At 42.2% G+C, this 115,343-nt stretch carries 116 protein-coding genes, 1 tRNA gene and 4 pseudogenes (1 of these 121 running past the window's edge); 57 read left to right on the top strand and 64 right to left on the bottom strand.

Annotation, left to right across the window (positions count from 1 at the left end; genetic code table 11):
- On the bottom strand, window positions 1–325 hold the start of the coding sequence (locus tag DW039_RS02675) for a TonB-dependent receptor (RefSeq protein WP_117588674.1). The gene continues 2,600 nt to the left of window position 1, outside the view; 325 of the gene's 2,925 nt are visible here — the first part of the coding sequence; the start codon lies at window positions 323–325; the stop codon falls past the left edge of the window.
- Between the two features lie 107 nt (window positions 326–432).
- Window positions 433–846: a hypothetical protein gene (locus tag DW039_RS02670; protein ID WP_005824079.1), complete on the bottom strand. Its 414-nt coding sequence runs from the start codon at window positions 844–846 to the stop codon at window positions 433–435.
- Window positions 847–1,053: 207 nt separating this feature from the next.
- Between DW039_RS02670 and aroB the strand changes: the two genes are divergently transcribed.
- Window positions 1,054–2,115, top strand: coding sequence for a 3-dehydroquinate synthase (aroB, locus tag DW039_RS02665; RefSeq protein WP_120381684.1), 1,062 nt, complete (start codon window positions 1,054–1,056; stop codon window positions 2,113–2,115).
- Here the strand turns inward: aroB and DW039_RS02660 are convergent.
- Window positions 2,091–2,474: an MmcQ/YjbR family DNA-binding protein gene (locus DW039_RS02660; protein WP_120381683.1), complete on the bottom strand. Its 384-nt coding sequence runs from the start codon at window positions 2,472–2,474 to the stop codon at window positions 2,091–2,093. The two genes, aroB and DW039_RS02660, sit on opposite strands and share 25 nt — an antisense overlap.
- 3 nt (window positions 2,475–2,477) lie before the next feature.
- Window positions 2,478–3,008, bottom strand: a complete 531-nt coding sequence (locus tag DW039_RS02655; protein WP_008665685.1) for an HU family DNA-binding protein — start codon at window positions 3,006–3,008, stop codon at window positions 2,478–2,480.
- A gap of 373 nt (window positions 3,009–3,381) precedes the next feature.
- Between DW039_RS02655 and DW039_RS02650 the strand changes: the two genes are divergently transcribed.
- The 9 genes from DW039_RS02650 to DW039_RS02615 all read left to right on the top strand — a co-directional run bounded on the left by DW039_RS02650 (window position 3,382) and on the right by DW039_RS02615 (window position 9,468).
- Entirely contained in the window at window positions 3,382–4,131 is a 750-nt protein-coding gene (locus tag DW039_RS02650) for a NigD-like protein (protein WP_008665687.1), read from the top strand.
- 183 nt (window positions 4,132–4,314) lie between these two features.
- Window positions 4,315–4,388, top strand: a tRNA-Pro gene (locus DW039_RS02645).
- A gap of 496 nt (window positions 4,389–4,884) precedes the next feature.
- Complete coding sequence (locus DW039_RS02640; RefSeq protein ID WP_120381682.1) at window positions 4,885–6,054, top strand: hypothetical protein; 1,170 nt, start codon at window positions 4,885–4,887, stop codon at window positions 6,052–6,054.
- Between the two features lie 3 nt (window positions 6,055–6,057).
- Window positions 6,058–6,939: a hypothetical protein gene (locus DW039_RS02635; protein ID WP_013619009.1), complete on the top strand. Its 882-nt coding sequence runs from the start codon at window positions 6,058–6,060 to the stop codon at window positions 6,937–6,939.
- Window positions 6,940–6,996: 57 nt separating this feature from the next.
- Window positions 6,997–7,614: a DUF4313 domain-containing protein gene (locus DW039_RS02630; protein WP_120381681.1), complete on the top strand. Its 618-nt coding sequence runs from the start codon at window positions 6,997–6,999 to the stop codon at window positions 7,612–7,614.
- A gap of 15 nt (window positions 7,615–7,629) precedes the next feature.
- The gene (locus DW039_RS20860; RefSeq protein WP_165853093.1) at window positions 7,630–7,785 is read left to right on the top strand and encodes a hypothetical protein; all 156 of its coding nucleotides are present in this window, start codon (window positions 7,630–7,632) and stop codon (window positions 7,783–7,785) included.
- Between the two features lie 15 nt (window positions 7,786–7,800).
- Window positions 7,801–8,145: a hypothetical protein gene (locus tag DW039_RS02625; RefSeq protein ID WP_120381680.1), complete on the top strand. Its 345-nt coding sequence runs from the start codon at window positions 7,801–7,803 to the stop codon at window positions 8,143–8,145.
- An 18-nt stretch (window positions 8,146–8,163) separates the two neighbouring features.
- Entirely contained in the window at window positions 8,164–9,141 is a 978-nt protein-coding gene (locus tag DW039_RS02620; protein ID WP_120381679.1) for a hypothetical protein, read from the top strand.
- A gap of 33 nt (window positions 9,142–9,174) precedes the next feature.
- On the top strand, window positions 9,175–9,468 hold the full coding sequence (locus tag DW039_RS02615) for a DUF4120 family protein (protein ID WP_013619013.1): 294 nt from the start codon (window positions 9,175–9,177) through the stop codon (window positions 9,466–9,468).
- A gap of 42 nt (window positions 9,469–9,510) precedes the next feature.
- On the opposite strand, the gene DW039_RS02610 is transcribed toward DW039_RS02615, so the two are convergent.
- From DW039_RS02610 to DW039_RS02600, 3 genes are read right to left on the bottom strand one after another with little or no spacing between them, the layout of a single operon-like run.
- Window positions 9,511–10,785: a Y-family DNA polymerase gene (locus DW039_RS02610; RefSeq protein ID WP_013619014.1), complete on the bottom strand. Its 1,275-nt coding sequence runs from the start codon at window positions 10,783–10,785 to the stop codon at window positions 9,511–9,513.
- A gap of 1 nt (window position 10,786) precedes the next feature.
- Window positions 10,787–11,233, bottom strand: coding sequence for a LexA family transcriptional regulator (locus tag DW039_RS02605; protein ID WP_013619015.1), 447 nt, complete (start codon window positions 11,231–11,233; stop codon window positions 10,787–10,789).
- Window positions 11,230–11,502: an HU family DNA-binding protein gene (locus tag DW039_RS02600; protein ID WP_013619016.1), complete on the bottom strand. Its 273-nt coding sequence runs from the start codon at window positions 11,500–11,502 to the stop codon at window positions 11,230–11,232. Before DW039_RS02600 ends, DW039_RS02605 begins: the two co-directional genes overlap by 4 nt.
- 284 nt (window positions 11,503–11,786) lie before the next feature.
- Between DW039_RS02600 and DW039_RS02590 the strand changes: the two genes are divergently transcribed.
- From DW039_RS02590 to DW039_RS02535, 12 genes are all read left to right on the top strand, one after another.
- The gene (locus tag DW039_RS02590; protein ID WP_120381677.1) at window positions 11,787–12,725 is read left to right on the top strand and encodes a hypothetical protein; all 939 of its coding nucleotides are present in this window, start codon (window positions 11,787–11,789) and stop codon (window positions 12,723–12,725) included.
- Complete coding sequence (locus tag DW039_RS02585) at window positions 12,722–12,991, top strand: hypothetical protein (protein ID WP_022126309.1); 270 nt, start codon at window positions 12,722–12,724, stop codon at window positions 12,989–12,991. Before DW039_RS02590 ends, DW039_RS02585 begins: the two co-directional genes overlap by 4 nt.
- Window positions 12,988–13,800 carry a DUF4121 family protein gene (locus DW039_RS02580; RefSeq protein WP_120381676.1) on the top strand — a complete coding sequence of 271 codons (813 nt, stop codon included), beginning with the start codon at window positions 12,988–12,990 and terminating at the stop codon, window positions 13,798–13,800. Before DW039_RS02585 ends, DW039_RS02580 begins: the two co-directional genes overlap by 4 nt.
- Window positions 13,801–13,821: 21 nt before the next feature.
- Window positions 13,822–14,541, top strand: coding sequence for an N-6 DNA methylase (locus DW039_RS02575; RefSeq protein ID WP_120381675.1), 720 nt, complete (start codon window positions 13,822–13,824; stop codon window positions 14,539–14,541).
- A gap of 26 nt (window positions 14,542–14,567) precedes the next feature.
- On the top strand, window positions 14,568–15,458 hold the full coding sequence (locus tag DW039_RS02570) for a hypothetical protein (RefSeq protein WP_004326295.1): 891 nt from the start codon (window positions 14,568–14,570) through the stop codon (window positions 15,456–15,458).
- 87 nt (window positions 15,459–15,545) lie between these two features.
- Window positions 15,546–15,812, top strand: a complete 267-nt coding sequence (locus DW039_RS02565) for a hypothetical protein (RefSeq protein WP_022052945.1) — start codon at window positions 15,546–15,548, stop codon at window positions 15,810–15,812.
- A gap of 43 nt (window positions 15,813–15,855) precedes the next feature.
- Window positions 15,856–16,449, top strand: coding sequence for a hypothetical protein (locus DW039_RS02560; RefSeq protein WP_004326298.1), 594 nt, complete (start codon window positions 15,856–15,858; stop codon window positions 16,447–16,449).
- Entirely contained in the window at window positions 16,446–18,380 is a 1,935-nt protein-coding gene (locus DW039_RS02555; protein WP_120381674.1) for a hypothetical protein, read from the top strand. Before DW039_RS02560 ends, DW039_RS02555 begins: the two co-directional genes overlap by 4 nt.
- Before the next feature lie 2 nt (window positions 18,381–18,382).
- Entirely contained in the window at window positions 18,383–19,153 is a 771-nt protein-coding gene (locus DW039_RS02550; protein ID WP_120381673.1) for a hypothetical protein, read from the top strand.
- Between the two features lie 56 nt (window positions 19,154–19,209).
- On the top strand, window positions 19,210–19,545 hold the full coding sequence (locus DW039_RS02545; protein ID WP_087247662.1) for a type II toxin-antitoxin system RelE/ParE family toxin: 336 nt from the start codon (window positions 19,210–19,212) through the stop codon (window positions 19,543–19,545).
- Window positions 19,529–19,834, top strand: coding sequence for a helix-turn-helix domain-containing protein (locus DW039_RS02540; RefSeq protein ID WP_120381672.1), 306 nt, complete (start codon window positions 19,529–19,531; stop codon window positions 19,832–19,834). The genes DW039_RS02545 and DW039_RS02540 overlap by 17 nt, the downstream gene beginning before the upstream one ends.
- On the top strand, window positions 19,834–20,181 hold the full coding sequence (locus DW039_RS02535) for a hypothetical protein (RefSeq protein ID WP_007560866.1): 348 nt from the start codon (window positions 19,834–19,836) through the stop codon (window positions 20,179–20,181). The genes DW039_RS02540 and DW039_RS02535 overlap by 1 nt, the downstream gene beginning before the upstream one ends.
- A gap of 43 nt (window positions 20,182–20,224) precedes the next feature.
- Here DW039_RS02535 and DW039_RS02530 read toward each other — a convergent pair whose 3' ends face one another.
- From DW039_RS02530 to DW039_RS02440, 18 genes and pseudogenes are all read right to left on the bottom strand, one after another.
- Complete coding sequence (locus DW039_RS02530; protein ID WP_120381721.1) at window positions 20,225–20,680, bottom strand: glycoside hydrolase family protein; 456 nt, start codon at window positions 20,678–20,680, stop codon at window positions 20,225–20,227.
- 47 nt (window positions 20,681–20,727) lie between these two features.
- The gene (locus DW039_RS02525) at window positions 20,728–21,231 is read right to left on the bottom strand and encodes a DUF3872 domain-containing protein (RefSeq protein ID WP_120381671.1); all 504 of its coding nucleotides are present in this window, start codon (window positions 21,229–21,231) and stop codon (window positions 20,728–20,730) included.
- A complete protein-coding gene (locus tag DW039_RS02520; protein ID WP_120381670.1) occupies window positions 21,228–22,088 on the bottom strand; it encodes a toprim domain-containing protein in 861 nt (286 codons plus the stop codon). The genes DW039_RS02525 and DW039_RS02520 overlap by 4 nt, the downstream gene beginning before the upstream one ends.
- Window positions 22,089–22,094: 6 nt before the next feature.
- Window positions 22,095–22,651 (bottom strand): annotated as a pseudogene (locus DW039_RS02515) (conjugal transfer protein TraO).
- Complete coding sequence (gene traN, locus DW039_RS02510; protein ID WP_120381720.1) at window positions 22,648–23,562, bottom strand: conjugative transposon protein TraN; 915 nt, start codon at window positions 23,560–23,562, stop codon at window positions 22,648–22,650. Before traN ends, DW039_RS02515 begins: the two are co-directional and overlap by 4 nt.
- 46 nt (window positions 23,563–23,608) lie before the next feature.
- Window positions 23,609–24,940, bottom strand: coding sequence for a conjugative transposon protein TraM (gene traM, locus DW039_RS02505; RefSeq protein ID WP_371682732.1), 1,332 nt, complete (start codon window positions 24,938–24,940; stop codon window positions 23,609–23,611).
- A gap of 225 nt (window positions 24,941–25,165) precedes the next feature.
- A complete protein-coding gene (traK, locus tag DW039_RS02495) occupies window positions 25,166–25,789 on the bottom strand; it encodes a conjugative transposon protein TraK (protein ID WP_004326315.1) in 624 nt (207 codons plus the stop codon).
- 32 nt (window positions 25,790–25,821) lie between these two features.
- On the bottom strand, window positions 25,822–26,835 hold the full coding sequence (gene traJ / locus DW039_RS02490) for a conjugative transposon protein TraJ (RefSeq protein WP_120381667.1): 1,014 nt from the start codon (window positions 26,833–26,835) through the stop codon (window positions 25,822–25,824).
- A 3-nt stretch (window positions 26,836–26,838) separates the two neighbouring features.
- Entirely contained in the window at window positions 26,839–27,468 is a 630-nt protein-coding gene (locus DW039_RS02485; RefSeq protein ID WP_008152252.1) for a DUF4141 domain-containing protein, read from the bottom strand.
- Window positions 27,465–27,824 (bottom strand): DUF3876 domain-containing protein, encoded by a 360-nt coding sequence (locus DW039_RS02480; RefSeq protein ID WP_004294975.1) that lies wholly within the window; start codon window positions 27,822–27,824, stop codon window positions 27,465–27,467. The genes DW039_RS02485 and DW039_RS02480 overlap by 4 nt, the downstream gene beginning before the upstream one ends.
- A gap of 44 nt (window positions 27,825–27,868) precedes the next feature.
- Complete coding sequence (locus DW039_RS02475) at window positions 27,869–28,483, bottom strand: hypothetical protein (protein WP_207810767.1); 615 nt, start codon at window positions 28,481–28,483, stop codon at window positions 27,869–27,871.
- A gap of 5 nt (window positions 28,484–28,488) precedes the next feature.
- Entirely contained in the window at window positions 28,489–31,008 is a 2,520-nt protein-coding gene (locus DW039_RS02470; RefSeq protein ID WP_120381665.1) for a TraG family conjugative transposon ATPase, read from the bottom strand.
- A complete protein-coding gene (locus DW039_RS02465; protein ID WP_004326321.1) occupies window positions 31,005–31,328 on the bottom strand; it encodes a DUF4133 domain-containing protein in 324 nt (107 codons plus the stop codon). The genes DW039_RS02470 and DW039_RS02465 overlap by 4 nt, the downstream gene beginning before the upstream one ends.
- Window positions 31,329–31,331: 3 nt before the next feature.
- Window positions 31,332–31,628 (bottom strand): DUF4134 domain-containing protein, encoded by a 297-nt coding sequence (locus DW039_RS02460; RefSeq protein WP_007843736.1) that lies wholly within the window; start codon window positions 31,626–31,628, stop codon window positions 31,332–31,334.
- 184 nt (window positions 31,629–31,812) lie between these two features.
- Window positions 31,813–32,472, bottom strand: a complete 660-nt coding sequence (locus DW039_RS02455) for a DUF4122 family protein (RefSeq protein WP_120381664.1) — start codon at window positions 32,470–32,472, stop codon at window positions 31,813–31,815.
- Complete coding sequence (locus tag DW039_RS02450) at window positions 32,460–32,834, bottom strand: DUF3408 domain-containing protein (protein ID WP_120381663.1); 375 nt, start codon at window positions 32,832–32,834, stop codon at window positions 32,460–32,462. The genes DW039_RS02455 and DW039_RS02450 overlap by 13 nt, the downstream gene beginning before the upstream one ends.
- 2 nt (window positions 32,835–32,836) lie before the next feature.
- A complete protein-coding gene (locus DW039_RS02445; RefSeq protein ID WP_004326325.1) occupies window positions 32,837–33,274 on the bottom strand; it encodes a DUF3408 domain-containing protein in 438 nt (145 codons plus the stop codon).
- Between the two features lie 5 nt (window positions 33,275–33,279).
- Window positions 33,280–34,032: a ParA family protein gene (locus DW039_RS02440; protein WP_005776850.1), complete on the bottom strand. Its 753-nt coding sequence runs from the start codon at window positions 34,030–34,032 to the stop codon at window positions 33,280–33,282.
- Between the two features lie 379 nt (window positions 34,033–34,411).
- Here DW039_RS02440 and DW039_RS20855 point away from each other — a divergent pair, with 379 nt between their 5' ends.
- The 4 genes and pseudogenes from DW039_RS20855 to DW039_RS02420 all read left to right on the top strand — a co-directional run.
- Window positions 34,412–34,603 (top strand): hypothetical protein, encoded by a 192-nt coding sequence (locus DW039_RS20855; protein ID WP_165853091.1) that lies wholly within the window; start codon window positions 34,412–34,414, stop codon window positions 34,601–34,603.
- A gap of 34 nt (window positions 34,604–34,637) precedes the next feature.
- Entirely contained in the window at window positions 34,638–35,060 is a 423-nt protein-coding gene (gene mobA, locus DW039_RS02430; protein WP_207810765.1) for a conjugal transfer protein MobA, read from the top strand.
- Complete coding sequence (gene mobB, locus DW039_RS02425; protein WP_120381661.1) at window positions 35,045–36,307, top strand: conjugal transfer protein MobB; 1,263 nt, start codon at window positions 35,045–35,047, stop codon at window positions 36,305–36,307. The genes mobA and mobB overlap by 16 nt, the downstream gene beginning before the upstream one ends.
- Window positions 36,308–36,369: 62 nt before the next feature.
- A pseudogene (locus tag DW039_RS02420) lies at window positions 36,370–37,359 on the top strand (YWFCY domain-containing protein); the annotation flags it as partial.
- An 86-nt stretch (window positions 37,360–37,445) separates the two neighbouring features.
- On the opposite strand, the gene DW039_RS20850 reads toward DW039_RS02420, so the two are convergent.
- A complete protein-coding gene (locus DW039_RS20850) occupies window positions 37,446–37,628 on the bottom strand; it encodes a hypothetical protein (RefSeq protein WP_165356980.1) in 183 nt (60 codons plus the stop codon).
- A 296-nt stretch (window positions 37,629–37,924) separates the two neighbouring features.
- Here DW039_RS20850 and ltrA point away from each other — a divergent pair, with 296 nt between their 5' ends.
- The 3 genes and pseudogenes from ltrA (at window position 37,925) to DW039_RS02400 (ending at window position 41,604) form a co-directional block, all read left to right on the top strand.
- A complete protein-coding gene (gene ltrA / locus DW039_RS02410; protein ID WP_087247634.1) occupies window positions 37,925–39,730 on the top strand; it encodes a group II intron reverse transcriptase/maturase in 1,806 nt (601 codons plus the stop codon).
- A gap of 118 nt (window positions 39,731–39,848) precedes the next feature.
- Window positions 39,849–40,895 (top strand): annotated as a pseudogene (locus DW039_RS02405) (TraM recognition domain-containing protein); the annotation flags it as partial.
- Window positions 40,896–41,190: 295 nt separating this feature from the next.
- A complete protein-coding gene (locus DW039_RS02400; protein ID WP_087247631.1) occupies window positions 41,191–41,604 on the top strand; it encodes a hypothetical protein in 414 nt (137 codons plus the stop codon).
- A 6-nt stretch (window positions 41,605–41,610) separates the two neighbouring features.
- On the opposite strand, the gene DW039_RS02395 is transcribed toward DW039_RS02400, so the two are convergent.
- From DW039_RS02395 to DW039_RS02280, 24 genes are all read right to left on the bottom strand, one after another.
- Window positions 41,611–42,894, bottom strand: coding sequence for a sigma-54 dependent transcriptional regulator (locus DW039_RS02395; protein WP_120381660.1), 1,284 nt, complete (start codon window positions 42,892–42,894; stop codon window positions 41,611–41,613).
- Entirely contained in the window at window positions 42,875–45,196 is a 2,322-nt protein-coding gene (locus DW039_RS02390) for a hybrid sensor histidine kinase/response regulator (RefSeq protein WP_120381659.1), read from the bottom strand. Before DW039_RS02390 ends, DW039_RS02395 begins: the two co-directional genes overlap by 20 nt.
- 57 nt (window positions 45,197–45,253) lie before the next feature.
- On the bottom strand, window positions 45,254–45,622 hold the full coding sequence (locus tag DW039_RS02385) for a hypothetical protein (protein ID WP_120381658.1): 369 nt from the start codon (window positions 45,620–45,622) through the stop codon (window positions 45,254–45,256).
- A 6-nt stretch (window positions 45,623–45,628) separates the two neighbouring features.
- Window positions 45,629–46,438: a translation initiation factor 2 gene (locus tag DW039_RS02380; protein ID WP_371682731.1), complete on the bottom strand. Its 810-nt coding sequence runs from the start codon at window positions 46,436–46,438 to the stop codon at window positions 45,629–45,631.
- 79 nt (window positions 46,439–46,517) lie between these two features.
- Window positions 46,518–47,060 carry a hypothetical protein gene (locus tag DW039_RS02375; RefSeq protein WP_120381656.1) on the bottom strand — a complete coding sequence of 181 codons (543 nt, stop codon included), beginning with the start codon at window positions 47,058–47,060 and terminating at the stop codon, window positions 46,518–46,520.
- Between the two features lie 77 nt (window positions 47,061–47,137).
- Window positions 47,138–48,340: a hypothetical protein gene (locus DW039_RS21070; RefSeq protein ID WP_207810763.1), complete on the bottom strand. Its 1,203-nt coding sequence runs from the start codon at window positions 48,338–48,340 to the stop codon at window positions 47,138–47,140.
- Complete coding sequence (gene tssD / locus DW039_RS20845) at window positions 48,337–49,074, bottom strand: type VI secretion system tube protein TssD (RefSeq protein ID WP_165853092.1); 738 nt, start codon at window positions 49,072–49,074, stop codon at window positions 48,337–48,339. Before tssD (DW039_RS20845) ends, DW039_RS21070 begins: the two co-directional genes overlap by 4 nt.
- 24 nt (window positions 49,075–49,098) lie before the next feature.
- Window positions 49,099–51,594, bottom strand: coding sequence for a type VI secretion system protein TssR domain-containing protein (gene tssR, locus DW039_RS02360; protein ID WP_120381655.1), 2,496 nt, complete (start codon window positions 51,592–51,594; stop codon window positions 49,099–49,101).
- Window positions 51,595–51,597: 3 nt separating this feature from the next.
- Window positions 51,598–52,503: a PKD domain-containing protein gene (locus DW039_RS02355; RefSeq protein ID WP_118165966.1), complete on the bottom strand. Its 906-nt coding sequence runs from the start codon at window positions 52,501–52,503 to the stop codon at window positions 51,598–51,600.
- Between the two features lie 5 nt (window positions 52,504–52,508).
- A complete protein-coding gene (locus tag DW039_RS02350) occupies window positions 52,509–53,018 on the bottom strand; it encodes a type VI secretion system transmembrane protein TssO (protein WP_118165964.1) in 510 nt (169 codons plus the stop codon).
- A 12-nt stretch (window positions 53,019–53,030) separates the two neighbouring features.
- Window positions 53,031–53,531, bottom strand: coding sequence for a type VI secretion system TssO (locus DW039_RS02345; RefSeq protein ID WP_120381654.1), 501 nt, complete (start codon window positions 53,529–53,531; stop codon window positions 53,031–53,033).
- 16 nt (window positions 53,532–53,547) lie between these two features.
- Window positions 53,548–54,510, bottom strand: a complete 963-nt coding sequence (locus DW039_RS02340) for a type VI secretion system baseplate subunit TssG (RefSeq protein WP_120381653.1) — start codon at window positions 54,508–54,510, stop codon at window positions 53,548–53,550.
- 23 nt (window positions 54,511–54,533) lie between these two features.
- The gene (locus tag DW039_RS02335; RefSeq protein ID WP_120381652.1) at window positions 54,534–55,694 is read right to left on the bottom strand and encodes a hypothetical protein; all 1,161 of its coding nucleotides are present in this window, start codon (window positions 55,692–55,694) and stop codon (window positions 54,534–54,536) included.
- 11 nt (window positions 55,695–55,705) lie between these two features.
- Entirely contained in the window at window positions 55,706–56,587 is an 882-nt protein-coding gene (locus DW039_RS02330; RefSeq protein WP_120381651.1) for a TssN family type VI secretion system protein, read from the bottom strand.
- An 11-nt stretch (window positions 56,588–56,598) separates the two neighbouring features.
- The gene (locus DW039_RS02325; RefSeq protein ID WP_120381650.1) at window positions 56,599–58,443 is read right to left on the bottom strand and encodes a type VI secretion system baseplate subunit TssF; all 1,845 of its coding nucleotides are present in this window, start codon (window positions 58,441–58,443) and stop codon (window positions 56,599–56,601) included.
- A gap of 4 nt (window positions 58,444–58,447) precedes the next feature.
- Complete coding sequence (locus DW039_RS02320) at window positions 58,448–58,912, bottom strand: GPW/gp25 family protein (protein WP_120381649.1); 465 nt, start codon at window positions 58,910–58,912, stop codon at window positions 58,448–58,450.
- Window positions 58,903–59,343 (bottom strand): type VI secretion system tube protein TssD, encoded by a 441-nt coding sequence (tssD, locus tag DW039_RS02315; protein WP_120381719.1) that lies wholly within the window; start codon window positions 59,341–59,343, stop codon window positions 58,903–58,905. The genes DW039_RS02320 and tssD (DW039_RS02315) overlap by 10 nt, the downstream gene beginning before the upstream one ends.
- A gap of 5 nt (window positions 59,344–59,348) precedes the next feature.
- Entirely contained in the window at window positions 59,349–59,747 is a 399-nt protein-coding gene (tssD, locus tag DW039_RS02310) for a type VI secretion system tube protein TssD (RefSeq protein WP_120381648.1), read from the bottom strand.
- 10 nt (window positions 59,748–59,757) lie between these two features.
- Entirely contained in the window at window positions 59,758–60,054 is a 297-nt protein-coding gene (locus tag DW039_RS02305) for a hypothetical protein (protein WP_120381647.1), read from the bottom strand.
- Window positions 60,055–60,072: 18 nt separating this feature from the next.
- Window positions 60,073–60,459 (bottom strand): hypothetical protein, encoded by a 387-nt coding sequence (locus DW039_RS02300; RefSeq protein WP_120381646.1) that lies wholly within the window; start codon window positions 60,457–60,459, stop codon window positions 60,073–60,075.
- The gene (locus tag DW039_RS02295) at window positions 60,459–61,508 is read right to left on the bottom strand and encodes a hypothetical protein (protein WP_120381645.1); all 1,050 of its coding nucleotides are present in this window, start codon (window positions 61,506–61,508) and stop codon (window positions 60,459–60,461) included. The genes DW039_RS02300 and DW039_RS02295 overlap by 1 nt, the downstream gene beginning before the upstream one ends.
- A 2-nt stretch (window positions 61,509–61,510) precedes the next feature.
- Window positions 61,511–61,924 (bottom strand): type VI secretion system tube protein TssD, encoded by a 414-nt coding sequence (gene tssD / locus DW039_RS02290; RefSeq protein WP_120381644.1) that lies wholly within the window; start codon window positions 61,922–61,924, stop codon window positions 61,511–61,513.
- Between the two features lie 13 nt (window positions 61,925–61,937).
- Window positions 61,938–62,360: a type VI secretion system tube protein TssD gene (gene tssD, locus DW039_RS02285; protein ID WP_087247591.1), complete on the bottom strand. Its 423-nt coding sequence runs from the start codon at window positions 62,358–62,360 to the stop codon at window positions 61,938–61,940.
- Window positions 62,361–62,374: 14 nt separating this feature from the next.
- The gene (locus tag DW039_RS02280; RefSeq protein ID WP_120381643.1) at window positions 62,375–64,861 is read right to left on the bottom strand and encodes an ATP-dependent Clp protease ATP-binding subunit; all 2,487 of its coding nucleotides are present in this window, start codon (window positions 64,859–64,861) and stop codon (window positions 62,375–62,377) included.
- A gap of 258 nt (window positions 64,862–65,119) precedes the next feature.
- Here DW039_RS02280 and tssD (DW039_RS02270) point away from each other — a divergent pair, with 258 nt between their 5' ends.
- From tssD (DW039_RS02270) to DW039_RS02150, 24 genes are all read left to right on the top strand, one after another.
- Entirely contained in the window at window positions 65,120–65,518 is a 399-nt protein-coding gene (gene tssD / locus DW039_RS02270) for a type VI secretion system tube protein TssD (RefSeq protein WP_118165945.1), read from the top strand.
- Between the two features lie 120 nt (window positions 65,519–65,638).
- Window positions 65,639–67,447 carry a type VI secretion system Vgr family protein gene (locus DW039_RS02265; RefSeq protein ID WP_120381641.1) on the top strand — a complete coding sequence of 603 codons (1,809 nt, stop codon included), beginning with the start codon at window positions 65,639–65,641 and terminating at the stop codon, window positions 67,445–67,447.
- A gap of 10 nt (window positions 67,448–67,457) precedes the next feature.
- On the top strand, window positions 67,458–68,816 hold the full coding sequence (locus tag DW039_RS02260; RefSeq protein ID WP_120381640.1) for a hypothetical protein: 1,359 nt from the start codon (window positions 67,458–67,460) through the stop codon (window positions 68,814–68,816).
- Between the two features lie 47 nt (window positions 68,817–68,863).
- A complete protein-coding gene (locus DW039_RS02255) occupies window positions 68,864–69,337 on the top strand; it encodes a hypothetical protein (RefSeq protein WP_120381639.1) in 474 nt (157 codons plus the stop codon).
- 5 nt (window positions 69,338–69,342) lie between these two features.
- Window positions 69,343–70,707 (top strand): DUF5458 family protein, encoded by a 1,365-nt coding sequence (locus tag DW039_RS02250; protein WP_087247685.1) that lies wholly within the window; start codon window positions 69,343–69,345, stop codon window positions 70,705–70,707.
- A 78-nt stretch (window positions 70,708–70,785) separates the two neighbouring features.
- Complete coding sequence (locus DW039_RS02245) at window positions 70,786–75,159, top strand: DUF6531 domain-containing protein (protein WP_120381638.1); 4,374 nt, start codon at window positions 70,786–70,788, stop codon at window positions 75,157–75,159.
- Between the two features lie 25 nt (window positions 75,160–75,184).
- Window positions 75,185–75,880, top strand: a complete 696-nt coding sequence (locus DW039_RS02240; protein ID WP_120381718.1) for an Imm43 family immunity protein — start codon at window positions 75,185–75,187, stop codon at window positions 75,878–75,880.
- Window positions 75,881–76,094: 214 nt separating this feature from the next.
- Window positions 76,095–76,910: a hypothetical protein gene (locus tag DW039_RS02235; RefSeq protein WP_120381637.1), complete on the top strand. Its 816-nt coding sequence runs from the start codon at window positions 76,095–76,097 to the stop codon at window positions 76,908–76,910.
- 151 nt (window positions 76,911–77,061) lie between these two features.
- Window positions 77,062–77,982 carry a hypothetical protein gene (locus DW039_RS02230; RefSeq protein WP_120381717.1) on the top strand — a complete coding sequence of 307 codons (921 nt, stop codon included), beginning with the start codon at window positions 77,062–77,064 and terminating at the stop codon, window positions 77,980–77,982.
- 23 nt (window positions 77,983–78,005) lie between these two features.
- Window positions 78,006–80,279 (top strand): hypothetical protein, encoded by a 2,274-nt coding sequence (locus DW039_RS02225; protein ID WP_120381636.1) that lies wholly within the window; start codon window positions 78,006–78,008, stop codon window positions 80,277–80,279.
- A 310-nt stretch (window positions 80,280–80,589) separates the two neighbouring features.
- Complete coding sequence (locus tag DW039_RS02220) at window positions 80,590–81,570, top strand: pseudohemocyanin (RefSeq protein WP_087247568.1); 981 nt, start codon at window positions 80,590–80,592, stop codon at window positions 81,568–81,570.
- Window positions 81,571–82,048: 478 nt separating this feature from the next.
- Window positions 82,049–82,672 carry a TetR/AcrR family transcriptional regulator gene (locus tag DW039_RS02215; RefSeq protein ID WP_087247566.1) on the top strand — a complete coding sequence of 208 codons (624 nt, stop codon included), beginning with the start codon at window positions 82,049–82,051 and terminating at the stop codon, window positions 82,670–82,672.
- A 2-nt stretch (window positions 82,673–82,674) separates the two neighbouring features.
- Entirely contained in the window at window positions 82,675–83,814 is a 1,140-nt protein-coding gene (locus DW039_RS02210; RefSeq protein WP_087247564.1) for a beta-ketoacyl-ACP synthase III, read from the top strand.
- A 240-nt stretch (window positions 83,815–84,054) separates the two neighbouring features.
- Entirely contained in the window at window positions 84,055–84,591 is a 537-nt protein-coding gene (locus tag DW039_RS02205; protein ID WP_087247562.1) for a TetR/AcrR family transcriptional regulator, read from the top strand.
- A 594-nt stretch (window positions 84,592–85,185) separates the two neighbouring features.
- The gene (locus tag DW039_RS02195; protein ID WP_120381634.1) at window positions 85,186–87,003 is read left to right on the top strand and encodes a DUF3945 domain-containing protein; all 1,818 of its coding nucleotides are present in this window, start codon (window positions 85,186–85,188) and stop codon (window positions 87,001–87,003) included.
- Between the two features lie 53 nt (window positions 87,004–87,056).
- Entirely contained in the window at window positions 87,057–87,317 is a 261-nt protein-coding gene (locus DW039_RS02190) for a DUF4099 domain-containing protein (RefSeq protein ID WP_120381633.1), read from the top strand.
- A gap of 75 nt (window positions 87,318–87,392) precedes the next feature.
- Complete coding sequence (locus DW039_RS02185) at window positions 87,393–89,162, top strand: DNA topoisomerase (protein ID WP_120381632.1); 1,770 nt, start codon at window positions 87,393–87,395, stop codon at window positions 89,160–89,162.
- A gap of 291 nt (window positions 89,163–89,453) precedes the next feature.
- Complete coding sequence (locus tag DW039_RS02180) at window positions 89,454–89,669, top strand: hypothetical protein (RefSeq protein WP_120381631.1); 216 nt, start codon at window positions 89,454–89,456, stop codon at window positions 89,667–89,669.
- An 18-nt stretch (window positions 89,670–89,687) separates the two neighbouring features.
- The gene (locus DW039_RS02175) at window positions 89,688–89,897 is read left to right on the top strand and encodes a hypothetical protein (RefSeq protein ID WP_120381630.1); all 210 of its coding nucleotides are present in this window, start codon (window positions 89,688–89,690) and stop codon (window positions 89,895–89,897) included.
- Window positions 89,898–89,915: 18 nt separating this feature from the next.
- Window positions 89,916–90,977 carry a PRTRC system protein E gene (locus tag DW039_RS02170; protein WP_120381629.1) on the top strand — a complete coding sequence of 354 codons (1,062 nt, stop codon included), beginning with the start codon at window positions 89,916–89,918 and terminating at the stop codon, window positions 90,975–90,977.
- A gap of 45 nt (window positions 90,978–91,022) precedes the next feature.
- Window positions 91,023–91,244 carry a PRTRC system protein C gene (locus DW039_RS02165; RefSeq protein WP_120381628.1) on the top strand — a complete coding sequence of 74 codons (222 nt, stop codon included), beginning with the start codon at window positions 91,023–91,025 and terminating at the stop codon, window positions 91,242–91,244.
- A gap of 36 nt (window positions 91,245–91,280) precedes the next feature.
- A complete protein-coding gene (locus tag DW039_RS02160; protein WP_120381627.1) occupies window positions 91,281–92,390 on the top strand; it encodes a peptidase in 1,110 nt (369 codons plus the stop codon).
- A gap of 5 nt (window positions 92,391–92,395) precedes the next feature.
- Window positions 92,396–93,097 (top strand): prokaryotic E2 ligase family D protein, encoded by a 702-nt coding sequence (locus DW039_RS02155; RefSeq protein ID WP_120381626.1) that lies wholly within the window; start codon window positions 92,396–92,398, stop codon window positions 93,095–93,097.
- Window positions 93,094–93,876: a PRTRC system ThiF family protein gene (locus DW039_RS02150; RefSeq protein WP_120381625.1), complete on the top strand. Its 783-nt coding sequence runs from the start codon at window positions 93,094–93,096 to the stop codon at window positions 93,874–93,876. The genes DW039_RS02155 and DW039_RS02150 overlap by 4 nt, the downstream gene beginning before the upstream one ends.
- A 54-nt stretch (window positions 93,877–93,930) precedes the next feature.
- Here the strand turns inward: DW039_RS02150 and DW039_RS02145 are convergent, their stop codons facing one another.
- The 5 genes from DW039_RS02145 to DW039_RS02125 all read right to left on the bottom strand — a co-directional run bounded on the left by DW039_RS02145 (window position 93,931) and on the right by DW039_RS02125 (window position 98,247).
- Entirely contained in the window at window positions 93,931–94,236 is a 306-nt protein-coding gene (locus tag DW039_RS02145; RefSeq protein WP_087247544.1) for an AlpA family transcriptional regulator, read from the bottom strand.
- A 267-nt stretch (window positions 94,237–94,503) separates the two neighbouring features.
- Window positions 94,504–94,812 (bottom strand): helix-turn-helix domain-containing protein, encoded by a 309-nt coding sequence (locus DW039_RS02140; protein WP_117902171.1) that lies wholly within the window; start codon window positions 94,810–94,812, stop codon window positions 94,504–94,506.
- 234 nt (window positions 94,813–95,046) lie between these two features.
- Complete coding sequence (locus tag DW039_RS02135) at window positions 95,047–95,352, bottom strand: hypothetical protein (protein ID WP_133302531.1); 306 nt, start codon at window positions 95,350–95,352, stop codon at window positions 95,047–95,049.
- Window positions 95,353–95,432: 80 nt separating this feature from the next.
- Window positions 95,433–96,986 carry an RNA-binding domain-containing protein gene (locus DW039_RS02130; protein ID WP_087247538.1) on the bottom strand — a complete coding sequence of 518 codons (1,554 nt, stop codon included), beginning with the start codon at window positions 96,984–96,986 and terminating at the stop codon, window positions 95,433–95,435.
- A 10-nt stretch (window positions 96,987–96,996) separates the two neighbouring features.
- Window positions 96,997–98,247 (bottom strand): site-specific integrase, encoded by a 1,251-nt coding sequence (locus tag DW039_RS02125; RefSeq protein ID WP_087247537.1) that lies wholly within the window; start codon window positions 98,245–98,247, stop codon window positions 96,997–96,999.
- A 340-nt stretch (window positions 98,248–98,587) separates the two neighbouring features.
- On the opposite strand from DW039_RS02125, the pseudogene DW039_RS02120 reads away from it, so the two are divergent.
- Window positions 98,588–98,710 (top strand): annotated as a pseudogene (locus DW039_RS02120) (Arm DNA-binding domain-containing protein); the annotation flags it as partial.
- Between the two features lie 177 nt (window positions 98,711–98,887).
- Here the strand turns inward: DW039_RS02120 and DW039_RS02115 are convergent.
- From DW039_RS02115 to DW039_RS02075, 9 genes are all read right to left on the bottom strand, one after another.
- Window positions 98,888–101,143 (bottom strand): GH92 family glycosyl hydrolase, encoded by a 2,256-nt coding sequence (locus DW039_RS02115; RefSeq protein ID WP_005824115.1) that lies wholly within the window; start codon window positions 101,141–101,143, stop codon window positions 98,888–98,890.
- A gap of 4 nt (window positions 101,144–101,147) precedes the next feature.
- Window positions 101,148–101,954, bottom strand: a complete 807-nt coding sequence (locus DW039_RS02110) for a DUF5040 domain-containing protein (RefSeq protein ID WP_005824118.1) — start codon at window positions 101,952–101,954, stop codon at window positions 101,148–101,150.
- Window positions 101,951–103,393, bottom strand: a complete 1,443-nt coding sequence (locus DW039_RS02105) for a glycoside hydrolase family 125 protein (protein ID WP_008665704.1) — start codon at window positions 103,391–103,393, stop codon at window positions 101,951–101,953. Before DW039_RS02105 ends, DW039_RS02110 begins: the two co-directional genes overlap by 4 nt.
- 1 nt (window position 103,394) lies before the next feature.
- Window positions 103,395–104,087, bottom strand: coding sequence for a DUF3823 domain-containing protein (locus DW039_RS02100; protein ID WP_005824122.1), 693 nt, complete (start codon window positions 104,085–104,087; stop codon window positions 103,395–103,397).
- Window positions 104,088–104,103: 16 nt separating this feature from the next.
- A complete protein-coding gene (locus tag DW039_RS02095) occupies window positions 104,104–106,005 on the bottom strand; it encodes a RagB/SusD family nutrient uptake outer membrane protein (RefSeq protein ID WP_005824124.1) in 1,902 nt (633 codons plus the stop codon).
- Between the two features lie 11 nt (window positions 106,006–106,016).
- Complete coding sequence (locus DW039_RS02090; RefSeq protein WP_227238993.1) at window positions 106,017–109,268, bottom strand: TonB-dependent receptor; 3,252 nt, start codon at window positions 109,266–109,268, stop codon at window positions 106,017–106,019.
- 267 nt (window positions 109,269–109,535) lie between these two features.
- Complete coding sequence (locus DW039_RS02085) at window positions 109,536–110,204, bottom strand: FecR family protein (protein WP_229031936.1); 669 nt, start codon at window positions 110,202–110,204, stop codon at window positions 109,536–109,538.
- A gap of 355 nt (window positions 110,205–110,559) precedes the next feature.
- Window positions 110,560–111,132 carry an RNA polymerase sigma-70 factor gene (locus tag DW039_RS02080; protein ID WP_227238991.1) on the bottom strand — a complete coding sequence of 191 codons (573 nt, stop codon included), beginning with the start codon at window positions 111,130–111,132 and terminating at the stop codon, window positions 110,560–110,562.
- A 45-nt stretch (window positions 111,133–111,177) separates the two neighbouring features.
- Entirely contained in the window at window positions 111,178–111,846 is a 669-nt protein-coding gene (locus DW039_RS02075) for a GDSL-type esterase/lipase family protein (protein WP_005824132.1), read from the bottom strand.
- Window positions 111,847–112,663: 817 nt separating this feature from the next.
- Between DW039_RS02075 and DW039_RS02070 the strand changes: the two genes are divergently transcribed.
- Genes DW039_RS02070 through DW039_RS02060 form a run of 3 tightly spaced genes read left to right on the top strand, consistent with a single transcriptional unit; the run spans window position 112,664 to window position 115,098 of the window.
- Window positions 112,664–113,485 (top strand): SEL1-like repeat protein, encoded by an 822-nt coding sequence (locus tag DW039_RS02070; protein ID WP_016274150.1) that lies wholly within the window; start codon window positions 112,664–112,666, stop codon window positions 113,483–113,485.
- Window positions 113,486–113,502: 17 nt separating this feature from the next.
- Window positions 113,503–114,399, top strand: a complete 897-nt coding sequence (locus DW039_RS02065) for a BT4734/BF3469 family protein (RefSeq protein ID WP_227238988.1) — start codon at window positions 113,503–113,505, stop codon at window positions 114,397–114,399.
- 27 nt (window positions 114,400–114,426) lie between these two features.
- Window positions 114,427–115,098, top strand: a complete 672-nt coding sequence (locus DW039_RS02060; protein ID WP_008665713.1) for a hypothetical protein — start codon at window positions 114,427–114,429, stop codon at window positions 115,096–115,098.
- Window positions 115,099–115,343 lie beyond the last annotated feature (245 nt).

Here is a 115,343-nt window from a genome sequence, read left to right as displayed (position 1 = left end):
CCAATGTCAGTGTACCCACGTTCTTGGCAGTTGTCGTAGCATAAAGGTGTAAAGGGATGTACTGGCTCTTGAATCCGATGTAGGAAACCTTCAGCACGTATTTACCCGCACTGACTTTGGGAAGAGTGAAATAACCTTGTGCCGTAGTGGCCGTACCCGATGCCTGAACACTGTCTGGCAACAAAAGCAACTGCACGGTAGCTTGTATCGCAGGCTCCTTGGTGTCCTCCACGACACGGCCCGATACCGTAATGTTTTTGGTCTGTGAAAATGCAGACAGCGTTGTTACCAACAGCAACGCCATCCCCGTGATAATTTTCTTCATGTGTCTATTCTTTGTCTATTCTAAATGAACAATGCCTTTTATTCACTGTTTCATTTGACAGACTTCCGGGCAAAAGGTTTAATGCCCCACATGACGATTTGCTTTATTTATCGACTATTCCGCTTAAATAATCTATCAACTGTCGCTTTCTTTATACCAAATTCCAAGCAAAGCACATTCAATATAAGAAATATGAGAAAAGAAGAAGAATCGACCGAAAGGAGGTCACCCTGCGCCACCCGGTAGAGCATACCGCCGAAGATAAAAAGAACGGTCAGAAAGATGGCATTGCGCGTGGACTTGTTGCGCACCTGCTCTATCTCCTTATTCTCGTTCTTCGTCAAGGCAAAGATTATCATCAGTGCCCCCATCATCATCAGGAGTTTGGAGCATTCCTTGTAAAACAGCAAGTTGGCATCTGTCACTTTTCCCCACAATAGGAATATGAAAGGAAGGAACAACGCCAGAGCTATGATGAAATAACCCAACGGACGGCAATAAACGGGAAGTAATGCTCTCATTTCTATCAATCAATTACAAATTACTAATTACAAATAGCGGGAGGCAGATGACGGAAACACCTTGCCACCCATAGAATTTCGCGGGACAAAGATAACGTTTTATTGCCAAAAGAGCTATCTTTGTGCCACAATATAATGAAGAAGGCTCCCTTTCCTTCATAATCCGTAACATCAGTAATTGGTAATTCGTAATTTGTAATTAACAAGATGAGTAAACAAGAAGTAATCCTTTGCGAAGGACTGGCAAACAGCCTGACGCATGCCATAGCGAAGTGTCCCCATGACAAGCTTTTCATCCTTACCGACGAGCATACCCACCGCCTCTGCCGCCCGCATCTGGACGGTATCCCCGCCCTGGAAGAAGCGGAAGAGATTATTATCGGGGCAGAAGATGTGCACAAGAATATGGAAACGCTGGCTGCCGTATGGCAAGCCCTGAGTGAGAAAGGGGCCAGCCGCCACTCCCTGCTCATCAATCTGGGCGGTGGCATGGTGACCGACCTTGGCGGTTTTGCCGCTTCCACCTTCAAGCGGGGCATCGCCTACATCAACGTTCCCACTACGCTGCTCGCCATGGTCGACGCTTCCGTGGGAGGCAAGACGGGCATCAACTTCAACGGTCTGAAGAATGAAATCGGCGTCTTTGCTCCTGCCGCCTGCGTGCTGCTGGAAACCGAGTTCCTGCGCAGCCTCGATGCCCATAACTTCTTCTCCGGCTATGCGGAGATGCTGAAGCACGGCCTCATCAGTACCCCGGAACATCTGGCGGAACTGCTGGCCTTCGATACGGAGAAGATAGATTATGCCTTGCTGAAGTCCATGGTAGGACGTTCCGTGCAGGTAAAGGAACGCATCGTAGAAGAGGACCCACTGGAACATGGCATCCGCAAAGCCTTGAACCTGGGGCACACCGTGGGACACGCCTTCGAAAGCCTCGCCCTTGCCGAAAGGCGTCCGGTGCTGCACGGCTATGCAGTGGCATGGGGGCTGGTCTGCGAACTCTACCTTTCTTATATAAAGACCGGATTCCCGAAGGACAAGATGCGCCAGACCATCCAATTCGTCAAAGAGAATTATGGCAGCTTCACCTTCAACTGCAAACAGTACCACCAGCTGTACGAACTGATGAAGCATGACAAGAAGAATACCGCCGGAGTCATCAACTTCACCCTATTGAAAGAAGTGGGTGACATCTGTCTCAACCAGACGGCAGACAAGGAGACTATCTTCGAAATGTTCGACTTTTATAGGGAGTGCATGGGGGTATAACGCTCCCGCTCCCTCTTCGGCAGGCTCTCCACAACCAGCCGATAGGAGCGTGCCACCAGTTCTCGGATAATGCTGTCCGGTACATCCTGATTAAAATACACACTGTTCCAATACTTCTTGTTCATGTGCCACCCCGGCTTCACCCCCTCGTACCTTGCCCGCAGCTCCGTTGATTCCTCCGGGCGGCACTTGATGCAGCAGAAGTCGAACACTTCGATATTGACAAAGCAGAACCACTTGTCGCCCACATAAAAGCAAAGCACATCGCGGCTGTATCTGTCGGCCACATTAGGAAAAGGCATCTTCTCGCTCACTCGCGGCAAGGAGAGACAGTATTCTCTGAATTCTTCCACATTCATCGCTCACTCCTCCCCCGAAAAGTCCTCCGTATCATTTTCCATCCCAACTGGGTCTTCATCCGGAATTCCCGTCTTTCCCTCGGCCCGCTCCTTTCGCAGCGTTTCCGGTCGCAACATATCGTGAGGGAAATATCGGCTAAGCGGATAACGGTAGAAATCCATCCCGCTGTTCAGCCTCGCCACCAGCGACTTATCCGGACGAAAATAGACACGGGATAAGCGTACCTTGCCCGGCATCACATCGTCGGGATGCTCAAACCCGTCACTCGTCACCGCCACATGGAAGGAACCCAGCCCCTTAATGGTCACCGACTCTCCCTCCATCAGCGCTTCCTCTATAAACTTCGGCAAATCTATCAATACACTCTGCACGTCTCCCGAACTCATCCCTTTTCTGGATGCCATACGCTGCGCCAGCAGCTCTGCCGTCACACCTCCACGCCGCTGTAACACACGCTGCACAGCATAATAGAGTTGCTTCACCCCTTCTGCCGTGCGGAAAACCTTCTTTCGAACCAAATAGACTATACTCATACTCTTTTCACAATGAACATAATGTTTCTTACTGCAACCAGACTGCTGACACCCCACCCGAAGGTTACTTCCCCTAAACAGAAAGCCAGTTTCCATACGGCCGGACAGCTATTCCCCAACATGCACGAGATGCACATCTCATGCAGTTCGAGACATACATCTCAACACACGCGAGATGTGCATCTCATACAGCAAAGGTAATCATATTCCACCTGATATACAAATATCTTTCATGTATCGGGGAATAATATTCCGCACCAGCTTACTCCGGCTCTTATCATTAATTAACAATGCTGCATGCAGGGTTTTCGCAAATATGCTATTTCTATAAAAGCAAGACCTATTCCAAATGTTTAATTTAAAAGAGTACACTATGAAAATGAAGTCAATCTTTAACAAGAAAATTTTAATCGCTATTGCAACCATCAGCTCCTTAAGCCTCCAATCGTGCCTGGACGACGATGATAATTATGCCATGAGATTCCCCAATGCCCTGGTAACGGTAAAGACCGATGCAGACCAGACAGTCTTTCTGCAATTGGATGACAAGACCACTCTGCTGCCTACCAACATGACGAAATCTCCCTACGGCGAGAAGGAAGTCCGCGCTTTAGTAAACTACAAGGAAGTGGACGAGCCCAGCGATATCTACACCCAAGCTGTACATATAAACTGGATAGACAGTATCCTTACCAAACCCATCGCCCCGGATTTGGGTGAAGAGAACGATACCGTATACGGCACCGACCCGGTGGAAATAGTGAACGATTGGGTAACCATCGCAGAAGACGGTTATCTGACCCTTCGCTTTAGAACTCAGCAAGGAGACTATCAAACAAAGCACTTTGTCAATCTGCTGCTGAGCGAGAATCCGGAAAACCCGTATGAAGTAGAATTCCGCCACAATGCCAAGGGCGACATTTACGGCAGGTATGCGGACGGACTGGTTGCTTTCAAGTTGGATGCCCTGCCTGATACAGAAGGCAAGACCGTTAAATTGAAACTGAAGTGGAAATCATTTAGCGGCGAAAAATCTGCGGAATTCGATTATTGTACCCGGAAATCCGTAACGCCCGAAAGTCCGGCTATCACTTCCGTAAGAAACAGCCTAAACCTGCAATAACTTCATTCAAAGTATGCCTGCCCGCTCAAAGCCATTGCCTTGCGAAGCAGGCATACAAGTAAAAAGAGAGCAGGACACGTTGACCGAAAGCCTTGAAACTGCAAAATATAGGTTCATTCAATAAAAAAAGCACTATAAATATTTGCTATTTTAAAATAAAGCCGTACATTTGCACCCGCAATTCGGGATGTAGCTCAGCCCGGTAGAGTACGCGTCTGGGGGGCGTGTGGTCGCTGGTTCGAATCCAGTCATCCCGACTGCTGAAAATCAAGGAGTTAAGATAAACATCTTAACTCCTTTTTTTTGATTCCTACAACAAATCTACAACATTTTTCCCGCTACAACATGTCTACAACTAATAAAAGAAAAATACTAAGCTTCATTTTTCTTTTATTCATATTAGTTTATTTTCATATTACAGAACAAGTCTATACTCCACATTAAGGGCCCATATTCTTAAATAATGCAAAAAATCAAACTTGCTATAAGGTACAAAGAACATGCTTTACTATAAAATATCATCCAGCATAATATCCCATTATTTCATTTCTTACAGCAAATATCGCCCTTTGCCACTGACTGTGCAAGGCAGCCCTGTCGGGCTGGTTGGCTGGAAAAAAATCATCCTCGCTTCGCTCCGGTATTTTTTTCCGCCAAGCCTTGCACCGGTCATTGGCAAAGAACAGCCGGGCCAGTAAGAAATTGAAATACTGGCTCCACGGAGCCGGTCATGTCTAATTTAAATAAAAGAATATGACTGAAGAAGTTGGAAAGAAGGTATGTGAAGGTACAGTAGCAGACCTCATGAAGGACAAGACCGGAAAACAGACGGTTATCACGTTGACAAGAAAGAATGCTTACCGAGTGAAGAAAATCAGAGAACAAGGGACGGATGACGAAGCCGTCCTTTTTCATTTCCGTAAACGCTGTACGGGAATGGGGTCCTATGTACACACAATCGAAGCGGCAGACGGGGAAACAGAACTGCATCCAAATGAATTTGAAAAATGGGAAGCTGTGGAATTCCTGTATCCCGGCTATCTGGAAGACCTGCTTGATGCTGCATACAACGCATATAGATGGAGTTCCTTCGAACCTGAAGCAAGGGCGGAAACAGACATCATGCAATATGAAAAACAACTTGTAGAGGATCTGAAACAGATTCCGGAAGAAAAGCAGAACGAGTATGTCAGTGCATACCATAGCAAGTTCTCTGCCTTGCTGGGCAGTCTCTCACGATGTGCCAGTCCGATGGTGACAGGCCCTGCCAAATTCAACTGCCAGCGCAACAACAAGGCCTTGGATGCATACCAGAACAGATTTGATGAATTTCATGACTGGCGTAACCGCTTCAAGGCTGCCATGGAAAGGATGAAAGAGGCTGCCAAACCGGAAGAACAGAAGCAGGAAGAGGCATGGAACCGTCTGAAGCGTGACATTGCAAGCAGCGCACAGACCATTCATGATATTGATACCGGTAAAGCAAGAGGATACAGCCGTGCCTTGTTTGTCAGCAGTATCCTTAATAAAGTAAGCACCTATGCGGGAAAAGGAGAAGTGGAAATCGTACAGAAAGCGGTGGACTTCATTACAGACTTCAATGCACAATGCAAAAAACCGATTATCACTCCACGAAACCGTTTCTTCCAACTGCCGGAAATGGCACGCCAGGCCAGACTGAAACTTCAGGAAATCAGAGAACGGGAAAACCGTGAACTGAAATTTGAAGGTGGAACGCTGGTATGGAACTATGAGGCAGACCGCCTGCAAATCCTGTTTGACAGTATTCCGGACGACCAGAAGCGAAAGGAACTGAAATCATACGGTTTCAAATGGTCGCCAAAATATAAGGCATGGCAACGGCAGCTTACACAGAATGCCGTATATGCAGTCAAAAGAGTGTTGAACCTTCAAAACCTATAAGCCATGAAAGACCGATTGAGATATGTAATCGATTCACGATACTACAACGGAACATGCCTGACTTGTATGACCGATGGAGTCCGAAGTGACCATGGGGGAGAGACTCTTGAAGAACTGCGCACACAGGAGAATAACCCGTATCTGACAGTCGTCACTTCCAAAAGGATTGACAAGATGAACCGCCTGTATCTCCAATCATTATGTGCACCGTTCAAAGAAATTACAGAAGGTGAATATTATGACCTGTTACACGTAGGACGTCCACTCCGTATGAAGCAGGATTCATTCTTTGCCGGAGATTACAATTACAACAGTGTATATATTTTCTGTTTCACCAGAGAAAGCCGTTACTTTAAAGGCATGAGACCGGCATACACACCGCAAATTCAACTGGATAACGAAATAGACATGTACATGACAATCATCAACCGGAAAGCCGTAATCTCAAAAGAGGAAACAAGCAAAACGGTCACAACCGGAACCAGATTCATTCCCTATTATTTTTCAGTGGACGGGAAACAGCCTGTATTCATCTGCAACCTTGTCATCCAATCAGATTCCAGACAAGCAAGGACGGACATGGCGAATACCCTGAAAAGTCTTCGCCGGAACCATTATCAGTTCTATAAAGGAAAAGGACATTACGCAACTCCGGACGAACTGATAGACCATGTATCAGGAAAGAAGCTCACTCTTGTTTCCGACGGACATTTCTTTCAATATCCTCCCGGCAGGGAATCCGCAACTTTCATCGGACACATCAAGGAAACATCAGAGGAATTTCTTTTTCGGATCTATGACCGTGAATATTTCCTGTATCTCCTAAAAAGATTGAGGACCGTGAAAAAGGAATCGGCACAGGAACAAATAAATATCAAATCATAACATTCGGGGGAATGCGGTAGAATAACTGCCGTATTCCCTCATAAAAACAATACAAGTATGAACAAATCGAACACTCTATACTGGAAAACAGCCACAGATCCGGCTGAACACATTGAGGTCAGACTCGTCCTGAACAGTTATATCGACAATGACAATCTGTATGTAGGACTTGAATCCCGGTCTAAAGAGAATCCGGAATGCTGGGAATCCTACACGGACATCACCGTCAACCTCAATTCCCTTCCCCCGTTCCATGCCTATGTGGACAACCGGGACTGCAACAGACATGTGCATGATTTCCTGACCATTAACAGAATAGCAGAACCTGCCGGATTTGAATATCAGGGATTCAGAATGTTCCGCTTCAATCCTGACAGGTTGAAGGAACTCGCACCCGAACAGTTCAAGACAATCAGCGCCAAACTGCCACCACAGGATGACATGATAAAGGACATCATCTATCAGGAAAGACGTTTCCCTTTGAGAACTGTTCAAGACATTCACGGAATATATCTTGTTTCAAGCAAGGAACTGGAAGAATCTCTGATCGAAGGAGTACGGAACCTGGATGCTGCGGCAAATGAACTGCTGGATGGCATCTGCCTGTTCTGCTCCACACAGGAACTGCGCCATCTTACGGATGCAGAACTGATAGAAACAATCCATGCACAATAAAAAGGAGGAACAAATATGAAAACCGGAGACATTGTATTTCTGAAACGTCCCTATAAGGGATACCGTGCCGTCGAACTGATGGAAAGACTGGAATGCCGCTGGCTGGTCAGGATTGTCGGGAGCGGTCTTGAACTTGAGGTCTATGAAGATGAACTTATATCAGAATTCTAATACGGACAAAGTGTTATGGAAAAATATCAGTTTGCATTCCATTCGGAAATAATCGGCTATACCTCCCCACATATCGGGGAGGTCAGGAAAGCCATACACAGAAAAGTGGAAAAGGAAAAGTCTGCCGCCATAAAGAATGATATTGAACTGCACATGTACAAGGTGCATGACGGCATACCGGTTCTCCTTAACACCTGCTACCTGTACGATGAAAAAGGATGCATGGTACACGGAAGTATCAAGGGAACCAAGGATTATCTGCTTGAGACATGGAGATACCATACAAACAGACATTCCAAAGGCAACGGTTCCACAAGAATCAGGCCCTGCACGACAAGCAGGGCTTTTTCGTTTGTATAACTCTTAAAACCAGGAATCATGAACCAGACATTACAACTTACAGACTATATTCCACAATATGTGAGTCTTTACTATGTGGATTATCGGGATGACCTTGATGAGCATGAAGATATCCAGGAGGAATGCGTCCGTTCCAACAATATGGAAAAGCTCTATGAAAAGGCATACGAATGGTATGAGGAGCAGGAAGGCTCAAACATGCACGACTATCTGGAAGAGACAAGAAAGAATATGGAAACGGACAATCTTGCCGGAGAGTTTGAAGATCATGAAGATGAAATCAGGGAACTTATCTACGACCGGAACGATTCCGACCCGGTAAAGGATCTGATACGCAACTCGTCCGTCACTAATTTCTTCTATTCGCTCGGAGTGGAAATCAGCGGATATCTGACCGGCTGTTCACTGCGGGGAGAATCGGTCGCCATGGCCTGCCATAAGGTACGCCGCGCACTGCATCTGAAAAAGGGGCAGTTTGACGAGAAGATTGAAGAACTGGTAGGGAATGCCACATACGGCGGAGAACTGCGCATCTACTTCAACGCCATGTTTGACAGGCTCATCAGCAAAGACCCTGAGAACGATTTCAAGAGCATCCGTTTCCACGGGAATGTAGTGGTCGCCATTGCCGACAGCCGGAACGGTTCCGGACATCATGTACGCATTCCGCTGGACATCACCTTCCCTTTCCGAAGGGAGAACCTGTTTGTCGATTCACAGGTACACTATTCCTATGCAAATGAAGTCTGCGGAATGACCAATGACTGGTGTGATTCCACAAAATGGGAAACGGGCATGATACCTTTTACCGGATCGGTCCGAAAAAGCCGGATGGCTGAATACAAGAAACAGGAAGCCGCTTATGAGCAGACATTCCGAAGCGGGAAATGCACCTTCGGTGACATGAACTACAAACGCCATCGTGACGTGAGATATTCTAATGAATATCCAGCCGGATGCAGATGCCCTCATTGCGGTACTTTCTGGATTGACTGAAAAAACATTTACTAACCAATAAATTCAAACGATATGAAAATCTGCTGTTCACAAGAGCATTACGACAAGGTCGTACAGTATGCAAAATCCATCAATGACAAGACACTGGAAAACTGTCTTGAACGTCTCAAGCAATGGGAAAAGAACGATAACCGTCCATGCGAAATCGAACTTTATTACGACCATGCGCCGTATTCGTTCGGATTCCGCGAACGTTATCCGGACGGGAATACAGGCATAGTTGGAGGACTGCTGTATCATGGAAATCCGGACGAATCCTTTGCAGTCACCATGGAACGTTTCCACGGATGGAGCATACATACATAATTAAAAAAGAAAAAGGCGGGAATGGATAATCTATTTCCGCCTTCACTTCAACTTAACATCAATAATATCTTTCAAGTTGGTAGTGTATTGTTTGGAAATATGCTCACATTTCAAATTCCATCCTTTGCCATTTCCAAGAACAGCTATTTTTACCGTATTATGACCGTTTTTCCGATTGATTGCTTCAATGGTATCTTCCAGTCTTTTCAGCCTGTTCCTGTCAATCTTATCAAAGAGATCGGTCTGTATTGCTGAATCTGGACAAATATTCCATAAGATAACACCAGCCTTTTTAAAATGATATATTTTATCATTCCTCCACTCATTTCGTAAACCTTTTACTACAGTTCCGATAATCTCCTGAGAACTATTGGAAGGTACAGGCAGATAGAATGTTCTGTTGACGGACAAACTTGGTAAGTCCTGACGAAATCTGCTCGTATAAGCAAACAATGTAACTGCCCTACAACAGCTTCCTTGTTCTCTGAGCTTACGTACACAAGAGGAAGCAAAATTTGCAACAGCCTCTTCAAGTACATCAAGACTGGCTATGCCAGCATCGGCAAAACTACGGCTTGTACAGATACTCTGCTTTTCTGCAAGGTTCTCAATTTCAATACAATTTTCTCCGCGCAATTCACGCCATGTCCTCACACCGGTTATTGTAAGAATCTGTCTGACCCATCTTTCAGATTTCTGTGTAAAATCCCATGCTGAACGGATGCCATAATAGTTCAATTTTTTCCTATTCCTGAATCCGATGCCCCAAACATCACCTATATCTGTCTGTCGTAGGGCTTTTTCTCTCTTCTCTTCAGAATCTATGATACACACGCCTTCATATCCCTTATATTTTTTCCCGAAGCGGCTTGCAACCTTCGCTAAGGTTTTAGTATAGGATATACCCATTGTTACCGGTATTCCGGTTCCTTTGGTAACTGCACGGACTACTTTCTTCCCGTATGCATGAAGGCTATCATCTTTACAAATGCCGTTCAGGTCTAGAAATGCTTCATCTATGGAATACTGGGTCAATTCAGAAGCATATTCCGACAAAAGCAACATAACCCTGCGACTCATATCACCATAAAGGGAATAATTTGAACTGAATACAGCCACTCTATTCTTTTCTAACATATCCCGAATCTGAAACAGCGGTGTCCCCATCTGAATGCCCAATGCTTTTGCTTCATTGCTGCGTGCAACCACACAGCCGTCATTGTTGCTCAGGACAACAACGGGAACAGTCCGCAAATCGGGATTAAAAACCCGTTCACAGGAACAATAGAAATTGTTACAGTCAACGAGAGCCACCATACTATCTGTGTTTTTTGTTTTTCTGGCACTTGATGTTATAAGTCAACACTCCCCATACGATAAAATCATTTTCTTCCGTTACCTTAATGGGATGATAGGAGTCATTTTCAGGCATCAGCCACAAACAACTTCCATCAGGTTCCAATCGGACTCTTTTTAAAGTAAACTCTCCATCGATATAGGCTACCACAATGTCGCCGTCTCCCGGCTCCAGTCCCTTGTCTATAATTAACAAGTCACCGTCATCAATACCGCACCCGAGCATGGAATCACCTACGGCCCGGGCGTAAAATGTCGTTGCAGGATGTCTGACAAGTTCCTTGTTCAAATCAATACTTTCTGTCATTGCATCCTGGGCTGGAGAAGGAAAACCTGCACGAATTCCCTGGTCAGCAAAAGCCAGCTCAAGTTCCGTACTTAAATCTGCTGAATATAAAATAAGTTTCATTTCAGTCTTTTCAAAAATTCAGTGGATGGCTTGAATGATGGTATATCATGTTCCGGTATAACCATTGACGTATTCAATGACAGGTTACGTGCAACCTTTTCCGCACGATGTTTCAAGCAGAAAGTTCCGAAACTGCGAAGGGTCACCTCATCTCCTCGCTCCAGTGAAGACTTTACTTCTGACATAAAACTTTCTATTACAGACAGAATCGTGACTGAATCTGTACCTGTAGTCTGAGATATTTCTTTAACAAGCTCTGCCTTTGTCATATTACAATAGATATTTCATCTGCAAATGTAGTCATTTTCAGTCTATCATAAAAAACAATCACGCATCCTCATTTCTTGCTGCAAAAATAGCTGTTTGCCGCGCAACTCCCGCAAGGCGGCCCTGCCGGGCTGGTTGTCTGGAAAAAAATCATCCTCGCTTCGCTCCGGTATTTTTTTCCGCCAAGCCTTGCAGGGATGCGGGCAAACAGACAACAGGGACAACAAGAAATAAGAATGCCTGTACCTTACAGGCAGACAATGTATAACAATAAATATCAGAAGTCATGATTACAGACCAGAAGACACAGAACAGGCTTCACGCGGAGACCGGAACAGAACTGTTCTCCATCAGACAAAGGAAGGAAGCCGTCATAAGGATGCTGGACATTCTGAAAGAAACTCCGGAATACCTGCAGGTTATGAACCATATACCGGCTTATGCCATGGATGACGATACGTCAGAATGGTGGAATTCGGAAGAATCGGAAAATTTCATGAACTCACTCCTGGAAGTGATGGAAAGCTATACTCCGGACGGATACAGGTTCGGACCGAAATCCGGCACGGCCGACCTTTACGGCTACTGGGAAAGCAAGACCGGGCGGACAACCCTCTTCCATCTGCTTTTCAGTCTGGAAAGCGGATATGAATGGGGAAAAGGTCTTTCCCATGAGAAAACGGACGCATTCTACAAGGAAATAAAAGAGAAATTTCATGGAGAGGGATTCGACACGGACATAACCGGCTGTACATCACAGGCCATGTATCTTGTAAAAGGAAAGACACGCCTGTACGTGCATCCGATGGAAATAAGCGGCTACTGTGAAACACTGCATATTCCACAGATTACAGCCATACTGAAAAAAGGAGGCCGTACATTCCGTCTTGTAAAGGATACGATAGCGGAAGAGGTGTATTCCTTCACCGATGAAGAAGAAATGGAATATTACCGTGCCAGATACGGAACGTGCATCCACCGGAATATACTGGATGCCTTCAGCAACCGCCGGGCAGGGAAAGAGGACATACTTTCCATGATGGCATCACGGATAAATGTGGCGACGACATCACATCTGCACGGTATCGGATATGATTCGCCTGCATACAGGTTTGTGCATGAGGCATACGACAGACTGGTAAACAACGGAAAGTTGAAGGAGAATGTCCGGGAAATCGGTTGCTGCAACATCATAATGGCCATTTCAAATACCAACGCAATATGAGACTGAATTACAATGACATGCTGCTTCTGGCAATATGGGAATACAACAGGAGACAGGACGAGGATCTGACCCTGGAACTGTTTCAGGAAACATTCGGACAGGTTCCCGGCGCACATTTCCATGACAAATGGGTGCATTATTACAACAAGAACCTGCTGATGATGGCCGCCTATTTCAGGGGTGAGGAAGAAAACGGCCAGAAATTCTGTGATATGGTCACCCGACAGGTTGAACGCTATACACAAAACAGGAGGAGAACAGGATGAATACAAAGATACGATATGACCTTGACAGTCTTGAACTGGCAAACGGTGACTTCGGGTATCCCATTACAGAAAAGGAAGTACGGAAAGTGAACCGTATGCTGGAACTGATTGAGAATGTCCGAAGCAGGCAGATGTGCCCGACAGAAGGAGACAGCGTTGAATTTGTCACACGTTCTGGTGACTATTTCGGAAAAGCTCATATAGAACGGATAACAGGCAAATATGCGGATATATGCCTGATACCGGAAACGGTATTCTGTTTCGATGACATGGGAAAAGCCGCCTATGATACCACCGGAAGCCCCTGGACGCAGGTCAATATCCGGAACATGAAACCCGCAGGTACTGAAATCCGCATATTCAGGACATGGGGATTCGGGAAACGCAGCAATACGGGCAGTCTCAGATTCGACGCTCCGGTCAGGAAATGGGAATACAGAGAACCGAATCCGTTATATGACGGTTACACCACCCGTAACTGGTTCCGCTATCATATCATGAAACACCGGGACAGGGAAAGGACAGGCGAATACACCTTCCGCAGCGATTCATTCACGCTGTACAGCCGGAGCGAGCTGGACGAGCTGGCCGCAATCCTGAAAGGCAGACTCTACAAGGGAATCCTGCCTGACTCTCTTGTACTTTGGGGATACCGCATGGATATTAAGGAAATATCACGTGAGCAGTGGAACGGTATGGGACAGCACGGACAAATCCGCATGAAATTCATGGGATACGGTCCGGTCAGAATCCACACAGACAATGAAAACCATACCGTAACAGTATACAGAATCAACGACAGTCTATAACCAATTATAAAATAAAGGAATATGGCACGATATGAAATCTCCAACGAAGTCAGGCCGCTCGACAGGCTCATCACAGGCTTTGCCTCCTCATGCAGCTATGAAATACAGACCGTATTCAACGACCTGCTGCGTTTCATCATCCACGGCTTCTCTCCTGGAGCACCGCCAATAAGCAACTGGAAATACAAGCGTCAGCAAAACGCCTCGTTCATGGAAATGACAGCCGAATGGACACGTATCATGCAGAGGCAGATCGGCAGGTCGGGCTGGTTCGACGCTTTCGGTGAACTCCACATGGCTTACTGCTCAAAACCGGGACAGCAGGCAAACGGACAGTTCTTCACGCCGTCACATATCTGTGAACTCATGGTCATGTGCGCGGCAGGTAAAAAAGAGACCGGACAGAGGATGGGAGACCCTACATGCGGAAGCGGAAGACTCCTGCTGGCATACCATGCGCACAATCCGGGAAACTACCTGGTCGGAGAAGACATCAGCCGGACCTGCTGCATGATGACCGTATGCAACATGCTCGTCCACGGATGTGTCGGGGAAGTGATCTGTCATGACAGTCTCCAGCCGAAGGCATTCACCGACGGATGGAAAGTCAACCAGGCTCTGCCCTTGACGGGAATACCTTCTATAAGACGCATGAAGGAAGAGGAATACAGGAATCCTCTTCCGGAAAATATCGGACGCTTCAAAGAGGCAGTCCGTATCATCAACCTATTGGACAAATAATTACCAACCATTTAAAAAATATAATTATGGAAGCTTTAGCAACATTGAACAATCAGAGACAGTTTGATTTCCAGAACAACGGAATCGAAGTAATGGACCTTGAAACACTACAGCGTACCTACAAGGAGAACGACATCTACGGCAATCCGGTCAGGGGAATCTACCACTACCAGGTCATCCAGCGCATGACGGACATCTGCCGCCGTCACAACCTGAACTACGAGGTGGAGGAAATCTTCGCCGCCCAGAACAAGAACCGGACACAGCCCGGAGTGGTCATCCTGCCACAGGTGGAACAGACCTATGGAGAGAAGGCGGTAGAGGCACATGTACTGCGCAGAATCTTCACAACAATCCGTATTCTGAACGGGGATACCGACGAACTGACAACCACACTCGTGGTAGCCTACCATCAGGACGGTATCCAGGCGGCAATAGGTCCCTGCGTACGTATCTGCCACAACCAGTGTATCCTTTCACCCGAACGAAGCGTTGCCAACTACGGCAAGGACAAGGTGACTACCGAGGAACTGTTCGGGAAGGTGGATGACTGGATGCGCAATTTTGAGCGTGACATGGATGCGGACAGAAGCCGAATCCAAAGGCTCAAGGAAAAGGTGTTGACACCCGGTGAATTATACATGATTATCGGTATGCTGACGGCTCTGCGTGTATCCCATGACAGTGCAGACAAAAGACTGGCATCACAGGTGGATACCTATCCGCTTAACCAGGGACAGATTTCCGTGTTTACGGAAGAACTGCTCAAACTCTCACTTGAACAGCCACGCATTACAGCGTGGGATGTCTACAATGTAGCGACAGAAATCTACAAGCCTGGAAAGACTGATTTTCCTGCCATGATTCCACAGAACGGAGCAATGGCCGATTTCCTGCTTTCATATAACCAGAATTAGAACCTGAAACCGAAATACGACAGGCCCGGTTCCGTCACCAGCGGAATCGGGCTTTGTATTTTATTAACTGTAATAATCAGATAAGATATGGCAGCAAGTAACAGAATAAAGGCTGAAATGTATATCCTTTTCAGCTGCAACGCATGGCACGAATACAGTTCATTCGAGCCAAAGGCGGTCTTCTCTTCCATAGAAAAGGCAGCAGACTTCCTGCAAAAGAACAGAAGAAAACTGAAACTGGAGGAAGATGACATCGAATGTTTCAGACAGCACAGTCAGACTCAGGGCAGAAATACCAATTACCTGGTACAGTCCTGTCCCTATAATCCAGTCCGCGCAAGAGACTTGGAATGACAAAGAATCCCATTCATAAACAATCATATAAAAATATACGACTATGACAAATGATGAAAACACTTACATCGGAATGTCCCTGCCGGAAGGAATACGGTACATCACCGTTTTTGAAAAAGGGGATTTTGAAAACTGCGGAAGAATACTCAGGACATTCTACCGTACGGAAGACAGGGTGAGAAAACTGCTCGCTTTGGGAAACCTGCTCCATCTGGGAGGCAGCCTCTCATCAAATGAAAACAAGACAAGCTGTTGGCCTTTGAATAATGGGAATCCCATTCACGAAGCAAAGGAAATATCCGGCAAGGAAAAGTTCTTCCTGCTCGGTGACTGGACTTACCTGTATGAAAATGGCAGATGGTTTCTGGGCTATGAAGGAAAAATCTATGAAATCAGCAATCCTGAATTTTCTGTCTTTGTTCCCGACAAGGACCATACGCCTTCCCCTCTGGACAAAGGACTTTCCTTTGCCGTAATCGGCGAAACGGGAAAACTGGAATTCACTCCGGAAATTGTCAACGGATGGGATACCTGGAAAAGCCTTCCCAAAAGAGTCAGTGAAAAAGGGAAAACGGTATATGTATTCCGCAAAACACAACTTATAAAAGTCATCAAACCTAAAAAACTGGAATCATGAAAGAAATCAATATGACAAAGGCTATATCCTATATGCCGGACAAATTCATCACCATGGAAATGGTTGAACTGGCCGCAGCCGAACACCGTCCGGAACTGGTCAACTATCTGCCGGAGAAATATATTACTTCTGAAATACTTGACAGTATATTCAAAACAGATGATTACGGATGGCGTTCCTGGCAGCTTTCGAAGATACCTGAAGAAAAACGTAACCGCCAGATTTGTCTAAGGGCAATAAAGGCCGAAAAGAGTAATTTTCCTGACATACCGGAAAAATACAGGAACAGTGACATACTTGAATCGCTGTTCGCACACAGGAATTTCATGCACTACCTGTATCTGATACCTTCATCCTCATGGAACAACGGAACAGTCCGTGATGCAATATACTCCCTTTACCGTGACGTACAGCAAAACGGAGGTTACCGGTACTGTTCAGAGAGGTATGAACAGCAGTTCTTATATGAAACAAGCGTCATGCTTTCTTTCGTTCCGCGACAAGCCAAGGATTTCAGACTTTGGAAAGAACTGATCCATGACGGACGTATCGCAACCATGACTATCGACAAAATGATGCCTAAATGTTTCAAACAGGCAGCATACTACAAGGAATGGGCCATACGCTGTATCAAGGAAGTGGATACATGCTGGCTTGACTATGACACCGTATGGAAGGCCATCTGTCACAAGACAGGCAACCTGCACGACATTTTCGATTCATACGGACATTACGAGTGGTTCTCCAAACATGCGGATGATGCCATGGCTGACAAAGCAATGGAGCTGGAACCTAACCTGTTTAACAAACTTCCCGGACGGTTCCGGACACCGGAAAGACTTATTCATACACTTGAAGTAAAGAGAGATATCAACAGTTACAACTTCCATCTTGAGCCGAACCTGATGACGAAAGAGGTCTGTATGGCACTGGCCAGAAGGGATTCGTTCTATCCGGATATTACATCGGAACGCTGGAACAGGGAACTTGTGGAATATTTCACCGAACACGGAAACAGCATGTATTGGTTTCCTCAACTGCCGAAAAAACTACAGACCAGAAAACTTGCCGAGAAGGTTCTCAAGGAGAAGCCGCAATTCTTCCATTATCTGCGGATGGAATTCATCACACCTGAAATGTCCAGGCTGTTATGTCAAAAAGACCAGGATAATATCCGTTATTTCAAGGAGCGTGTCATGGAGTTCCAGAAATATACAGGACTTCCGGCCGAATTCTATGGATGTGAAACGGATTTCGAGCATATCAGAGATCGTAATGACAGCCGCCGATACTGCCGTATAGGACTCACTTACGTTGCCCTGCAAAAATGTAAACGCGGATGGCATGAAAGTGAATACTATCTCATTATGACACGCCATCCCAACCGATATATGCCTGCCAAGACAGTGTTCAGAAAACAGATTACCACATTCCACCGGACATGGCTGGAAAAGACAATATGTGACAACGACCCGCAATTCCGGATTCCGAAGATTCAAAAGGATTTGAAGGATGTACAGGCCATGCGGTATTATGAGGTGGAACATATCCGTACCATACGGGGTTGCGAAATATTCCGCAACTCTTTCATGGGGCAGACAGTGGAATACTGTATCCGCAAGGACGGACTGACCTACCATGACAGGAACATGGAAAGGCTCGCCTCCGGCCTGCAATACAAGATCCGTCAATTGAAGGAGCAGGCTGTACTCCCCAAAGGAACAGATGATTCGATGGAAATCAATGCAGAAACGGTACACCGCAATATGGGGTATTGTCTGACCGGAATAGAAGCCTTTGCGGAAGACTACGGACTGGACGTAGCCCGGACATATACCCTGAAAGAGCTGAAGGACGTTATCCATGAACAGGGATACAAGCCTTCACTGGAGAAATACAAAAAAGAAGTCCAACATCTAAATCTTATCTGAATATGAATATTTTCCAAAAAAGAATTGAAAACCTGTGCGATGAAATCATCGGCAGGATACTTGCACTGATGAAGGTAAACTCGGTTTCCGAAGTAATACTGACAGACAATGACAATCCGGTTTACGTAATCTGGTTTGACAAGATGGGTGATCCGTGCGAATGCTCGGTACACAAGGTAACTGCTGTCGGAAAAGGAATCACACTTGAAGTCCATGATAAGATAACCGGAGAAAATTACAAGGTAACAAGCCGCCATGAGGCGGCTCTGGCCAATCCGGTATGGCTTAACGAGATACTGGAGGCCATAACAAACACCTTTCGGATAAAAAATACAGGACTGGAAGAGAATGTTATATGTTGCAAATGTGGAGGAAATCATGTAATATGCAATGCCTTCATCAATCCGAATACAAAACAGTTCTATAATTATGATGATGAGTCATTCCTATATGGATGGTGTGAGAAGTGTGACAATTATACCATTCTCTGCGACATAGAAGCCGTAAAAAAAGATATGGAAAACGGTTTCAAGAGATTTGTCGAAAGATACGGGAGAAAACCTGAACTTGCAGAGTGCGAGATTATATGGAAAGACAGTCTTAATACTGAATACGTAAACATCGCAATTACTGATATACCTGAAGAATATGATAATACGATATTTTTCTACTGTAAAAGCCTCTCTGATTTGAAATCACTGGCTGACTACGGAAAAGAGGATTTCATAGTAACGGGTTGCATCAACTTCACAGACCTGGGTAATAAAGCATAAAATCTTTTTTATCTTTCAAGGTTGCCTGATATGTAAACTTTTTATATCTTTGCTGCATGAAACAGGAACGGACCATATCAGCCTACAAGAATTATTTCACGGACTTCATATCATCCATTAGAAAAGAGGAAGCCCGCAAGATATACTATATTCTTGATATGCTGAAAGTTCAGGAAAGGGTAAGCAGCAAGTTCGTAAAGTATCTGCGTGAAGAGCTATATGAAATCCGTGCTGAATATGGAGGCAACATCTTCCGGGTATTCTTCATATTTGATGACGGGAACATCGTAATCCTGTTCAACGGATTTCAGAAAAAGACACAGAAGACACCGCCTTCCGAAATAGAAAAGGCATTAAAGATAAAGGAGGAGTATTATGAAAACAAAAAATGAAAACCTGACCAGCATCGATGCTATCATGGATGCGGAATTCGGCAAGCCGGGAACACCTGAACGTGAGGAGTTCCGTAAGGAGGCATACGCCTACTGCATGGGACAGATTATATGTGATGCCAGAAAGAAGGAAAAGATGACCCAGTCCGAACTGGCTAAAAAAATCGGGACCAACAAGTCCTATATCTCCAGAATAGAAAAAGGTATTGTAGATCCGGGTATCAGTACGTTCTGCCGTATCATTGATGCACTCGGATTGAAGATTGAAATTGTCAAACCGGTATTATAATGGAAAATTATCAGGAAAAAGCCAGAGAAAACTTTTACCGCAACCGTCCGTACGGCATTCACATTGATTATGCCCGAAAAGGATTTGTACTGTTCAATCACTATACAAATAGTCTCGGCAAACAGGAAACCGGTTCTATTGAAGGCCTTCCCCTTGAAAAGTTCGAGGATGTGGACGCGATACCATTGAACGGGAAAATTATAAAAAATGGTAACCAGACAACAGACATCTATTTCTATACGGACGATTCAAATCCTTACAAAAACATGAAGCTGGATATGGATGCTCTGAAACAGTATAACCGGTTCATTTATCCCCTGTCACTTTTTTTAGACAGGATATTATAACAAGACAGCCGTGAATCATGATAAATTCACGGCTGTCTTGTTTCTATGGCACAAACAGTAATCTGTATTCTTCTTTTCTTCTCCTTTCTATTGACGAAATTTTCTTTCCCTTATAGTGACAATATCGTATGAAGTCCACATAAATGTTCCGGTTACCGGCTTCCAGTTTCCTTATCAACGTGCTTTTGGGCATCCTGCCATAACCGAGCAACTTATATGGTCCCACTTGGTATGCCAGACACGCAACCAAAAGTGAATCCTTTCCCAGGTGACGGAACAATGCACACATTTCCTTCAGGTCCTTTCTCAGAATACTGTCTCCCTCACTTTCTGTCAGCCTGACGGGAAACTTTTCCCCTTTTCTGATACGGTGACCGTATGCGACATAAGGATGATGTTCCGGACCATGCCATCCTTCGAACTTCTTGATACACCTGACAGCCGTTTCCCACTGTGAGCCTTCCACATTCTCCTGTGCACGCAAGGAAGTTACCGTCATGGCCAGTACCACCAACGGCAGTACTGACCTTAGAAGTCTTACGGTTATTATAAGGCACCTCCTTCCTGAACTGACAAAGAATCTTCCACAGTACCTGTTTCTTCATCACCTGCATCGTTGAAGTCAAATTCCATTTCCGTCATGTTTCCCCAGTTGTCCTCGACAACGACAATGAAGTTCTGCGCCTCGTCACATAGTGAAGTATAATACAGCCTGAACTTCCGGTCCTCCAGCAGATAACGGTCATTCGGCTTGAATTCAAGACCGTTGTCCAGTTTCAGGGAACCTTCCCCGTCATACTGGAAATAACGGATTGTATAGACCGTACCGTCAAAATCGCCCTCACTTTTGAGTTCACATCGTATTTCCGCCGTCTCATTCCTGTTCAGTTCCTTTGGAACCGGCATTGTTTCCACGTTAAACGGATAACTTTGCTGGATTTCCAGCTCGGATTCGCACGAGGTCAGTACAAGACTGACCAGACCTATGCAGAACATGGCAATCTTGCCTGCCAGCCCAAATCCTTTTCTCATATTCTTTTCTGTCTTCATTTGTTTTCCCTTGTTTTTGTCAGATATTCATTCAAGTCCTTAAATCCATCATACAGACCGGAACAGTCCATAACCTTATTCCCGAAATGTATGTTCAAAGTCTCCAGTGCGGTAATCCCGGCCCGGTCACGGTCAAGAAAGCACAGGATTTTGCCGTAACCCTCCAGAACGGCATACGACCGTTCCAGATTGGATACAGAGTTCAGCACCAGGCAGTCCTCGTCCTTCACAATCCGCAATACCAATGCCGAAAGGAAATCCACAAATCCTTCAAACACACAGCACGTATTCTGTTTCTTTCCGGACAGGGACACACAGGAAATGTCCTTGGGAGAGATGCATCCCTTGAACATCGGGTTACGGAGTTCATAGCCGCCGCTCCGGTTCATGAAGCCTATGGCAAAATACCGTTTGCCCCGTATTCCGTATGCCACTTCCTTGCAGAATCTCCCGGCTATGGCCGGATCAATGCCTCTCTCTTTCAGGTAACTTTTCAATGCCTCATGACTCAGTTCCGTCACTTTCACGTCCTCGAATCCGGAAACGCGGGGTATCTTCTTACGTTCCTGTAAAGGCCGGAGGGGAAGGATGCCGGATTTCCCTGAAAGGAACTCCAGCTGTTCCATGAAACCGGTACTTCCGGTCAGTTCTCCGGCAAGATGGAAGATGTCACCTCCCTTTCCGAGGCCAAAATCAAACCAGACATTCCTCTGCGTATCCACCTTGAAGGATGCGGTTCTCTCATTTCTGAAAGGGGATCTGAACCAGACATCATTTCCTTTACGGGATACCGGTATATGCCCCAGATTTTCAAGAAAACCGACAATGGAAATACGTCTAATCTGTTCCAGTTCCATAACCCACTAATTTATCATAAAACGGATGCCGATTCCATACTGGGTATGGCAATGTCCGAGACTTCCGCCCCACAGGAAACGCTCACGCAAGGAAGCCGTCAATGCCACACGGTCGGCAAGGTACAGTTCCATCTCCAGCGTCAGGGCCAGCCGTACACAAAGGCATCGCCGTTTTTCAGGGTGGCTCCGTCATAGAGTATTTTATCAGACCAATTTACCGTCTCATATCCGGCCAGTGCCGATCCTCCCAGATTGAGGAAGAACACTTTTCCCGCATCGGAAAAGAAATTCAGGTAATATCCGCCTTCTGCCGTAAACTGCGCCGAAGGGATGGTCACATGACGGTAACCGTGTTTCATGTGCAGGTATTCCGCTCCATATACCCATTTGTTCCCGCCTTTGGCATAGCTTGAAAGTGTCATTCCCATATAGTATCCGTTATCGGAAGCCATACCTCCACGCATTTCCACACCCTGCATCCTTGGCAGAATCCGCTGGGCGTCTGCCTGTCCCACGGAAAGGACAAGCAGCAATGCCAGCATATACAATACTTTCGTTCTCATCGTATCTTCAGCTCATTGATGGTTTCCGCACGCACCAGGTCTTCGTTGACCACTTCAAAACTCTGGTGACGGCCGCCCTGTTTCTCATACATCTCCACAACCAGTTTCTTGTCGTCCGGTATCGTAAACTTGGGAAGGGCGAATACCGTGCATTCCGAATCCCTGCCGTTTACACGTGTCACATAATTATAGGCACGCAGCGGATAAATCACCTGCTCCTGCATGGCCGTACGCTTCATCACCTTTTTGTCCACCACCTTGAACGTAATGAAATCCACGTCAAAGGGCACATTCGAGGAGTTCTTTACCTGGGTATGGAAATAAAGCAGGTCATTATGGGTGTACAGCCCTTTGAGCAGATACTGGATACCGAAACGCTTGCAGCCGATATGACGGATACGGCGCTTGTCATTCTCATACACGGATTTCATGATAAGACGTACCAGACGGGGTGACTCGTTATCCAGCTCGGTCAGATAGATTTCCATGGCATTGTTGGGACGGTTCACCGATTCTCCGTCATGGATGAAATCACACATCTCCACATTCAGCAACAGCGGTTCATCGGCATACTTCACGTTGAAGGTATAGAAGTTCCCGTCTTCGGTTATTACAGACATATTGGTCTCCTCCCTGAAATTGCGTGTCGTGGCCTTTACTCGGATTACATTCTCGGCACCGTCGGCCTTGCCGGCTATCAGGTTTGTAGAACCAAGATCCACATACTTGACCGGAGCAGGGAAAATGACATGGACGGTCTTGTCATACGTTATTTCCAGTCCGTGCGGCGGAATCATCTGGCTGAAACCGATCTTGCGGGTCAGGCCCTCATAATAATCACCGCTACTCTGCTGCGCCCAGGCAGCCGATACGCCCAGTAAAAGGGCAAACATCATCAGAATCTTCTTCATGTGTTTTTGTTTAATGGTTGTCTTTTCTTTCATAGTTTCCTGTATTTCATTTCTCCGGTGAATGGAGCAGTACCCGGTGTCCGGCCTTCAAAGTAATCTTTACCGTACGCATCCGTTTGGATATGTACTGGGAAACGCCCTGTATCACACCTTTTCCCAGATCGGAGGCAATCTGTGCCCCGGCATCGGTGGAAATGTTGATGCTACTGTTCATCGAGGTTCCCATGTTGGCGGCAATCTCCCTGGCAGCGTCATATTCCAGTGAACCCGGCACCAGGATTCCCTGCTGTCCGTCCAGATCATAGACTTCCAGCTCCACCGGCAGGATAGTTCCCTTGTATTCCACGGCATTGACCACGATTTCCAGCCGTTCACCCTGTATGCGTGTGCCACCTACCAGTACGGTCCCTTTCGGTATGAAACGTCCGGCAACGGACATGGGCTCGGTAAGCCGCAGGCGCAAGGCCTGTCCGTCGGATACGGTCTGTGTTCCGTGTACACAGGCAGCAATGGTATTGCCTTCCGTTACTGTCTTCCGGCCGACAGCCGTATTGAAACCGGCATTGCGTTCTCCCGAAAAGGCGGATATGAACTCTTCGTCGCTCATAGGTCTGGAAAGCGAGGATACCACCTCATTGTGAACCTGTTTCACCGGTATGGCTTTTTTGTCCTCCGCTTTTCTGACGGGAGAAGGAGTCTCCACTGCCTGACGGTTATTGTATTTGGCGGCCAGTTCGTATGATTTTTCCATCAGGGCCATCTTTTCCTCCATGCCTGACAGTGGCTCCTGTTTCTGCTGCTGTTGCTGCATACACTCCAGTTCCTCAATCCTTTCCAGAAGCCTTTCCTTTTCCGGATCGGTCCGCGGTTCATAGATGCTTCCCAGCGTACGGTTCATCTCACGGTAGGCTCCGGCCGAGGAACTGACCGGTCCGGCATTTCCTTTTTCTGTTTCCGTTTCCGTGTTTGTTTGCCTCTCCGGTGGAATGTTATCGGGAAGACGGACACTGTCTTTCCGTTCCTCTTTGGCAAACATGGACTCCGCAGCTTCAAAGAATGTCTTCCTTTTCCTGCTTTCCTGTTCCATCAGAGCCTTTTCATAGGCATCCTTCTTGTTTCCTTCCAGGCGGCTGTCCTCGGGAGAAGGGATTTCCGTATTGAATCCCTGTCCTTTATCCTGCCGCTCCCGTTCCTGACCGGAAGGTGAGAATATCAGATAGAAACTTCCCAGACACAGCAGGAACATCAGCGGATACACCACAAATCCGGCGCGTTTGCGTTTCTGTTCCTCACTCAGCGGCTTCCTGTCCTTTGAAGACCGGAGCCTGAACGGTTTCACCAGCCGTTCCATTACTTTCTTGACTTTTTCTTTCTCCATTTCTTACAATAGATTGAATGAACTCCATACGGAGTGAATCCTTTTCCATAAATTCCATTCCGGACTCCCGGTTCTTACTGCCTATAAACGGTCTGCATGCCGTATAGACACATGCGGCTGTAAACGGGACAAACAGTATCCAGAGAACGGCCTTGCGCTGTTTAACGGTAAGTCTGTGGCAGAACCTCCTGAGTTGAAGGTCCGCCTGTCTCGTCAGGTTCCTTTTCATCGCTCTACGCTCCTTATGTCCTTGTTTTCCAGTATGGTCAGATGTTCGATGATAAAGCCGTTGGGGTTGTCATCGGAACGGGAGGTATTCTGAAGCTGGCAGTCAGTCACCAGCGAACGTTCCGTCACGTTACTCTCACGGATAATCATCTGGCGGGCATACGTCCTGGCCCTGTAGGGGTAGCCGGAAAAGTCGCAGACCACGCTGTCCACCCGTACCACCTGGTTGATGTTGCCGGAAATGAGACGGTTGTAATATCCTTTCTCTGCAAAATCCACATAGTAATGATAGGCGCTTTTGTCCGCCAGCTGCAAGGCACGGTTGATATTGTGCTCAATGGCATCCTTCTGTGGCGACAGCCCGAAAAAGAGCTCATGGAACCTTCTTACATGCTCCCTGGCTTCAGCCGGACGGTTCTGTGAAAGATCCTGCGAAAGGGCAAGCATCAGTGACTTGCCGCCATCGAGTACATAAATTTTCTCACGCTGTTTCTCCGCAAAGCGGTATGAGTTCCACAGGGCAAACACGGTCACGAGCGTGCAGCATCCGACAAAGACCGCAAGCATCAGGCGTATCCGTCTGAAGCTGCTTTCGATATTGGTCAGTGATTTGAATTCCATCTGTTTTCATGATTTTTATGTTCCTGTTCTGTTTATTTTCCACGCAGACGCCCTCCGATATTTCCCAGTCCGGAACCTGCGGCACCGGCTGCAAATCCTCCGGCCTTGGTCGCAGTACGGTTGATGTTTCGGTTGTAGTTTCCGCCACCGCCTGCCTGCACAATCCATCCGGCCACGGTCGGCACGGTAAAATATCCGATGATACCTATCAGCATGAAGATCACATATACCGAATTGGAGTTGTCAAGCGAATAGTTCGGATTGTTCTGGAGCTCCAGGATGTCGTTCTGCAGCATAAGTACCTGAATCTTGGCCAGCATACAGCTGAAAAGGTCACTCACGGGAAGCCACAGATAGACGGAAATGTAACGTGTGAACCACTGGCTGAGCGTGGACTGGAAACCGTCCCACACGCTGAAGGCAAAGGCAATGGGACCAAGGATGGACAATACAACCAGAAAAAAGGTCCTTACCGTATCTATAAGCAGGGATGCCGCGGCAAAAAGCAGTTCCAGCAGACTGCGGAAGGCGTCACGGATATTCTTTTCCAGATTGTACATGCCCACTTCCATATACATGCCCATGCGGGTTGCCATGGCATCGGGCGACCATCCGAGCTCGTCCAGCTGACGGTCAAACTCCTCATCGCTGACCAGATAGGCCGTTTCCGGATTGCGGAGCATGGCTTCACGTTCCAGCCTGTCCTTCTGCTCACGGTACTGCTGCATGTCCATCGTCTGCCCCTCAAGCATCTTGTGGGTTCCCTGCACAATCGGACTCAGCACCGTATTCATCGTTCCGAGTACCAGAGTCGGGAAAAGCATGATGCAGATGCCTATCGCAAACGGGCGCAGAAGCGGATACACGTCTATCGGTTCGGCACGGGCAAGCGACTGCCAGACACGGACGGCCACATAGAACAGGGCACCGAGTCCGGCAAGTCCCTTGGCTACATCCAGCATATCCTCACAAAGGGGCATCATTTCATTGTAAAGGCTCTCCAGAATGGTATGGAGATTCGAGAAATCCACGGATAACAATACCATAGGCTACCAGTATTTGGAGGTGTCATTGCCATAGAGCTTCAGGACACGGTCAAGGTCATTCTTCTTGCGGGCACGCAGAAAACTCACGGCTATATTCCTGTTCGTATAGTAATTCACGAGATTGCGGTAACGGCGCATACTGGCATAACAGTCATCCACCACGTCCATACGGTCCTTGTCGGTCATGGAAAGGGTGCTGACGTTGATTACCTGCCTGAGATCCTGCAACACCCCGTTGCTCTCTTCCAGAAGTTTGGTATAACCGAAAGCGATTGCATCCAGCTCTTCGGGAGAAAAGTTCTCGTCACCCAGCATCTTCTGGAAATTGGTCACGTAGATTTCCGACACGTCACCGACCATCAGGATAATCTCACTGACCTTACGGGCATCCTTCACCAGATTGTTGACGGACTTCAGGGCATCATAGTATTTCTTGTACTGCTGGTATATCTTCACCGTCTCCGCAAAATTCTGGGCGGTACTTGTCGCGGTTGAAGAGGTATGCACGATATTGTCCGACATGTTGATGATACTCTGGGCAAGGTTCCCCGGATCGGTCACCACCCACTGTGCCCGTATCTGTCCGGCAAGGAAAAAGGTTCCTGCACAAAGCAGCAGCAGTCTTTTTCTCATGGACGTACCTCCTTCCTTACATAGTCACCGTTCGGAGAAAAGGTCAATACGTCAGCCGCCTCATTGTAGGCGATGTCTATGCGGTAGCCGGTATTGATGAACAGGTTACCGTTTTCTTCCACCAGCAGATAGGTTTCCGGCTTCAGCTTCCGTGTCTTTCCGCTGCGGGCGAAGACCGTCACCTTGTAGGCGTCCCCTTCCTTATATATAAGGACATCGGGCTTGCCTTCCACACTGCTCCATGAACCGCACAGGCGGTCACAGTCCTTAAACCTGCTCTCACTGCAGCTCTGTAGCAGCAGTGATGCCGCCCCGATCAGGCAGGCGGCCAGTCTGTACAACTGTCTGTTTTTCATGTCTTGTCTTTTTTAATGATGTTGTTCTTGTTTTACTGAATCTCTCAAAGTCCCATCTTGCGTCTTTTTGGCTTCGGACTGACCGGGATGCGGGCTTTTCCGGACAGCCTTTCTTTACAGGCTGGCTGCCGGCATTCCTTGCGGATAGCGTTGTCGTCCTTTTTGTTTGGGGACTTCAGGCCGACCATGGTTTCAAACCTGGCATAAAGTTCTTTATATGCCTTTTCTGACTGTTGCCGCCTGATTTCATCCGGGGAATTCCGGTCAATGCCGTATTTCATGAGAAAACAGGAATTAATGAAAGGGCTGTCAATATTCTTCGGGTTGGCGATGAAACCTCCCAGCTTTTCCAGTTCCCCGTACAGCTTGTCAAGATACTGTACGGGAGGAGGGGAACAAAGCCGCTCGAAGACCTTCTCCACAGCATGTGTCAGTCTTACATCGACCTCTACGGCATCAGGTATCTCGCCTCTGAGCCTTCTTTCCCTGTAATCTTCCGGTTCCATACTTTCAAGCCGGTGGTACAGTTCATAGTCCTCTGAAAATCCGTAATGTTCACGGATATCCTTCGGTATGTCCCATCCGTTCATCAGGGACCAGTAGAGACATTCGATTGTCTCCTTACGCTTTCTTTCATCCGATTCAAAACTGTCATTCATAACCGTCATGCTTTACCGTTTGACCTTTTCCTTTCCCTTCTCATTTCCGCAATGCGTTTCACGGCCAGTTCCAGATTTCCGCCCAGTTCCTTGGCAAGCTTCTGCAATTCCAGCTTTTCCGACTCTTCCGTGGTATATACGGCATATTCCTCATCGCTGACTTCCGTGGCATACACGGCCGAGTGGGTACCGCCAAGACCGATCCAGACCTCACGGTAGAAACGTCCGGGATGGTTGGCCTGGTTAATGGACAGGATCTGTCCGCGTTCCTTGTCGGTCAGTCCGAGAAGCCGCTGGATATGGTCGAACTTGTTCATGTATTTCCGCTGGTCAAGAAGAATCTTACAGTCACTGTTGTTGATGATAGCTTCCTTCACGACAGGGGAACTGATGATGTCATCCACTTCCTGGGTGACCACGACAGCCTCCCCGAAATATTTTCTGACGGTCTTGAAAAGATAGCGTATGTACTCGCTCATATTGGCGGACATCAGGGCTTTCCAGCATTCCTCAATGAGTATCATTTTGCGGATGCCTTTCAAACGGCGCATCTTGGCGATGAAGGTTTCCATGATTATCAGCGTGACCACGGGCAGAAGCACCTTGTTCCCGCTGATATTGTCCAACTCAAATACAATAAAGCGCTTGTTGGTAAGATCCAGTTCCTTTTCCGAATTAAGCAGGAAATCATAGTCACCGCCACGGTAGAACGGTTCCAGCACGTTCAGGAAACCGTCGATGTCAAAATCCTTCTCACGGACTTTCTTCTCCTCAATCATCCGGCGGTAGTCATCACGCACAAACTCGTAGAATCCGTTGAAATCGGGTCTGACATCCCTGTTTTCCGTTATCCTGCGGATGTATGCGTTCACCGCTCCCGAAAGGGCCACCTCTTCCGAACGCCTTGGGGCTTCATCCTCACGTTTCCAGAGTGTGAGTATCAGTGTCTTGATGCTTTCACGCTTTTCCACGTCAAATTCCCCGGAATCCGTATAGAACGGATTGAAGGCGATGGGATTGTCCTCCTCATAGGTGATATAGATACCGTCATCGCCATGTGTCCGGTCATGAATCAGGCTGCAAAGTCCCTGATAGCTGTTTCCGGTATCCACCAGCAGGATATGGGTACCCTGTTCATAATACTGGCGGACAAGGTGGTTCGTAAAGAAAGATTTACCGCTGCCGGAGGGACCGAGTATGAACTTGTTGCGGTTGGTGATGATTCCCTTGCGCATGGGCAGGTCACTGATGTCCAGATGAAGCGGTACGCCGCTCTGCCTGTCCGTCATACGGATACCGAACGGGCTGGGCGAACTGCGGTAATTCGTTTCCGAAGCAAACAGGCAGACAGCCTGTTCCAGAAAGGTATAGAAACTTTCCTCAGCCGGAAAATCGCCCGCATTGCCGGGAATACCAGACCAGTACAACACCGGGGTATCTATCGTGTTGTAATGGGGTACGCATCCCATCAGGGCAAGCTGGCTGCCGGTATCGTTCTTGATACGCCTGAGCTCTTCCTCGTCTTCCGCCCAGGCCAGTACGTTACAGTGGCACCGTACCGGAACAAGCCCTTTCGTATGCGCCTCGTCAAGATACATTTCTACCCATTCATAGTTCACGGCATTGCTGCGGCTGTATTTCGACAAGGACAGCATGTTGCGTGAAGTCTTTTCCATGCGTTGCAGGATTTCCTGGGCGTCATCGATAAACACGTACTGCGAATAGACATGGTTGCATGAAAGCAGAAGTCCTACCGGAGCCGCAAACGAAAGACGGCAGTCGCTACGGTCCGTGGACAAGCGCTCATAGCGCATGTCCGTGCCCACACTGCCGGGAAGGTCTTCCGTATCGGAAAGCACATGCAGGCAAAGACGTTTGTCACCGATGCGCATACGTTCCGGATCAAGGCAGATATCCTGTAACACGGGGTGCGTGTCCTCCATACCGAGAGTCAGGTATCTTTCAATCAGACCGGGACATTCTTCCGTTCCGACCACCTCTTCAGTTCTGAGACGCTTCATCCTGACATGCCCCGAATCGTTCATGATACGCTCGAACTGCTCCACCGCTTCCAGAAATTTCACGACCGAGTCCCAGTCCGTGATTTCCTTGGGAAGGATATAGCCACGGCACAGGGTACTGAAATCACTGCGGCGGCGGGCACGTTCGCGTGAAGTCTTTGTCAGGTACAGGAAGCAGCGGTGCCTGAGATACGGGCGTTCGTTGAAATGACGCTCATAGCTGCGGGACAGGAAACTTTCCGTCCCGTCTCCTTCGCTCCGGTAGTTTTCCTTGACAAACCAGTCCTGCTTGTACACGACCGAATAATTGGGAAGCACCTTCATGGCCTTTACCCAGGTACCGTGAATGGCTTCGTATTCCGTCGCCGTCACCGTGTACAGTTCAGGCAGCTCAACCTCGAAGGCTACCGTAATGTCCGCATCCTTGCTTACGATGCAGTTGTTTTCCACGGCCAGAATCGGGAATCTGTCTTCCAGATCACAGGCCTTCAATACACTTCTCATTTCTTTCTCTTCTTTTTGGTTAATGCTCTGAATATTCTGCGACGGGCTGACAGATAGCGCGGATGGCGTTTCTCGGCCAGCATCTTCATCAGCCCGTGCTCACCGTAGCGGGCATTCATGCGGAAGGTCAGCCATACGGCCAGGGAACCGGATACCGCTCCGAAAGACAGGCATACCAGCTGGCTGACACCGGCCATATACAAGACAACCACCGCAAGAAAGACCGATACAAGGCCTCCGGCAAAAAAGAACAGGTACTGTGATTTCAAGCCCTTGAACTCAATCGGACGGCCTGCTCCTTTGTTGATACGGTAATCCATGGCTTACAGGAAGAAGGAACGGAGAATGGTGGCGGCCACAATCAGGAAGATGCAGGCGAAGAACCAGCTCGCCGCAGTCTTGGACGTATCGGGATCGCCGCTGCTGAACTTACCATACGTCTTGATACCGCCGACCAGACCGAGTACGGCTCCAATGGCATAACACAATTTGGTGGCCGGATCGAAATACGAAGTCATAAGGCTGGTAGCCTCATTGATGCCGGCAAGACCCTGTCCCTGTGCGAAGGCACCTGCCGCTGCCAGCACACACAATACTGAAAATAGGATTCTTCTCTTCATTGTCGAATCATTTTGGGGTTTGACATAAATGTTGAATTCGACTGCAAATATATAAGGCTTAAACCGCTGTGATACAACACTGTCATCAGGTGTCACCGGATGTCATCAGATGTCATTCAGGAAGCCTTACAGACATAAAAAAAGCATCCCGAAAAGATTTCCGGGATGCCTGAATATATCGGTGTCAGATATATTTCCGCCAGTTGTCAGACGGTTCATTCCCATCCTTTACTTTAAGCGGTTTGGGATTGCCGTCCTCATCAAGATACCTGTCTATCAGTTCCTCTACAATCGCGGAATTCTCCATATTGGAAAGGAACACATCAATCAGGCTGGTCTGCCTGATGGAGAACAGGACACGGGCTGCCTGCATGGCCTTCTCATGGTCGGCTTCATCCTGATGTGTCAGATATTCGCCGAGTACTTCCATGTCCCTGCTGGACAGAACAGGTGATACGGATTCCACTTCGGGAGACTCCGCATCAAGGTCTTCCTGGACTTCCTGCAGGAGTTTCATCTTATCCAGCTGAAGGTTGCATTCCACATCTTCCTGCTGCACATCCTCCTCCTCACCGATAAAATTCCTTTCAAGTGGCTGGCTCATGAAGGGAGCGGCAGTCTTTCCGGCATTTTCGTCCAGATAGACATAACGGGTACTTCCCATCACTTCTGCATCTGAAACCGCAGATTCCGTTCCGGCAGCTTCTTTCTTTTCCTTCTTCACGCAAGGTTTCCCATAAAGCAGGGTACAAACAGTTTCGATACGCCTTCTCCAGCCATACACGCTGTACAGCAAATAGCCTATACAGACAATCCGTACACAGAAGTATATCAGTTCTTCCATAAAGAATCCTTATAGAGAAAACATTCAAGTTCATTCTTCAGCAATTCTCTGTGGCGTTTCAAGTGCTCCTCCACGATATTGCTCACATAGACTGAAACACTCATGCCGGGAGCCATAAACGGAATAAGGCGGCTTGCCTTGTTATACAAACCGCAACGGATACGAATCTGGCGTCCTTTCCCGACTGGAGCGTCGTTCAGATAGACACGGCTATATTCGGGAAAACAGTTCGCTATTCCTATTTTCTCATTCAACTCTCTGACCTGTCTTTTCAGTGAACAAATCTTATTGAACAGTAAATAAACGCAACATAACAGCAGACCGCAAACCAATACGGCAACAGTCAATACAATCCACATCATTTTCAGAATGTTTTTGGGGTTTTTCGGCGAAACAGCTCGCCAAGCTCTTCACTGTAAGTCTCAAGATGGTGTGCCAGCACATTATCCAAAAAAGCGGGCACACTCATGTCATCACTCAGAAGGGGAAGGATACGGGCCAGCCTGCAATACATGTCATAGCTGATATAGGTCTGCTTTCTGTGTACGGACTTCTTTCTGTCCAGAAACAGTTCCTTATACATTTCCACCTTCTCTTCCAGTCCGGGGTCAGCGCGAATCGTCTTGCGGGACTTTTCCTGTCCCTGTGTCTTTACTTCCGGCACATTTTTTTCCTTTTCTGTGACAGGAAGAACATTCTCGCCGACATCTGCTCCAGATTTACCACAGGAAATGGATTCACTGGCCATCATGTCCTTCAAGGCATCCTCATCCACCTTGAATATCTCTCTTTTCTTTGCCATAGTTCTTATCCCGGAAATATGATACGTTCCATCTCCTGGGCAAAAGCCTCAAGACGGCTGTCTTTCAGTAGTGATTCGGAAGGAGGAAGAAGGGTGCAGCGGAAATGCTGTCTGGAAGAGGGTGTCATTTCCTTGTTGAAGCGTTCAAGATCCGGAAGTACGGTTTCAAAGACCTTCAACCCCATACGGAGCACTATTGCATTATACATTACATACAGTTCTTTTGAAGTACGGCTGTCCATACGGTTCCAGAATAAACGTATGTCCTTCAGGGGAGCTTCCGGATGCTGTCCAATAAAATCCTGAACGGTCGATACAAAGGAAAGGCTGCTCTGCATGACCATACGGTCCTTTACAATGGGAGTAAAGATAAAATCCATGTTCATGACGGACTCGAATACACCACGGGAGTTCACCGTTCCGGGAAGATCGAAGAATATCAGGTCATAATCACCTTCCAGCTTGCCGGGAATCTCTGCGGCTGCCTCCGGCGTGGAAGTGACGATCGGATAGGCCTTACGGGAACCGTCTTCAAACTGACGGCAGAAAAGTCGCTGGTGATACTCGCTTTTCTCAAGGTTCTTCAAATCCCTTCCCCTTAGTTTTTCCAGACTGAACTGGGGATAGTCACAGTCAACGACAGCAACTTTCAGACCTTTTACATAATTAAAATAACTGGCAAGAACCGCTGTTACCGTGGACTTGCCCACACCGCCTTTCTGATTGCTGAAGGCGACAAGAATCGGACGTTTGTTCATACCTTTTGTTTTTGGGGTTAATATTCACTTTTTCTTTCACTAATCTTATAATGGCATTACGCTATTGTGATACTATTGTTGCCATGTTATTATGTCCTTATGTTATTGCAATACTATGTTGTTATGTTATTATGTTATTATGTTATTATGTCCTTATGTTATTGCAATACTATGTTGCCATGTTATTATGTTATTATGTCATTATGTTATTGCAATATTGCACGCTTAAATCGCGTCAAAAATAAGGTCTTTCAAGCATACAGGTAATATGTAGCCTGCACCATGACATCAGATGTCATCAGACGTCTTTATATGTCATACAATCCTCTATTTCACAACTGTTTACACGGTCATAATTTTGCAAAGTCAGAACTAAAAAATGGCTTGGAACATCTTCCGACGGACAGCAGCACGCCGCTCACGTCGCGCAGCAATCCGCCGGAGGTGGATTCTCTGTTCAAACGAACAGAGCAAGTTGTGTCTTTGTCCGACAGAAAGTATTCTGCCCGACAAAGACCAACTTGCCCTCCCTCACGGTCGGGGGATTTTCCTCCAAAGTCGGAAAATCTGACGGAGAAAGCAAAACAACCCAAAAGCAGAAAAGCATGGAGAAAAAACAGGCTAAAAGGACAGGCAGAAAACTGAAAACAGATCCGGCGGACTACAAGTACAGTTTCCGCCTGAACGCACAGGAGAAAAGCAGATTTGAGAAACTGTTTCTGGAATCCGGAGCAAGGGACAGGACAATCTTTATTAAGAAATCAATCTTTTCAGAACAACTGAAGGTAATCAAGGTGGATAAGGTTTCCATGGACTATTACATCCGGCTCGGGGAATTTTACAGACAATTCCAGGCAATAGGCAACAATTACAATCAGGTCGTAAGGGCAGTACAGAAAAATTTCGGGGAAAAAAGGGCGATGTCCCTGCTTTACAAACTTGAAAAGGCTACCCTGGAACTGATACTGCTCAACAAACAGATTATGGCCTTAACTAAAGAATATGAAAAGAAATGGTTGCAAAGATAAGTCACGGGGCAAGCCTTTACGGAGCACTGTCCTATAACCATGAAAAGGTTTTTCAAGGGATGGCGGAAATCCTGTCAGGACATCGGATGATTTCCGACCGCCCGGGACTGCCGAGCGAGGACATGCGTCTGGCTCTCCTTTCATTTGAGAACCATATGACGGCAAACAGGAGAACAGACAAGCCGGTCCTGCATATCGCCCTCAGTCCGGCACCGGAAGATAAGTTGGACAATGACAGGCTGGCGGAAGTGGCAGAGAAATACATGCAGAAAATGGGATATGGTGACCAGCCGTTCATCGTGTACAAACATGGCGATACCTGCAACACGCACGTACATATCGTGAGTGTATGCATTGACGATGAAGGAAGGAAAATCAATGACTCCTATGAACACCGCCGTTCAATGACAGCCTGCCGGGAACTGGAACAGGAATTCGGACTGCGTAACAGTGCGGATACGGAAAGACGGAATCCGAAAGCGGAACTGAAAAAGGTGGATGCCTCACAGGGGGATATACGCCACCAGATAGGAAACACACTGAAGGCCGTACTGGAGAGCTACCGTTTCCAGACTTTCGGAGAGTATTCCGCACTGCTTTCCACACTGAACATTGAAGCCCGACAGGTTCGGGGCGATTACATGGGAACACCCTATACGGGTATCATCTATTCGGCTACAGATGATAGTGGGAAAGTGGTCAGCCCTCCAATAAAAAGTGCAAGGTTCGGCAAGCGTTTCGGAAATACGGGACTGTCCGAACGTATGTTACGGCATACACAGGACTTCAAGGAAGGCAGATGGTCGCCGGTCATATCCGGCAAGGTAGTATGGGCCATGCGTAACGCAAAATCGGAACAGGAATTCAGGGAACTGCTGAAACAGGAGCACATTGATGTGGTATTCCGAAGGAACGATACCGGACGTATCTATGGCGTCACATTCATAGACCATGAACGGCGTGAGGCGTTCAACGGTTCACGTATGGGAAAGGAGTTTTCCGCCAACGTATTCAACGGCCTTGTCAACTGGTGGGAAGGAATACCCTGGCAGGACAGACAACAGTCCGGTCCGGAGGAACTTTGGAAACGGTACGGTCACCGTATGGAAGAAAACAGTGCGCTTGAACAGGCGGCAGGCATCTTCTCCTTTGAGGCAAATCCGGCAGTCGATTACGAGGAAGAAGCGTTCCGTCGCCGCATGAAACGGAAAAAGAAACCGCAGAAGCGCAAATCACGTGGTATCTGATCAATCAAAATGAGTCAATAACAGGGGGAACAACGGATTCCCCCACAATCATCTACATCATTATGCAACAGGAAGACGATTTGAGAGCCCTTGCCAAGATTATGGAATTCGGCAGGGCAGTCAGTATTTTTATTCTGGTAGTCCACGTTTATGTGTACTGCTATCCCAGTATGAGCGCCTGGCATCTGAATCTGGATGTCATAGACCGGATACTGATGAACTTTGACAGGACAACCGGTATATTCGGTTGTATCCTATGGACAAAACTGATGGCGGTTCTTCTGCTGGCCATATCCTGTATGGGTACCATCGGAGTCAAGGGTGAGAAAATAACCTGGCAGCGTATATGGGCGGTACTTACTGCCGGGGCGGTTCTATTTTTCATGAACTGGTGGCTGCTTGACCTGCCTTTTCCACACGAAGCGATTACTGCCCTGTATGTGGTGACACTTGCAGCCGGTTATCTATGCCTGCTCATGGCAGGACTGTGGATCAGCAGGCTTTACAGGCATACCCTGATGGAGGATGTGTTCAATATGGAAAACGAATCCTTCATGCAGGAGACAAGGCTGATGGAGAATGAATATTCGGTCAATCTGCCCACCAGATTCCAGTATGGCGGCAAGCTCAACAACGGCTGGATCAACGTGGTCAACCCTTTCCGTGCGACCATCGTATTGGGAACACCGGGTTCCGGTAAATCATACGCTGTGGTGAACAACTACATCAAACAGATGATTTCCAAGGGCTTCAGTGTCTATATCTATGATTATAAATTCGATGACCTTTCCACCATTGCATACAATACCTTGTTGCACAATATGGACAAATACAAGGTAAAGCCGCATTTCTACGTCATCAACTTCGATGATCCGCACCGTTCACACCGCTGCAATCCCATCAATCCAGAGTTCATGACGGACATCTCTGACGCATACGAAGCAAGCTATACCATTATGCTCAACTTAAACCGCACCTGGATTGAAAAGCAGGGTGATTTCTTTGTAGAGTCTCCGATTATCCTGCTGGCAGCCATTATATGGTATCTCAAGTGCGCCCATAAGGCGGTGTAATAAATATCTATTTAGCAATAGATTAGGTTAGAGTTCTATGAAAATAAGACCTACTGTCATCCGACTTATCCCAGAGGGAAACCCGAGGGGGAGTGTAGCATGTCGGAGAAGCCATAAGTCAGCCAACTGCCACGCTGCGACTGAATGGCAAGACAGAAAGACGGACATGAGGATGAAGCCTGAACTGGTTGAACAACAATCCAGTGGCACATACCAGGGCTGTGGCGGAAGGCAGTTACCAACGCCATATCGCATGTACCCCAGCAAGTGTTTAGGTTGTATGGGGCAAAGAACTGACTGCGACACGTCTGCAATAAGCAGATTAACGGACGAACGTTGCATCCGACAGTCTGTCATGCTTGTTATTACACCCGCTAAATGGGGATTGCCTAAACCGAAACGCCGAAAGGCTATAGAAGTCGTTCTTGAATATTCGGCATGGCAACGGAGCTTCCGTAGTAGTCCGAGCAGGGTAATGCCCTGCACATGGCGAAGGGAAGCAGTTATATAATCAATATAATCAAAGGAAAATGTGAGAGACATTATGAGAAATCCAAAGAATGTATTGAACAACTTAGTGAAACACAGCAATGTATCGGGCTATAAGTTCGAACGGTTGTATCGTATTCTATTCAATGAACAGATGTTCTATACCGCCTACCAGCGAATCTATGCCAAACAGGGCAATATGACCGCTGGGACAGATGGCAAGACAGTTGACGAAATGAGTATTCAGAGAATAGAAAATCTAATCTCCAAGCTTAGAGACGAAAGTTACAAACCCAACCCAGCCAAAAGGGTCTATATCCCTAAGAAGAACGGAAAGAAACGCCCGTTGGGCATCCCGTCTTTTGAAGACAAGTTGGTGCAGGAAGTGGTACACATGATACTGGAAGCCATATACGAGGGAAGTTTTGAAAATACCTCACATGGATTCAGACCACGTAGGAGTTGCCAGACTGCATTAACCCAAATTCAAGATACGTTTCTCGGAACAAAATGGTTTATAGAGGGGGACATAAAAGGCTTCTTCGACAACATAGACCATAACGTTCTGATTGGCATACTCGAAGAACGCATAGCGGACGAGAGGTTCATAAGGCTCATCCGTAAATTTCTGAACGCTGGGTATATTGAAAATTGGAAATACAGACACACGTACAGTGGAACTCCGCAAGGCGGCATCATTAGTCCCATACTGGCTAATATTTACCTTGACAAGTTCGACAAGTACATGGAGGAATACGCCCAATCTTTCAATAAAGGCGCAAGCAGAAGATTGGATAAGGATTACCGTCGGATTAAAGACCGTAAGAACAAGCTGGAAAAGAAACTGAAATCCGAAACCGATACAAAGGTACGGAAAGACCTTATTGATAAAATCAAAGGGTATTACCGACAGATGCAACAAATGCCTTGTGTCATGGAAATGGATGAAGAGTACAGACGGTTGAAATATGTCAGATACGCAGACGATTTCTTGATTGGGGTTGTCGGCAGCCATGAAGAATGTGGGCAAATCAAAGCGAATATCACACAATTCATGAAAGATAAGCTAAAACTTGAACTGTCGGCAGAGAAAACGCTTATAACCCAAGCACAAGAAAAAGCTAAATTTCTGGGATATGAAATAACCGTACGCAACTCCAAAGCCACCAAGAGAGATAAGAATGGAGTGCTCAAAAGAATGTTCAACCGCAAGGTTGTACTTCTACTCCCGAGAGAGGTGGTCAAGAACAAGTTGATTGACTACAAAGCCATGAGGGTTATACAAACCAATGGCAAGGAGGATTGGAAGCCAAAGGCACGCAGTTATATGATGAACTGCAAGCCGGAGGATATTGTAGCCCAATTCAATAAGGAGATAAGAGGATTCTACAATTATTACTCGATAGCGAACAATGTATCTACTCTTTGCAAAAGGTTCGGTTATATTATGGAATACAGTATGTACAAAAGCATCGCCAAAAAGCAAAGCAGCAGTGTACGGAAGATTAAAAAGAAATACTCGAAAGACAAAGACTTTGTAATCAGTTACACGGATGCAAAAGGGCAATGCAAATGCCGTGTGTTCTATAATGAGGGTTTCAAGAGAAAAGACGCTCAATGTGATGCTAAATACGACATAATGCCAAACACCAATTTTCTGCCAGCCTCAAGTCTTGTTGAGAGACTAAAGGCGGAACAGTGCGAGGTATGCGGAGCGCATGGCAAAACGGTGATGCACCATGTTCGTGCCTTGAAAGACTTGACAGGCAAGAACGAATGGGAACGCATCATGCTCAAAATGCACCGTAAAACATTGGCAGTCTGTCCAGAATGTAATGCTAAAATACATGGCAATGTATAACACTAAGTTGAATTATAACGGAGAGCCGTGTACATGGAGACATGTAAGCACGGTTCGGGGGCAGGCTCTCGGAAACCTACCGCAGAAATGCGGCAAGGCGCCGAGTGCCGAGCCTACAATATTCAAAGGCGGTATCTACTGCACGTTCCCTCATGCCGTGGAACTGCTGAACAAACCTTACTCAGATTTGTTTACCATATTGACTTCCTATCCGGAACTGGAGAACTACCTTTCCCCTTTCATGGATGCCTGGAAAGGTGGGGCTCAGGATCAGCTCCAGGGCCAGATAGCTTCAGCGAAAATTCCGCTTACCCGAATGATTTCTCCACAGCTGTACTGGGTCATGACAGGCAATGATTTTTCTCTGGACATCAATAATCCGAAGGAGCCTAAAATCCTTTGTGTAGGCAATAATCCGGACCGGCAGAACATCTATTCCGCTGCGCTCGGACTGTATAATTCCAGAATCGTCAAACTGATAAACAAGAAAGGGCAGCTTAAAAGCACGGTCATTATAGATGAGCTCCCTACCATCTATTTCCGAGGACTGGACAACCTGATTGCAACGGCACGTTCCAACAAAGTGGCGGTCTGTCTGGGATTTCAGGACTTCAGCCAGCTTAACCGTGACTACGGTGAAAAGGAAAGCAAGGTGATTCAAAATACAGTCGGCAACATATTCAGCGGTCAGGTGGTAGGTGAAACGGCCAAGACACTTTCCGAACGTTTCGGTAAGATTCTGCAAAAACGGCAGTCCATATCCATCAACCGTCAGGATGTCTCCACATCGATCAACACCCAACTGGATTCCCTGATTCCTGCATCCAAGATTTCCAACCTCTCACAGGGGACGTTTGTCGGTTCCGTATCTGACAATTTCGGGGAGAAAATCGACCAGAAGATTTTCCATGCGGAAATTATCGTGGACCATGCCAAAGTAAGTGCGGAAGAAAAGGCTTACAAAAAAATCCCGGTTATCAACACGTTCAAAGACAGTGAAGGAAATGACATCATGCTCCAGCAGATACAGCGCAACTACGACCAGATAAAGGCGGATGCCCAGGTCATCATCAACGATGAAATGGAACGTATCAAGAATGACCCGGAACTATGTGAACGGCTGGGAATAGAAAGTGCAGAAGAGGAGAAAAGAAAAGCTGAATAGATACAGAATGACAAATAAGTCCTGAATCAGTTTGATTTTCAGGGAACATTCCCTATCTTTGAATTTGAAATAGAACATAACGACGGATTACGGGATGTTTTCCGTTGATTATATACATAAGTCGCAAGATGCCCTAAACAGAAATCTGGTAAATTTCAAAAATTACAAAGGCCATTGCGTGAGGCTTATGCTATATCTTATAGCGTGAGCCCATGCGAGTTTTTGTAATGGGTTTTACCAGAACCCCTGTTTAGAACTATGCATGGGTTTCATGCTTTTTTTATAAACAAGAGGTATGGCAAAAATACAAGTCATCATGCCCATCACACTGAATGGGTTTCTACCGGATGAAAATGAAAAGCTGATGGAATGGCTCAGGACAGATCGTAACGGCTTCCCATATTGGGAAAACCGGGCGGTATTCAACATGTATCCTTATTATGGAATGCTTGATCTGATGGATGCCAAGGAAAGACACGGAAACGACTGCACCTATTTCATGAAGGTGGAGAATCAGAAGAGTGCGGATTATGTAAGTGGAGTTTTTCTATACAAGCTCGCAGATGAAGTGGTCATATACTTACTTCCAATATCATACAAAAGTGGGATAAACATTACGGGAAGAATTCAGCCTGGACAATGGGTACTGCATGAGTCCAAAACATTCCGCAACAATGTATGCAGACTGATATACCGCCTTAAAAAATAAAAAAAATTATTTCAGACCGACTTTCTTCATTTTCTTATAAAGAGCTGTACGGCTACAACCCAGTTCAATAGCTGTCTGGCTAACATTGCCGTGATTTTTTTCCAGCATATTTCGTATCCTTTCCCTTTCCTGAATGATATAAATTTCCGGATTACTACCACAAACCACATTATCCAATCCCAAATCACATACATCCAACAATACGTTATCTGCAACAATGACCGCACGTTTGACTTTTGCGCTCAGTTCCCGCACATTACCAGGCCAGTCATACCCCAACATACATGCTTTCGCTTCTTCTGTAAAGCCTTCATTCTTAACATGTATTCTATAGGAATGTTCTTTTCTGAAAAATTCGGCAAGAGGAAGAATGTCGTCCTTGCACTCCTTTAACGGTGGCTGTAAAATTTCCAGTTCAGCAAGACGGTAATAAAGGTCCTCACGAAAACGCCCCTCTTCTACAGCTTTTTTCATATTTTCATTGGTAGCTGAAATTATACGCACATTCGTACGCTTTACTTTGTCACTTCCTACAGGATTAAACTCCTTTTCCTGAAGAACACGAAGAAGAAGAATCTGCATGGAATAAGGCATATTGCCGACTTCATCCAGAAATAAGGTTCCTCCATTAGCGGTTTCAAAATGCCCTTTCCTATCAGCAACAGCTCCGGTAAAAGCTCCTTTGACTGCACCGAAAAATTCAGAAGCCTGCAAATCGTTAGGTATGCTTCCACAATTGACGGCAACAAAGGGTTTATCACGTCTGTCACTATAACGGTGTATCATCTGGGCTATCACTTCCTTACCGCTGCCACTCGGACCGAGTATCATAACTGAAAGGTCGGATGGTGCCACACGACGGGCAAAAGAAGCAGCTTTCCGTGCAGCTTCGCTGGTACGTTCTACAAAAGAACGCTCTTTACGTACTATAACCGGACTTTTCAACATACTGTGCATTAATTCAAGAAGCTGTTCCTGATGGACAGGTTTTTCCAGATAATCCTTAGCTCCGAGCTTGATTGCACGTACAGCATCCGAGATACAGGCATAATCTGTCATAACAATAAAAGGAATTTCCATACCGCAACTCATAATCCATTCCAGAAGGCTGATACCGTTCCCTTCAGGCAAACGTACATCCCCCAACACCAGGCTGATTTCATGTTTCTTCAGAATACTACGTGCCCCGGGCTCGTCAATAGCACTCAGAACTTCGTAACCGGCTTTTTGCAGCCACTTTTCTATCATACCCTTAAGTATCATATTGTCTTCAACTATCAGTATTTTCATATTTTCCAAGTTCTTTTTCTGTTTCTTTTATCAATTTCTCAAGAATGTCAATAACCTGCCAGGCATATTCCCCTATGATTTCATTAACACTTTCATTATTATGCAGTTCCTTTTGGAATTCACGCAACAAACGTTCCTTACCAAGCATTTCCCATACCGGCATCATCCGGTGAATAATCTTCCGCATTAATTCACGGTCATACTTTTTCAAGGCTAATTCCATCTCAGCAAGTTCTTTTCTGGACTCATCAATAACGAGTGACAGCATATATCCATTGTCGTCTATGTCTTTCAATAAGCAGGAGAAATCAAAGTCTCTGGCATTTGAGACTCTTGTATGGGATATGATAGTCGATAAAAAAGATAACAATCCATGAATATTGAACGGCTTATGAATATAACCTGCAAATCCTTCCTTTTCATATATTCCTGTATTACCATCACTACGCGCAGTCATAACAGCTACAGGAATGCTTCTTGAGTTGCCAATATCCGAATTACGAAGCAGTTTCAAAAGACCAAACCCATCAGTTTCAGGCATCTGAACATCCGTTAGTACTATATCATAATCCGATTTCTCCAGAGCAGCAACAACGTCCTGAATATTCATACATGTAGTACAGGTTATACCATTACGGCCAAGCATGTCTTCCGCTATTTTCAACTGTATCGGGTCATCATCCACAACAAGTACCTTTTTAGGAAGCATAAATATCTGATTATTATCCTGTTTATCTTCCTCTGCAGGTTCATCCGTTTCAGGTAAGGGAAATTCAAGTCTGAATACGCTTCCTTTACCAAGCTCACTTTCCACATCCATTGTTCCGTCCAAAACCTTTACCAAGCCTTTTGTCAGGAATAATCCAAGACCAAATCCCTCTGAGTTGATATTTTGTGCAGCACGTTCAAATGGAGCAAAGATTCTTTTCAGCGTTTCTTCATCCATCCCGATTCCAGTATCCTTGATTTCAATATTCAGTTTCCCATCAGAATATCTTGAATGGAAATTAACGGTTCCCGATGGAGTAAACTTTATGGCATTTGTCAGTAAATTAGCCAGAACCTGTTCCAACTTGTCCGCATCACCTTTCACTGTTAAACTACAATTCTCATGTACCGCGTACAAAATCAAAGCCTTAGAAATAGCCTTACGGGAAAACTCATCAGAAATACGTTTAAGAAAACGATTCAAATCGAATGGTAAATCATTACGCAAATCACCGACTTCATTAATCCGATAAGCATCCATCAGATCATTGACCAAATGAAGAATATGATGACAGGAATGACGTATATCCTCCAGATATGATTCACGTTTTTTCTTTTCACGGGTCTGTGATGCCAAATCAGCACAATTATGAATGTTTCCAAGAGGGCCACGTATATCATGTGAAACGGTCAGGATAATGCGCTTGCGCATCTCCAGCAATTCTTTATTTTCACTAATAACCTGGTTCAACCTGGATTTAATCCTTTCTTCCTTACGCAAATCAGAACGTATGATAAGAAAAGAAATCAACAGCAGAATAATTGCAAATGCTATAATTATGGCAAACATGAAGAAAGATAAATCCTGTGCTTCTGCTATTTTCTGATCTTTTTGAGTAAATACCGCCTGTGCCTGATTATCAAGGCTACTGATCAGCTGCGACAACTCACGGTTCAAAGTACGGTTCCTGGAACGAAGACTGTCTGCATAAGTTTCCATTTCTACAGTATGTATCCGTTGCAAGGCAATCAGACTGTCACTGAAAGCATGCAGTTCCTGAGCAGAAGGCAGAACCTGTACACTTTTCTTGCCGCCAAAGAATCCAGCTATACCACTTTTCTTTTGTGTAACAATCCTTACACGGGTCGCTCTTCTGGCCACTTCCGGCAAATGATTCACCAAGAGACTATCCGTCTTTCTCTGTATTGCAACAGTTTCCATAATATGTAGCAGATGATTTTCCTTTTCTTCAAGCAAATTACAAAGAGTGTCTATTTGTTCCGTATGCACAAAACCACCCACATATTGCTTCATTACCTGTAGCAGGCTGTCAACACTCAATCGCTGGTTTCTGTATTTCCGGAAATCAGTTTCATTCCATGTAATGACAGATTCACCATGTGTTGCCAGCTCAGTAATACGCCGGTGGACTGTATTTATATCCTTACGGATTTTACGAATTTCCGTGGTCTCTGCTTCTATTTCATGCATCCGTTTCCGTTCATGCAACAAAATGGCGGTCATACTACTGATAACCGCCACTAATAACAAATACCCCAAAAGGATTTTATTCTGTAATGACACTCTTAACATTTAGTTTGTAATTCAAACAATTATTTCCTGCAATACTATCTGTAAGACAATCTTTTCTTATACTCCAAATACCACTTCAATCTCCATCACTTTCCCATGTTCCCTACGCACTTTAGACATCCGTGCCGGAATTCCATGTTGGAAACAAGATTGAATGAACTCCATACCGATAAATATACCAGTATCAGAACTTCCAATTGTTCCCTTATCTTTATTATAAAAAGTAACACTTCCTCTCATGGCTTCATTTCTTCTTTTCCGATATTGTTCTTCCTTTTGGAACATCACGTTCACCTCTCCTCTGATTATCTGTACCTGCTGACCTCCTGTTTGAAGAAACTTCAGATAATGTTCCAGCAAATCTTCCGGACAGCCACTTTGGGACAACATTCCTTTTATGGTATGTATATGTATCAAATCTTCCATATTTCCTCATTTAGAAATGAATATCTTCTTGTCTTTAATGATAAGCGTATCTTTACCGCCATTTTTTATCAGACTTACATTGTCCAAGTCAATGCGGCTATTGGATATGGTGAAATCCTGATGAATCGTGTCGTTATGCAAGAAATGAATATCCTGTTTATACAAGTTCGGAATAGAAAAGAACAACGCTATAATGCCACCAATACTACATATCATCAATAATGTGAAGACAATAAACCAACGTTGATACTTTCTATTATCTACAACCTTTACCTCAATAGGGGCTGATTCCTCATTGATTGTTACCTTTTTTTGGTTGTATATCACACGACATCTTAAATTAGGGAATTCATGTAAGCCTAACAAATCCGGAATCTGTTGCAGGAATTGCAAATACTGCTTGGTTTCCATCAACACTTCCAACTCCATGGTTACACGGATGACACTACGTTTCATTATCTTGGGTTTTCCTGACGTACCTACAGGCTTGGCAACATTGACGGGACGGATATCCGATACACCTGTATCCACGCTCATGGCAAGCTCCACTCCTGTATTTCCCAACGAAGGGACATCCGCCAGATGGAGTCCATAAGGGGACGAGTTTTCCGTACCCTCGTATTCCGCTACCAGGTCTGCTATTTCCCGCACTTCGGTCACCGTCACGTTCTTTGCCTCCGCATTCACAAAGCTTTCCACTTGGACCTTCACACTGTCGGTTAAGAAGGCTTTTATCTTGTCTTCGCTTTTCTTATGAATAAGGTAGCTGGGATACTTTTTTGTGAAGTTCCGAACTACGTTCTCCATATAACTCATAGTATAATCATATTCATTTATTATAGATAAAAAATATCTAAAAGATAGCTTAGATGACAACATATTTCCCATTTAAAATTTAATAATATACTTTTAAATTATAACGTTCACCAAAAACTTTACCTGTTTTTCCATCAACTTTTACAGACGTTAACCCTCTAATATTATGATAAAATGAAATTATATAAATATTCTTTCTTTTATAATGTTTTTTAGAAATGTATAAAGGACATGAATCACAGAAAAAATCTTTATACTTTTCTTTTACTAAACATAATGCCTGGATTCCTGATAAATAATATCCCTCATCCCAATTATATACTATTATATCATCATTATAATGATATTCCTTTCCTATAGGAACATCTTTCCAATACCATTTTAGTTTATTAATTCTTCCTTTAGAATCATAGGTTATACAGCGTCTAATTTCAGTCGAATCATTATATAGATGATATAAATAACAAGTGTCCATAATATTTAAATTTCCACTATTTGTATATATAATACGCTCCAATCTTTTCTCATAATTTCCCTCCTTTACTATTTTATCTTCCCAATCATTAATATCAATATAATATTCACTGTTATTGAGAGAATCATTATACGTATAATAATTCATAGAAGTAATTTTATTTGTATAAAAAGTAGTTTTACAACTGTAAAATATTACACAGATAAATATTATACAGATTCTAATTATTTCACAAAATTTGATTTCTGAACTTGATCCCATTGAAATTTCATAGTTTGAAAAACTTTTATAAATTCATTTGCATTATGATAATCCATATAATTATTGGTAGAACCTTGTTTAAAAATAAAGGGTGCTTCCTTTTCTTTATCTTCTTCAGGAAATATATGTTTGCATCCCAAAGCATGCATAAGTTCATGTGGAATCTCTTTATCCGTCATTTTAACATCATTTCCCAAAAACATACAGCAATATCTCGATCCTGGCAAATGTCCTCCATTTACAAATCCACGTTCTGAGTAATTTGCTAAATTTGTTAAAAACAAATAGATTGTATCACTATCTATTTGATTTTCCTTTTCATAAAAGGTAGAAAGGGCACTAACAAATAATGTACCATTTTGTACTACTTGCTCTTTTATATTCTCCCAAAATCTAAATAATTGCATTAAATTTAAAAGAGACCAATATTCTTCCTTGTCTTTTTTTATAGTTTCATTATTGGACGATTTATTTTTTTTAGTTCTATTTTTTAGCATTTTCTTTATCTTATTTCTTTCCTCTTTTGTAATTTTTCTAACGGAAAATATTACACTACTCAATATTGAAAAATCAATCATTGAAGCTTTAAACGCTGATTTAAGATACCTTTCTATCAACTTTAATGAAATATCTTCATAAGTAATACAATTATTACCTATTTGGGTATATATCAAACGTAGTTTACATTTTTTTACTTTTTTATTGGGGTAAACATTAATGCCTCCTGCCAAAACATCATCTGCATATATTTTTATCTGTGATTCTACTTCTATTGGTTTAATACATGTTACAATCACCTCTTTTGTGTCTTTTGTAAAAACTGATGGTTCAAATTTAAATGCGTCATGTTGTGGTTCAATTTTATCAAATTCCCCATTAATTATTCTAAATTTGACTCTCATTTTCACTTTCTCATTTACTCTAATACTTAACCAAGGAAAATAATATTCATAACCACAAATATTACAAGGTGAATATATATTCTTAAATTCCACCTCATTTTTCAATGGCAAATTTTCTTTATTATACTTATCAAATCCCACAGGATTTATTAAAAGAAAATCTTCACTCACATCAAATTCAACTACACATTTTTTTTTATAGTTAATATTCGTTTCTAAAGAATGACCAGAGCTTTTTACTTCTGCTTTTAAAATATATTTCATTTTCCTAAATATTTAAATAACGAAAAATTAGGAACTATAGCCTCTCCATTATTATTTATAATACAATTTTCTATAGTTATAATATTATTTCCATTTTCATCTTTTATTGAAAATGAAATCTCATCTTTAGGTTTTGCATTTTTTACTTTAGCATAAAGAGTTACTTCCTCATTATAAGGTAACTCATTAATAATATTCCCTTCAAAATCCTTCCAATATACCTCTATTATTTCTGCTACCTTTTCTTCATTTGATTCGGATACAGCCTGAACTAGTTGTTGCTGTGAAACTTCAGATACTTTCCAAACCTTTTCCCTAGGCACCAGATTATTCCTCTTGATAATACCTGGTGACATATATACGGTCATTACCATCGGAGAATTCACCGCACTCATACTTTCCTCTATCTTCAAGCAAAAGCAATCCCAAAACTGAAAAATATCAGCAATCTCCACTTCATTATATACAAAATGGATTTCTCCATTATGCATGACTCCTTCATTCAGCCAGTCATAAAAGAACTGTTCGTCACCACTACATTCAAACATAAGTGTAATCAGGTCTCCTTCAACAGGCAAGTATTCACGATTACCTATCTTTTCACAAGCCTCAATATGAAGTTGTATGATTCGCCTTAAATTAGGATCATCACAATGTTGGATATGACACCGATAACTATAATAAAGTATCGGTATCTCTTTGCCTCTGATTTTCAATATTGCTTGGTATATCATAATGATAAATTTTCAAATGAATGACTATGGTAACAAATCTCGGCTGATCCAATAATACGTCTGTCCATTGGATTGAAATGATTTACCGGCAGCTTCGTCCAACAGTTTCTTCTTTTCCTTAAAATATTCAATCAGTTTGTCCAATTCTACATCGGTAATCATCTCCTTTTTCTTCAAGTCCTTAATCCGATATACCTCAAAAAACGGATAGTCCACCGGACATGACGTAAATCTTCGTAAAGATTCTGATATAGGCATTCTCAAGGAAGCCTTCCTTTTAATTTTACAATACTTATCTGTATTTCTCTCAGAAAGGAAATGCCGTATCAGCTTTCTTCTGACACGACGAGTTGAAGCATACTCAGGAACATTCAGGCTGTCTCTCTTTATACTAATAGCTGTTTCATCGTTATTATCTGTTATATAGTCTTCCGGACAATCACAGATATTAACCTTAGCCTGTTTCTTTTTTCTTACAAGTTCAACTTTATAATCAATCACTAACTTAGCTGGTTCTTCTATATATTTCCTGAGCCGTTTAAATTCATCTTCATTCACCAGCAAATAATAATCCAATGTAGAAGACAGACTGTCAGGTAATACAACAGGAGATAATGGAAGCGACCATCCAGGTTCTATAGAAGGACAAGCTGACATTATGGACTGTTTATCAGTTTTCTTTATATGATGATAAGCTACAAATGTTGAATCAAGTTTATGCCGATTTGTACCGACCTCCGCAAAAGCTCTTTCCAATTGGTTGTACAATATGGTATTATCAAGTTTAACTTGCAACAACATGGAATCTACAGCCTGAGTCAGACTTTCCATTTCCAAAGATTCATTCTTCTGTGGAAATACCAGCCATCCCTGAGTCATACTTTTATCTGGAAAGTCCAGACAATAAGTATTATGATTTACTTCCATATATTCATTGCCATTCCGTATCAAATCCGGATATACCATCAGTTCTCTTTTCTTCTGGCTGATCCGTGGAGCATAACAATCAATCATATTTCCAAGCTGAAGTACAAAATTGTTAAAATTATCAGGCTCGCCCCCGTACAGTTGGAATCCCAACAAACGGCAATTGTTTTTTACCATCCGATTCACTAAGGCAGAGTCTGCGAACTCTGTATTATAGCCTTTATCACCAATTACGACCAATACATTCGTTTCATCTTTATGATGATTGAACATATCTACACCTATTCTTACCCCAGACCAACTTCCAAATCTGCCATATACAGGTTTCAATTTTTCCGAATTTTTAGCTTTGGCAGAAAGGAAATCAAGCATCTCCATATAATCAGGGGTCAATTTACAGATAGGATCGTTCAAGCCGCCTTCTTCATTAAAAGTCAGTACCGCTCCAAACCTGAATGTAAAACTTTCATCGTTTACCAGAACGGACTGCAAACTTTGAACTGCATTTACCAAAGCCGGGAAACGTTCAATGGTAATATCTTTCCCTTCCACTACAAATACTATATTGATATGTTGTAAATCTTGTTCGATTTTGTTCTTAAAAGTATCATAATAGATTGGATTTCCATTTACATTCAAGACATAACTGTCTCCCTTGTCAATAACCGGCATAGGAAGATGAGTCCGGAAGCATAGTGTTGTATCATTTTCACTATAAGAAAGTACCGGACTATATTTTATAGCCGGATTAAGTACAGACAAATTTCGGCTTTTGATTCTTTCAGAGGCACATAAGCTTATCGTATCTCCTTCTTCTTTATCAATCGTAGTGAAAACGTCCTTAGGCAATGACGCTACATCTATGTGCAACTGCTGTCCGGAAGATGTCAACAATCTGTTATCAATCCATCCTATAGTTTTTAGATCAATGCTGTCTGCATCAATCATAGGACTACAACCGACAAGTATATGTGTTCCATCTACCGCTTTCTTGTAAGGATACACAAGACTATACATTGGAATTTTACCAATCTCTTTGGTCAAGTCTGTGTTTCCGTATAGCTTTATGGAATCATTTGCAAAATATTTTTCGGCATTTACAAACATTGTGGTATCAAATGGCAACAGAACCATCTTGTTTTTAAATCCTGTCATGACATCCGTAATACCATTCCTTGTCAGCAAAAGTTCATTCTTGTTAATCCAACCGACATATTTCGCCTTTTTCCACTCCTTTAATCTGCCATTCTTCAAGATAGACGGATCATATTTTATCAGCTTCAACCAGTCACCTTTCTCTTTTATGACCAGAAACGCATCCATATACTCCACATTATCCATCTCATTCTTTCCACTTGGACTCATGTAAGAAGAGGAAGATTCCTGAGCAAATACAATCCACGGATTCCCCTTGAATACTGCAAAATCACGTGGTGCTTTTAATCCTTCTATACAATAATTGTTCACGTACTCACGAGGTACTTTCTTTACCCTCGTAAAACGATTTACCGGACCACATGCTGCCATCAAACCGATAAAACAACTGCACAGACATCCGGCATGGAACAGACTTGACAATCTATTTCTTTTCATAACTTACCTTTTTTGTTCTGAAAACCGTTCGTGCTGAGTTACCATCAGCTGCATAACACATTCATTATTTAGATCATCACCCATATCTACAAATACATCATCAATAAGTGTCTTTTTACGGGCAATTATTTTCAGACCTTGACAATAAGAATAGAAATCATTCTTTTTGTTATTATTTATAGTGACAGCCACATCAGGATTACCGCACAAATATTTTTTCAATATATAGTTATAATGAGTGTTGAATGGCTTTCCATCCACGATAGCTTGCAAATGCTCACGAATATCATTCCCTATAACCACTAATATGTCTGTTGAATCATTTTCGGTATATTGAGGAATGACTTCAATCGTATGTCTTATCGGGTATTGGGTATTCTCAGTCATAAGCTGCACCTCATATTTGCCTGGCTCAGAATAAGAATATAATGGATTCTGCTCCCTTGAGTCTACAATACCAGACTCACCAAACTGCCATCTCCATTCCTTAGATACACCATACCCTCTGAATGTAACAATCTCACCTTGCATAGCAGTTGACGGGGCTTCAATTTTCACCAACTGCTCACTTCCATAATCATTCTTTTTTCTTCTTACAGTTACAATCTTGCTTTCTTCCAGCGCATCATCTATTCTGAGGCGTATCTGATAACGTCCCGGCTCCATAAAAATATATTCCCCGCTTTGCTTGTTTGACTTGTCTCCGTTGCCGAACTCCCAAAGCCATTTTTTTGCATTACGTGTACTGTCTGAATAGTGAACAGGTTCGCCGACTTCTACCTCTATCGGATTTAATGTCATCCTGATTGTCCTGCTTGAGAACAACAATCGTATTAATAGAGCCAGTACTATACAAAGCAGCAAAGCTCCTATAACAAGCATAAATTTACGCGTATAAATCTTTCCCATAATATTTATTTTTTTGTACCGGAACGCAGATCTTCGAGTTTCTTCTGCAATCCAATTTCACATTCCTCCAAATTTGCCTTGAACGTAATGATATTCTGCTGAATACTCCACAATTGCTTTTTATCCGACAACCACATGTCGTAAAAATCAGCAATGTGCATAAACAACTTATACCTCTTATCCCAGTTGTTTTTTTCGTATGTGTTTTTCAGATTGTTTATCAGATAACGAATATCATCTTCTTCATATTGAGCATATACGCCCGGTTCAAACTTCTCTATCTTACGAAACAAGGAATCAACAGAAACTTGATGATCTGCCTGTTCTTGTTGATAGTCCTTTATACGGTTCATTTTTACTTTTACAAACTCTTTCTGCTCAAACATACTGAAGTCTGAATTCCACATGAATATACTAATGCAACATATTACAGTTGTTATGATAAAGAACAGGAATACATAGGCATGTCCCATAAAGACTTCCCGTTTATTCAGGTTATTTCTATTATTGTCCATAATCCTCTATTTTTATTTGTTATTACCAGAGCCTACATTAAGATTCCTACGAGTCTTCCAATTATCCTTGATACATTGCATCAAATCATTTTTTACCATTTCCTCCTGGATTTTCAGTAACCGGATAGAATCCTTAACTCCTAAGAACAGATTGATATTTCCAAGCAGTTGTCTGTACAATTTACAGTCCCTTTCTTCCATATCCTGTATGTTTTTAAGGATATTCATTTTTTTTGTACTGATTACTCCCTGAAGTAATACATCATTAATCTGTGGAGAAGTGTTCATCAGTTTCATATATTGGTAGACAGAATCCACACTATTTGAAAGGGCTATTTCACGGGTATATACCCGGTCATACTCCTGGGTTTTCGTTGTTATTCTTTTAACCTCAACGCCTGATGTCTTTAAGAAACAGGCAAAAATTAAAACGGCAAATATGACGCAAGCCATTAAATAAGCGGCAAACTTCAAATATGCTTTTCTTACTTCTGGATTATTCCTAGGTTTCATACTTTTATTTTTTTATTTACAGGTAACTACTTATTCCTAAAAAAGTCCCTTGCTCAGAAGAGCAACCAAGCTTGAAACGGGAGTCTTCCTGCTGGATGATGTAACGTGTATTTATTATTTTGTCGGCTGGCAAAAAAAGCTCAACCAAAGATTGCAATATCTGATAATCTTTGGCTCCCGGAGAGAAACCTTCCATTCTGGACGCAGAGATAGGACCGATTTCAAGTTCCATTTCATAAGTCCCGTCATCAAAACTATTGCCAATTACCATATTATCTCCCAAAATACACTCACCTAATTTCGGAACAATGTCCGGATCAACTTCCGTAACGCATTTCCCACCCTTTTTCAAGGATACAGGTACTTCCATCAGTATACTCATACATTTACCTATATTCTCCGTACTTACTGTTATCTGTTCCAGATAGGTCAGCATGTGTATCAGCATTACAGCTAAATGGACGGGAAGCAAATCAAGGACTGGCCATTGCCGGGAGAATATATTTATAAAATCCCGATGAACATTCATTTCATCAATACGCCGTTCCTTGTTTTGAAAAGCAACCAGCATATAATCCAAGGAAATCTCGAAAGGTTTGAAAAATCTTCTTGCGAAGAACTCTTCATCACGATGGATACGAATCTCCTCCAGGACCTGCTCTTTTGAAATTTTTCCTGTCTGATAAAGGTTACGATGAAATATAGACTCAGGTAACATGTCATAAAGACTGCGCCTGTTTACATACAGATAAAGATAATCGGTCAAGTCATAGTGTGAATATTCTGAATGTATATCATGAATATCCTTTGAATAACCGCGTCTTATATCCCCACGCCTTAAAATGAGCGTCCGTTCTGCATCATAACCCTGTTCTTTCAATCCACTGGCAACAACTTCAGCCTTGAAATCAGTATCAGGTTGATTGAATGCATGCACACTCTCATCAAAATTCACTATGTTATCTATTTCCTTTACCATACAAAAAACTGTTTAAGTACAGACTAATCCAGAATATTCCAGCGTGTTTCTGTGGTTTCCTTAGATTGACGTGAACGCTCAGCCACAACAATGTTTTCCTTATGTTTACCGATATACTCAAGACGGCTCAACGTAGTCCACAAATCATTAAAGAGGTAAAGAAAGCGCTCTGTCGTTACCATCAGCAAACGAATATCATGGTGGTCATAACGCATTCCACAATTTTCACGGAGCACGCCTTCGTAAGCACCGGGCTTGACACCATTCCATTCATAAAAATACTTCAACAAATCTTCTTTCTCTTCTTTACCCATAAAGCCCAGACAGATATATAAACGGTGCGCAAGTGTCGAAAATACATTTAAGAAACGTATAGGCGAATAATACTGTCCTTCGTTACGGAATGAAAAGTATATATCAGATATATATAACATTACATGACGGCATAACATTCCTATATTTGCTGCTAATTCAGTCTGTTTCTCTGCGTTCTCTACTTTTGCCAGAATATCAATAGAAGCCTTTTCTATCGAATCTATAAGCTGACCGAACTTCGCATAATAACCTTTCAGATCCGGATGACTTGACATACTGGAGCATGGAGGTATAAAATTTCCATCCACTTCACAACGGTTTCCATTCCTACGCAATCGGCCGATTACAAGATAATATCTTCCCAGTTCCCCTCCATCAACCTGTCCTGCCGGCAATACATTCAGGCGATATTTAGGCAATGCGTCCGGTTGTCTGGGTACACTTTCTGTTTCATCCGGAGTACCGGAAGGCTGTCTTTCAAACGGGTCTGCCATCAATATCACATCCCATTTCTGTTCTCTATCATCAGTATCTTCAACAGAAATGTGGAAGCTGGCTGTCAGTTCTTCATTTTCATCAGCATCATAATCTATAAGATAGCCCCCAGCAGTAACAGCATGACAACGTTTCAACCTGACTTCGAGAGTACCTGTAACAAGCTCTGTAATGCTGAAATCACCGGAAACAGGTTCTCCTTTTCTGAAAGGTAAAAAGCCATAGTTTGTTCTGTTGAGATGATACGACTGATGTTCACACAACTGATTGATGAAATGATCTTCCAGTTGCATCAAATGATTTTTCCTTACAAGCAATCCGTCTGTCCAATTTACCAGAGGATATGATTTCCTTTTATTCTGTTTCGTTGCCATAATCCACAATATTAATATTCTCTATATTTTACCAATTCGTTTGCTACACGCTTGGCAATAATCACATCATGTCTTTTCAGCTTATTTTCTGCAAGTGTTACCTCCGGATCTATATAGAATCTCCTTCTGAAGAAAGACGGTTTAGTATAAAATACCCATTCGTAATAAGTTCCACCTTCATTACGATATTCAATTGGAGCTGACGGAGACTTCAGATTACAGTCATTTATCATACGCTGAAACCACTGTCCGAATATGACATCCTCCGAGGCTTTTCCGGTAATTCGTTCAGCAACCGGGTCATTTACACTTTTAAAGACCTCCACATCAATCACAATACTCTTATCACGATTGATATACAAAGTATCCGAATCATACTCCTCTGAATACTTCCAGACTTTATAGATTTCCAAAGGAATCGCAAAATAGCAGTCAACAGTCTGTGCATATAATAAAGGAAATGAAAAAGGAAGCAGACAGGTGGATGCCCATATTCCATATTGCAGTTCATTACAAAGATTGAAAACCAATGAAAAAAGACCGGCTCCAAACAACATAACCGATACTGTAATCAGAAATTGGATTACAAATGAAGGTTGCTCATTACTGGAGGATGAAAAGACTTTTCTCAATACCATCCTGTTGTAATATCCTGCAATCCAATAAACTACAACCAATAAAATATACATATAAGGCATAAAGCTATAGTTCATGAAACCCGCCAGTCCCGGTAACGCTAGTACAATACCACTCAGAAGCAAATATACAATAAGCCTCTTATTATTAAGCAGTTTGTTTTTCCTGGCAATAAAATATGCTACAACTCCAAATATTATGGTAAGGAGAGGCATGAGCAAATACGATGATACAAAATGTAGTGCAACTGGATTCATATAAAATCTGTTTATGCGTTATTATATTCAATAAATATCCTATAGTTAAAAGTATCCGGAGAGCAGGCTGCCAATTTGGTAAGCAGATTGTCTTTCATCCGTTTTTCCTGTAATGGTTCATCCAATCTTGTTCCCAGAATCAGATGAACATCCTTTGTACGTATCAATCCCTCATGGGGCATCGGACTGATTGCCACCCCATTACGAATATTAGTACGTAATAATAATTCTCCCAGTTCTTTCTTGCAGAAACTGGCTATATCATTCTGAGTAAGAACACGTCCATGAGAAAGAAAACCATATTTGTAATGTTCTATTTGTTCCCTGTTTTTAGGAGAGTGCTTGCCTCCATAAGTCGTACTGACAAGTGCCAATGTTTTTGGATTCACATAGGTATTGGTATTAGGGGACAACTCGACTCCGGCTTGTATCTGGTTACCAATCTCGCAATTCGTAGTCCAGTATTTCACCGTTATCTGTCCGTTCCCATTCATACAGTCTATCATTAAATAATAAGGTGTTTCCCTTGTTTCATTCATTTGCTCTGTTATCTGCTTCATTTGCTCCATCAATTGCTCCATCTGACCAACCAACGCTTGTAGTTTTGCACTGGAAACGGCAGAAAAAGCATGTGATTCGTCATCAAGCAAGTCAAGCAGATATACAAGAAGTTCCTTTGCCGAACGGGAGTCAAAACGTTCACAGCCACCCTTTCTCAAAGAATAAGTTCCACAATCCTCCATACTGCTTTCCTGTTGAAACATCAGCTCGTAATAGTTTTTGCCATTAGAGTCCTTCACGCTATGCACTGCCAATAAAGACTCACTTTTTCCTGTACGCAATGGAATTACCCTAAATGTATCTTCTATATTCGTATTTTGTTCATGGAGTAACTTGTTTTCTACAGGTACAACATTTACTCCGACATGCAGGTCTTCTAATATATCTGGTGTAAAATGTGCTGGGAAACTCACCTTTACCCATATCAGCCTGTCTTTCATTTTATCCACGACAGACTCCTTGAAATAATCTGTGAGCTCTTCAGGAAATGAGACCTTATCCTTATCATCTATAACAAGCTGCTGGGAAATGGTAAGATAATGCTTGTTGTATATATCCATCACTTCTTTATCTATCATAACCATTATATCATAATTCTGGAAAAAACTATAAGCAGAGTGTCTGGATGGTATCATTTTCTGATAAATGCCTTTCTGCATATCAATCCTTTTTCCATCTATATACCATTCTGTACAAGGTAGCAGGAACAGATATTCATAGTTGTCCGTTAAATTCGGAAAGTCAAGATAAAATGACAGATTTTCCAGTCCGTTGATGGCTTCATCAACAGTCAACCCAATCCACACGGAGTCTGACGGCATTTTAACCTCGCTACGGGCTACCATTGTCTTCTCCAAAGTATGACTGACTTCATAAAGCAGATCATCGGATATTATATACTTGACTTCAACCTTGCGCAATATCATATCACAGGCCGGATAAAATGAAAGCGTGCCTGTGGAAAGTTTTCTGTTCAACACATCACTTTCATAATACATACCAGATTCACGTGTTATCAAGTATTCAGGATCAATAGGGGAAGCATGTACAATGCCATGCGCAGGGAATGGTGATGCCAGCATACCTGGTGTAAGTATGTGGGCTGTCTTTTCCAACAGTCTGGTTTCAATTGCTGTAAAATCCTCTCCGAGTGTGTAAACCTCATTCGCCAGAGCCTCCAACATAAGTTTGACCACCGGATCGAAATTTTCCACCTTCTTTATACCCCAAAATGCTGCTGCATACTTCAGCATCCGATTCCTGATTTGCTCTTTATTGTATTTTTCTTCACTCATACTGTTATCGTGTTGAAATAGGTCCTAAGTAAATCACATAATAGAATGTCCTTCTTTCTCCTGTACGAACCAGATTTCCAGATACATAAACCTGAACTCTCTTCTTTATACTTGATGTTTCATACATACTGTCCTGCAACATTGTGTCGTCTATAATTACACGCACACTGACATTGGTCAGTCTCTTTTCATATGTGGTAACAGCTGTAGTGATATATTCGGAGAACTGTCCTTCCCAACGTGTATGTGACACAATACTTTCGAAGTCAAGATAAAAAATCTTACAGCCAAACTTCTTGTCAAAGGTATGCTCACCCGGAGCTGTACTAATCAACAGTTCAATAAACTGATCAATAGACTCTATTTCCGAGCAGGACTCCAGACGGCTATTCTCGACATCTTCGCTCAACAATGCTCCAAAGTCTAAAGGTAATTTGCAGAATTTTGTTTCCATATTTACTAACGCCATTGATTTTCAAACTCATCATTAATAAACACCAACAATCGTGAAGCAAATCTTATAAGTATATATTGCTTATGATTGACATTGTCAACCTTTCGTTGGAACTGAATGCAATTACCATCCGTAAAGTGAGCTACAAATGCAGCCTGCTGATTGGGCTGGTCTTTCTGATATACTCGTATCTCCCCATTCATATATGTTTGTGTGAAAGTTCCCCATCTTAACAGGGTATCACCAGGCATTCCCTGTAACATACACATAATGATACCACCGTATGCTTCCCCTTCCGGAAAACCGATACGATTAGTATCACGCTTAAATTGCAGGTTGAAGTCTTCAATATCATATATTTCTTCACCCACACACAATTTCATTATGTAATGGTCATCATTTCCCATTACATTTTTCTTTTTGAATAGGGTATTGAACCAGCTCATAACATTCACATATTTAAGTAGCACGAATCTCCTGTTTCCATTTCCTTAAAATGAATCAGAAGTTTAGTCCGACATTCTTTGGTTGTAGAGTGGACATTCATTTCAAGACACTGTGCACCCCTGAAGCGTATAACTTCTTTCTGACTTCCAAGAATACCTGAAGAATTCATTAATTCTCCATTTTTATGGATTTGCGAACTAAGCATCCACGCCAATAAATCATCAGTCGGAAAGCCTGATATTATAACACCTATCTTTCCGCCTTGCATATTGCCGATTACCCGTCCAGTCTTATCAGCATCCTGACTGAAGTCATATTCATATTCCAATAGATAATAAGCCTGAACATCTTCATGTTCCGATGGCTCAGCAGTCCATAATTTGATATATGATTGTGCACTCATACTATATTATTTACTCATTATCTCTCATTAAATCTGTTTGAAGCATAGTGGTCAGTGTACGATTTTCATTCATACGTGATTCCACAAACAAGACTGTGTCCTGGCTGTCCAGATGCTTACGGGAATAAGCCCTTAGATAGGCTTTGAATGCCTGTACCTTAGTACGATACTCCTCTAAGGGGAGGGCGAAGATGTCTTGCGTTCCTACCCGTTCCAGTCCGTATTTCTCCAGTTCTTCCTCAAATGACCTCTTCGATTGATCATTTGAAACTGAATAAATAATTATTGTTTTATATTGAATGTCCATTATCAAACAGTAAAGTGATTATAAAAATGTTTTTAATAAAAGCAAGCCTAATAAAAACTCTAATAAAGGCAATGCAACTATAACCCAATTGGGTATGATTTTATTCAATATACTCCCCTTAAATTTCTTCAAAAGATCAGATGTTCTAGCAGGTGTATATCTTAAGAAAATCCAAATGGTGATAGTAATACCTATTAATGAAACAGTTATAATAGCATGTATTAGTTCATAATCTTTCGATAAAAAATAAAATTCGAAAAGATACTTATCAAGTACTATAGAAACAAAAAAAAATGAGATCACTCCTAACATACCAAACATTAAACTAGAAGAAAACCTAGCAGGTTCGTTATACTTCTTATACATTCTATACAACCTGTAATATATATAATCTACTATTATCATCACCAATTCTTTTTTATATAAGGATTTTCAAATCTAGTATTATCCCTTGGAGCAACGAATTCCATTTCATAAAAAGGAGTTGTACTTTTATACTTATTATTCATATCATCTAATGATAATGAATTAGGTGCAAAATCTAATCTGTCTATATATTTTTTCAAATCGAAAACTACTCCATTATCATCAAACATATCATCCAAATGTTCACCAATTGTTTTTCCTGACATCAGACAGCTTATACAATCAGCTGCAAACATTACTCCACCAAAAGCCCAACCTACTCCAGGATAGAATGTACTTGCAGCTACAGCTATAGAATATATATCAGAAACTTTTACTTCTTTTTCAACATAAATTGATCCAATAGTACAAAAAACTCCAATATATTGAGAAAACCGATTTCCTGCATTTATTGCTCTTGGAATAAATTTTCTTTTAATCTGACTGGCATTAATTTTATACCCATTTCTTCGTAAAGATTGACAAATACTATTTGATATATTTTTTTTGAATTTTGGATTACTCCAATAATTATTTTTAAAAATATCTATTCCAAACCCAATAGAAGAATTACAAAAATCTATACACCCAATTACTTCACTAATAAGTTGTCCATATCTTTTATTAAAATCCACTAGTGGAAAAACATAACTTTCACCATGAACTTCAATTATTATTTTCATAATATCACCATCTTCATAAAAATCCACCCTAACTTCTGATAAGTCACTAATAACTTTATGATGTAAAAAATCAATAGCAACATTATAGGTTCCATTATTATTAGAAGTACAAATTATTTTTTTTATTTGCTCAGAAGTTAAATTCAAACTCCGAACATAAGCCTCATCAGAATAATCTACTCTTTGAACAGAAAAATTCGACATTAAAGAATTAATTCTCAAGTCTTCAGGTAAATATGTTATTGGTAAATCCTCAACAAAAGCATAGCCCAACCCAATTACAAAACCTGTATAAAATTCTTCCTCTTTATTCATACGGTAGAATTCGTCTTTTGTTATATAGTTTTTTGTTGAATATTGTTTCATAGCTATTTAACCCATTGATTATTAAAATCTATTCCATTTAGGCACAAACTTTCTGGAGATAATATTATAGTTGTATTTAATCCCACAGCTATACCTATTGAACGCTTTAAACTTATACAGTAAGCATTAGTAAATGTTACCTCAAATATTACTCCAGACGTACCAGTTTTAAACAATACTGCCCCGTTCTTTTTTACCCAAGGCTTGATTGCCCATCCGTAGATGTTATTTTTAACGGTTTGTGACAATGTTATCATAATACGCCCTCCACGAACTTCACCTTCAGGTTGATTCTTATTACCATCAACAGGCTGGTGAAAGCCGATTTTGAACTGTTCGACTTCATACTCGTCACCATCAACGCAGAATATTACATTCACGTTGCTGTCCACTTGCGGAAAATTAAAAAGTCCCATAACATTTTCTTTTTTAGAGTGCCCACTGATTTTCAAATTCTTCTGTACCGAACATTAACTTCTGTGCTTGTACGGTAAGTTTAGTCGCGATATAGCTCTTTCCCTGCCGGATATAGCTGATTTCCATATCTACACAGGTCGCTTTCTCAAAGAGTATCTTTTCAAGAGCGGAACCTTGGTTATCATGAACGACAATAGCTCCGCTCTGATATTTGCGGGCATCCAACATCCACTGAATCATGTCTCGGTTAGGCAGATGAGGGTAAGTTACATAGAAAGTACCTCCCTTAACTTCTGTTTGTACCTGACCTTTAAAATCAATACCTTGGGCGAAGCCAAATTCACACCCTATCAATTGATAGCTGTCCTTATACATATCCGTCAGCGATGTAGCTGCCAGATTGCCGATTTTTAAAAATACTGTATATCCAAACATAAGAATCTTGATTTTCAGTGAATATCCCAAGTTAATTCATTCGCTTCATCTAATCCTACCTTCAAGGTCTTGCCTTTCGACAACTCTTCCTTTATTATAAGACGGGAAATAGGCCTACGTAAATAATTACGAATCACACCGGCAACCTGCCTTGCTCCATATTTAGGAGTAAATCCTTTATGTGCAAGCAGTTTACGGGCATCATCACTTATTTCAATTGCTATACCTTGACGGTCAAGCAGTTTTCTAAGGCCATTAAACTGTATGTCGAATATCATCAGCAAAATATCCTCGCTGATAGGAGAGAATGGAACAATTTCAGATAATCTGGCCAGAAACTCCGGACGGAAATGTCTTCCCATCACTTCCATTATCTGTGTAGTAGAAGGTACGCTTCCCGATTCCAACTGTTTAGTCAGCCACTCGCTGCCCACATTGGATGTAAACAGAATAATGGAATTGGAAAAATCACCTTCTTTGCCTAAACGGTCATGAAGTTTGCCCTCATCCATTATTTGGAGGAATATATCATATACCGATGGATGGGCTTTCTCTATTTCATCAAAAAGAACCACTGCATAAGGCTGCTGTCTTATCTTGTTTACCAGCATACCGCCTTCTTCATATCCTACATATCCCGGAGGGGCACCATACAGAAGGGCCGCAGAGTGTTCTTCCTTGAATTCCGACATATCAAAGCGTATCATGGATTTTTCATCATTGAACAATGTCTCAGCCAAAGCCTTTGCCAACTCTGTTTTTCCTGTACCGGTAGGTCCTAAAAGGAAGAAGGAGCCGATTGGCTGTCCCGGCTTATTCATTCCACTACGCGATTCAAGGATTGCATCCGTAAGTGTTTTCAAGGCCTGATCCTGCCCGACAACTCTTCTACGCAAATAGTCCTCCATATTCAACAGACGTTCCTTCTCCTGTGACTGTACTTTTCCTATTGGAATGCCGGTTCTGCTTGCTACCACCGCAGCGACTTCATATATTTCTACCTCTTCGATTTTCTTTTCGGCAAATTCGCGCATCAAGTTCAACGCATTCAGCAGATAACTCTTCAATTCAGTATAATCCTGAAGTTCATTCACATCCGTTTCATCGGTTATCACTCCTTGCAAGATAGGGCTTAGCCTATTACGCATAACAAACAATAAAGTCTTTAAGTCCTCAACTTTTTCACTTTCTTCCGTTTCGGCTTTTTCAATAGTGTCCAATTCATCAAGCAATTCTTTTACGTCCTGCTGTCCTGTTTCATTTACCATCTTTATGGCAGACAAGGTCATATCCAAAAGTCCAATGGCTGAGTCAGGCAACCGACGTTCCTTTACATAACGCTTGGCCAAACGCACACATTCAGCCGCGGCAGTATCGCTGATACCGACATGATGATAATCTGTATACTGTTTCTTTACACTATGAAGCATCTGAATGGCAGACTTTAAATCAGGCTCATTTACCTGAACGACCTCAAATCTACGACTGAACGCATGATCAGGTTCGATAATCTTCCTATACTCGTCTATTGTTGTAGCACCAATTACGGTCAAATCTCCACGTGACAGCTCCGGCTTCAGGATATTACCCGCTCCGGAATTACCCTGTCTGCTATCCAGTAGAACATGTATTTCATCTATAAACAGGATGGAATTTTCTATATGGCGAAGTTCCTTCAATACATTCTTCAAACGGTCTTCGATTTCTCCTTTATAGGTGGCTCCGGCAATAAGCGAAGCATTGTCCAACTCGAAGATACGGGCTCCTTCCAGAAAAGAAGGAACCTTCTTATTAACAATATCCCATGCCAGACCATAAACCAAAGCTGTTTTTCCAACTCCGGCATCACCTACAATCAAAACGTTTGATTTACTTCGGCTACCCAGCACTTCCATGACCATACGGGTCTCACGGTCTCTATTGATAACCGGCAATAATCTTTCAGGAGCGGCAGCCATCAGATCAATACAATATTTGGAAAGGTATGATGAACTTCCTATTCCCGGACCATAGTTGTCTGATATCGAAGCTGCATGATGATTTTCCACAGCGGGATTTTCTGTGTTATTAACATATAGGGATAATATATCTCTTTCCTGAATCGGAAAAGACCTCAACTGGTCACTTGAAAAAGCGACTCCTGGTTTTGACAAGGCAATAAGAACACAGATTGGATTTATATCAAATAATCCAAGACGAATACGAGCATCATCCGCAGCCCGAAATATAAAATCAATTTTTTCCGAAGGTTTTATCTCGGAAAGCTGGGTAGACTTGGGACATTGTTCAATATATACATCAGCCCACTCTTCCAGATAACCCAAATCCTTTCCAAGGCTTGCAATAAAATCTCTTAGCCCTACATCCTTATGAAGTAGAGCCTTTAACAAATGCGAGGGCATGTAATACTCATTCGCATTCTCACGAGCCACTGCCTGTGCTATGTTAAGCGCAATTTTTACAGAATCATTAAGATTAATGAAACTAACTCCTGTATCCATAATCGATAAAGATTAAAAAATTGCGCAGGAGAACAATGCAAATATAAAAGTAAAAAATGAAAGTCCATGCTCAAATCGGTATTTTTTTTTATGTTCATGAGCATATTTATGAAAAAAATATCCAATTTCTTTTGCGATGTTCGAAAAAAAGCATACATTGCGCCAGAAATCACAAAGGAAAGGGAGAACAACAACAGGATTCTGATTACTTTGAGGATTTCGAAGTGAACCAATTTATTAACTTAAAACTTTAATAACATGGCATTTAAAGCGTCATTTAAGTTTTCAGACTCTAGAGAGTTTGATGTATTGAGATGGGATGTCAAGTTTAACCGTGATGTAGATCCTAAAGGACGTCCGGCATCTGACATTTATGGAGGTACCATTAACGTGGAAGTCGAATCTACTCCTGACACAATCGTATTGGACAAGATGTTCAAACAGTACCAGCCAGTAAACGGAAACATCGTCTTCAAGAAAGCTGATGAAGATGCTAAAATGAAAGAACTGGTATTTGAAAACGGTTATGTCATTAAGTACGAGGAGGCACTAAGTGTAGCTAATGATTATCCTATGACAATCAAGTTCACTATTTCTGCTCAGACAGTAAAGATGAACGAAGTTACATTTACACAAGACTGGCCGGAAAATAACTAATGGTTAGTTTTGGGTTAAAGTTTTGAGGTGCCGGGATATACCAATTCCGGTTATTTTGGCACCTCAAAACATACCGACTAGTCGGTTTATTTATGTAATAACCTTATAGAAATTAATAATATGGGAGCAAGTTTTCTGAATCTGGTGGCTACAAAGGTGACGATAAAAGGAGAGGAACAGAAGTTCGTTTCCCTTCGTCTCCATCAGTCTTTCAACAAACATCACGATTTTACAGTGATTGTCAACTATCTTTCACCAAACAATACCTTCCAGCAGACTCCGGAGAAATTCATCAATTTCATTGGAGAGACTATCACTATTTCGTTTACCCATCGGCAGACTAGTGACAGTTATGTATTTGAAGGAGTGGTAACTAAGGTTGAAATGATTGGAAGTGAAGGCGAGGCAGGTGGTATAGCGATTCATGGAGAAAGCCCCACAATTCTGTTCGACAGTAACTGCACACTAGATTCATGGACTGAACAATCATTATCTGCAATCATTAATGAAGCGACACAAGAATATGGCAACGAGAAAATAGTTATTGCACCTAAATATACGAACCCGATTTCATATCTGGCACAATACAACGAAAGCGCATTTGCATTCATGAACCGCCTTTCTTTGTTATATGGCGAGTGGTTCTATTATGACGGCAATAAAATTTACTTCGGAAAACCGGAAAATATTAATACGGCAAAGCTTCAATATGACGTAGATCTTGAGGAAGTTCGCTTGATAGCCAATATGGTTCCTGGAAAATCTGCAAGATACGATTATGTAGCGCAGGAGAACAAAGAACATAATGCGGATACACCAGCCAAACCGGAAAGGATGAGCGATCTTCAATCTATTGCACATGCACGTTCAGAAAAGGCATATCCAGTAAAAGTCATATCCCCAGCCAATCCACATATCAAGGATAAGGCAGAACTTGATGACCAGATGAAAAGAGTACGAAATGCTTCTGGAGCAAGACTGCTCAATATAAGTGGTACAGGAAAGACTTGCCGTATCAGAATCGGCGAAATAATTGATGTTTCGTTCCCCGACAAGATGAAACTTTCTCCGCTCGGCAAATATCTTGTAACGGAAATTATTCACGAAGTACACCGGGACGGTCATTACTCCAATACATTTTTCGGAATTCCAGGCGATACAACAAATCTGCCCGTATCTGATGTCAGGTTTCCTACAGCAATGCCGGAGCTGGCTACAGTTCAGGAAAATAAAGATGAAAAAGGGCAAGGAAGAGTTAAGGTGCACTTTCAATGGCAAAAAGGCAGCAAAACTACAAATTGGATCAGAGTACAAAGCCCTAATGCCGGAACCAGTGATGCCGTAAGCAAAAACCGCGGACTTGTATTCGTACCGGAGGTTGGTGACCAGGTCATGATTGGCTATGAACATGGAAACCCGGACCGCCCCTATGTTTGCGGAGCCATGTTCCACTCCGAATCGGGACAAGGAGGAGGTGATAACAATCAGCTTAAAACAATCATTACCCGTAGTGGTAATGCTATCATCTTCAATGATGAAGCGGGAAGTATTACCATAACAGACCAGACAGGAAAACAACTGATTCTTCTTGATGGAAAGGACAGCATTACCATTATGGCGAAAAAGAGTGTGATTATCACAAACGAATCGGAATCAATAATTGCAATGGAGGATAAATCCATTGGCATGAAGGCCGAAACAATCTGTCTCGAAGCTGGAAAGAACATTGCATTTGTTTCTGGTAATGAAAATCTGATTATCAGTAAAGAAAAGACAGCCATAGCTACAACCGGGACAAATATAAAGGTTGAAGCACAAAGTCAATATGAGCAAACCAGCAAAGCAGGTACAGTTACAGCCAACAACATGTCCATAGAAGGTACAGCCGATGTTACCGTAACAGGAGGCATCGTAAAAATAAACTCTTAAACAAACTAATATGGGAGCATCAGCATCTGTTATACAAGAATACTATAAAGCGGTTGATTACTGGGCTGAAATAGAAGTCCGTAAAGACTGGAAGCTGGCAATATGGGTTGTCGAAGCTACAGACGTAGATTTGATTGATCGTTTTTTTGAAATAGAGCGTTCCCCGGTAGGACAGTTTGATGACATTTTTTTCCGCTTTGACACGATATATGAGGGCGATGATGAAAAATTCACAGAGCAACTTTGGAAAGAATATGTCAGCTGGTTTACAGAAGAAATTGACGAAAAGTATGATGTTCTCAAGGCATTGAAACAGGACGGACTATTAACTGGAGAGTATTTTCCCCGGACAGACATTCCTCACACTACTATTGCCTTATGGCAGGAGATGCTACGGCTAAAATCCTGTATTTCCGGACTGGAAGACACCAACTTTTGCATCTATTTCCCTCCCGGACAATTGAAAGGTCCTCAACGTGCAGAATGGTTTTCAAAAGTCTTATCAGAAGGTGTACCGCAAGGAATTCGGTTAGCTACTATCAATATAGCTGGAAACCGTAGCATACGACTTGACAATTCGCGGATGGTAGCCTGTATTTATCCCAAATTCAACCTGATTCAGGCTTTGCGCAACCGTATGGCACAAGGAGATGCCGGAGGAGACCTTACAGCTCCCGAAAACAAGTTTAAACAACAGGTTACCGTTGTAATGGACTGTACCCAAAAACAGGATAAAAAACTGTTAGGAAGGGAAATCAACAAACTTTTGGACATAGCCAAAGAACTAAAAGACAATGGTATCTATATATCTTCACTGTTTATTGCATCTGAAGCATTCTATGCCATCAGAGAATATAAGGACAGCATGAAGTACAGTGAAATTACTCTTAATGAAGCCCAAAAGGCTATGATGGGCGGTGATACGACAGGATATAGCTACTGGAAAATGGCGGCTTCCATGAAGGCTGCCATACTTACCGCAGAAAAGAAGCGTGACGAAGCGATTTCACTATATAAGGAGATAGCCTTGAAAGCTGTTGAGCAAAAAGATGCCTACTATGTGATGGAAGGTTACCGTATGTGTGGATTCCTGCGTTATGAAGAGGGCAAGATGGAAAGTGCTTTCGAGTTCTTTTTACTATCACTAGCAGGCGGAAGTTATCTTCCTGAAAACATTAGAAGAAACTCGACATTTACCTATGCCGCTTATCTCGCTTTGCATACAGGCAAACAAGTAAGGGCTCCTTCAGACATAGAAATACTCGAAAAACAATTACAGGAATGGCTTGGCAAAGATTGGAGGGAACTTGTTGATAACCCATCCATGCAACAAGCCAAGGCCAGAAGAAAGAAGAACATATTCAGTTAAAATCAAGAGAAATAGTTAACATATTTTTAATTTAAAATTAGAATAGTATGGAACTTGGAAATTATGGAATCGGCGGAAACGAGGTAAAACTCGAAGCATCCGAAGGTATTGCGGATATTCCACAAAACCGAACTTTAATGGTTGAGCAATTGACAAAGGACGAACCGGTAGCACCTGAAGTTGTAACAGGTCTTACCAACATTGACGAAGTCTTTGCACATTTCCAGCCGGAAATAGATATTGAGTTCTCTGATGCGGACGGAGCACCAGTCGAGGAGAACTTCCGTTTTAACAATGTTGGTGACTTTTCTGTTGCCAAGATGACAGAACATAGTCCTTTTCTATCCAGTCTGAATGCTGAAAAACAATTTGCAGACAAAATGGAAAAGTCTTTGCGTTCGAACAAGGTTCTGCAACGGGTTCTGGAGAATCCCACTACACGTGACGCCTTTGTCAATGCACTTTCAGTCATGCTGGACGAACTGAAAAACAATGAAAAGTCTAACTCTGTAAATGAATGATAGTTATGAGTGAACAGAATCCTAAAATAGAAGCTGCGGAACAACAAGTTGCTGCCGTACAAACCAGAAACTTAAATACTGAGTTACAGGCTCTTGCCAAATTTGGTGGTTTCAATGTATTGGAATCTTCTGTAGATGGAATACAGAACCTCAATCCAGAGCGTAAGGCAAGACGCAATATCTATTTGACCAGTAATGAAAAAGCGGCTGAACGTAAAGAACTTGCAAAGAGTATTGAAATGTGGGTAGAAATGCTGAAAAGCGGCAAATCTATCACAGAAATGATTGATGCTTGTCAGAAAAAGTCAGCAGCTGTATCAGATTTACTTTCACAAAACCAGCTCAAAGCGGTAGAGGAAGTCAAACAGTTGGAAAAATCGTACCGTACAGTCATGCTTTTCTACAAGAACACTGACTCGGACAAGATCAAGAATGTTTCCATTGTCAATGCATCTATGGCTCAGCTTACAGATCTTGACAACTCATTCTTCATTGACGCGATTGCCAATGAACTTCGCGCCAACTATGACCGCCTTGACTTAAGAACAAACTACTCATTATTGGTTATCCCTGGTTTTCTGGGTTCAAACAAGGTTGTTGAGAAATGGGCAAAGATTGCACACGATAACAAAGTAATGATCTACACAGACTTTGCCGACCTTGAAAAGCCGGATGATGTTATTGAAATGTTCTTTGACTCCAATTTATCCGGAGGTGACATCTATAAGTCAAATGTATGTATGACTTGTAACTATTTAGTGGGCAGAGGACGCTATGCAGAATTGGGTGAAACCGAAGATCTGCTTGTACCTCCTTCTGCTGCACTGGCAGGCAGTGTCTATAAGACAGTAATGGCACAAGTAACAGCCGGTAAGAAATATGGTTCAATGAGTGAAGTTGACGGAGTTGCTTTCAATCTGAAGAAAAGTGAAATTTCAGAAATCGAGAAGATTGGTTTGATTCCGATGGTTAAGGAATACGGTAAAGTAATGGCATTCTCAGCCAAGACACTTTTCAATGGTGACAACTTAGGTTTACAGACTTATTCGGTAGTCCGTGTTTTCGACTGGGTTACAAAAGTATTGATGGACTTTCTCAACCGCCGTGCATTTGAAAACTGGAACAGTAAAGCCGAAAGAGATTTACGCAGTCAAATCAGCAAGTTCCTTGATAGCATCCAAGGTCCTGGCCGTCTTATCGAAAAGTTCAAGATTCTCCGTTTTGAACGTGATCCGAAACAGAAAGACCGCATCTTCCTGGATATTCACCTCACTCCGTACTTCCCCGCAAAGAGTTTTGTAATCAAACTTGAAGGAACCAAGGGTGATGATGAAAATGACTGGAACAGCGACTATGCTCAGGATGCTTGAATTTAATAACTTTTTCTGAAGGCAACTGGGATTTCTTTTCTGACTTCCGGTTGCCTTTTCACTTCAAAACTTACCTGTATGCCATTCAATGATTTAGCTCAAAGCAGCAGTGCCAAGCGTGGATTTGCCGACCTTTTCGCAGACTCCAAAGCAGCTTTGGATAATATTCAGGCAGGGTTGGGTGGAATGCTCCCTTCCATGCCAGGGATGCCTGTTGCCAAATTTGGCGACCTTTCCATAGGTATTGATATGCATCCCACTGTTACGCCGCCTTCTCCTGTTATGCCGGTTCCGCATGTCGGGAAAATCTATGACCTTATGGCGGATATTATGGCGGGAATTGCCGCTGCCATACCACCTGCAACCTCTGGTATAGCAGGTGTAGCATGCAATGTATTGAAGGGAATGGCTCCTTCCGTAAAGGTACATAATCAGTGGATTGCGCAGGCAGGAATCAGTATTTTACATCTTCCGGCTTTTGTACTTCATCCGGCACCTTTGGTAAGTGGTATGTCGGAATCTGAAATGTGGATGGGAAGTTCTACAGTCTTGGCAGACGGTGCTCCCTGTTCCACACTTACCCATCCTTCGCTTTCCTGTAATCTTGTAGGTATCCCCACCATTCCACGTAAAGGAAAACCTAAAAAGGTAAGCAAGGCTCTGATGGCACCAACTTCAATGCTTTCAACCATAACTTCTGTGGGAAAGCCTGTGCTTGTAGGCGGCCCTCCTACCATTGATTTGTTTGCCTTGACCATGAAATTGGGGCTGAAAGGCATTGGCAAAATATGGAAAAAGATTGGAGATAAGTTTCAAGATCTCATAAACAATTTACGTAAAAAAGGGAAAAACAAACTGGCAGATATCCTACAGCCCATTAAGTGCAAAACTTTTGGAGAACCTGTAGATGCAGCTACCGGAAGAGTTTATCATACGAATGTGGACTTTGAACTTCCTGGTCCAATTCCAATTAAATGGGAACGTACCTATTATAGTGATGCAGCTGTCGATGGTCCATTAGGTTATAATTGGCATCATAGCTATAATATGGGAGTAAAACAAATCAATGATAAAGCTTTTGTAATTCGTCATGCAGATGGGCGTGAATCTTATTTGCCCGTACTTCTTGTTGGCGAAAAATGGATAGACCGAAAGGAACAGCTGAAATGGGAACTTGATTCGCATGGTTATCAACTCACTGACAGTCGTGGCTATCAATACCGTTTCAACGGATTGGAAAATAAGTTCGGATACCGTATGGTATCATCCATTTCTACACGTGACGGTTTCTCTGTCATACTTAAATATGCTTCTGCTGGACGCTTGGTTGAAATTATTTCTTCTCGTGGTGAACATATTAAAGTAGATACAGATGACGCCGGACGGGTTACCTGTGTTTCTATAAAACAGGACAATGAAGAAATAAAGCTTGTACGCTATTGTTACGATGAACAAGGAAATATGATTGAAACCATTGATGCCCTCAATGTCAGCAAATATTTCTTTTACAAAGAAAATCATCTACTGATACGACTTGTCAACCAAGGCGGTATGTCCTTTCATTGGGAATATGAGGGTAATGGCGAAAACGCACGCTGCATACATACATGGGGTGATGGCGGTGTAATGGAATACTATATCCATTATGGCAAAGGAACAACCCGTATCCGTAATGGCGAAAATGCTGTCACTGAATATTTCTATGGTTCTGACAAACTTATCTATAAAATTATTGATGCCAATGGCGGAATAACCCGTTATCGTTACAATGCTTCTGAAGAATTGGAAGTTATAGTCAACCCGGAAGGATACACCCGAAAGACTATTTATAATGATTTTGGATTTCCTATCCGTATAACAGATGAAAATGGGGAAGATACCTGGTTGCAATATGATGACAATTACAATCTGACTTCTTTGCGTACACCGGAAGGAAGACAACTCACATGGAAGTATGACGAACAGGACAGACTTGCAAGTCGTACTACCATGAATGGTCAAACCATCAGATATTCTTATAAAGATGGCTTACTTCATACCATTACAGACGGACAAGGACGTGTATATACATTATTATTCAATTCCCATTATGAACTTGAATCACTTGTTTTTCCAAATGGACTTTCCCGCCACTGGTTTTATGATAACCGCGGGCGTCTTATAGAAGCAACAGATATAAAAGGGAATATCACACGTTACGCATACGACCGTGCAGACAACTTGATACGTTTAGAGGAGCCTGATGGCAACATACACCATTTTGAGTACGATGCTATGGGCAACATGATTCATGCCAAGGACAATATCCGTGAAGTCAAATTTACTTACGGAGCTTTAGGCATATTGAAAAGCCGGGAGCAGGAACGCCACCGCATCACCTTCGGTTACAACAGCGAGTTGCAGCTCCGCCGTATTGGGAACGAGGCTGGTGAAAATTATTTCTTTGAACTGGACGGACTGGGGCAAGTCATTACCGAGATAGGCTTTGATGGATTGAGGCGCGAATATGAACGTGATGGTTCCGGTCGTATTACACGTGTAAACCGTCCCGGAGGCAAATGGACGGAATACTTGTATGATGGACTGGACAACATCCTAAAGGAAGAACAATATGATGGCGAAACTGCATTATATGCATACGACAAGGATGGATTGCTTATCAAAGCTGAAAACAGCGAAAACAAGCTGAAGTTTACACGTGACAAGAAAACAGGATTGGTTATCGAAGAAAAGCAGGGAGAATATACTGTCAACCGCACTTATGATAACGAAGGTAACTGTACCCGCATTACCAGCAATCTGGGAGCGGACATACGCCATACATACGATCATGAGGGTAATTTGCAGACTATGCAGGCGGGAGAAAACTGGCAAGCTTCATGGGTACGTGACAATACAGGGCTGGAAGTCCAACGCACTTATTCAGGTAATGTCACTGTCAGGACAGAACGTGACCGTTTTGGACGCGAGGTGCATAAATCAGTGCGTACAGGCAACATCGAGCGTGGGGCATACCGCTACGAGTGGGGCATCGCGGGTCGGCTGCTCGCCAAAGAGAACGAGCTAACCGGAACGCTCATGCGCTACGATTACGACCGTTTCGACTTCCTCATCCGTCAGGAAATGACAAAAGGTTCCGAAACGGACGTGATTTACCGCGTGCCGGATTTCGTGGGAAATCTCTTTGAGACGCCGGACAGAAAAGACCGCAAATACGGTGCGGGAGGAAGACTTTTGGAAGACCCATCATGCTTCTACCACTATGACGATGAGGGAAACCTCATTTTCCGTGAATACAAGGAGTTCCAAGACAACAGTGTGGCCCATAACCACAAGCGCATGGAAAAGGAACGCGGTATCCGCTGTATGGCTACGGGCATGGGATGGATCTACGAGTGGGCATCCAACGGAATGCTCAGGCGGGTCGTGCGCCCGGACGGTAGGACAGTGGACTTCTACTACGATGCGTTAGGACGGCGCACCACCAAGCGGTATTTCGGCAAAATCACACGCTGGGTGTGGGACGGCAACGTGCCGCTGCACGAATGGAGCTATAAAGCCATCGGCTCACAGTCGGACGAAGAGGAAAACATTCCTCCAAAAGAACCAGCGGAAGATATTACTACATGGATATTCGAAGAAGAAACATTGATTCCTACCGCCAAGATACAAGGTGATAAATCTTGCTCTATTGTGTCCGACTACTTGGGTACTCCCATCCAAATGTACGATGAACAAGGGAACAAGATTTGGGACTGTATGCTGGACATTTACGGAAAAGTGATTGATTTTACGGGAAAATCCCTTTATGATTGCCCGTTCAGGTTTCAGGGACAGTATGAAGATGCTGAAACAGGGTTATATTATAATAGATTCAGATACTATTCTGCCGAAATCGGATGTTATTTAACTCATGATCCAATTGGATTGGCTGGAGGAATCCTTATTTACGGTTATGTTTCTAACCCTAATTCCTATATTGATCCTTCTGGAGAAAGCAGTTATCGGTTAGGTAAAAATTTGGAAAAGAATGGTATGAATCATGGTGGTAAAGTAACTTTCGGACCAAATGGGAATAGAAGCACAGAATGGCAGGCGCATCACATTATCCCAGAACAAGTTTGGAAAGAAAATAACAAATTCTTTAAGGAAATTGGTCTGAGAGGTCGTGATTCCGCATCCAATGGCGTTTTCTTACCCAATAGTAAAGAAGTTGCCTTAAAAAATAGCTTACAATATTTTCACTGCGGCTCTCACCCTGACTACAATTTAACTGTTGATGAAGAAATAAAAAAGATAGAAGCAATGTATGAATTTGAAAAAAATAATATAAAACCTGATGTAGCTAAAGCTAACGCTATAAACCGCATCCGAAATTTACAAAATGATTTTCGGCAAAAGATGTCCGCCTATTATACAGGAGAACCAGTTTCTATCAATAACTTTCATTAATATTAACGAAAAGATAATAGTACTTATGAATACAGAAGAGCTTTATATTTGGCGATATGGGATAGATAAACTTCCTAAAGGATTATTGGAGTATGGTAAATCTGATGTCTGTGATACCTACGATGAGAGTAAAAGGCAGAAGTTTCAAAATCACGGACGATGGATGTGGAAAGACAAGAATGGTTGGGAAGAAAATTTACCACCAGTCTTATACCTCGTATGCAACAAAAAACCGGGAATCTTGCAATTTGATTTTCTTGAAAAATACAGCATAAAACTTAAAATTGTATCGGAAGAGTTTTTGTCTTTACTTCAAGAAAATGGATTCATTGATAAATATGATATTGCAACTGTCAAGGTAGTAAACAAGAAAAACGAATCTCTAACGGATAAAAAATACTACGCTTTACGTATAAACCATTTTGACAATGATTCTTTCCATTACGGGAAAGGTATAACATTTCATCGAAATGATATAGAGAAAAAAATAGGAATTAGTTTTACAGTATATCCTGATATGAAACTGAAAGACAATTCAATCAAACAGAATTTCTTCGTTTTAGATAGCGTAGAATATGGAAATGGAATAATATTCCGAGAGAGAATTTTGGATAAGGTATTAAATCTGTATAAACCTGAAATTTACAAATTATCAGACTACTCCAAACTATATATAGATAAACGCTTTTATCCATATGGGAATGAATTTATGATTAAATAAAATCCCCTTGTAGATACTCTTGATACCGATAACAGTTTGATTATTAGGAATCGTTATGGAACATACCATACTCCGTAACGATTTCTTTTTTAACGAACTATAATCCAACTTCTGGCAGTTTAAATTACCACCGTAACATTTCCTTTTCTCACTTTTATGGAGTATATTTACAATAGACTGTTCGGGCTATTGTAACCTATAAAAATAAGCGAATATGAAACATTTGGCAGAGAAAATAAAAAGAATAATGACCGCATTCGACCGTAGCCACTACGATTATATGATGTCTAAAGAATACGGAATACCTGATTTTTCCAAATTGTCACAAGAAGAACGCTATGCGTATGAAACGGAAGAACAAGAAAGAGAAGAGTCCTTGATTTACATGGCTGAAAAACTGCTTCCTTTGGTGCAGGCTTATATTGAGGCTAAACATCTTCCTAATTATTATAATGCTTTCTTGGCAGAAATTACACCGTTCTACGAGACAAAAAGAAAAATACTATCAGATACAGGAGATATGGATAGCGAGCTGATGCATGTTTACAGAAAATATCTGGATGCTTTCGATGATTTCAGTATTATAGATGCTCGCAAAGAATTTGACATTTTGGAAAACATTTTAAATAGTACAGCTACTCTGCTTAAAGACTTTGGAATACAGCCAAAATCCGAGCCAGAGGTCTATAAACCCATGATACAAATCTGTAAGACAGCATTTCCTGACAATAAAGATTGTAGCCATTATAAATTTCAGCAAACAGCCAAATGTTATAATCCGGACATATTGATACCGTCATTGGAATGTGCAGTCGAATTCAAGTATGTGGATGATGAAAAAGAGCTCAACAGGACTATGGACGAGATTCTGGCAGATGTCGAAGGTTATAAAGGGAATCCTTCGTATTCTGTTTTCTATGCTGTCTTTTATGCGGCAAATTCCATTTGTTCACCCAAAAGATTCAACAGCATATGGGCAGAAAAGCATTTCCCTGAAAATTGGAAAGGTATTTATGTTCAAGGTAAATGAAATTCGTTATCTATATTAGAAATACTATCTATGTGGATAGTATAAACTTATATAACATAGTAATCACCTAACCATCTCATCTGTATCATGTAGTTTGAAATATAAAAACACTTTACTAGATAAAAAAATAATCAATTATAAACAACATATTATGAGAATGAATAACATAAAAGGTTTTGTCTTCTATGTAGATATATTAGGATTTACAGCATTAACTCAAGATAAAATCCAGCTTACAGAAGACGATTTTAACATCTGGCAAGTCTCTAAACATTTTCAGACTTCAGGGAACCAGGAATTTGCGGCTAATATATTGATAATATTTCGTGAAATCCTGACAAACTGCCAGAATAAGTACCCTAAAGTGAATTTCACCCAGTTGTCCGATTGCGCTTTCGTCTGGTCCGAAAACATGAAAGATGTCATACTATCATGTCATACTATCATGTGGGATTGTTTACAGAATGGAATTTTATGTCGGGGTGGAATTGCCTATGGAGATATTATTGAGGACAATAACAACAATTTAGGACAAATGCTGCTGGGCAATGCCGTGAGCAAGGCTGTAAAGTTGGAACAGGCAGGAGCCAAAGGTTGTCGTGTCTTAATGGATCAAGAAGTTCCAGCATCCTTACATGATTATGATTCATCTTTTTGTGCAGAAATTTACAAGTTATTCCAGCCATTTGAAAATCCTTTAGACTACAAAATTTATGACGAGTTCAAATGGTATTACTCCCATAGTCTGAAAGATTTAAACACGACTAAAGGTATAATTCAGGCAACAGTCGAAAGATTATGCCTCGCTGCAAAATTACAATATCATCCCAGATTTAACTGGAATGTCCGATCTCAAGAGGGTAATATCCATGTAAAATCATCCATGCGATTTACTTCGGCCAATGAACAGAATGTTTTTAATATAGAGCATACCTTTGATTGGAAAGAATTACCAAATTCAAAGCTAAGAACAGAAATAAACTACAACCGTATCGCTGAACAAATTCAAAATGAAGCTGCGTCTTGTATCATCACAAAAGGAGGATTTATCAAGTTTCCTCCAGTACCATAAAAATAACTAAAAAACTTCACATTATGGATATTTTTTCTAAAGACATTATTATACCTATAACAGCTGCCATTCTGGGTATTGCCGTTCCTTTGTTAATTAGCGTCATCCAAAGAATAGACGATAAGTATAAATCTACTCGCCTAATACAGATTTTCATGAATGAAAAAAGCACAAAGTGCTTTATTGGACTGTTGATTATTACCATACTTTTACTGTTCTATCAGCTTGTAGCTCCGCCTAACGATTATAATTTCGGGATTTTTACAAAATACATAGACTATTCTGCCATTATTTTAGCTACAATATTCTGTGTACTATTGACAATCAGCATATTTATGATTTTCACGCTTATCTATATCTATAACGTGCCTGAAAGGTTACAAAAGCATCTTATAAAAAGAAACAATATCACACAAGAGACCAGAAAAGCATGGTTCGAGTTTTTTATTGCCATGCTTAAACAAAATAACGTAGATGTATTACGCAATTGTTATCAGGAATTGTATGACTGGATTGTATCTTTACGTGCAGGTAAACAATGGACTGTAATGGAGTATCCGCCAGAGTTATACGAAGGTATTGTCTCCGTAAATGAGCAACTATGTATGCAACAAAAGGAAGCGGTTTCCATAAAAAACGGTAATGACATTGTTAATGCAATGCTGGATGATTTTCAGTTTACAATAATGCATCAGAATACCTACCGCACAATCTGGACTTGCTTGAACCAGCAATTATTCTACAAACGTAGTGAATGGATTCTCAAATATTGGAATGCTGCCCATTCACACCTGTTTCTCCATCTTCCATCTATCCAACTTGAAGAACGTATAAACGTTTCCTATACCACGTCTGGACAAGTTGTTGCTGACAGTAAAATGGTAGAATTAAGACAAAAAGAACGGAATGAATTTAAGGAATTTCATATCGCATTAGGAGGACTTTTATTATTTAGGAAAGAACACGAACTTCTGAATCAGCTTCTGTATTTCACAAATAGCCAGCCCCCTCACTATGTACTGATTCCAGGTTCACTAGCTGAAATCATTCCACTTTATATGGATTTACTTTCATCAAGTCCCGATTCAATGTACAAGTATGAGCAGAAATATCCTTTCTTTGGCCTTCAGGCTGGCGTACGCAACAACAGCATAATTAACGGTTGGATACAGAAATATCTGTATATCCTAATGTTACGTCTGTCAACCCTTAACCGTTCTTATACTTACGAAGATTTTTATGCACTGCCAGCTCTTCCTGAATCCTTGTCAAAGAAGCATGAATGGTTGAATAATGTTCCAATTATTCTAAAACAGATAGAACAGAACTCCATTCCACTAGAAGAAGTCAAAACAATAATACCATTGGATCAGTCACAGATTTATAGGATTAAAAATAAATTGAAGACTGTACTGGAAATACTTGCGCATTCACTCACTTCCGCAATCCAACATCAAAAAATTACTCAACAGCTGTCTGAAGACGAAATTCACGATTTTTATCAGATAGCATCAAATAGTATTAACCAGGAAATGGAGTGGATTACAAAAGTATCTGACATAACCACTGATGAGGACATCAGCTACAACAAGTTTGATTGTATTGGAAGAATACGGGAATTAATGCCAGCAGAAGCATTCTGTATAGACAAGACAATAGGATATGTCAACTTCAAGGAATCTTTCAGTGCCGCGACCTTACACTCTTTCAGAAACTGTTGGCTCCGAAGTTTCCAATATCTATCTAAAAGAGAATACAGGGTTTTCCCTGAAAATCTTGACAAGGCCTTTCAGGCTTTAAGGCTGACCGACGAACAGGTAATCATCGGATTTCATTTTAACTGGTACAATGCTTACCCTCAGAATTTACAGCAGGAAAACGAGTATCAGTTCAAATCCCCAAACAATAGATTATTGTATAGTTTGCCAGGAGACTACACTATAGAATTTACAAATACCGTAATTATTTTAAATAGGTCAGACTTGCCCAAACTGAAATTAATTGATCCACCTTCTGCGGTTAAGGATAAGTTCCATTTGGAATGTATCAATGAGCAATATAAGCTGTATGCCTCTGTAATCAAATTAGCGGAGAGCAGAAACCTTCTTAATGAATATATCAGAACTGGAGCATATCTAGAGGAAAAACTCAAACAGGCTGCATTGGTGTGTACAGAGCTGAATGCAAAAATATTGTGGAAGGAAAATATACCTATTGTTATGATTAAAGTGCTTGATAGATTTATTGATAGTGGCAATGAAAACCTCTCCGAAATCCGTCCTTTTAATGCCGGCTAATTTTATTTTTTAACATGACAGATTTCCACTACATATCAGACTTATACTTTTTATGAAAAATCGTTATGGAGTATGCAATATTCCATAACGATTTTAAAACATCTAATTGAAATATACTATTCTTGAATAAACAACAATCATCTTTTCATTCTCAAATATAAACTATATATTTCAAATAAAAAGCAGGACAAATTTCGAATAACAAGTTAACCTTGCAATGATTTTTATCAAGATTTGGAACTCTTATCCAAATACCAATCCCTACATTTGCATCGTTAACAATATGTTTCACTTAATTAGATAACAAACTATGAATAATAGCAGAAAAATTGAGTTACTGAACGAACTGGCTTCCAAATTGACACCGCAAAATGTTGATTACACACCACATAACGGCAATTACTGTGTAACGTTAGTGGCAGTACAACCTGTTGACTTTTTCAGTAAAGAAGAACGTAATTTCAAAATTCAAGGCCGTTTGGACGAAGGCAAGACGATTTCAGCTGATTTAATTGTGGAAGGTGAAAAGCTCTTTAGCATAAATCATCTTCCTTACGTGGCACACGAAGGCGACAGAACCCCTATATACAAGATTATCCGTGATTCCATTTTCTGCGCTTACGGAGCCTTGCAGCTTCCCAGCTTGCACCGTTCTATGAGGAAAATCGCTTGGCAGGATTATCCATTTATGAAAAAGGATCATGAGGAACAAGCCAAAGCGGAAATCCGATTTATGAAAAAACTGGCAGCTATAAACAATAATTCCCAATCTTGTACTGGGGCACGGACTGCACTGATACATCATACATCCTCACGTTTAAGAGATTGTCTAATATACTACAAGGAATACGAAACCCAGACATACGAAAAAATACAGGATTCCATGAAAGTATTGCAGCCATTCATCCCTTCTAAGGAAGACAATGAAAATGCTGTTCCAGACATGTTTGTTTGGGAATATTATCCGGATTATCCACGTGAAACCTTCCATAGTCAGGTAGTCATGCTTAACGCCAAAAGTAAAAACAAGAAGCAGTTTTGGTGGGATTATCTGAAACTCAATATCTTTTTGGGCGATCCGGAATATCGTTTTGGATACTATATGCTGATGAACAGATGGCAAATTCCTGTAATTCAAAGATGGATTGCTGAATACCATGAAAAAGGTCTATTCGAATCTCAACGTGCAAAAGATTATCTTCTTTTTTATCTGAAAGCAGGCGAAAAGACTCCAGTCCGCATCCTGAACTCTCAGGGGACACAAGTCAAGGTAAAAATGATTCCAAGATAAATTCAATAACATATCGTTCCTCACAGGGAAAAACAATAATGTATTTTGTCCATATATCCCAATTGGCAAGATGCATTATTGGCTTTTCCCTTTGTTTTTATATAGAATATTTATATTTTTGCAATAAAAACCGTCTGGTCGGTTTTTTATGGTAAATAAAAGGATTTATTGCAGAAGATGGAATACAAAAAGACATAGAGGAACATCTCAATTTGAAATTCCACTTTCTGTTTGGGTTCCTCTATGCCAAACAAACCGACTAATCGGCTTATTTAAAACAAATATAGAAAAAAAAGAGCTACGATAAAGGATAAAAAAAATAAAAAGATGTAGCACAAGGTATTATGAAAAAGCTTTTTGATTCATAAATGCCTTTTATTCACTAGGTTCTTTTACAGATACATACTAATAATATGAAAATAAAATGTATTTTCACCCCAAAAAAAACTACTTTTGTGAGATATTAAAAACAAATGTCATGAAAGGAACAAAAGGTTCAGAAACAAAAGCATTAATCAGAGAGGCCGCATTAAAACAGTTTCTGACAAAAGATTACAGCATGGTCCCTCTGAAGGATATAGAAAACAGTCTCAGTTTGTCAAGAGGATGTATGTCATATCATTACCCGACAAAACAAGAATTGTTTATTGATGTAATCAACTTCTACATCTTAGATGTGCAAAGAATAAAACAGGCATCAAACAATCTGTCCAATCTGTCTTTATTCGAATACCTCAATCAATACATTAACAATATTGCAAAGGTAATGGAAAACCTTTCCCACATTGTTCTACCAGAAGCAAATATTAATGGAACACGTGCGTATATGACTCTGATTTTGCAAGCTGAAAAAAATTATCCCGGATTTCATCAGGCATTGAATGAAATTGAAAGGAATGAATTAGCACAATTAAAACTTGTTGTTGTTAAGGCACAGAAAGAGGGTGAAATACGTAGCACTTGCAATACCGATTTGCTTGTTCAACAAATCAGATTGATTTTCTTGGGTAAATCATATCAAGATTCATTAAGGAATGGACTGGATGTGAATGCTTTAAGAGAACAATTGTTTTTTACATATTTCTTAATCAAAAACAAATAAAAATGAAAAATGATGTTTTTATTACGGGAACATCTTGCTATTTCCCTAATAAACCAGTCTCAAATGAAGACATGGAAGACTTTTTAGGATTGATTGCTGGAAAACATTCAAGAGTCAAACCTATTATTTTAAAACAGAATGGTATCAAACAACGTTATTATGCACTCACAAAAAATCAAGAAATTACACATACAAATGCAGGAATGGCAGCAAGTTCAATACGACAACTATTACAGACCGCTTCTGTTTCAGAGCAGGATATTGAATTGTTGACATGTGCGACATCAAGTCCAGACCAGATGCTTCCATCTCATGCCTCTATGGTTCATGGATTACTAAGAAATAAGCCGATGGAAATATTTTCTGCTTCAGGTATCTGTTTATCATGCCTTCAGGCATTCAAGACAGCCTTTTGGGCAATCGCTACTGGAGAAAAAAGAAATGCAGTATGTAGCACTTCTGAGTTAACATCTGCAACTCTTCTCTCAAAAAATTATGATATGGAATATGAAAAGTGCGCAGACTTAGGTACACAGCCCTATATGGCACTTGAAAAAGATTTTCTACGTTTCATGTTAAGTGATGGTGCCAGCGCTGTATTGCTCCAAAATGATCCAGGAAAAGGAAAAGCTTTAAAAATAGAGTGGATTGAGATGACTTCATTTGCAAATGAACTACCCACATGTATGTTCATGGGAGCAGAAAGTAACGATGACGGAGAACTGAAAGGCTGGAAATCATTCAGTAGCCAAGAAAGGGTAGAACGTTCATTATTTGTCGTAAAACAAGATGTAAAACTATTAAGAGATAATGTCGTACGATATTGCGTAAAACATATCAAATCTTGCCTGGATAAACACAATATATCACCAGATACAATCTCATATGTGCTCCCTCATCTTTCCTCAATGTTCTTTTATGATAAACTTATAAATGAAATGAGACAAGCAGGAATCGGAATTGACGAAAGCAAATGGTTCACAAATTTACCAAAGGTCGGCAATATCGCTTCTGCAGCCATATTTGCGATTTTGGATGAGTTCTGGAACACACACGAACTTAAATCTGGCGAAAAAATACTACTGATTGTTCCTGAAAGCGGACGTTTTTCTTATGGAACAGTACTATTAAGTGTGGTTTAAGTTTGGAAATAAACAATAAATCACTTATTTTTGCACAGATAAAAAAAGACATAGTATAGTATCATATATCATCTTTCAAACGAAAAGTGGAAAATTTCAAAGAGATAAGATGGGATATGACAGCTTGCGCTATATTCATATATAGCACAGGTGCGTCAGCTTCATCTCTAAGGTATTCCACTACCGCGTTTGGGTTGTTGATTGCATCTGTGCTATTATTTTATATAACGTAGCTATGAGATGGACCCTAATTTAAGACAACGAATAATTAATGAAGCGTACAAGCTATTCATTTCTAAAGGAATAAAGCACACCTCATTTTGTGATATAGCCGTAGCTGTAAACAAGTCTAAAGGAGCGGTCATGCATTATTTTCCATCAAAAAATCAATTAGTCAACACGGTTATAGAAAATTGTTTCTTTCCTTCATCTGCCCTATCTCCAGAAATGGAACTTTTGGCAGATAAAGAATGGAGTGAGTTTATCCAGAATTACAAGAACCCTATTGAACGGGCAATCCATAATTTCCCAGACAAACAGGATAAAATCGGATTACTGCATTATATGCAATTCATATCCTCAGCAAATGAATATATGAGTGAATTTCCACAAAAGTATCAAAAACTCCTTGCTGAAGAACAACGTTTCCTTTTTAATGTCATAAGTAAAACAATCACCAAGCATAATCTGATTGTTAATGATATACAAACATTTAGCCGACAATCATTTGAAATGTCAATCGGCAATACCTTTCTGAAATTGATTTCTTCCAAATAAAGACTTACACTCCTGGTAAAAATAGAAATTCAATTTGATTAATCAAATATAGTCTATCCCTTACATCAAAGGTAAATCCCAATCCTGATTTGCCAGCCGCATTTATTCCTTTTTTCAGGAGAATTTTCTTTATGGCTGACGCCATGAAAATTCACCTGAAAAAGAATGCGGCGGCAAACGGATTGGCATTAAATGAAAGATTACAGGGATTAACTGCGACCGACGTGACGCATAGCCGTAAATCAAAGGCGGCTATCCTTATATTCTATATATGGCCGCATAAATACTATGAAAATCCACCTTACTCAATAATAAAAACATAGCCTGCTTATCAACTCCCGATATAAGACAGGGATTTCAGCTCCCTCCGATCTGCATAGTCCGGTGGCTTCGCTATGCTTTTACTCCTACCCTTCCTACCTCTTTTCATTCTTTTTTCCTGCTGTTTCTACATTCTTTCCTATCTCTGGTATGACATCTGATGACATCTAATGACTTATGATGCCATCTATTTATAAATCAATCATTTATTCAATTTATCACTTTACATTTGGACTGTGAAACAAATCAAGTAGTCACTCAAAACAAAAGATTATGGCACAAGAAAACAGTCCTGACAAGGAAAAAAGGCAAGGCCGGACAAAGAAACCGGAAAAGCCTTATGTGGAACAAATTGACGAACTTCTGCTGGTACATAACAAGAATGACCCAAAGGAGGGTTTGGGAGTAATCAGCAAGATGGACGAGAAAGGCAATTATCAGACGGTTACACCGGAAGAGAAGAACGAGAACTCATTCCTTAAATTCGATAAGAATTCGAGTATCCTTGAAAACTTCATCAAGAATTTTTGGAGCCAGCTGAAGGAACCTACGCATTTCAGGCTTATCCGCATGACCTTCAACGATTACAAGCAGAACAAACAGGCTCTCAAGGACCTGGCCGAAGGCAAGAAAACAGACGCGGTAAAGGAGTTTCTGAAACGCTATGAAATCGTACCGAAAGTAAACAATCAGAAAAACAGTCAAACAAAAGAGGAGGAAACAACAATGGCAAAGAAGCAGGAACAGACAGCGCAGGCACAGCCTGAACAGGTATCACAGGTGGAAGCTGCCGCACAGGGACGTGAACAGCAGGAACCGCAACGCCAGCAGACACCCACGTACCGCTACAACGAGAACATGATCAACTGGGAAGAACTGGGCAAATTCGGCGTTTCCAAGGAAATGCTGGAACAATCCGGACAGCTTGACAGTATGCTGAAAGGATACAAGACCAGCAAGACCATGCCACTGACACTCAATATTCCGGGAGTATTGACCGCCAAGCTGGACGCACGCCTTTCATTCATATCCAACGGCGGGCAGGTCATGCTGGGCATCCACGGTATCAGAAAAGAACCGGAACTGGAACATCCTTATTTCGGACATATCTTCACGGAAGAGGACAAGAAGAACCTGCGTGAAAGCGGGAACATGGGACGCGTGGCTGACCTTAACCTACGTGGCAACACAACTGAGCCGTGTCTGATTTCCATCGACAAGAATACCAACGAACTGGTAGCCGTCCGACAGGAGCATGTCTATATCCCGAATGAAATCAAAGGGGTAACCCTGACTCCGGACGAAATCCAGAAACTGAAAAACGGAGAACAGATATTCGTAGAGGGAATGAAGTCCAATCAGGGTAAAGAGTTTAATGCCAATCTGCAATACAGTGCGGAAAGAAGAGGCATCGAATTTATCTTCCCGAAAGACCAGGCCTTCAACCAGCAGACACTCGGCGGTGTACCGCTTTCTCCCATGCAGCTCAAAGCGTTGAACGAAGGACACACCATCCTTGTAGAGGATATGAAACGAAAGAACGGCGAACTGTTTTCCTCCTTCGTTACCATGGACAAGGTTACAGGCGGGCTCCAATATACGCGCCACAATCCGGAAACGGGAGAAATCTACATACCGAAGGAAATCTGTTCGGTACAACTCACACCGGAGGACAAGGAAGCGTTACGAAAAGGGCAGCCCATCTATCTTGAGAACATGATCAACCGCAAAGGGGAGGAATTCTCGTCATTCGTCAAGCTGGACCTTGTAAGCGGAAGGCCACAGTATTCCAGAACTCCGGACGGTTTCAACGAACGACAGGCACCTACCATCCCGGCTGAGGTTTACGGACACCTGCTTTCGGCACAGGAAAGAGCAAATCTTCAGGACGGAAAGGCCATCCTTGTAACGGGTATGAAAGGTCCCAACGGCAAACCGTTCGATTCCTATCTGAAAGTAAACGCAAACACCGGACAGCTGCAATATTTCCAGGAAAATCCGGATGTGCGCCGCAATACCTCACAGCGTGCTTCACAGACTGACAATACCCAGCAACAGGAACAGAAGAAGGGAGCAAAACAGGCTGTCTGAGCAGAACAGGATTCAAATCAATCAAATCATCAACTACTAAAAAAGGAAAGAACATGAACAAGACCAATCATCATATCTACAAGGCTGAACAAATCGACTGGGAAAAACTGGAATCGGTCGGTATCAGCAAATTGCAAATTGAAAAGGACGGAAACATGGACCTGCTCCTTCAGGGAGAGGAAACCAATGTCATGTCCATTAAAATCAAGACTCCTGTATTTTCACTGACCATGGACGCCACACTCAGTCTGATTGAAGACGAGAATGGAAATCCTGTCATCAGCGTAAACGGTATCAACCCTTCAGGTGAATAAATAAGAATCCATAATGTATCATCTCTCTTTCCATACGGTAAGTCCGTATGGAAAGATATAAAAACAGAATTTATCATGATTGCCATATTAACAGACAAACCAAGTGTAGGAAAAGAAATCGGAAAAATCATCGGTGCAACCAGAGTAAGAAACGGATATGTGGAAGGAAACGGCTACATGGTAACGTGGACTTTCGGGAACATGCTGTCACTGGCCATGCCGAAGGACTACGGAGCCCAAAAACTGGAACGGAATGACTTTCCCTTCATCCCGTCCGAATTTGAGCTGATGGTACGGCATACACGCACCGAGAACGGATGGATACCGGAGATTGATGCCGTACTCCAACTTAAGGTAATCGAGAGGGTGTTCCAGGCATGTGACACCATCATTGCGGCTACCGATGCCAGCCGTGACGGGGAAATGACATTCCGCTATGTCTATCAATACCTGAACTGTACACAGCCTTGCTTCCGTCTGTGGATTTCTTCTCTTACCGACGAGTCTGTGCGTAAAGGCATGGAAAACCTGAAGCCGGACAGTTGCTACGACAGCCTGTTCCTTGCTGCCGACAGCCGTAACAAGGCGGACTGGATTCTCGGAATCAACGCCAGCTATGCCATGTGCAAGGCGACTGGCCTTGGCAACAATTCCCTCGGACGGGTACAGACACCGGTACTGGCTGCCATCAGCAGACGCTACCGTGAAAGGGAGAACCATATTTCATCGGACAGCTGGCCCATCTACATCAGCCTGCAAAAGGACGGCATCCTTTTCAAGATGCGCCGCACACAGGATCTTCCCGACAAAGAATCCGCTACAATGTTTTTCCAAGACTGCAAGCTGGCACATCAGGCACAGATTACAGGTATCAACCACAGCGTTAAGGAAATACTTCCACCGGACCTGCTTGACCTGACACAGCTTCAGAAGGAAGCGAACATCCGCTATGGTTTTACCGCATCAGAGGTGTATGACATCGCACAGTCCCTTTATGAAAAGAAACTGATTTCCTATCCAAGGACTTCCAGCCGTTATCTGACGGAGGATGTGTTTGACTCGCTTCCACCAATCATGGCGCGTCTGCTATCATGGGAGCTGTTCCCTGGCGCTAAAGGAACTGGAGGTATTGACATATCCAGTTTGTCCCGCCACGTAATAAACGCAGAAAAGGCCAATGTACATCATGCCATCATCATTACAGGTATCCGTCCCGGGAATCTGTCCGAAAAGGAAATACTGGTTTACAGACTTGTAGCCGGAAGGATGCTTGAAGCATTCATGCCTCCGTGCCGCATAGAAACGACAAATGTTGAAGCGGTTTGTGCAGCGCAACATTTCAAGGCCGAACAAACAAGAATCATTGAAGCCGGCTGGCATGACGTGTTCATGCGTTCCGACATGGTCCCAAAATCGGGATATTCCGTCAATGAACTCCCCGAAGTAAAGAAAGGTGATAACCTGAATGTATGCGGATGCAACATGGTACACAAAAAACAACTGCCGGTAGATCCGTTCACGGATGCAGAACTGGTGGAATACATGGAACTGAACGGACTGGGCACGGTATCTTCACGTACCAATATCATCCGTACACTGGTTAACCGTAAGTATATCCGTTATTCAGGGAAATATATCGTTCCGACCCCGAAAGGCATGTTCACCTACGAAACCATCCGTGGAAAGAAAATTGCGGATACTTCACTTACAGCAGACTGGGAAAAACAGCTGGCCGGACTTGAAAGCGGAATGATAACCGGGCAGGACTTTCTTAATAGGATCAGGACTCTCGCCAAGGAAATGACCGATGACATTTTCAACACCTATTCCACAAAAGAAGAATAACATCCATATCAATATAACCACAAGAATGCAGGCCGGAAGGTCTGCATTTTTTGTGTCCGTACAGAAAAGAATCTGTTTTTCCGCTTTTAAGCGGCAAAGGTCTTGGATTGCCTGCCTTTTGCCGCAAGGCTGCCCTGAAGGGCTTGGCTGGACAGGAAAAAATCATCCTCGCTGCGCTCCGGTATTTTTTCCTGCCAGGCCTTGCGCAAAAAGGCAATCCAAGAGGCCGGAGGCCTATAAAATCGGGAAAACACATCCCGATGGGATTATTCATTCATAAAATTAAGGATTATGAAACTACAGATTATCGAAAGTATCAGCAAGCATGCAGTAACCCTGGTACTGGTTATCGAAATACTTATGCTGACAGACAAAGGTATCATGCCTACCGGTATTATTGCAATGCTCCTGCTCACCGGAGGAATCATAGGATTTCTTTTCAGAGCTCTTCTACTGATTGTCAGGATAGCATTTATCTTTTTCATTGTCGGACTCCTGTTTTTCTAACCAATAAAACCTACAGATATGAAAACAAGTACATGTATATCTTCCGCTCCTGTCATGCCGGCTGTATGGCCACAGAGCGAACATATCAGACCGGTCAAAAGACGTCTGCCCAATACAGTTGATGAGCCTAAAAACATCGGCTACTATCTGGAATCTCTACGTGATATTTCCAGAAATCCTGACAGAGAGAATGTCCTGAAAGAATTCTTCAAGGAAACTTATGTATAACCATAAAATTTTTCAATTATGTTTTTTCAATCAATTTATCAGATGATTACAGCAGGTACGGATCTGAATATCAACATCCGTAAAGTGGATAACAGCCTGAGTGTGGCAGTCATGCCAAGGCGGAACAGCCTGAAAGAGGATACGCGGCAGAACATGGTGCCGCTGGTCGTGAACGGAACACCGGCAGAACTGGATATGGGTTTCCTGCAGACCGTACTCCAACCGATACAGAAAGTACAAGGGCTGCTTGCCAATGCGGAAAATTTCGAGAGACAGGCAGAAATGGCTACATCACAGGTCAAATCATCCAAAACTCCAATAGTACCGGCCGAATCAAAGGAAGCCAGGGAAAAACGGGAAAAGATGGAAAAGCTCCTCAAAAAGGCTGATGATGCAACCGCTGCAAAAAGGTTCTCCGAAGCAATGACATGGCTGAAACAGGCACGGGTGCTGGCTCCTTCAGAAAAACAGAAGGAGATTGACGAAAAGATGCAGGAAGTACAGAAACAGGCCAGTGCAGGAAGCCTGTTCGGTATGGCAGAGGAACCGGCGCCAGTAATTCCCCAACCACAAAGCAGCATGAACGGTCAGCCACAGCCCGGTATGCAAACAAGCATATTCCCGGAGCAGCAGACCCATACTATGAATCCTGAAGCTGTCATGCAGCCTGCTCCACAGCAGATTCCTCAGGAAATGCCTCAACCGGTATATGGAACGAACGGAGCATATATCCAACCAGCTCCAAACCGCCCCGTGATGCAAGGAACAGGTATGCCACAAGGAGCTGCAATGCAGCCCTATCCGCAGCAGCCGGCTTACCAGCCTGAGGCGGCTCCTTATCCACAACAACAGGTACGGCAGCCGACAAACGGCCATATACCGAACGGAACGGCACAGGTACAGAACGGAAACGGACGGGAATACCAGACTGCACCGGCAGCCCATGATACATTCTACTTCGATCCGGAAGACGAAAATGACAGGGAGCTTCTAAAAGAGGACCCGTATGCGGAATATCCGGATTTTCCGGCCGAGTACCGGATGAAGGACGAGGCACAGGTAGAAATGATATACTGCTGATATATAAAAATAAATGATTTGTAAAACCAATAAACTATAAACAATATGGCACTGGAAATTAAAGGAATGAAAAGACTCTTCAAAATGAAGAAGAACAGTCAGGAAATCGTACTGGACGATCCGAACGTAAACATGTCTCCGGCTGAAGTGATGGACTTCTATTCCATGAACTATCCGGAACTGACCACCGCGACCGTACACGGACCCGAAATCGAGGACGACCGGGCGGTATATGAATTCAAGACAACCATCGGAGTGAAAGGGTAAGGACATGAAAAAAGGACAACGTAAAGACAAGAAACCATGTACACAACTTACGGAACGGGCTTTGGAAAATTTAGCCAGACTTATCATATCGGAACTCGAAAATACGGACATAAGCCGGGGCATCAGGAGCAGAAAGAAAAGAAAACTCCCTCCAGCAGAAAGCCTCATGGTTTTCTGAACACGAGAATACCTTCCATCGCTCCCGACCTGTATGTGGAGAATGACAGGGATGTAACGGTAAATGTCACCACCAAAGAGAATCTTGATTTCCTGTACCGTTCAGCCATGAAGTATGCGCAGCTCCTGGATGTGGAGCTGCCATACCATCCTACAGGCAGGACTTCTATAAGAGAAAAAATATGCCTGCTATATAATGCGCTGGATGCCATAGTATCTCATCATGTGAATCTGGAACTTGTCGGTGACAGGCTCCAGTTCTGTATCTACCATTTTCACGAATGGCCCGATTACACCCTGTTCCTGATACCAATAGATTTTACGGAAAGACTGAAAGGTGAAATTAAAAAGATTACATTGGAGTTCATCAGACGGTTCATCAAGTATCACAGGATGATGGATATAACCAATACACCATATTATGATATGTCTGAAGTTTGTATTGAGTGTGTGGACTTTGAACAGCTTGATGAGGAAGAGAAAAAGGACCTTTACAGAAAGGACAAGCTCTTCAAGTCATACGAAAAAGGGAGAATCCACAGAAAACTGTGCCGGATGTACTCCAGGGCTTTTTGCCGGAATCTGGAAGAACATATCCGAAACTGTAATCCTTCCAGCAATAAGGAAAAAAGACTTTTGGAACTGATTACTGAAGGGATGTCCCTGATTGCAAAGGATAGTCCTCATATCTTGAATTATGACTATGATTATGCAAGTGAAAAGGAAAGGGATTTTGAACCGCCACCGCTCGAATATCAGATTCTGCTTACGTATTCCATCACGGATACGGTTACCAAGGATATGGAAAGCTGTTTCAGTACCGATTGTCAGGAGACATATAACCAGACTCCCGTATCATTTACCTTCATCACACCGGAAACAGAGGAACTGTTCAAGCCGGACAACTATCCGGAACGGTTCTCCAAATGGTTTGAAAAGTTTGTAGAATATGTTACCTATAATTTATAAACGTCATGAATGAACTCACCAAAGATATACAGAAGATGATGGTGCCGAAGGCGGCCATCATAGCCTACAAGTATGAAGACAGAAGAAATTCTGACACCAGGTACTTCATAGAATTGCGTGCCATCGGAAAAAGCGGACAGATGGGGGCAGGTATTCCCGTCACATACGAATTCATGAATACCCTGCTGGAATCCTATACGGAGGAAATGAGCGGAATACCGGCAGGCAGAGTCCCCGAAAACATGCTGGCCTGCAATCCGAGGAAAGGACAGGAAGAATATGTATGGTACAATCCACCCGGAAAAAGACAAATGTTCTTTCACAAAAACCTCAATATACAGGACGGTGCCTTCAATCTGCCGGGGGTTGTCTATCGCGTAAAATGTGGAAACATGGATGTGTTTGCCTTCAAAGGGAAACGTCCGGTGGAAACGACACCGCTGTTCCGTGCCCCGTTCTTCAACGTGACCGAATCAAGTGTCTGCCTTGGCAGCAGTTCATTGGAAAAGCCGCAAAACCCCACTTTTCTTTCTCTGCTTGAATACTGGGAAAAACGGTTCTGGCTGACCGAATTCTCCCATCTGGGAGGGACAACGAATCCGACCGTTTCCAATCTTGTTACAGTCACAGAGAATGCGAGAAACAACCCGTTTGACATGAACGAACTCAAACCAATGAATAAACAACTTAAAGACATACTTCCATGAAAAAGATACATTTTACCGACCGCTACCTGCTCAATCCGCGTCATCCGGTAACGGTGTTTGTCATCGGAGCCGGAGGTACCGGTTCACAAGTGATAACCAATCTGGCACGCATGAGCATGGCGCTTCAGGCATTGGGTCATCCGGGACTGCATGTCACCGTATTCGATCCCGACACAGTAAGCCAGGCTAATATAGGACGTCAGCTTTTCAGTGAAGCGGAACTGGGACTGAACAAGGCCGTATCACTTGTCACACGCATCAATTGTTTCTTTGGATATGCCTGGACTGCGGAACCGCAATGTTTTCCCATCAGAAATTTTTCAGGAAATAGCACAGCCAATATCATTATAACCTGTACGGACAATGTACGTTCACGTCTTGAACTCTGGAAGTTCCTAAAAAAAGTACGCAAAGAAAACTTCAGTGACCATTCGGCTCCCATATACTGGATGGATTTCGGGAACAGCCAGACAAAAGGACAGGTCATCATCGGGACGGTACGTGAGAAAGTTCTCCAACCTTCTTCACAGGAATATATTCCCATGCCTAAAATGAATGTCATCACCGAGGAAGTGGACTATGCAAAAATCAAGGAAAAGGAATCGGGGCCGAGCTGTTCACTGGCGGAAGCACTGGAAAAACAGGATTTGTTCATTAACTCCACACTGGCACATATCGGATGTGACATATTATGGAGAATGTTCAAGGAAGGAAAGACACTGTATCGCGGTGCCTATGTCAATCTGGAGACATTGAAAGTGACCGCAATCCCGGTATAATGCATAAGTGACCGTATCATCTTTCCATCAGAATACGGTCACTTAGTCTATTTGCTATTTACTATTTACTACGTTCTTACCACGCTGAAGCAGGAAACTCTGTATCTCTGAGGCAAGATAGAATGATTTCCCATTCTTTTCCACCGAGTAATATTTAATCTTGCCCTCTTGCCTGTAACGTGCCAAGGTTCTTTGTGACACACCAAGGAGTTCTGCCAGATCCACATTATCAAGCAGCCTGTCTCCGTTCATACATTCTTTCAGACGGTTCATCTGGTCCAGTTTCTTTTCAATGCGGGCAAATCCCTCTACCATTGTACCTATCAGTCTTTCGAGTATCTCATTATCTATATATGACATAATTCCAATGTTTAAGTGAATAAATCGATACTCCCGTTGTGCGCACTCTAAGAGTATATACTTATAGTAGTGAAAATAGTATGCCTTAATTTCAGATAATGTCTAAAAATACATTACATCCTGATAATCAAGTATATAAATTTTATCTATTTCATATTAGTGTAAACCGGAAGTGTAAACTTTGAAATGCAGAATTGATAACAGGTTAACAACATTGATATCCGATACTATATGATAATATGTTTCCATATGAATACTTATACCAGATTATACTTTATCTGTACTACCAGACACTAACTGTTCATGTGCCCATTCTACAAGAGATTTACGAGAAAAAACCAGTTTGTTTCCATACTTCATGAAAGGAATCTGTCCGAGTGAAGTCATTTTATACAGCTTAGCTTTAGAAGTAGGAAATCCATGCTCATCCAATACCTTCAATGCACTAGATAAATTCAAAGTATCAGGTAATCCAGATGAAATTGTTTCTTTATTATTCCCTGAATAATATTTTGAAATAGCTCTGAATACGATTTCTTCAATTTGTTCTTCTGTTGCAACTATAATACCTGCCATAATCAAACATTTTGCGGATTAACTACTCGATTTTACCCCTATTACTTCAGAGGTTTCAAGACAAAGAAATTATAAAAACAAATAGTATTCAAACAGGAAAACATATATACAAGCTATGACATTTAATGACAAAAACCGTCATTTAAAGACAAATGAAAATGCCATTTCAAGGAGCTGTCATCAAAAGTCCTTAAAATGGCATCAAATTGCAACTATTATATAGATGATAAAAAATTATTGCTTTTGTTTTCTAAGTTGAGAAATAACCTCATTTACATCAAAAAACTTAAGATTATCATATGATTTCTCACTATATTTTATCAGACCATCCTTTAGCCACTTGTTCACAGTTGCAGGAGTAACTTTCATCCATTTTGAAAGATGAATATTTGTTATCAAATAATAACCGTTCAACTGTGTCAATTTATGCTTATTTGCAGAAAATCCACGCTGTAGACGGTCAACAAGTGTATCTATATCCTTTTTTAAAATTTGTGGAGCCGGTTTATTTTCTTTAATCGTCAATTCTATAGACTTCATATCAAAATTATTCAATTGAGGCAGCTTGGATAACTCCTCTATGATATGAACTGCACACTTCAAATCCTGAATCTTGAATATTAATTGCTTCCGTCTTGGCATAGTAGTGATTTCCCTTTTTCAGTGGTATAATATTTCTGCAAACGGCTGTTAGGCTTATCAGGAACAGTCATTGCCAACAATCCTTCCTCAATCAGAGGGTTTATATATTTCCTCTTAAACTTTGTTCTATCACTAAAATTGAATAAAGCAATAATCTGAGTTAAAGGATTTTCGAGCAAGCATGTTTCCAATATAGTTTTTATCTCCTTTTGACTTAATGCCAACTTAGTGCCGACTTGCTGCCAACTTAGTGCCGACTTAGTGCCGACTTGTCGGTGACTTGTCGGTATATTTTCCATAAACTCAAACTCTTTAGGGTCGCGATAAGTAATAGAAAAGACAAACTCCTCTCCACTATGAATCTCTATCTCAGAGTTTTCAAAGTACAACGGAGCATATTTCCGAATATTTTTCTGTCCAGATCCAAGCTCCTCAGCCCATTTCATTTCACGGAATACCTTTGTTATTAGCGGATTCTTTGTACGGGTACGCCAGTCATTTATATCTATATCCCCTGTTTGGAAAGGTTTCGTCCAATTCTCCGTTATAACCCGGTCACGGAATATGAGGAACTTATTGCTATATGAACTGATATACTCACGATGCAGAAGTGTATTCGAGATTATTTCTCTGAATATCATTACCCGTAAGTCCAAACGGTCTATTCCATTATCCGCCAAACGAAACTTATCAGGCATGTTGCGTTGCACGAAATTCAACAAACGGATATATGACTGAATCAAATTTACGCATATCATATCCCGGTCATTGTAACGAATATCAGGGTCAGTCGGAAGCGGATGCAAGAAACGCTCGTAAGACACGCTACGATAAATGGCATCCGTACGATGCCACGGACAACAGTTCAGAATAGTCTGTTCCTTGCCAAATAAAAGAATGGCAGCCAACTTATATCCTTCCCTATTTGTTCCCCGTTGCTTACCCCAGAACAGGCTTTTCAGGAATTCTTCATTTGTCATGCTCAACCACGGATGATTGGAGTTATGAATAGAAATGTGGCTACGCATAATCTTGAACGATTCTTCATCCATATCTGCCAATGTTACATCGGGAAATACTTCATTCTCGGAAGACTCCTTTTCTTTTCGCATGAACATGTTCTTAACCAGATAAGTATGCTTTGACACATCATTGTCTGCATCACCCCAACGGTCATAAAAACGGTTCTTATATCTATGTACCTGTTCACTCTCCGGCACACTCAGATACAGGATAATCTTACCGTCAATCTCTGTCTGCTCCGGCGTGATTGGCATTGGAGGAAGAAACAGTTCAGGATTATTCAGTGTATTGATAATACTTTTGGTCATATCTGTTACGCATTTAGGGTTAATTCCTAATATAGCCCCATCATCATCCACTCCTAAAAAGATATATCCTCCCTCTGCATTCAGAAAAGAACATACCGTTTCATACACGGAAGCCGAAACCTTATCCGTGCATTTCTTAAATTCTACTTGTCTATTCTCGCCATGCAAAAGCAAGTCTTTTATTTTATTTGTTGATAACATACCGTTTCCTTTATAATACTTTTACCGCTTCGTCTATTACGCTACTGGCAAAGCTATCCAAATAAGTATTGGTCGTTGACAAATCACTATGACCCAATATCTGTGAGATAACTTCACGTGGTACTTGATTGTCCTGTAAAGTCATAGCCATTGTATGACGGCTCACATAACTGGTCAGCTTCATGTCCGTAATCCCTAAAGTCTGCGCTAAATTAGCCAAATTCTTGTTATTACGTCCAAAACGGCTACGAATATGATTATATAATTGTTCTCCTTTATATCCTGGAATAGAAACGATTGGTAATAAATAATCTTCTACCAAAATTGTATTAGAAGCAAACCAGTCCATCAATTCCTGAATTTCAGAAGTTATCTTAATCTGAATAGGTTTTACTTTCTTTGCTTCTTTTGTCTTATTTCGTTTATAAACAATATAGCTTCCACCATTATAACGGATTATATTGTTTTTAGTCAACAGTGCAGCGTCAATAAACGATATTCCATAACAATAATAAGAAAATAGGAACAAACGTCTTGCAAGTTCTTGAGCATGACTTTTAACAGCAGTATGTTTCAGTTTATCCATATCTTCATGTGGCAAATAGCGCTTTGCTGTTTCTTCTTCCAAGGCAGAGATATTAAAACCTCCTTTTCCAAAAGGATAGGTGACTTCAGAAGCCTCCTGATCTTGTATAGCCTTATTTAAAATTGCACGCAGAGCTTTGAAATAATATTTCCGGGTATTTCCTTTACACTCTCGTTTCTGAAGAAATACATCGAAAGCCTTTACATATTTAATGTCTATTTCAGAAAACACTTTCTTATCAAACTTACTATCAAACAATTCAAGCATATGTAAAGTACGACTATAACAAACTGAATTTCCTACATGACCAGTATCCTTTAACGTAGTTATTGTCTTATTGAAATAATCCTTTACTTTACCTTTTGAGGCCTTATTCAAAAATGCTTCTTCAAACTGATTTAAAGTCCAATCAACCCTTTCTATTTCAAAGTTGCGAAATATTTCATTAATCTGGGTTTCTATTTCAGATAATCTTGCATTCCATATTTTAAATTTAGGTACAATTTTCTTATCAGAAACAAATCGACCATCAGATTCATTCCACTGCTCTTTTGTTGAAACCAATCCAGTTCGTATTAACTTACTTTTTCTTTCTTTAGTAATTCTAATAGAAACCGGAAAACTGCCATCTTTACGTTCATTACCCGCAAACAGAATAAACTTATATGTTGCCATAGATATAGGTGTTATATTTATTTTCCTACAACAAATCTACAACATTTTGAGCAAAAACCATCAAAACAGAAGAAAATTTATAGAAATTAAATAGTTGATTATCAATAAAAACCATGCTGAAAATCAAACAAATACAAAATACATGTATCATAAAATAAGCCCCTGGGGGGCGTGTGGTCGCAAGTTCGAATCTTGTCATCCCGACTGAGTAAAGTGCTGGTAATCCAATGATTATCGGCACTTTTTCTTTTTATACATTTCCTGATTTTAGCAGTAGAAATGGGACAAAATCAAGGTTAGTGTAAACCATAGTGTAAACCGCTGCACAACCTTTAAAGCAATGAGTATCAAGGTTTCAGTGATTTGTTTTAAGAGTAAAGTGTTATCAAACGGAGAGCACCCTCTCATGTTACGTATTACAGAGAGCAAAAAAAGAGTAATGAAAAGTTTGGGAATATCCGTAATATGACATGGTTACCAAAATTTTATTGGCTTATACCCATATATTCTTAACCCAAACTCATACCACTATGTATAAATCTTGATTGGAATCAGTCATAAATAAACATAAACCCAACCTTGACCAATAGTAAAATTAAAATCAGAACTGGGATAGTCGTTGATATAATTTACAACTTCTTTATTTCAGCCCATGAGAGGGTGGTGGACAATCGATACCCCACATCTTATTTTGTCTGTTTCCCATTTTCAAGATCAATACACCTTCATTTATCAAATCCTCATGTGCAAACCAGGCATGATTCAATTCTTTGCCATTGAGAGTGGCCGACTGGATGTATTTATTTTCATCTGACACCCCCTCTGCTATAATTGTGAAAAACTTGTTGTTATGTAACTTGATACGGACCTCACTGAACATCGGACTGCCAATGGTATAAATAGGCAGTCCCGGAGTGACAGGATAAAAACCGAGAGAAGAAAAGACAACAAAGGCTGACATGCCCCCTCCATCTTCATCCCCAGGAATGCCCATCAAATCATTGCGAAACCACATCTTTAACAACTGGCGGATACGCTTCTGAGTTTTCCAAGGCTGACCAGCATAACAATAAAGATAAGGAATATGCAGAGACGGCTCATTCGCCATGGAGAATTGTCCCACATTGCCAGTATGATCGGGTAATTGAGAATAGAAATCAAATTTACTTTTTCCCAAAGACTCATTGAACATCTGATCCAAATTGGCAACAAACTGTTCCTTGCCATTCATCAGTTCAATAAGGTCGGCAATATTATGCGGCACATCCCAACGATACACCCAACCATTATTTTCTCCATAATACTCACGGGCACCCTGACCACCAGAAAAGCGGTAATCAAATGGGCTAATCCACTTGCCATTTTTATCCTTTGGATGGAAAAAGCACGTTTCCTTGTTGTAAATATGGCGATAATTAAACGAACGACAACGATAGTAGGCAGCTTCTTCATCCTTATTTAGCATTTCAGCGATGCGTGACAGACACCATTCGTCATACGCCGTTCCGAGTGTCACGGCTACAGATTGACGTTTTTCGAAGGAATGTACATTCGGATCAGTTTCCTTTTCATCAGGCTGCAAAGCAGGGATATACCCCTTTTCTTTATAAAACAGATCAATCCAGCCACAGGTTGCTGCTGACCAAGGAGCCAATGTCTTCTCTTCAATAGCACGTTTGCACACATTGTATGCTTTGGTTAAATCAAACTTGATTCCTTTGGCAGCCGCATCTGCAATCGTAGCCACTCCATGATTAGAATTCATTCGTCGAGAATCTCCTGTAATTTCCGGGAAAGTAGGCATCCACATCGTTCCCATCTGTTCTGCCATACGCAAATAGGACCGAATGATGTCCAACTCCGTATTTTGATCGATAAGTACACGTAATGGATGGGCTGCACGATATGTGTCCCATATCCAATCATCTGTATAGAAAGGCAAACCATAATCATTATGTACCCGATGATCGAACGCGCTGAAATAGCGCCCGTCTTCGCTGATACAGACTGGGCGTTCAAATACCCTGTACAAAGAAGTATAAAATACCCGCTTACTGTCAGTATCTCCTCCCTTAACGTCTATCTTGCCCAAGGAAGCATTCCAGATATTCCGCCCTTTATCAGCCAGTGCCACCACATCATAACCGGACAATTCACGTTCCATGTTTTTGCGAGCTTGTTCTTCACTGATAAATGAAATACCGTATCTTACACGCACATACTCAGTTTGTTTTGCAAAGGCCAACACCGCACACGCATTGTGACCTTCTGCAGTCGTCGTACGGCTCAATTTCCCATCCACCAGCATGTCTGATTGTACTGGCATCTGCTCAGTTTCCAAATACAGATAGACTCGAGTGTTGTTATCCAAATGCTGGTAACCACTGATATGGTTTTCCGCTACCTGAACTTTTCCGTGCCGGGAATTCACAATGAGATAAGCCGGTTTGTCCGTTTGGGTAAAGCGGAGTTGGTATAAAGCCGATTGACGTGAAGGCGCATACTTGACCTCAATTTGTTCTTCATCCAAAAACACTTCGTAATAGTAGGGCTTGACGTTCTCATGGTCATAGCTATAGTTTACGACCGGCTGTAACGGCTCTCCTTGGCAAGGACTAAGGTTAAAGGCCGAAGTGCCCCGATGGCTGGTAATGATGAGCGGCAATCCATGTAATTGACTACCTGTATAATCACTCCGTTCGGGATATACACGCAACATGCTGTTGGGCAAATGAATCGTAGGATAAGTGGGTACTAGTAAATGGCTGATGTTGCCCATATAAGGGTTGACATAGTCAACGGGAGTCAAGTTATGTTCTTTATTCGATCCCTGAGAGAGGGCGTACCCTGCGAATAAAAAAACAAACACAACACACAAAAAGTATAAATGTTTCATTTTCTTACAGAACTAAGGATTGTATTTGGGCTACAAAAACAGCAGCCATACGGTTTTGAATATAACAGTCTTTACCCCGGTTGGGATGCCATCCATACTCAACCCCATCAATACACTCTGTGTCATCGGCAAAGAGAGTGCTCGTTTGTCGGTGTGTTTCTGGATGCTCAACGGTCTTTGAAAAGCCAATCTGTTCATCAAATTTTACCAGTGGAAAGCCCCATTTGTCGGAGAGTTTCCTGATAGATTCATTATACACCACGCGTGCATCGTGCCAATGGGTACAAAGCAGAATCACAGCCGGCTTCCCCCCTTTCACACCGTAATACTTCGAACCTTTGTCAAATTGAAGTTGATAACAATCGGATATGTATTTCTTGATTACATAATCAAAAGCGGCCGCATAGTTGCCACGGGTAAAAGGCAAGGCATATTCGTGATAGTCCTTTTTCAGCTCATTCGGGGCATACACATCCCGGTTGTGTACCTGCATAATCACGAAGACATCCACCTCGTCCAATTCCTCACGGGAATACAAATCGCCACGTGACATTCGGTTCGCCACATCCGCAATGGCTTCTCCTCCGATGGCCCGGTTGATTCCCTTCGCACGCAACGCCTCACACCCCAACTCAAACCAACCGTTATCCACGGATGCAAAAGAAGCGCCTGACAAGAGAACGGTCAGCTTCTTCTTCTCATCAGACATTGATAAATAACCTTCTCGTACCGGAGAACATATATCCTGTGCCGGTAAAAACGAGACCCAGCAGTATAGGAGTAGTATTATAATATAAATCCTTTTCATCATAATTCATTTAAAAGATGTAACTTTCCGTCTCTAATAATCTTAAGAACCAATTCACCAAACAAGGAATTTTGCCAGGCAAACCACGAACGTGTGAACTTTTCAGGCTGATCTTTGTGAAAAGACTCATGCATAAAGCCTGTATTAGCATCCGTAGCCAACAGCATGGCAACGCACAATTTGATTTCCTCATCGTTCTCCGACGTCATGGCACGTATGATTATGCTCATGGGCCACACCATGTCCATTCCTATGTGAGGGCCACCGATGCCTTCGGCATATTTGCCCTTGAAAAAATACGGATTGTCCAGACTCAACAGATATTTTCGCGTATTCTGATAAATCCTATCCGAGGGCTTCACATCGCAGATGTAGGGCAAAGCCAGCAGACTGGGAATATTAGCATCATCCATGCAGAGCTGATTGCCGTATCCGTCCACTTCAAAAGCATAAATCTTTCCATAGGTAGGATGCTTGTGTATGGCATGTTTTTTCAACGCTTCGCCCACTTCCATATACAACACATTGCACGCACGAGCCATTGCTTTGTTTTTGTTCACCTTCAATAGGATCTCCTCCATCTGACGCAAGCTGGTCACAGCAAAAAAGTTGGAAGGAATCAGGAACGGATAAACAGTCGCGTCATCCGAAGGGCGAAAAGAAGAGGCAATCAGTCCGTTGGCACGGACCGGATTTCCATATCCATCGTTGGATAACGTGTCATACTGCCGGTCCGTCACACGTAAAAACGAATAATTACCCCGATTCTCCTTCCGTTGCTGGTCTTTGAAAACTGTCAGGATAGATTCAACCACCTGCATCCATTCCGCTGTAAAAACGCTGTCATCACCGGTTACTTTCCAATAATGATAAGCCAGACGAACAACATAACACAGCGAGTCGATTTCCCACTTTCTTTCGTGAATTCCCCCTCTCATTGGTGTCCTGTCATTTTGCCACTCCCCTTTTCCAGAGAGATCACGGTAGAACGCATTCGCATACGGATCCAGCAGAACTAATCTGAACTGTCGTAGAATCACCCCCCGAATCATTTTCCTCAACCGCTCGTCCTCATTGGCGTACATCAGATAAGGCCACACCTGGGCGGAAGAATCCCTAAGCCACATTGCCGGAATATCCCCCGTTACCACAAAAGTGTCGTCCTCCGGTTCCGATTCATAAAACACCGTCGTGTCCAATGTGTTGGGAAAACAGTTGGCAAACATCCATTTGAGCTTCTCATTTTTCAGTAGAGTGACCGTCTCCTCAATAACCCGTTCGACGACTTCTGACCGGAAAAGTCTTTTTTCCACCGGTGGACGTTTAGACGTATACATTTCAACATGATCGATCCATTGCATTTCTTGTCCCGAAGAACAAGGATGTGCAAAAAGTAGAGAACAGACCCATAAAGAGCCTATAGTGAGTAATTGTCTCTTCATCTTACAAAGCTAGTCTTACTGCAGGAACGTAATTGAATTTCGCACCGCCAATGTTAATTCTTGCGCCAATTCTAAAGTAATATTGCGTGCCGGATTTTATATTTTCATGTTTTAAGTCCAATTCCAATGTAAACTCATTGCCAAGGTACGAGTTATCCACACCTTGCTTTACCACAAACTCCTTGAGTGGTTCGCCAACATTCGGTTCACGGTGACCGTAAAGAGCCACTTCCGCCACCTCTTGGTCAACCGTCTTTTCTAGACGGAACTTAGCCACAACCTTGCTACCATTTTTTTGAATGGAAGCATTTTTAATACGGATGTAAGGCTGCACTCTGAAGTCATATACCGTATTACCTTTCACCACAACTTCTTGATCTTTGACAGACACAAAGTTACCACGCATCAGACTCATCGTATACGAACCTGCAAACATCACGTTGTTTCGATACGTACCATTGTTCTTAATTACCATGTATTGCGTTTCAGGATTCTCAAACCCATGTTCGATAAATTCGATTTGTGCCCCGTCAATAATATCCTGTTCAACCAGTTCGCCAGTTTCAATGTCTAAGATTTTGCCTTCAATGGTAGCATTCGGACCATCATAGTTGTCTATTTCCAACAAGTCGCAGGAAGTGACTGCAAACAATGTCAGCAAAGCGAAAGCCATATTTTTAATGTTACGTTTCATAGTTGCTATTGTTAAATTAGTGTTTTGGATTCTGAGTTAAACCATTGGTAGAAGTTCCAGGAATATGTCTGTAATAATGATGCGTTTGGAAAGTACAAGAGTTTGCACCCGGTACAAACTTACGCACAAAAATATACTGAGGCTTTTCCCCTCGTAAATCAATCATAGGCACCAACGCCATTTTACGGCGGTTATCGAATTCCGAATGGAAATCCCTGCGTCTAATCAAATCCCAGTAACCCTTATTTTCAAAAGCCAACTCAATTCTCCTTTCGCGCAACACATTATCAAGAGTCAAGTCAACCTCTGTAGTATGAGCTGCTCTCTTACGCAAGTCATTCAGTCCCTTCTTGGCCATATCCAGCAAATTACCATCCGTTTCACCCTTTTCAACAACCGCTTCCGCAAAGTTCAGCAAGATTTCGGCGTATCTGAAATCCATAAAGTCGGTAGTCGACTGCAACTCCTTGGTCACGGTCAGGTTCTCATTTAAGAATTTGCGCATCAAGAACCCCGTACGCGTACAGTTCGGTGTACCGTCAAAACCCGAATAATCCTTCGAGAATTGAGCACCGAATGTATAATACGTCTTACCATTATGTTCACAAGCACCCGGTGAACTCATCAAGTCACCATTCGGTTTAATCACCCCCCCCTGGATTACAATCTTCTTCCCTTTCCACACACTGTTCGGATACGTGATGCAAGCAAAAAAGCGGGCATCCTTATGCTTGAAGATTTCCTCCGGCGAATCAAAATGGCGATAAGCAACATACGGACGATAGCCTTCATTATCGCTCACCTTTCCATCTTCCGTAGTGATGATCGGAGCAGCATGCCCCGGATTGGTATAATCCTCATACAAGTCAATCAACTCAAGAATTGGATTGGTTCTACCTCTGTGAGGGAATCCTTCCGCATTCTGATTCGGATTGTTCCAGGCATCATAATCATGTGCAATCCGAGTACCCGGAGCTCCATAGCCTTTGATAAAAATAGCCTCTTCACCAGCCACATTCGGATCTGTGAAAAGCGCTCTGTAGTTAGCAATCGCTTCTTGCACACTACCTGGATGCGCCTTATACAACCCAAACCTATTGGAAGCGATGATAGCTTTAGAAGCATCTATGCAAGCCTGATAATAACGGCTGGCATCTGACTTGTCCAAACCAACAAAATTCTTATCCACCGCTTCCCCTTCCAACGGAGCCTTGTCCCAATATTTAGCTACAGAAGCTGCATGTAATGCTGCCCTTGACTTCAGAGCATACGCCGTCCACTTCGTCGCCCTGCGCTTCTCTTCACTCGGATTGTTTCTGGTTTCCGGCAACAGACGAATCGCCCTGTCACATTCCTCCATCACAAAATCCCACGTTTCTTTTTCTGTGCTACGAGGTACCTTCAAGTTATCCGTATTCGGCTCAAACTCCTGATACTTCGTAATGATGGATACCCCCCCATAACGCTTCGCCAAACCAAAATAAGTATACGCCCTTAAGAAATGGGCTTCCCCCATCAACGCATCCTTTTCCTCTACCGAAATATCCAAATTGGGAATATACGTCATCAGCAGATTGATATTTCTGTTCAAAAAATACCCCTTATTCCACCAGTCATTGGCAAATTGGTTCCAGTTGGGCCATTCCGAATGGATGGCTTCCAGCGCATATTGCGCCAACGTCAAAGAACCAGTATTCCCTCTGGCGTTAAATCCGGCAGCAGGCATATATACAAAATCTTCAATCGGTGAACCATAATAGAGATCAGCTAGAAACGACTTGATACCATTGGGATCCGACAAGACACTTTCACCCGGTATTTTATTTTTTGGTTCTAAATCCAGAAAATCAGAACAAGCTCCACATAACACGAGCAAGAACCCCACAATTACATATTTAAAATTTAACATCTTTTTCATACGTATAATATTTAGAATGAAACACTTAAGCCTACATTAAAACTCTTTGTCAAAGGATAGTTGTATCCGGCACCATAGTCACCCTCCGTCTTTTCAGGGTCAAACTGTTTCAAGAACGAGTCGGTGAATGTAAAGAGATTGTATGCATTGAAATAGAGTCTCAAATTTTCAACACCATATTTTTTAGTAAATGTTCTAGGCAATATATAACCCACTTCAAAGCTCTTCAGGCGTAAATAAGACGCTTTCATGTTCCATGCCTGACTATCGCGGTAAGAAGAACCCATTTCCTGAGAGAAACGATTAGCAGGCCATTTACCAGGCACCCAATTGGTGTTGTCAGGATCATAGGAATCCTCCAAATGCCATCTGTCAAAGAAATAAGCAGGTAAATTACCATTGTTGAAGAACATTTGGCTGAATACCTCATTGAAACGGATGTTGTACATACCAGCACCTTGGAACACCATTGTCAAATCCATATTTTTCCATTGTGCATTCAACGTAAAACCATAAAAGAGTTTCGGTGTCTTGTTTCTGAATATCGGTTTGGTATCATAACCATTGATCACACCATCACCGTTATAATCATCATAGATATAATCACCCGGCAACAACTGCGTATTTCCTCTATTGTCGCAATGAATAGCCCCATGTAAAATCTCTTCATAATTTTGGAACTGTCCGACTTTGTCGAATCCCCAAACCAAGTCATTCCAACGGTTTGTATATCCATTCTTCCAACGGTCGTAACTGCTTCGTGCAGCCGGTTTATCCACTGTGCGATGCATGGTTCTGGCAATATTCATGTTGAAAGAAGCGCTGTAAGAGAAATCATTGATGCGATTTTTGTGAGAAATGGTCAAGTCAAAACCCTGTGTACGTTCACTTTCCACATTCTCCACCGGCATTGATCCACCAAACGTATTCGGCAAGTTGCCTTCTCTGATTTTCAACTTTCCGCTCTTGTGTTTCTTATAGAAGTCAAGTTCAAAATTCAGTTTGTTTCTTAGCACAGAAAACTCGACCCCCACATTATACATCTCCGAACGCACCCACGTAAAGTCCCGATTGATCACACCCGGAGCTGCCATCGTACCCAGGAACTTGCCATCTTCAAACTCATAACCAATATTCACATTAGGTGTGAAACCCATCACGTGTTGGAATGGCTCTCCTACATTTTCACCAATGACGCCATAAGAACCACGGATTTTCAAATTATCAATAAACGAAAAATTATCTTTGATAAAGCTTTCTTCAGAGATTCTCCAGCCGGCTGATAAAGAAGGAGAGAACGCCCATCTTTTGCCGGGTGCATAACGGTAAGAGCCGTCATAACGGCAAGCATATTCAAATAAATACTTACCCATGTAGTCATAGTTAAATTTACCGATGTATGCCATAGTTGTCTCTTCATGTTCCGTACCGCTATTCGTCTGTACCCCCGATGCATAATCCATCACATCTGTCGTGTAAAAATCATATTCACGTTTCAAGTAAGAGTGTTTCTTCTCATATTTCTTCTGTTCGTAAGCAACTAATGCCGAAACATGATGTTTGTCCAGGAAGGTTCTGTCGAATGTCACCTGCGCCTGCAACACAATGCGGTCTGCATCTTCCACATTATTGGCAATACGCGGCTTGTTTTTCAACTGATAATTCAAATCGGACGAATAAATGCGATAACTCTTCCATAAATTTTTATTGAATACACTATAGCTGTCATAGGCAATGGTGCCTTTCGCCTGCAGTCCCTTCAAGAAAGGCGCATCATAAGTCAGCGAAACAGCCGACTGAAGCGATTTGTTCTTGTCCACCGTATACCCTGCATGCTTTTTCTGTGACATCACCACCGGATTTTCCTGATTGTAGATATTCGCCGGATAAGCCGGGTCATCGTTAATATACGGACGTTCGTTCGGATGACTGATGATGGTACCTTTGTACATCCATATAAAGCCATCACCACCCGGGAAATCCCTCATGCCATAACGGCCCGAAACCATCACATCCGTTGTCAGATAACGGTTCAATTTGGCAGAAACATTGCTTCTGAACGTATAGCGGTCATAACCCATATCCCCACTCTTGAAAATACCGTCTTCATCATAGTAGCTGAAACTGAGGAAGTATTTCATAATCTTATTGCCACCCTCAATAGACAAGTTATGATTATGTCTCAAACTGGCTTTTTTCATGGTTTCATTGTACCAGTCCGTGCTTTCATAACCCGGTCCGCCAGCTCTCCACTTATTTAGTTCTTCATTGGTAATACTATGCACCCCGTCTCTATAAAAAATCGCATCATCGTACATTTCCAGATATTGGGCCGCATTGGCCATGAGGGGACGGTCAGTAACCTTCTGCCAGCCCACATTACCCGAATACGTAAACTGAGGACGGTGGGATTCCCCTCTCTTCGTAGTCACCACAATCACACCATTACTGGCATTCATGCCATATACTGCAGCGGAAGCGTCCTTCAACACCGAAACACTTTCGATGTCACTAGGATTCAATTGTTGGAATTCAACGCTACCATCGCGTACAATACCATCGATGACATACAAAGGTTCTCCATAGCCGCGGATGTTAATCATAGAATTAAAAGTACCCGGCTCACCATTCTGCTGTCTTATCTGCAATCCCGGCATCTTACCCTGTAAAGATTGCGCCAGGCTGGAGCTCACAGTCGTATTGATCTCCTTGGTCTTTAACGAAGCAATACTTCCCGTCAAGTTACCTCTCTTCTGCGTACCATACCCCACAACTACCACTTCATCAACTAGATTGGCATCCTCTTCCAGCGTAATTTCGTAATAATCCTTCTTCACTCTCAGTTCCTTCTTGCCGAAACCGATGTACGAAATCGTCAGCAAGTCGTTTTCGTGCGCATTCAAAGAGAATTTACCATTCAAATCAGAAATGGTACCACCGGCACCGTTTTCCACAGCAATGGAAGCGCCGATGATAGGAACACCAGAGAGGTCTCGGATAATCCCCGAAATCCTTTTGGCACTCCTCTGCTGTCCTTTCGACACTTTGGAATCAATTTTATACAACACCACATTCTTTCCCTTAATTTTATAGCCGATATTTTCCCCTTTGAAAACCACCTTCAAGATTTCCTCAATCTTTTTATTTTTTAAAGACACCGAAATCTTTCGCTTGGGATTGAACAGATTGTAATCATAAGTAAAAAACAGATTGTTCTTTTTTTCAATGATTGATAGCACCTCCGTGATGCTTTTGTTTTTCACATCCAGTGAAATGGTAACATTTTGAGCATGCAATGCAAGTACTCCGTTAAATAGGAATAAAAATGTTAACAAAAGCACAAAACTGCAAGAGTTCCTATTCCATCTACTAAAAAAAGTTACGCATTCTTTTAGATAGAAATAACTGGTTGGATTTTTCATAAATTTGTAACTGAGTAATTGATTTAATCTTTAATTAATTTATTCGACGACAAGGATTGTGAATTGCTGCAACAATTTGCAATCCTTTTTCTTTTTCTTCTTTTTCTGTTAATTGTCCTCCTTTCTTATTATAAATATATGTTCTTTTTCCAGATACGTCAATTGCCCACTTTCCTGCAACAGGTCCAAGACCTCCGTCAAGGTCGATTCCCTATGCACGTGGCAGAAGAACCGTTTTTTTTCAAGCGAAGGATCTTCAATGACAATTTCCCTGTCGAATTTCCGTTTCAATTCCAACACAATGGTCTTCAGTGTTTCCCCGGGGAACATCAGTTCCCCCGTCCGCCACGTACCAGCCGTAGAAGCATCCATTTCACGAATCGAACTCAGACCCGTTTCGAGAGAGACTGTCAGCATTTGATTGGGCTTTATCCGTATATTTTTATTCTTATCAGTATACACTTCCACCTGCCCTTCTTTTAAGAGAACTGTTGGATCCTCACCGGAATACGATTTCACATTAAATGTAGTACCCAGTACACGTACTTTCAACCTCTCCGTTTCCACCAAAAACGGCTTGTGTTCATCACGGTTCACTTGAAACAAAGCCTCACCTGCCAGTTTGACCGTACGGTAACCCCTAGCAAATTTGGTGGGATAAGTAAACCGGCTACCTGAGTTCAACCAGATGTGTGTACCATCCTCCAATACCAAATTGGCTGTCTGCGAGTTGGGGACAATTACCGTATTAAATCCAACCGGTCGTGTAACCTCCATGTAATATAACGTTCCCAACCCTACTGACAATACAATTGCTATTGATGCAGTTATTTTTAGGAAGAGTGATGATTTAGGTTTATGGATATCGTTTTTTTGTGTTGTATTGTATGTCTCCTGTTCCTTAATTTTGGATTCAGATCTACTCATCATCTTCTCTATCATCTTTTGGTAAGATGCATTCAGATGTATCTTTGTTGCATAGTTGGCTTCTTCTTTTTTCGACCAGATTTCCTCCAACGAGAACAAAAAAGTCGAGTTAGCAGGTTCTTCCCTTCTCCATTTGTTGATCTTTTTGTAATCCTCCTCCGAAGCGGAATGATTTAAAAAACGCTTTAATACATTTAAATCCATATTACAGTAATATATAATTCAACATTAGAGCAATCCAAATTCCGACATGCCTCAAGGACTTGCGCAATTCCGCGATGGCTTGGGCAAGGTGTGTCTGTACCGTACGTAAGGACACATGCATCTGATTGGCTATGTCCTTTTGTGACTTCCCTTCGAAGTAGAATAAGTTTAAAGCTTCCGCACGTCTGGGAGGCAATTGCCTGATTGCATTTTCCAGCAACTTATAGTTCAACTCCTCATTCGTTTCAGACATCGAAACAGTCGATTCAATTTTCTGGTTGTAATATTCACAACGATCAATGGCCAGTTGCCACTGTTCCCGGTAGTTCTCCACTACCTTTTGGTGCTTCAGATAGTTTAGACAACTGTTTTGCGTGGCTTTGAATAGAAAGGCGGCCAGCCTACTGGAAACAATCATATGATGTTGTTCCCAGTAAGCGACAAATACATCATGTACTATATCTTCAGCAACCTCTTCATCAACAAATTTACATGCATGAACCATCAATTTAGGATACAGTTCATCATAAACTTGTCTAAAATGACTGATAGAATCCCCCCCCTTTTCTTGCATTCCATTTGAATATTGAGAGTCCATAATAACGGTTTGTATCTGTGGCTATTTGATGGCAGACAATACGATTTTTTCCATAACCTCATATCCTTTATCTGTAGGGTGGACACCATCATACGTATATTCATCAATCATGCCTCCGTTCTCTTTGCTCATTTCACTGAAGTAATCAATGTAGTGTACATGTTTTGCTTTGGCAAGTTGCCGGATCCGCACATTCAGCTCATAAATCTGTTTCACTGCATCCGTAATGTCTTTTCTCCAAGGATACACATCAACCGGAAGAACCGAAGAAAGATACACTTTGATTTTATGTGATTTGGCTAACTCTACCATTGATTTGATGTTACTCACCGTATATTCGATGCTGTACTTACCAGTATTTTCGGCTATGTCGTTCGTACCGATGTTGATGACAACAGCTTTTGGTTTAAGGTCAATCACATCTTTTTGGAAGCGGAGCAGGAGTTGCGGACTGGTTTGACCGCTGATGCCACGACCTAAAAATTGATGACCTGTAAAAAAAACGGGGCGTTTGCTAGCCCATCCGTCGGTAATGGAATTTCCGATAAAAATCACTTTCGGATAAGTTTTGTTTTGAATGATGCGTTCATTATCCTTTTGATATCTTTCAAAATCAGGATACTCGCTCAGTGTTTGGGCCGTTGCCACTGTTGCGAAAAAGTACAGAAGAGCAAAGAATAAGTGTTTCATATTTAGTATTATTTAGTAATGATTGTTAGCAATATCTTATATTAAGACAACTACACTATCAAAAGTACGTATTCTAATAGTTAAAAGAAAAAGATTTTTATCTACTATGATATTACGTTTTATGCCTTTTGCTTTTTATTCCCGTCAACACCGTTCAAGGAAGCATTGTTCCCCTTTGACATTTTGATTGTCCACGATACTATTTACAATTGGTCCCATGCTATGTTTCACACGTATATCTTCACGTAATTTCTCTAACAATAAGCCCAACTCCGACAAAGAACCTCATTTACGATAGTGGTGATAAAACAACTGTCACTTTGGGAATTCGAAAAGAGGCATATGCCATTGACAACTAGTCTTAACTAAAAAATACAGCATTACAAATCATATTTTACTCTTCCTGCAAATTTAACACTTTTGTTATATACGCCATTCGGTCTCCGTTAGATCAGCCTGGTACATTTTTCGTTTGGCACCGCAAAGAAACTATTCGGCCGCGGAAACGTCAGTAAAAAAAATCAGCTGTTTTTAAAACATATATAGTCCTCATCATTATTTCTACAGCCCGAACATCTTTTTCAATCTCTAGACCGTACTAACACTCACTCCCTCGGTTCTGGCTATCATCTTCATCTGATAACTTTACCGGAAAGTCTTGACATACCGAAACGATTGCCGGACAAATCCATCGGACCATCATCCGCATATTCTCCCACTTCAACTTACACACATAAAAAACTGCCGTCTGACAAAACCCCGAAATCCTTACATGTGTGATTTTAAAAAAATGTTCAATTTCAAAAATGAAAGAAACATGAAAACAGAAACAAAAAGAATTTTGGAAAAGGCCCAGGCAGGTGATGCAGAGGCTCAGTATCTAACCGGTCTGTATTATGAGGATAAGGGAAATGCCGACGAGGCTTTCCTATGGTATGACCGTTCGGCTACACAGGGATTCGTATATGGAATCAACGCCGTTGCCATATATTACCTGAAAGGGATGGCTGTAAAGCATGATACCGGCAAGGCAATCGCTCTTCTAGAGAGTATTGCAGATAAATTCCCCACAGCCAAAGCCAATCTGGGCCATATATACCTGGAAGGGCAGGGATGTCCGCAGGATATAGGGAAAGGTATCGGGTTACTCGGACAGGCTGCGGATTCAGGTGACGGACTGTCGGCTTTCACAATGGGGCATATACGCCTCAAAGGGCTGTTTGGGACTCCCGTAATGTACAAGGAAGCGACAGGATGGTTCGAGAAGGCCTATGAACTGGGGATATATGACAGTGTGGACTTCCTCTGTGACCTGTATGAAGGTCTGTATTCACGGGGCATGAGGGACATCAGGAAATACAGGTTATGGTCGGATGTCAGAAAAAGCCTTGAAAAAGGAGGTTCCCGTACCGGTCTGGCAATGCCATCATCCGCAAATGGAGGCAATGTACCGGTATTCGGGGAGGCAAACGGCAGACAGTACATCATCATCGGCGGGGAGAAGGCTTATGTCGATCTCCTCGTTGCTGAGACATTCCTGGTCAATCCTGATCCGAAGGCCTATACGGAAGTGGAGCATATTGACGGCGACATGTCCAACAATGCGGCTGATAATCTCAGATGGATAAAAAAGCAATAAAGTCTATGGTAAAGAATATGAAAACGACATTGACAGAAAAGATTAATTGGACAAAGTACAACCTGGCTTATCCTGAGTTAGGAGATGTTATACAGATGATTCGCACGGGAGACATGCAATTGCATGACAATGAGTTTGGAGACTATACATTGAAGCAGGCAATAGAGCATATCAGAAGTGTAGCTCCAGGTGACATGCGGAAATGGAAAGCCAGACTCCTGCCCGCTGTTGCCTATAACGGTACATTCAGGGAACTTAACGGTGCGGGGCTGATTGAATACTCGCGTGTGACGGCATTGGATTTTGACCATATAGCAACACCGGATGAAATGATCCGGTTACGGAACAAGCTGATGATAACCGAATGTGTCCTGAGTGTTTTTGTTACACCCAGTGGAAATGGACTGAAGGCTCTGGTTTTGCATGACAATACAGATCCGGCCAGACATGAAGATTTGTATGGACAGCTACTGGATAAATTCTATGTGGCAAACAGAAATGATGCAAGCTGTAAAGACCTGGCACGCAGAAATTATCTGAGTTACGATCCTGACATCTGGACCAATCCAAATCCTGAACCGTACCCTTATGTCCCCACCATAAAGCCACAGGTACAGATGCCACAATCATCCGGGACAAGAACAGTGTCGGACAAAAGCATCATCAGCATCATGAACTCCCACTGGAAAAGGAACAATCCTGAATATTGGAAAAAAGGCAACAGGGGAAACTGCATCTTCAGGTTAGCCTGCTGGATGTGCAAATGGGGTGTTGACGAGGAATTGGCTACTGAGTATTTCATTGATGGCTGGGAAGATGACACAATGGATGAAAAGGAAATCAGAAGCCATGTGGGCAACGCCTATAAGACCGAAGAGAAGAACTTCGGAACATTGATATTTACAATACACTGATTTAATCACCCCTTTAAAAAAACAATTATGGCACTGACAAAAAGCCGGGGTAACATGTATCCTTTTGTTACCCACACGTGGAATGCAATAAAAGGAATATGTTTTCATGACTGCCCCTATTGTTACATGAAAAAATTCGATGGTCTGCTTCCTATACGGTTTGACCCCAAGGAACTGGAAGTAAACCTGGGTAACGGCAATTTTATTTTCGTTGGTAGCGGAACGGACGCATGGGCTTTCGACGTACCTTCGGACTGGATTGCCCGGGTTCTGGATTATTGTGACAAGTTTGATAATAACTATCTTTTCCAATCCAAGGACCCCATACGTTTCTTGGAGTTCATAGGGCATCCGGTAATGAAGAAATCGGTTTTGTGCACGACCATTGAAACCAATGTCTTTTATCCGGACATCGTAAGGAATGCTCCAGGTACCCGGAAACGTGCCAAAGCCATGCAAAAACTGGCGAGCCTTGGAATGAGAACCTATGTGACCTGTGAACCTCTGATAAAATTCGACTTGCCCGAAATGGTTGAACTTGTCAGCATGTGTTCTCCTGTACAAGTCAATATCGGCAGGAACTCACGACAGGACATTACCCTTCCCGAACCGACAAGGAATGAAGTGCAGGCATTGATAACCGAACTTCAGAAATTTACCAAAGTGGTAGTCAAATCCAATGCCAAGTGCTGGACTTGAGAATGTACTGACTGATTGGAAAGATAAAGGAGATGCTGCATAAGCTCTCCTTTAAAATTTCGTCAAAGCCAATAAAGAATCCATATGTCAAGGATACAGGTGAAAAATATTGCAAAATAACACCTTGTGAGTTAACCGGAGGCAAGTTTATTATACATATACTGCATATTTTATTATAATACCCACTCAGGCGGTGTAGCTAACACTTGAAAAGGGACCCGGGTAGCATTTGAAACGTGTACCAC

This window comes from Bacteroides sp. AF39-16AC (assembly GCF_003602735.1).
GTDB lineage: Bacteria > Bacteroidota > Bacteroidia > Bacteroidales > Bacteroidaceae > Bacteroides > Bacteroides uniformis.
The sequence above is the reverse complement of the archived record's forward strand: the minus strand, read 5'-3'. Positions and strand labels throughout refer to the sequence as shown.

Coding starts and splice junctions, on each gene's coding strand:
- DW039_RS02670 (WP_005824079.1), bottom strand. CDS start 846: ATGAGAGCATTACTTCCCGTTTATTGCCGTCCGTTGGGTTATTTCATC.
- aroB (WP_120381684.1), top strand. CDS start 1,054: ATGAGTAAACAAGAAGTAATCCTTTGCGAAGGACTGGCAAACAGCCTG.
- DW039_RS02660 (WP_120381683.1), bottom strand. CDS start 2,474: ATGAATGTGGAAGAATTCAGAGAATACTGTCTCTCCTTGCCGCGAGTG.
- DW039_RS02655 (WP_008665685.1), bottom strand. CDS start 3,008: ATGAGTATAGTCTATTTGGTTCGAAAGAAGGTTTTCCGCACGGCAGAA.
- DW039_RS02650 (WP_008665687.1), top strand. CDS start 3,382: ATGAAAATGAAGTCAATCTTTAACAAGAAAATTTTAATCGCTATTGCA.
- DW039_RS02640 (WP_120381682.1), top strand. CDS start 4,885: ATGACTGAAGAAGTTGGAAAGAAGGTATGTGAAGGTACAGTAGCAGAC.
- DW039_RS02635 (WP_013619009.1), top strand. CDS start 6,058: ATGAAAGACCGATTGAGATATGTAATCGATTCACGATACTACAACGGA.
- DW039_RS02630 (WP_120381681.1), top strand. CDS start 6,997: ATGAACAAATCGAACACTCTATACTGGAAAACAGCCACAGATCCGGCT.
- DW039_RS20860 (WP_165853093.1), top strand. CDS start 7,630: ATGAAAACCGGAGACATTGTATTTCTGAAACGTCCCTATAAGGGATAC.
- DW039_RS02625 (WP_120381680.1), top strand. CDS start 7,801: ATGGAAAAATATCAGTTTGCATTCCATTCGGAAATAATCGGCTATACC.
- DW039_RS02620 (WP_120381679.1), top strand. CDS start 8,164: ATGAACCAGACATTACAACTTACAGACTATATTCCACAATATGTGAGT.
- DW039_RS02615 (WP_013619013.1), top strand. CDS start 9,175: ATGAAAATCTGCTGTTCACAAGAGCATTACGACAAGGTCGTACAGTAT.
- DW039_RS02610 (WP_013619014.1), bottom strand. CDS start 10,785: ATGGTGGCTCTCGTTGACTGTAACAATTTCTATTGTTCCTGTGAACGG.
- DW039_RS02605 (WP_013619015.1), bottom strand. CDS start 11,233: ATGAAACTTATTTTATATTCAGCAGATTTAAGTACGGAACTTGAGCTG.
- DW039_RS02600 (WP_013619016.1), bottom strand. CDS start 11,502: ATGACAAAGGCAGAGCTTGTTAAAGAAATATCTCAGACTACAGGTACA.
- DW039_RS02590 (WP_120381677.1), top strand. CDS start 11,787: ATGATTACAGACCAGAAGACACAGAACAGGCTTCACGCGGAGACCGGA.
- DW039_RS02585 (WP_022126309.1), top strand. CDS start 12,722: ATGAGACTGAATTACAATGACATGCTGCTTCTGGCAATATGGGAATAC.
- DW039_RS02580 (WP_120381676.1), top strand. CDS start 12,988: ATGAATACAAAGATACGATATGACCTTGACAGTCTTGAACTGGCAAAC.
- DW039_RS02575 (WP_120381675.1), top strand. CDS start 13,822: ATGGCACGATATGAAATCTCCAACGAAGTCAGGCCGCTCGACAGGCTC.
- DW039_RS02570 (WP_004326295.1), top strand. CDS start 14,568: ATGGAAGCTTTAGCAACATTGAACAATCAGAGACAGTTTGATTTCCAG.
- DW039_RS02565 (WP_022052945.1), top strand. CDS start 15,546: ATGGCAGCAAGTAACAGAATAAAGGCTGAAATGTATATCCTTTTCAGC.
- DW039_RS02560 (WP_004326298.1), top strand. CDS start 15,856: ATGACAAATGATGAAAACACTTACATCGGAATGTCCCTGCCGGAAGGA.
- DW039_RS02555 (WP_120381674.1), top strand. CDS start 16,446: ATGAAAGAAATCAATATGACAAAGGCTATATCCTATATGCCGGACAAA.
- DW039_RS02550 (WP_120381673.1), top strand. CDS start 18,383: ATGAATATTTTCCAAAAAAGAATTGAAAACCTGTGCGATGAAATCATC.
- DW039_RS02545 (WP_087247662.1), top strand. CDS start 19,210: ATGAAACAGGAACGGACCATATCAGCCTACAAGAATTATTTCACGGAC.
- DW039_RS02540 (WP_120381672.1), top strand. CDS start 19,529: ATGAAAACAAAAAATGAAAACCTGACCAGCATCGATGCTATCATGGAT.
- DW039_RS02535 (WP_007560866.1), top strand. CDS start 19,834: ATGGAAAATTATCAGGAAAAAGCCAGAGAAAACTTTTACCGCAACCGT.
- DW039_RS02530 (WP_120381721.1), bottom strand. CDS start 20,680: ATGACGGTAACTTCCTTGCGTGCACAGGAGAATGTGGAAGGCTCACAG.
- DW039_RS02525 (WP_120381671.1), bottom strand. CDS start 21,231: ATGAAGACAGAAAAGAATATGAGAAAAGGATTTGGGCTGGCAGGCAAG.
- DW039_RS02520 (WP_120381670.1), bottom strand. CDS start 22,088: ATGGAACTGGAACAGATTAGACGTATTTCCATTGTCGGTTTTCTTGAA.
- traN (WP_120381720.1), bottom strand. CDS start 23,562: ATGAAGAAGATTCTGATGATGTTTGCCCTTTTACTGGGCGTATCGGCT.
- traM (WP_371682732.1), bottom strand. CDS start 24,940: ATGGAGAAAGAAAAAGTCAAGAAAGTAATGGAACGGCTGGTGAAACCG.
- traK (WP_004326315.1), bottom strand. CDS start 25,789: ATGGAATTCAAATCACTGACCAATATCGAAAGCAGCTTCAGACGGATA.
- traJ (WP_120381667.1), bottom strand. CDS start 26,835: ATGGTATTGTTATCCGTGGATTTCTCGAATCTCCATACCATTCTGGAG.
- DW039_RS02485 (WP_008152252.1), bottom strand. CDS start 27,468: ATGAGAAAAAGACTGCTGCTGCTTTGTGCAGGAACCTTTTTCCTTGCC.
- DW039_RS02480 (WP_004294975.1), bottom strand. CDS start 27,824: ATGAAAAACAGACAGTTGTACAGACTGGCCGCCTGCCTGATCGGGGCG.
- DW039_RS02475 (WP_207810767.1), bottom strand. CDS start 28,483: ATGAATGACAGTTTTGAATCGGATGAAAGAAAGCGTAAGGAGACAATC.
- DW039_RS02470 (WP_120381665.1), bottom strand. CDS start 31,008: ATGAGAAGTGTATTGAAGGCCTGTGATCTGGAAGACAGATTCCCGATT.
- DW039_RS02465 (WP_004326321.1), bottom strand. CDS start 31,328: ATGGATTACCGTATCAACAAAGGAGCAGGCCGTCCGATTGAGTTCAAG.
- DW039_RS02460 (WP_007843736.1), bottom strand. CDS start 31,628: ATGAAGAGAAGAATCCTATTTTCAGTATTGTGTGTGCTGGCAGCGGCA.
- DW039_RS02455 (WP_120381664.1), bottom strand. CDS start 32,472: ATGGAAGAACTGATATACTTCTGTGTACGGATTGTCTGTATAGGCTAT.
- DW039_RS02450 (WP_120381663.1), bottom strand. CDS start 32,834: ATGATGTGGATTGTATTGACTGTTGCCGTATTGGTTTGCGGTCTGCTG.
- DW039_RS02445 (WP_004326325.1), bottom strand. CDS start 33,274: ATGGCAAAGAAAAGAGAGATATTCAAGGTGGATGAGGATGCCTTGAAG.
- DW039_RS02440 (WP_005776850.1), bottom strand. CDS start 34,032: ATGAACAAACGTCCGATTCTTGTCGCCTTCAGCAATCAGAAAGGCGGT.
- DW039_RS20855 (WP_165853091.1), top strand. CDS start 34,412: ATGGCTTGGAACATCTTCCGACGGACAGCAGCACGCCGCTCACGTCGC.
- mobA (WP_207810765.1), top strand. CDS start 34,638: ATGGAGAAAAAACAGGCTAAAAGGACAGGCAGAAAACTGAAAACAGAT.
- mobB (WP_120381661.1), top strand. CDS start 35,045: ATGGTTGCAAAGATAAGTCACGGGGCAAGCCTTTACGGAGCACTGTCC.
- DW039_RS20850 (WP_165356980.1), bottom strand. CDS start 37,628: ATGGCGTTGGTAACTGCCTTCCGCCACAGCCCTGGTATGTGCCACTGG.
- ltrA (WP_087247634.1), top strand. CDS start 37,925: ATGAGAAATCCAAAGAATGTATTGAACAACTTAGTGAAACACAGCAAT.
- DW039_RS02400 (WP_087247631.1), top strand. CDS start 41,191: ATGGCAAAAATACAAGTCATCATGCCCATCACACTGAATGGGTTTCTA.
- DW039_RS02395 (WP_120381660.1), bottom strand. CDS start 42,894: ATGAAAATACTGATAGTTGAAGACAATATGATACTTAAGGGTATGATA.
- DW039_RS02390 (WP_120381659.1), bottom strand. CDS start 45,196: ATGTTAAGAGTGTCATTACAGAATAAAATCCTTTTGGGGTATTTGTTA.
- DW039_RS02385 (WP_120381658.1), bottom strand. CDS start 45,622: ATGGAAGATTTGATACATATACATACCATAAAAGGAATGTTGTCCCAA.
- DW039_RS02380 (WP_371682731.1), bottom strand. CDS start 46,438: ATGAGTTATATGGAGAACGTAGTTCGGAACTTCACAAAAAAGTATCCC.
- DW039_RS02375 (WP_120381656.1), bottom strand. CDS start 47,060: ATGAATTATTATACGTATAATGATTCTCTCAATAACAGTGAATATTAT.
- DW039_RS21070 (WP_207810763.1), bottom strand. CDS start 48,340: ATGAAATATATTTTAAAAGCAGAAGTAAAAAGCTCTGGTCATTCTTTA.
- tssD (WP_165853092.1), bottom strand. CDS start 49,074: ATGATATACCAAGCAATATTGAAAATCAGAGGCAAAGAGATACCGATA.
- tssR (WP_120381655.1), bottom strand. CDS start 51,594: ATGAAAAGAAATAGATTGTCAAGTCTGTTCCATGCCGGATGTCTGTGC.
- DW039_RS02355 (WP_118165966.1), bottom strand. CDS start 52,503: ATGGGAAAGATTTATACGCGTAAATTTATGCTTGTTATAGGAGCTTTG.
- DW039_RS02350 (WP_118165964.1), bottom strand. CDS start 53,018: ATGGACAATAATAGAAATAACCTGAATAAACGGGAAGTCTTTATGGGA.
- DW039_RS02345 (WP_120381654.1), bottom strand. CDS start 53,531: ATGAAACCTAGGAATAATCCAGAAGTAAGAAAAGCATATTTGAAGTTT.
- DW039_RS02340 (WP_120381653.1), bottom strand. CDS start 54,510: ATGGTAAAGGAAATAGATAACATAGTGAATTTTGATGAGAGTGTGCAT.
- DW039_RS02335 (WP_120381652.1), bottom strand. CDS start 55,694: ATGGCAACGAAACAGAATAAAAGGAAATCATATCCTCTGGTAAATTGG.
- DW039_RS02330 (WP_120381651.1), bottom strand. CDS start 56,587: ATGAATCCAGTTGCACTACATTTTGTATCATCGTATTTGCTCATGCCT.
- DW039_RS02325 (WP_120381650.1), bottom strand. CDS start 58,443: ATGAGTGAAGAAAAATACAATAAAGAGCAAATCAGGAATCGGATGCTG.
- DW039_RS02320 (WP_120381649.1), bottom strand. CDS start 58,912: ATGGCGTTAGTAAATATGGAAACAAAATTCTGCAAATTACCTTTAGAC.
- tssD (WP_120381719.1), bottom strand. CDS start 59,343: ATGAGCTGGTTCAATACCCTATTCAAAAAGAAAAATGTAATGGGAAAT.
- tssD (WP_120381648.1), bottom strand. CDS start 59,747: ATGAGTGCACAATCATATATCAAATTATGGACTGCTGAGCCATCGGAA.
- DW039_RS02305 (WP_120381647.1), bottom strand. CDS start 60,054: ATGGACATTCAATATAAAACAATAATTATTTATTCAGTTTCAAATGAT.
- DW039_RS02300 (WP_120381646.1), bottom strand. CDS start 60,459: ATGATAATAGTAGATTATATATATTACAGGTTGTATAGAATGTATAAG.
- DW039_RS02295 (WP_120381645.1), bottom strand. CDS start 61,508: ATGAAACAATATTCAACAAAAAACTATATAACAAAAGACGAATTCTAC.
- tssD (WP_120381644.1), bottom strand. CDS start 61,924: ATGGGACTTTTTAATTTTCCGCAAGTGGACAGCAACGTGAATGTAATA.
- tssD (WP_087247591.1), bottom strand. CDS start 62,360: ATGTTTGGATATACAGTATTTTTAAAAATCGGCAATCTGGCAGCTACA.
- DW039_RS02280 (WP_120381643.1), bottom strand. CDS start 64,861: ATGGATACAGGAGTTAGTTTCATTAATCTTAATGATTCTGTAAAAATT.
- tssD (WP_118165945.1), top strand. CDS start 65,120: ATGGCATTTAAAGCGTCATTTAAGTTTTCAGACTCTAGAGAGTTTGAT.
- DW039_RS02265 (WP_120381641.1), top strand. CDS start 65,639: ATGGGAGCAAGTTTTCTGAATCTGGTGGCTACAAAGGTGACGATAAAA.
- DW039_RS02260 (WP_120381640.1), top strand. CDS start 67,458: ATGGGAGCATCAGCATCTGTTATACAAGAATACTATAAAGCGGTTGAT.
- DW039_RS02255 (WP_120381639.1), top strand. CDS start 68,864: ATGGAACTTGGAAATTATGGAATCGGCGGAAACGAGGTAAAACTCGAA.
- DW039_RS02250 (WP_087247685.1), top strand. CDS start 69,343: ATGAGTGAACAGAATCCTAAAATAGAAGCTGCGGAACAACAAGTTGCT.
- DW039_RS02245 (WP_120381638.1), top strand. CDS start 70,786: ATGCCATTCAATGATTTAGCTCAAAGCAGCAGTGCCAAGCGTGGATTT.
- DW039_RS02240 (WP_120381718.1), top strand. CDS start 75,185: ATGAATACAGAAGAGCTTTATATTTGGCGATATGGGATAGATAAACTT.
- DW039_RS02235 (WP_120381637.1), top strand. CDS start 76,095: ATGAAACATTTGGCAGAGAAAATAAAAAGAATAATGACCGCATTCGAC.
- DW039_RS02230 (WP_120381717.1), top strand. CDS start 77,062: ATGAGAATGAATAACATAAAAGGTTTTGTCTTCTATGTAGATATATTA.
- DW039_RS02225 (WP_120381636.1), top strand. CDS start 78,006: ATGGATATTTTTTCTAAAGACATTATTATACCTATAACAGCTGCCATT.
- DW039_RS02220 (WP_087247568.1), top strand. CDS start 80,590: ATGAATAATAGCAGAAAAATTGAGTTACTGAACGAACTGGCTTCCAAA.
- DW039_RS02215 (WP_087247566.1), top strand. CDS start 82,049: ATGAAAGGAACAAAAGGTTCAGAAACAAAAGCATTAATCAGAGAGGCC.
- DW039_RS02210 (WP_087247564.1), top strand. CDS start 82,675: ATGAAAAATGATGTTTTTATTACGGGAACATCTTGCTATTTCCCTAAT.
- DW039_RS02205 (WP_087247562.1), top strand. CDS start 84,055: ATGGACCCTAATTTAAGACAACGAATAATTAATGAAGCGTACAAGCTA.
- DW039_RS02195 (WP_120381634.1), top strand. CDS start 85,186: ATGGCACAAGAAAACAGTCCTGACAAGGAAAAAAGGCAAGGCCGGACA.
- DW039_RS02190 (WP_120381633.1), top strand. CDS start 87,057: ATGAACAAGACCAATCATCATATCTACAAGGCTGAACAAATCGACTGG.
- DW039_RS02185 (WP_120381632.1), top strand. CDS start 87,393: ATGATTGCCATATTAACAGACAAACCAAGTGTAGGAAAAGAAATCGGA.
- DW039_RS02180 (WP_120381631.1), top strand. CDS start 89,454: ATGAAACTACAGATTATCGAAAGTATCAGCAAGCATGCAGTAACCCTG.
- DW039_RS02175 (WP_120381630.1), top strand. CDS start 89,688: ATGAAAACAAGTACATGTATATCTTCCGCTCCTGTCATGCCGGCTGTA.
- DW039_RS02170 (WP_120381629.1), top strand. CDS start 89,916: ATGTTTTTTCAATCAATTTATCAGATGATTACAGCAGGTACGGATCTG.
- DW039_RS02165 (WP_120381628.1), top strand. CDS start 91,023: ATGGCACTGGAAATTAAAGGAATGAAAAGACTCTTCAAAATGAAGAAG.
- DW039_RS02160 (WP_120381627.1), top strand. CDS start 91,281: ATGTACACAACTTACGGAACGGGCTTTGGAAAATTTAGCCAGACTTAT.
- DW039_RS02155 (WP_120381626.1), top strand. CDS start 92,396: ATGAATGAACTCACCAAAGATATACAGAAGATGATGGTGCCGAAGGCG.
- DW039_RS02150 (WP_120381625.1), top strand. CDS start 93,094: ATGAAAAAGATACATTTTACCGACCGCTACCTGCTCAATCCGCGTCAT.
- DW039_RS02145 (WP_087247544.1), bottom strand. CDS start 94,236: ATGTCATATATAGATAATGAGATACTCGAAAGACTGATAGGTACAATG.
- DW039_RS02140 (WP_117902171.1), bottom strand. CDS start 94,812: ATGGCAGGTATTATAGTTGCAACAGAAGAACAAATTGAAGAAATCGTA.
- DW039_RS02135 (WP_133302531.1), bottom strand. CDS start 95,352: ATGAAGTCTATAGAATTGACGATTAAAGAAAATAAACCGGCTCCACAA.
- DW039_RS02130 (WP_087247538.1), bottom strand. CDS start 96,986: ATGTTATCAACAAATAAAATAAAAGACTTGCTTTTGCATGGCGAGAAT.
- DW039_RS02125 (WP_087247537.1), bottom strand. CDS start 98,247: ATGGCAACATATAAGTTTATTCTGTTTGCGGGTAATGAACGTAAAGAT.
- DW039_RS02115 (WP_005824115.1), bottom strand. CDS start 101,143: ATGAAACATTTATACTTTTTGTGTGTTGTGTTTGTTTTTTTATTCGCA.
- DW039_RS02110 (WP_005824118.1), bottom strand. CDS start 101,954: ATGATGAAAAGGATTTATATTATAATACTACTCCTATACTGCTGGGTC.
- DW039_RS02105 (WP_008665704.1), bottom strand. CDS start 103,393: ATGAAGAGACAATTACTCACTATAGGCTCTTTATGGGTCTGTTCTCTA.
- DW039_RS02100 (WP_005824122.1), bottom strand. CDS start 104,087: ATGAAACGTAACATTAAAAATATGGCTTTCGCTTTGCTGACATTGTTT.
- DW039_RS02095 (WP_005824124.1), bottom strand. CDS start 106,005: ATGAAAAAGATGTTAAATTTTAAATATGTAATTGTGGGGTTCTTGCTC.
- DW039_RS02085 (WP_229031936.1), bottom strand. CDS start 110,204: ATGGAGGTTACACGACCGGTTGGATTTAATACGGTAATTGTCCCCAAC.
- DW039_RS02080 (WP_227238991.1), bottom strand. CDS start 111,132: ATGCAAGAAAAGGGGGGGGATTCTATCAGTCATTTTAGACAAGTTTAT.
- DW039_RS02075 (WP_005824132.1), bottom strand. CDS start 111,846: ATGAAACACTTATTCTTTGCTCTTCTGTACTTTTTCGCAACAGTGGCA.
- DW039_RS02070 (WP_016274150.1), top strand. CDS start 112,664: ATGAAAACAGAAACAAAAAGAATTTTGGAAAAGGCCCAGGCAGGTGAT.
- DW039_RS02065 (WP_227238988.1), top strand. CDS start 113,503: ATGAAAACGACATTGACAGAAAAGATTAATTGGACAAAGTACAACCTG.
- DW039_RS02060 (WP_008665713.1), top strand. CDS start 114,427: ATGGCACTGACAAAAAGCCGGGGTAACATGTATCCTTTTGTTACCCAC.